Annotated in this window: 81 protein-coding genes and 3 pseudogenes; 27 read left to right on the forward strand and 57 right to left on the reverse strand. The window is 66.7% G+C overall.

The annotated features are described in order from the left end of the window. Positions 1 to 492 precede the first annotated feature (492 nt). Positions 493 to 1299, forward strand: a complete 807-nt coding sequence (locus IG65_RS0125920; RefSeq protein WP_030517568.1) for an SDR family NAD(P)-dependent oxidoreductase — start codon at positions 493 to 495, stop codon at positions 1297 to 1299. A gap of 98 nt (positions 1300 to 1397) precedes the next feature. Further along, a complete protein-coding gene (locus IG65_RS0125925; RefSeq protein WP_051756881.1) occupies positions 1398 to 3326 on the forward strand; it encodes an ATP-binding protein in 1929 nt (642 codons plus the stop codon). A gap of 276 nt (positions 3327 to 3602) precedes the next feature. Here the strand turns inward: IG65_RS0125925 and IG65_RS37105 are convergent. From IG65_RS37105 to IG65_RS0125945, 3 genes and pseudogenes are all read right to left on the reverse strand, one after another. Then, positions 3603 to 4025 (reverse strand): annotated as a pseudogene (locus IG65_RS37105) (flavin reductase family protein); the annotation flags it as partial. After that, positions 4025 to 4177 (reverse strand): hypothetical protein, encoded by a 153-nt coding sequence (locus IG65_RS37960; RefSeq protein ID WP_156055763.1) that lies wholly within the window; start codon positions 4175 to 4177, stop codon positions 4025 to 4027. The gene IG65_RS37960 and the pseudogene IG65_RS37105, both read right to left, overlap by 1 nt. 131 nt (positions 4178 to 4308) lie before the next feature. After that, a complete protein-coding gene (locus tag IG65_RS0125945; protein ID WP_030517571.1) occupies positions 4309 to 6012 on the reverse strand; it encodes a 3-ketosteroid-delta-1-dehydrogenase in 1704 nt (567 codons plus the stop codon). 158 nt (positions 6013 to 6170) lie between these two features. Here IG65_RS0125945 and IG65_RS0125950 point away from each other — a divergent pair, with 158 nt between their 5' ends. Next, positions 6171 to 6695 (forward strand): nuclear transport factor 2 family protein, encoded by a 525-nt coding sequence (locus IG65_RS0125950; protein WP_030517572.1) that lies wholly within the window; start codon positions 6171 to 6173, stop codon positions 6693 to 6695. A 309-nt stretch (positions 6696 to 7004) separates the two neighbouring features. Here the strand turns inward: IG65_RS0125950 and IG65_RS0125960 are convergent, their stop codons facing one another. From IG65_RS0125960 to IG65_RS39855, 11 genes are all read right to left on the reverse strand, one after another. Beyond that, a complete protein-coding gene (locus tag IG65_RS0125960; RefSeq protein WP_030517573.1) occupies positions 7005 to 8198 on the reverse strand; it encodes an NADH:flavin oxidoreductase in 1194 nt (397 codons plus the stop codon). Beyond that, positions 8195 to 10186: an NAD(P)/FAD-dependent oxidoreductase gene (locus IG65_RS0125965; RefSeq protein ID WP_030517574.1), complete on the reverse strand. Its 1992-nt coding sequence runs from the start codon at positions 10184 to 10186 to the stop codon at positions 8195 to 8197. The genes IG65_RS0125960 and IG65_RS0125965 overlap by 4 nt, the downstream gene beginning before the upstream one ends. Next, on the reverse strand, positions 10183 to 11067 hold the full coding sequence (locus IG65_RS0125970; RefSeq protein ID WP_030517575.1) for an SDR family NAD(P)-dependent oxidoreductase: 885 nt from the start codon (positions 11065 to 11067) through the stop codon (positions 10183 to 10185). The genes IG65_RS0125965 and IG65_RS0125970 overlap by 4 nt, the downstream gene beginning before the upstream one ends. Beyond that, positions 11067 to 11954 (reverse strand): SDR family NAD(P)-dependent oxidoreductase, encoded by an 888-nt coding sequence (locus IG65_RS0125975; RefSeq protein ID WP_030517576.1) that lies wholly within the window; start codon positions 11952 to 11954, stop codon positions 11067 to 11069. Before IG65_RS0125975 ends, IG65_RS0125970 begins: the two co-directional genes overlap by 1 nt. 109 nt (positions 11955 to 12063) lie before the next feature. Next, positions 12064 to 13032 (reverse strand): alpha/beta hydrolase, encoded by a 969-nt coding sequence (locus tag IG65_RS0125980; protein WP_030517577.1) that lies wholly within the window; start codon positions 13030 to 13032, stop codon positions 12064 to 12066. A gap of 75 nt (positions 13033 to 13107) precedes the next feature. After that, entirely contained in the window at positions 13108 to 14733 is a 1626-nt protein-coding gene (locus tag IG65_RS0125985) for an NAD(P)/FAD-dependent oxidoreductase (protein WP_030517578.1), read from the reverse strand. Between the two features lie 163 nt (positions 14734 to 14896). Further along, positions 14897 to 15838, reverse strand: coding sequence for a VOC family protein (locus IG65_RS0125990; RefSeq protein ID WP_030517579.1), 942 nt, complete (start codon positions 15836 to 15838; stop codon positions 14897 to 14899). Positions 15839 to 15867: 29 nt separating this feature from the next. Continuing rightward, on the reverse strand, positions 15868 to 17052 hold the full coding sequence (locus tag IG65_RS0125995; protein ID WP_030517580.1) for an acyl-CoA dehydrogenase family protein: 1185 nt from the start codon (positions 17050 to 17052) through the stop codon (positions 15868 to 15870). A 56-nt stretch (positions 17053 to 17108) separates the two neighbouring features. Further along, on the reverse strand, positions 17109 to 18305 hold the full coding sequence (locus IG65_RS0126000; protein WP_030517581.1) for a Rieske 2Fe-2S domain-containing protein: 1197 nt from the start codon (positions 18303 to 18305) through the stop codon (positions 17109 to 17111). A gap of 151 nt (positions 18306 to 18456) precedes the next feature. Next, positions 18457 to 18915 carry a hypothetical protein gene (locus IG65_RS39850; RefSeq protein ID WP_369801589.1) on the reverse strand — a complete coding sequence of 153 codons (459 nt, stop codon included), beginning with the start codon at positions 18913 to 18915 and terminating at the stop codon, positions 18457 to 18459. Beyond that, positions 18825 to 19307 carry an FAD-binding oxidoreductase gene (locus IG65_RS39855; RefSeq protein WP_369801590.1) on the reverse strand — a complete coding sequence of 161 codons (483 nt, stop codon included), beginning with the start codon at positions 19305 to 19307 and terminating at the stop codon, positions 18825 to 18827. The genes IG65_RS39850 and IG65_RS39855 overlap by 91 nt, the downstream gene beginning before the upstream one ends. Before the next feature lie 238 nt (positions 19308 to 19545). Here IG65_RS39855 and IG65_RS0126010 point away from each other — a divergent pair, with 238 nt between their 5' ends. Further along, on the forward strand, positions 19546 to 20346 hold the full coding sequence (locus IG65_RS0126010) for an IclR family transcriptional regulator (RefSeq protein ID WP_030517582.1): 801 nt from the start codon (positions 19546 to 19548) through the stop codon (positions 20344 to 20346). A 46-nt stretch (positions 20347 to 20392) separates the two neighbouring features. On the opposite strand, the gene IG65_RS0126015 is transcribed toward IG65_RS0126010, so the two are convergent. The 3 genes from IG65_RS0126015 to IG65_RS0126025 form a co-directional block, all read right to left on the reverse strand. Further along, entirely contained in the window at positions 20393 to 21958 is a 1566-nt protein-coding gene (locus IG65_RS0126015; RefSeq protein ID WP_030517583.1) for an FAD-dependent oxidoreductase, read from the reverse strand. 84 nt (positions 21959 to 22042) lie between these two features. Further along, positions 22043 to 22441, reverse strand: a complete 399-nt coding sequence (locus tag IG65_RS0126020) for a VOC family protein (protein ID WP_030517584.1) — start codon at positions 22439 to 22441, stop codon at positions 22043 to 22045. Then, positions 22438 to 23196 carry an SDR family NAD(P)-dependent oxidoreductase gene (locus tag IG65_RS0126025; protein WP_030517585.1) on the reverse strand — a complete coding sequence of 253 codons (759 nt, stop codon included), beginning with the start codon at positions 23194 to 23196 and terminating at the stop codon, positions 22438 to 22440. The genes IG65_RS0126020 and IG65_RS0126025 overlap by 4 nt, the downstream gene beginning before the upstream one ends. A gap of 135 nt (positions 23197 to 23331) precedes the next feature. On the opposite strand from IG65_RS0126025, the gene IG65_RS0126030 reads away from it, so the two are divergent. The 7 genes from IG65_RS0126030 (at position 23332) to adhE (ending at position 32703) form a co-directional block, all read left to right on the forward strand. Beyond that, entirely contained in the window at positions 23332 to 24132 is an 801-nt protein-coding gene (locus IG65_RS0126030; protein WP_030517586.1) for an enoyl-CoA hydratase-related protein, read from the forward strand. Then, complete coding sequence (locus IG65_RS0126035; protein ID WP_030517587.1) at positions 24129 to 25289, forward strand: acyl-CoA dehydrogenase family protein; 1161 nt, start codon at positions 24129 to 24131, stop codon at positions 25287 to 25289. Before IG65_RS0126030 ends, IG65_RS0126035 begins: the two co-directional genes overlap by 4 nt. After that, positions 25286 to 26386, forward strand: a complete 1101-nt coding sequence (locus IG65_RS0126040) for an acyl-CoA dehydrogenase family protein (RefSeq protein WP_030517588.1) — start codon at positions 25286 to 25288, stop codon at positions 26384 to 26386. Before IG65_RS0126035 ends, IG65_RS0126040 begins: the two co-directional genes overlap by 4 nt. After that, positions 26383 to 27657 carry a CaiB/BaiF CoA-transferase family protein gene (locus tag IG65_RS0126045; RefSeq protein ID WP_030517589.1) on the forward strand — a complete coding sequence of 425 codons (1275 nt, stop codon included), beginning with the start codon at positions 26383 to 26385 and terminating at the stop codon, positions 27655 to 27657. The genes IG65_RS0126040 and IG65_RS0126045 overlap by 4 nt, the downstream gene beginning before the upstream one ends. Continuing rightward, positions 27654 to 28364 (forward strand): GntR family transcriptional regulator, encoded by a 711-nt coding sequence (locus IG65_RS0126050; RefSeq protein ID WP_030517590.1) that lies wholly within the window; start codon positions 27654 to 27656, stop codon positions 28362 to 28364. Before IG65_RS0126045 ends, IG65_RS0126050 begins: the two co-directional genes overlap by 4 nt. A gap of 2 nt (positions 28365 to 28366) precedes the next feature. Then, complete coding sequence (locus IG65_RS0126055; protein WP_051756904.1) at positions 28367 to 29338, forward strand: alpha/beta hydrolase; 972 nt, start codon at positions 28367 to 28369, stop codon at positions 29336 to 29338. Positions 29339 to 30042: 704 nt separating this feature from the next. Further along, complete coding sequence (gene adhE, locus IG65_RS0126065) at positions 30043 to 32703, forward strand: bifunctional acetaldehyde-CoA/alcohol dehydrogenase (RefSeq protein WP_030517593.1); 2661 nt, start codon at positions 30043 to 30045, stop codon at positions 32701 to 32703. 87 nt (positions 32704 to 32790) lie between these two features. On the opposite strand, the gene IG65_RS39295 is transcribed toward adhE, so the two are convergent. Beyond that, on the reverse strand, positions 32791 to 33012 hold the full coding sequence (locus tag IG65_RS39295) for a hypothetical protein (RefSeq protein ID WP_231509427.1): 222 nt from the start codon (positions 33010 to 33012) through the stop codon (positions 32791 to 32793). 331 nt (positions 33013 to 33343) lie between these two features. Next, positions 33344 to 34195, reverse strand: a complete 852-nt coding sequence (locus IG65_RS0126075) for an SDR family oxidoreductase (RefSeq protein ID WP_030517594.1) — start codon at positions 34193 to 34195, stop codon at positions 33344 to 33346. 133 nt (positions 34196 to 34328) lie between these two features. Between IG65_RS0126075 and IG65_RS0126080 the strand changes: the two genes are divergently transcribed. Beyond that, a complete protein-coding gene (locus tag IG65_RS0126080) occupies positions 34329 to 34925 on the forward strand; it encodes a TetR/AcrR family transcriptional regulator (protein ID WP_231509429.1) in 597 nt (198 codons plus the stop codon). 14 nt (positions 34926 to 34939) lie between these two features. Continuing rightward, positions 34940 to 36181 carry an NADH:flavin oxidoreductase gene (locus tag IG65_RS0126085; RefSeq protein WP_231509430.1) on the forward strand — a complete coding sequence of 414 codons (1242 nt, stop codon included), beginning with the start codon at positions 34940 to 34942 and terminating at the stop codon, positions 36179 to 36181. 114 nt (positions 36182 to 36295) lie between these two features. On the opposite strand, the gene IG65_RS0126090 is transcribed toward IG65_RS0126085, so the two are convergent. The 10 genes from IG65_RS0126090 to IG65_RS0126135 form a co-directional block, all read right to left on the reverse strand. After that, entirely contained in the window at positions 36296 to 36514 is a 219-nt protein-coding gene (locus tag IG65_RS0126090; RefSeq protein ID WP_156055764.1) for a hypothetical protein, read from the reverse strand. Between the two features lie 29 nt (positions 36515 to 36543). After that, on the reverse strand, positions 36544 to 37827 hold the full coding sequence (locus IG65_RS0126095; RefSeq protein ID WP_051756885.1) for an NAD(P)/FAD-dependent oxidoreductase: 1284 nt from the start codon (positions 37825 to 37827) through the stop codon (positions 36544 to 36546). Positions 37828 to 37829: 2 nt separating this feature from the next. Continuing rightward, positions 37830 to 38150 (reverse strand): 2Fe-2S iron-sulfur cluster-binding protein, encoded by a 321-nt coding sequence (locus IG65_RS0126100; protein WP_030517599.1) that lies wholly within the window; start codon positions 38148 to 38150, stop codon positions 37830 to 37832. A gap of 10 nt (positions 38151 to 38160) precedes the next feature. Next, positions 38161 to 39390: a cytochrome P450 gene (locus tag IG65_RS0126105; protein ID WP_030517600.1), complete on the reverse strand. Its 1230-nt coding sequence runs from the start codon at positions 39388 to 39390 to the stop codon at positions 38161 to 38163. Between the two features lie 32 nt (positions 39391 to 39422). After that, entirely contained in the window at positions 39423 to 40328 is a 906-nt protein-coding gene (locus IG65_RS0126110) for an SDR family NAD(P)-dependent oxidoreductase (protein WP_030517601.1), read from the reverse strand. Between the two features lie 45 nt (positions 40329 to 40373). Further along, positions 40374 to 41321 (reverse strand): SMP-30/gluconolactonase/LRE family protein, encoded by a 948-nt coding sequence (locus tag IG65_RS0126115; protein ID WP_030517602.1) that lies wholly within the window; start codon positions 41319 to 41321, stop codon positions 40374 to 40376. A gap of 234 nt (positions 41322 to 41555) precedes the next feature. Next, positions 41556 to 42089, reverse strand: a complete 534-nt coding sequence (locus tag IG65_RS0126120) for a VOC family protein (RefSeq protein WP_030517603.1) — start codon at positions 42087 to 42089, stop codon at positions 41556 to 41558. 222 nt (positions 42090 to 42311) lie between these two features. Further along, entirely contained in the window at positions 42312 to 43055 is a 744-nt protein-coding gene (locus tag IG65_RS0126125) for an ABC transporter ATP-binding protein (RefSeq protein ID WP_030517604.1), read from the reverse strand. Positions 43056 to 43057: 2 nt separating this feature from the next. Then, positions 43058 to 45829, reverse strand: a complete 2772-nt coding sequence (locus IG65_RS0126130) for an ATP-binding cassette domain-containing protein (protein ID WP_030517605.1) — start codon at positions 45827 to 45829, stop codon at positions 43058 to 43060. Positions 45830 to 45867: 38 nt separating this feature from the next. After that, positions 45868 to 47112, reverse strand: coding sequence for an ABC transporter substrate-binding protein (locus IG65_RS0126135; RefSeq protein ID WP_030517606.1), 1245 nt, complete (start codon positions 47110 to 47112; stop codon positions 45868 to 45870). A 294-nt stretch (positions 47113 to 47406) separates the two neighbouring features. On the opposite strand from IG65_RS0126135, the gene IG65_RS0126140 reads away from it, so the two are divergent. Continuing rightward, entirely contained in the window at positions 47407 to 48183 is a 777-nt protein-coding gene (locus IG65_RS0126140; RefSeq protein WP_030517607.1) for an IclR family transcriptional regulator, read from the forward strand. Here the strand turns inward: IG65_RS0126140 and IG65_RS0126145 are convergent. Further along, positions 48148 to 48864, reverse strand: a complete 717-nt coding sequence (locus tag IG65_RS0126145) for a PadR family transcriptional regulator (RefSeq protein ID WP_051756887.1) — start codon at positions 48862 to 48864, stop codon at positions 48148 to 48150. The two genes, IG65_RS0126140 and IG65_RS0126145, sit on opposite strands and share 36 nt — an antisense overlap. Positions 48865 to 48968: 104 nt before the next feature. On the opposite strand from IG65_RS0126145, the gene IG65_RS0126150 reads away from it, so the two are divergent. Continuing rightward, complete coding sequence (locus IG65_RS0126150) at positions 48969 to 49316, forward strand: hypothetical protein (RefSeq protein WP_030517609.1); 348 nt, start codon at positions 48969 to 48971, stop codon at positions 49314 to 49316. Continuing rightward, positions 49309 to 49998 (forward strand): Dabb family protein, encoded by a 690-nt coding sequence (locus tag IG65_RS0126155; protein ID WP_051756889.1) that lies wholly within the window; start codon positions 49309 to 49311, stop codon positions 49996 to 49998. Before IG65_RS0126150 ends, IG65_RS0126155 begins: the two co-directional genes overlap by 8 nt. 185 nt (positions 49999 to 50183) lie before the next feature. Here IG65_RS0126155 and IG65_RS0126165 read toward each other — a convergent pair whose 3' ends face one another. The 3 genes from IG65_RS0126165 to IG65_RS0126175 all read right to left on the reverse strand — a co-directional run bounded on the left by IG65_RS0126165 (position 50184) and on the right by IG65_RS0126175 (position 53941). After that, a complete protein-coding gene (locus tag IG65_RS0126165; RefSeq protein WP_030517611.1) occupies positions 50184 to 51683 on the reverse strand; it encodes an FAD-binding protein in 1500 nt (499 codons plus the stop codon). Positions 51684 to 51974: 291 nt separating this feature from the next. Then, entirely contained in the window at positions 51975 to 52949 is a 975-nt protein-coding gene (locus IG65_RS0126170; RefSeq protein ID WP_081879771.1) for a LacI family DNA-binding transcriptional regulator, read from the reverse strand. Between the two features lie 209 nt (positions 52950 to 53158). Beyond that, positions 53159 to 53941 (reverse strand): hypothetical protein, encoded by a 783-nt coding sequence (locus IG65_RS0126175; RefSeq protein ID WP_030517613.1) that lies wholly within the window; start codon positions 53939 to 53941, stop codon positions 53159 to 53161. Between the two features lie 77 nt (positions 53942 to 54018). Between IG65_RS0126175 and IG65_RS39860 the strand changes: the two are divergent. Then, positions 54019 to 54783, forward strand: a pseudogene (locus IG65_RS39860) (nuclear transport factor 2 family protein); the annotation flags it as partial. A gap of 127 nt (positions 54784 to 54910) precedes the next feature. On the opposite strand, the gene IG65_RS0126190 reads toward IG65_RS39860, so the two are convergent. Beyond that, positions 54911 to 56071 carry a hypothetical protein gene (locus IG65_RS0126190; RefSeq protein ID WP_231509431.1) on the reverse strand — a complete coding sequence of 387 codons (1161 nt, stop codon included), beginning with the start codon at positions 56069 to 56071 and terminating at the stop codon, positions 54911 to 54913. A gap of 154 nt (positions 56072 to 56225) precedes the next feature. Here IG65_RS0126190 and IG65_RS39865 point away from each other — a divergent pair. Next, positions 56226 to 56377 (forward strand): annotated as a pseudogene (locus IG65_RS39865) (recombinase family protein); the annotation flags it as partial. Between the two features lie 816 nt (positions 56378 to 57193). Continuing rightward, entirely contained in the window at positions 57194 to 57934 is a 741-nt protein-coding gene (locus IG65_RS0126200; RefSeq protein WP_231509432.1) for a glycoside hydrolase family 19 protein, read from the forward strand. A gap of 84 nt (positions 57935 to 58018) precedes the next feature. Here the strand turns inward: IG65_RS0126200 and IG65_RS0126205 are convergent, their stop codons facing one another. Beyond that, positions 58019 to 58636 (reverse strand): TetR/AcrR family transcriptional regulator, encoded by a 618-nt coding sequence (locus IG65_RS0126205; RefSeq protein WP_030517616.1) that lies wholly within the window; start codon positions 58634 to 58636, stop codon positions 58019 to 58021. Positions 58637 to 58738: 102 nt separating this feature from the next. Between IG65_RS0126205 and IG65_RS0126210 the strand changes: the two genes are divergently transcribed. Beyond that, on the forward strand, positions 58739 to 58963 hold the full coding sequence (locus IG65_RS0126210; protein WP_036525741.1) for a hypothetical protein: 225 nt from the start codon (positions 58739 to 58741) through the stop codon (positions 58961 to 58963). A 210-nt stretch (positions 58964 to 59173) separates the two neighbouring features. Here IG65_RS0126210 and IG65_RS0126220 read toward each other — a convergent pair whose 3' ends face one another. After that, positions 59174 to 60295 carry an epoxide hydrolase family protein gene (locus IG65_RS0126220; RefSeq protein WP_030517618.1) on the reverse strand — a complete coding sequence of 374 codons (1122 nt, stop codon included), beginning with the start codon at positions 60293 to 60295 and terminating at the stop codon, positions 59174 to 59176. Positions 60296 to 60786: 491 nt separating this feature from the next. Between IG65_RS0126220 and IG65_RS0126225 the strand changes: the two genes are divergently transcribed. Together IG65_RS0126225 and IG65_RS0126230 are read left to right on the forward strand one after the other, a co-directional pair. Next, positions 60787 to 61347: a transcriptional regulator gene (locus IG65_RS0126225; RefSeq protein WP_030517619.1), complete on the forward strand. Its 561-nt coding sequence runs from the start codon at positions 60787 to 60789 to the stop codon at positions 61345 to 61347. A 25-nt stretch (positions 61348 to 61372) separates the two neighbouring features. Continuing rightward, entirely contained in the window at positions 61373 to 62800 is a 1428-nt protein-coding gene (locus IG65_RS0126230) for a S9 family peptidase (RefSeq protein WP_063833773.1), read from the forward strand. 71 nt (positions 62801 to 62871) lie between these two features. Here IG65_RS0126230 and IG65_RS0126235 read toward each other — a convergent pair whose 3' ends face one another. The 3 genes from IG65_RS0126235 to IG65_RS0126245 form a co-directional block, all read right to left on the reverse strand. Next, on the reverse strand, positions 62872 to 63498 hold the full coding sequence (locus IG65_RS0126235; RefSeq protein WP_051756897.1) for a hypothetical protein: 627 nt from the start codon (positions 63496 to 63498) through the stop codon (positions 62872 to 62874). A 219-nt stretch (positions 63499 to 63717) separates the two neighbouring features. After that, on the reverse strand, positions 63718 to 63924 hold the full coding sequence (locus IG65_RS0126240) for a hypothetical protein (protein WP_030517622.1): 207 nt from the start codon (positions 63922 to 63924) through the stop codon (positions 63718 to 63720). A 109-nt stretch (positions 63925 to 64033) separates the two neighbouring features. After that, the gene (locus IG65_RS0126245; RefSeq protein WP_030517623.1) at positions 64034 to 64468 is read right to left on the reverse strand and encodes a MarR family winged helix-turn-helix transcriptional regulator; all 435 of its coding nucleotides are present in this window, start codon (positions 64466 to 64468) and stop codon (positions 64034 to 64036) included. Positions 64469 to 64616: 148 nt separating this feature from the next. Between IG65_RS0126245 and IG65_RS0126250 the strand changes: the two genes are divergently transcribed. Then, positions 64617 to 65252, forward strand: a complete 636-nt coding sequence (locus IG65_RS0126250) for an MBL fold metallo-hydrolase (RefSeq protein WP_030517624.1) — start codon at positions 64617 to 64619, stop codon at positions 65250 to 65252. A 78-nt stretch (positions 65253 to 65330) separates the two neighbouring features. Here IG65_RS0126250 and IG65_RS0126255 read toward each other — a convergent pair whose 3' ends face one another. Both IG65_RS0126255 and IG65_RS0126260 read right to left on the reverse strand, forming a co-directional pair. Then, positions 65331 to 66602, reverse strand: a complete 1272-nt coding sequence (locus IG65_RS0126255) for an SMI1/KNR4 family protein (protein WP_197039922.1) — start codon at positions 66600 to 66602, stop codon at positions 65331 to 65333. 77 nt (positions 66603 to 66679) lie between these two features. Then, the gene (locus IG65_RS0126260) at positions 66680 to 67696 is read right to left on the reverse strand and encodes a sigma-70 family RNA polymerase sigma factor (RefSeq protein ID WP_369801593.1); all 1017 of its coding nucleotides are present in this window, start codon (positions 67694 to 67696) and stop codon (positions 66680 to 66682) included. 146 nt (positions 67697 to 67842) lie between these two features. Here IG65_RS0126260 and IG65_RS0126265 point away from each other — a divergent pair, with 146 nt between their 5' ends. Continuing rightward, positions 67843 to 68442, forward strand: coding sequence for a dihydrofolate reductase family protein (locus IG65_RS0126265; protein WP_030517627.1), 600 nt, complete (start codon positions 67843 to 67845; stop codon positions 68440 to 68442). 128 nt (positions 68443 to 68570) lie between these two features. Here IG65_RS0126265 and IG65_RS0126270 read toward each other — a convergent pair whose 3' ends face one another. The 3 genes from IG65_RS0126270 to IG65_RS0126280 all read right to left on the reverse strand — a co-directional run bounded on the left by IG65_RS0126270 (position 68571) and on the right by IG65_RS0126280 (position 70459). Further along, complete coding sequence (locus IG65_RS0126270; protein WP_030517628.1) at positions 68571 to 68930, reverse strand: nuclear transport factor 2 family protein; 360 nt, start codon at positions 68928 to 68930, stop codon at positions 68571 to 68573. A gap of 187 nt (positions 68931 to 69117) precedes the next feature. Beyond that, the gene (locus tag IG65_RS0126275; protein ID WP_030517629.1) at positions 69118 to 69648 is read right to left on the reverse strand and encodes a DoxX family protein; all 531 of its coding nucleotides are present in this window, start codon (positions 69646 to 69648) and stop codon (positions 69118 to 69120) included. Between the two features lie 28 nt (positions 69649 to 69676). Beyond that, positions 69677 to 70459 carry a dioxygenase gene (locus IG65_RS0126280; protein ID WP_030517630.1) on the reverse strand — a complete coding sequence of 261 codons (783 nt, stop codon included), beginning with the start codon at positions 70457 to 70459 and terminating at the stop codon, positions 69677 to 69679. Between the two features lie 85 nt (positions 70460 to 70544). Between IG65_RS0126280 and IG65_RS0126285 the strand changes: the two genes are divergently transcribed. Next, positions 70545 to 71024, forward strand: coding sequence for a MarR family winged helix-turn-helix transcriptional regulator (locus tag IG65_RS0126285; protein WP_231509433.1), 480 nt, complete (start codon positions 70545 to 70547; stop codon positions 71022 to 71024). Between the two features lie 70 nt (positions 71025 to 71094). Here the strand turns inward: IG65_RS0126285 and IG65_RS0126290 are convergent, their stop codons facing one another. The 3 genes from IG65_RS0126290 to IG65_RS0126300 form a co-directional block, all read right to left on the reverse strand. Further along, positions 71095 to 71895, reverse strand: a complete 801-nt coding sequence (locus IG65_RS0126290; protein WP_030517632.1) for an aldose epimerase — start codon at positions 71893 to 71895, stop codon at positions 71095 to 71097. 83 nt (positions 71896 to 71978) lie between these two features. After that, positions 71979 to 72188, reverse strand: coding sequence for a hypothetical protein (locus IG65_RS0126295; RefSeq protein ID WP_030517633.1), 210 nt, complete (start codon positions 72186 to 72188; stop codon positions 71979 to 71981). 194 nt (positions 72189 to 72382) lie between these two features. Continuing rightward, entirely contained in the window at positions 72383 to 73252 is an 870-nt protein-coding gene (locus IG65_RS0126300) for a LysR family transcriptional regulator (protein WP_030517634.1), read from the reverse strand. 108 nt (positions 73253 to 73360) lie between these two features. On the opposite strand from IG65_RS0126300, the gene IG65_RS0126305 reads away from it, so the two are divergent. Further along, on the forward strand, positions 73361 to 74359 hold the full coding sequence (locus IG65_RS0126305) for a 4,5-dihydroxyphthalate decarboxylase (protein ID WP_030517635.1): 999 nt from the start codon (positions 73361 to 73363) through the stop codon (positions 74357 to 74359). Positions 74360 to 74407: 48 nt separating this feature from the next. Here the strand turns inward: IG65_RS0126305 and IG65_RS0126310 are convergent, their stop codons facing one another. The 9 genes from IG65_RS0126310 to IG65_RS0126350 all read right to left on the reverse strand — a co-directional run bounded on the left by IG65_RS0126310 (position 74408) and on the right by IG65_RS0126350 (position 82450). Next, positions 74408 to 75160 carry a polysaccharide deacetylase family protein gene (locus tag IG65_RS0126310; RefSeq protein ID WP_051756901.1) on the reverse strand — a complete coding sequence of 251 codons (753 nt, stop codon included), beginning with the start codon at positions 75158 to 75160 and terminating at the stop codon, positions 74408 to 74410. Then, entirely contained in the window at positions 75157 to 76140 is a 984-nt protein-coding gene (gene galE, locus IG65_RS0126315; protein ID WP_030517637.1) for a UDP-glucose 4-epimerase GalE, read from the reverse strand. The genes IG65_RS0126310 and galE overlap by 4 nt, the downstream gene beginning before the upstream one ends. Beyond that, complete coding sequence (locus tag IG65_RS0126320; RefSeq protein WP_030517638.1) at positions 76137 to 77054, reverse strand: DMT family transporter; 918 nt, start codon at positions 77052 to 77054, stop codon at positions 76137 to 76139. The genes galE and IG65_RS0126320 overlap by 4 nt, the downstream gene beginning before the upstream one ends. Beyond that, on the reverse strand, positions 77051 to 78163 hold the full coding sequence (locus IG65_RS0126325) for a glycosyl hydrolase (protein WP_036525744.1): 1113 nt from the start codon (positions 78161 to 78163) through the stop codon (positions 77051 to 77053). Before IG65_RS0126325 ends, IG65_RS0126320 begins: the two co-directional genes overlap by 4 nt. Before the next feature lie 2 nt (positions 78164 to 78165). Then, on the reverse strand, positions 78166 to 79104 hold the full coding sequence (locus tag IG65_RS0126330) for an NAD(P)-dependent oxidoreductase (protein WP_197039923.1): 939 nt from the start codon (positions 79102 to 79104) through the stop codon (positions 78166 to 78168). 19 nt (positions 79105 to 79123) lie between these two features. Further along, positions 79124 to 80251, reverse strand: a complete 1128-nt coding sequence (locus tag IG65_RS0126335; protein ID WP_030517641.1) for a DegT/DnrJ/EryC1/StrS aminotransferase family protein — start codon at positions 80249 to 80251, stop codon at positions 79124 to 79126. A gap of 305 nt (positions 80252 to 80556) precedes the next feature. Further along, positions 80557 to 80901: a hypothetical protein gene (locus IG65_RS0126340; RefSeq protein ID WP_156055767.1), complete on the reverse strand. Its 345-nt coding sequence runs from the start codon at positions 80899 to 80901 to the stop codon at positions 80557 to 80559. Beyond that, on the reverse strand, positions 80898 to 81929 hold the full coding sequence (locus IG65_RS0126345; protein ID WP_030517643.1) for an SDR family oxidoreductase: 1032 nt from the start codon (positions 81927 to 81929) through the stop codon (positions 80898 to 80900). Before IG65_RS0126345 ends, IG65_RS0126340 begins: the two co-directional genes overlap by 4 nt. Before the next feature lie 86 nt (positions 81930 to 82015). Then, complete coding sequence (locus tag IG65_RS0126350) at positions 82016 to 82450, reverse strand: SPW repeat protein (protein ID WP_030517644.1); 435 nt, start codon at positions 82448 to 82450, stop codon at positions 82016 to 82018. A 118-nt stretch (positions 82451 to 82568) separates the two neighbouring features. On the opposite strand from IG65_RS0126350, the gene IG65_RS0126355 reads away from it, so the two are divergent. Continuing rightward, positions 82569 to 83018, forward strand: coding sequence for a MarR family winged helix-turn-helix transcriptional regulator (locus IG65_RS0126355; RefSeq protein ID WP_051756902.1), 450 nt, complete (start codon positions 82569 to 82571; stop codon positions 83016 to 83018). Positions 83019 to 83039: 21 nt separating this feature from the next. Here IG65_RS0126355 and IG65_RS0126360 read toward each other — a convergent pair whose 3' ends face one another. Further along, positions 83040 to 84065: a lysophospholipid acyltransferase family protein gene (locus tag IG65_RS0126360; RefSeq protein WP_030517646.1), complete on the reverse strand. Its 1026-nt coding sequence runs from the start codon at positions 84063 to 84065 to the stop codon at positions 83040 to 83042. Positions 84066 to 84333: the final 268 nt, after the last annotated feature.

Below are 84333 nucleotides of genomic sequence, written 5' to 3' on the forward strand. Positions count from 1 at the left end.
TCCTTCCATCTGTCGCTGCGCATCGCCCGGCGCGGCAGGGCGAATCAAATGTCGGGCCCGCAAGGTGTCCGCGCCGCCTTCGGCCGGCTCCGCTGCGCTTCTCCCGGACAGGGTGCGGCGTTTCGCGACCTCCCGAATCTGCTCGCCCGGCGGACGTTACCGGCGTGATACGAAGGCGCTGAGCGAATTTCCCGCTCAGCGGAAGAGTGGTCACCCTTATCGACCTCCACGTCCTCCGGGGCAGGAAGTCATACGCCTACGACCGGGACGACGACCCTTTCCGCAGCTCAACGCTTTCGGTCGCTTACAGCATCGGCGATACCGAGTACACCGGCCGAAGCACCCCGCCTTCACTGCGACGATACGCACAATCACCGACTGGATCGCGGCGCATCGCAACCAGTATCCCGGCCAGTGAAATCACCCTATTGAACAATCGCTGCGCCTGAGCATGCTGAGCGCATCGGTGACGAACAAAGGAGTACCACCACAATGACTACCCTGCAGCGCTACGCCGACCGCCGAGTCCTGGTGACGGGGGCCGGATCCGGAATCGGACAGGCGACGGTTCTGCGCATTTTGTCCGAGGGCGGCCGGGTCGCGGCCGCGGACATCAGCGCCGACGGCCTGAAGGACACGCACGCCAAAGCAGGCGACGACGCAGAGCGCCTGACCACCGTCGTCATGGACATCGGTACCGAGGAGTCGGTGAAAACCGGTGTAGCCGAAGCGGTCCGGGAGCTCGACGGCCTCGACGCACTGGTGAACGCGGCAGGGATTCTGCGCTCGGCACACTTCGAGCAGACCACCGTGGCCGACTTCGAACAGGTGATCCGAATCAATCTCATCGGCACCTTCCTGGTGATCCGGGAAGCCCTGCCGGCACTGCGCGAGGGTACCGGCCCGGCGGTGGTGAACTTCAGCTCCACCTCGGCGCAGTTCGCTCATCCATATATGTCGGCCTACGCGGCCTCGAAGGGCGGTATCCAGGCGATGACCCACGCACTGGCCATGGAATTCAGCAAGCAGGGCATCCGCTTCAATTCCGTTCAGCCGGGCTCGATCTCGTCGGGTATGACCGACGGCACCGGCGAAGCCAAGCAGAGCGTGGGCCCTGGCCTACCCGCCGACGCCGACTTCGCCCTGTTCGGCAAGACCGCCCCGATGCTGCCGCTTCCCGACGGCGCCATTTTCGCCCAGCCGGACGCGGTGGCCGCGGTGGTCGCGATGCTGGCCTGCGCTGACGCATACTTCGTCACCGGCGCCGAACTCCGCATCGACGGCGGCTCCCACATGTGACAGGCGGTCGGAAGCAATTCCGGAGGCGATTTCGAAAATACTTCCGCTCAACGGGATTCCGACTCCGGGAGCCGGCGTGGCCACCTTAGCGTTCGGCCGTGTTCAGGCCCCGGATCGGCATCCGCACCCGCGTCGTCGCGGTGGCGGCCATTCCCTGTTTGTCGTTGTTGCTCGTCGCCGTAGGCGCTGCAGGCCACTTCCTGCAAACCGGCCAGCACGCCCGTGATTGGGCGGCCCAGAACCGTCGCGCACTCGAGCCGGTGGTCACCATGGTCGAAGCGATGCAACAGGAACGGCAGCTGACCATGGTGGCCGCCCAGCGGGCACAGCCGGTCCCGACTCTGGCATCGGCACGCGCGCACGTCGACCACGCGCTTGCCGATCTCACTCCCATGGGCGAGGCGCTGGCCGCTATCGATCCCACCGGATTCCGCGACGTCCTCGGCAACTCCGTGACGGTACTCGCGAAGCTGCCCGCCACCCGCTCGGGCATCGACGCCGGCACGCTGAACGCCGACGATGCCTACGATTACTACAACCGAGCAGTCGAGGTCATCACCACCGGATCGGCCGTCGCCGCGCAGCGCGCGCCCGATACGGCCACCGCTCGGGAATTGAGTACCGGGCTGTCCATGTTTCGCGCGGTAGAGGCGATGTCCCGGGCTCACGCGCTGGCCGCAGCGGCCACACCCCGCGGATTCACCGCCGAACAGCTGCAGCGTTTCACCCGTGAGGTCGGCTACTACCGGATCGCGTTGGACCACTTGGCAGCGCAGCTTTCCGATCCGCAGCGAGACAGGCTGCGCGCGTTGTCCGACAGCGGCGACTGGCGCACAACCATCGCCGCCGAAGATGCGCTGATCGCTGCCGCGCCCGGAGCCGGCATCGTCGGCGACGCCGCATCGGAAGCAGCCGCGCACGCAACATCCGGACTACTCGAACTCTGGCGCGCGCAGAATGCCGCCGCCGGGGCGTCGGCGCAAGCGGCCGGTGACCGGATCTCGCACGGCTCGATGCTCGCCGCTTTCGCGGCGGTTGCCATCGCGGTGATCGCGGTCGCGGCCGCGCTCGTCGCCGCGGACCGGCTGGCTCGCCGGCTGGTGCGCCTGCGCACCGACACCACCGATCTGGCAGAGCGGCGCCTGCCCGCCATCATGAGCCGTTTACGCCGTGGAGAGCAGGTGCAGATCGACAATGAAGTCGTCCGACTCGATCCGGGCGCCGACGAGATCGGGGATGTGGCCGCCGCCTTCAACCAGGCACAGTTCGCGGCGATATCGGCTGCCGCTTCGGAGGCTGCGACCCGTAACGGCGTCCGGGCTGTCTTCGTCAACATCGCCCACCGGAGCCAGTTGGTGGTGCACCGGCAGCTCGAGGTGCTCGACCAGGCAGAACGCGACGCCGATGATCCGAACTATCTGCAGACCCTGTTCGCACTGGACCACCTGGCGACCCGCGCCAGACGCAATGCCGAAAACCTGATCATCCTCGGTGGGGAACGCCCCGCCCGGCGCTGGCGCAATCCGGTGTCGTTGTTCGACATCGTGCGCAGCGCCGCGGCCGAAACCACCGACTACCAGCGCGTGGACATCACCCGACTGCCCGATGTGCGAATCGCCGGCCACGTGGTCGCCGACGTCGTTCACCTGCTGGCGGAACTGATGGACAACGCCACCGCGTTCTCCCCGCCACAGTCGCGGGTGCGCGTCGACGGCCGCGTGATCGGTGGCGATGTGCGCTTGGCGGTGTGCGACCAAGGGCTCGGCATGGAGCCCGCAGAATTGGGGCGGCGCAACGAGCTTCTCTCGGCGGCACCGGATTTCGGCATCGCCGCACTGACCGGCGATTTCCGCCTAGGCCTGTTCGTGGTGGCCGCACTCGCCGGACAGCACGGACTGTCGGTGCGGCTGACCGAATCCGAGTACGGCGGTATCAGCGCGGTCGTATCCATCCCCGCGACGCTGTTGTCCTCGTCCGAGGCCATCGCGGAGACCGCCGCGAGGTCGTCGACCACGAATCCGAGGTGATAAATACGTGAAACTGATTGCCACACAGGAGAATTCGGTACCGCGCGCGTGCGGGGCCCGTCGGACAGGCCGATGCGTTGCGGAGTCCGGTGTTCGACACCGTCGATGAGGCATGCATAGTTCGATTCCTCGAAAACCGTGCTGCCTCACCCCCACCGCCAGGTGTCCAGTGGCATCCATGTGCTGGACCGTGGATCGGGTTCGGGGGCCAGCTGTTTGAATGCGGAGCGCATGAAACAGCAGCGGAGGGCCCGCGTGCTGCACGTCCGCTTCGATCACCCGGCCGATCACGATGGTGTGATCACCACCGTCGACCTCACGCTCCAGCGCGCAGGTCAGTGACGCGATCGCTCCCTCCAGCCTGGGAGCGCCGTTCGCCGCGGGATGCCAGGTGATTCCGGCGAATTTGTCGGCGCCGCTCATCGCGAACTGCCGGCACAACCCTTGCTGGTCGGCAGCGAGGATGTTCACACAGAACTGTCCGGATTCCCGGATATGTGGCCAGGTCGAGGAGGTGCGGGCCGGGCAGAAACAGATCAGCGGCGGATCCAGGGACAGTGACGAAAACGACTGGCAAGTAAATCCGACGGGTTCGCCGGCGGAGATCGCTGTGATCACGGTGACCCCGCTGCAGAAATGGCCCAGCACCGCCTTGTAGTCCGAGGCCGCGAGTCCGCCGTTGTCCGATGCGCGGGCCATTACTGCTGCTCCTGTCCGGTGTCGCCCAGTACGACCCGGGCGCCGAGCATCGAGAATCGGTGCGCGTGTGCGGCACCTTGGCCGCGGAACGCTCCGGTGATGAGCACAACCTTGTCTTGTCGTCCCAGCCACTCTTCGGTCGTGTCGTTCATGCCGCCTCCGGATCGGCCGACAGCGGCCCGTGCCGGCTGCCGGCGCCGATCGTTTTCATCGATATACGTTGGAGTAGAGCGCTTTTCAGTAAAACGGTTCGGCTCGCGCGAGCGAGCCGAACCATTGTCGTCTAGGCCGGCTCGGTCGTCTCCTGCGCGGCGTGGCGCGCGGCGATGTACCCGAAGACCAGCCCCTGGCCGATGGTCGCCCCGGCTCCGGGATAGCTGGCGCCGAAGGCGTTCGCGGCGGTGTTGCCGATCGCGTACAGCCCTTCGATGACGCCGCCGTCTTCACGCAGGACCCGCGCGTCCTGGTCGGCGACCACCCCACCGCAGGTGCCCAGATCGCTGAGAATCATCTTGACCGCGTAGTACGGGGCTTTCCGCAGCGGTGCCAGATTCGGGTTCGGCGAAACGGTGGGATCGCCGTAATAACGGTCGTAGGCGCTTGCCCCGCGCGCGAATTCCGGATCGGTTCCGGTCTCGGCGTAGCGGTTCATATTCTGGAAGGTCTCGGTGAACGCGTCCTCGGGTACCCCGATAGCCCGTGCAAGTGCAGCGGGATCGTCGGCACGGTGGGCGATACCGGACTCGAACCAGGCCTGCGGAAGGGGCTGGCGGGGAAAGTACTGTCCGGCAAGGATATAATTGTTGCGGTAGCGCTGATCGAATACCAGCCACATCTGTTCGGCCGGATCTCCTCGCCGCTCCCGCGACAGCAGGGCCTGTCCGAACGACATGTAGTCCATCGCCTCGTTCACGAAGCGCCGGCCGATCTGATCGACGACGAACGAGCCCGGCAGCGAGCGTTCGGCGAGCATGACCAGCGGCGCCGCGCCGGGCAGTGGCGCGAAAGCGGGAAACCACCATGCCTGATCCATCAGTGCGGTCCCGGCACCGAGTTCCTGGGCCGCGGTGATGGCGTCACCGGTGTTGCCCTCGGATCCCAGACTGGCGTCGGCGTCGAGCCGCGGCGACTGGAACTTGTACCGAGCGGCCATATGGTGATCGAAGCCTCCAGCGGCCAGCACCACCCCTCGCCGCGCGGTCACCGTGACCTCACGATCACCTTGGCGCACCACCGCGCCGGCGACCCGGTCGCCGTCACGAATCAGCCGGACCAGGCTGGTCTCGGTCCACACCGGAATTCCCGCTCGCAGCACGCCCGCGAACAGACCCGCTGCCAAAGCCTGTCCCCCGGCCAGATATTCGCGTCCGATCACCATGCCGCCGATACCGAGGGCCGCCCGCCGCAGAATGCGCGAGAACGCCTTGATCGGTTTGCGCGCAACAAGATTCATCCACTTGTAGTCCGCGCCGGTGACCGGCATCGGCACCGGTGCCTCCATCACACCGGGGCGCAGCCGCGGACGCTGCTCCCCCAGGATCGAGGCATCGAACGGGCGGCACTCGCACGTCCGGCCCTCTGCCCGGCCGCCGGGCTCCTCCGGGTGGTAGTCCGAATAGCCCTTCGCCCAGAAGAATCGCATCGGCGTGGTCCGCTCGAGCATCTCGACCGCCGCGGCACCGGCATCGAGGAAAGCCTGACCACGCTCGGCAGGAGCGGTATCACCAACGACCGACCGCAGATATGCGCGCGCCTCGGCCAGATCGGGGTCCGAATCGGGCAGGCTGGAGTTACCCGGAATCCAGAACGCACCACCGGACCGCGCGGTCGAACCACCCACATAAGCGGTTTTCTCGACGATCACACTCGACAGCCCCTGTTCGTGGGCCGCCAGCGCCGCGGCCATACCAGTGCCGGAACCGACGACCAGTAGGTCGACGATCACCTCGTGGGCGGTCGTGAGCGGGGGCATCGGCTTCTTCGCCATGATTCGGAACTCCACTCTCAGGGTGGGACGGATTGCCCCAACCTAGATTCGCGCGAACGGCAGTCGAACGTGGTCTTCCATTCAGTGGGAGAGCCCGCGAATTCCGCTGAGCGGAAACGGTTCTGTCGCACCGTCCGGTGCCCGGTTAGCGTCCGGACATGAGTAACACGTGGAGCAGAGAAGAACTGGAATCGGCGTTTCAGACCTGGCATGCGACGGTCACCCGCGCGGCCTCGGGCACGGGCAGCTGGCGCGAATTCGTCGACCTGTTCACCCCCGACGCCGAATATCACGAGCAAATGGTCGGAGTTCTGAAAGGCCCCGACGCCATCTGGGCCTGGGCCGAGCCGACCCTCGCGCAGTTTCCGGGCTCCGCGATGACCTCGTTTCCCGATTATTGGCATCTGATCGACGACGTCAACGGCGTGATCGTGGTGAAGCTGAACAATCTGATGCGCGATCCGGGTGACGGCTCGCAGATGGGCGCCGACAACATCAGCATTCTGACCTACGCCGGGAATGGAAAGTTTTCCGAAGAGGAAGATATCTACGATCCCGCCGAATTCGTCCGGCTCGTTCCCGAGTGGTGCCGACGTGCCATGGAACTCGGCACTCTCAGCGAAGCCGAGCTGGCATGGTGCAAGCAGGCGCTGCCCGCAGCAGAATCGGACTCTGTCTCGTAAGCGCTCAGGCCGGGTGCGCCCGCGTAGTCGCGGGCTCACCCGGCGCGCGTTTCTCAGTGCAGCCGCGGGATATCGTCACCGGTCGGCAGTTGAATTCTGGATTCCGGAAGGGCGTGTTCGCGCACCGCGCGGTCGATCCGGCGACGCAGAACATCGCAGCCGCGTTCCTGATGCCCACACCCCGGCCCTGGGCCGCGATCACCGGGCACCGCCCGGCCTCACCGGTCCACTGAACCGACGTGTGGGCCGCACTGAACTTCTCGATCAGCACGCGCCGGCCGCGCTGCTCGCAGTCGAGCGGACGCATGGTCATCGCGCGGCCGATTGCGGCACGGCCAGTACGCAGTGGGTGTCGTAGAAGATCGTCGGCATGCACTTGTTGCAGTGGATGCACAACGACTTCGTCTTGTTATCCTTCGCGATCCGGTTGATCAGATCCGGCTCGCGCAGTAGGGCGCGAGCCATCGCTACGAATTCGAATCCCTCGGCCATCGCGGTGTCCATAGCGGCCTTGTCCGTGATGCCACCGAGCAACACGAGCGGCATAGACACGTTCGCCCGGATCTGGCGCGCCGCGTCGAGCATGAACAGATCTTCGTACGGATAGTCGTGCAGGAAGAATTTGCCCGCGACCTTCACACCGAACCGCATCAGCGGCGACATGACCGCGGCGAATTCGTTCAGCGGGGCCTCACCTTTGAACAAATACATCGGGTTCAGCAGGGAACTGCCGATGGTGAGTTCGATGGCGTCCAGACTGCCGTCGGCTTCCAGCCACTGCGCGACCTGGATTGCCTCGTCGAGCCAGAACCCGCCCGGCACACCGTCGTCCATGTTCAGTTTGGCCAGTACCGCGATGCGGTCCCCGGCGGCCTCGCGCACCTCCGCGGCGACCTCGCGAACGAGGCGGGCGCGATTGCGCAGTGAGCCACCGTAGGAGTCCTTGCGCCGGTTCAGGGCAGGGCTCAGGAACGAACTCGCGAAGTAGTTGTGGCCGAAATGGATTTCCACGGCGTCGAATCCCGATTCGATCGCCAGCCGGGTCGCGGTGCCGTGAGCGGTGCGGATCCGGGCGATATCGGCGAGTGTCGCGGCATGGGTGAGCTGCGGACCCATCGGGCTGATCCGCCGCGACGCCGACAATGCCGGGTAGCCGTTGGATTTCGCGTTCGCCACCGGTCCGGCGTGACCGATCTGGGCCGACGCTGCCGCCCCCTCGGCATGGACAGCGTCGGTGAGCCGGCGCAGGCCGGGTATCGCCTCGTCGCGCATCCAGAGCTGATCGGCCTCGGTACGACCTTCCGGCGCCACCGCGCAATAGGCGACCGTCGTCATCCCGACTCCTCCAGCGGCGACCTGCCGGTGGAATTCGATGAGCTGATCGCTGACCAGCGCACCCGGGGCCATGTGCTCGAAGGTCGCGGATTTGATGGTTCGGTTGCGCAGCGTCACCGGGCCCAGCCGAGCCGGGGCGAGAACATCGGGAATCGAATTCGCGTTCACGACAATGCCTTTCGATGCGGCAGGAAGGTCAGATCCTCGGGGTGCGGGGCGCGCAGCATGGTCCAGTAGTCGACCAGCCGCCACGGGCACGGCACGACCGCACGCCCCGCGGAATTGCGGTAGTACCCGTTGACCTGCGCGCCGGGGTGCACCCATACGGTCTCGTCGAGCGCCTCGTCGACGCGCTCGTTGTACTCGTCCTGCGCCCGCTGCTCGACATCCATCGCGGCGTGGTCGTTCTCGAGCAAGTACTGCAGGCACTCGATGATGTAGTGGACCTGTTCCTCACCGGTAATGTTGTGTCCAGCACCGTGATTGGGCGCGGAGTTCGGCCCGGCGGTGATGAACAGGTTCGGGAATCCGGAAACCTGCACTCCCAGGTATGCCCGCGGGTCCTCGCCGCCTTTCCAGATCTGCGCCAGGGTCGCGCCGTCGCGGCCGGCGATGTCGATCGTGGTGGTGAACTGCAGTTCGAATCCGGTCGCGAGGATGATCACGTCGGCGGGAATGACGGTGCCCTCGGTGGTCACGACACCGTCGGGTGTGATTCGCTCGAACGAGGCCCGGTGCAGCTGCACGTGGTCGCGGTTCAGCGCCTTGAAGAATCCAGGGTCTTTGACGATCCGCTTGGCGTAGGGACGGAAGTCCGGGGTGAGCTTCTCGATCAGATCCGGCCGGTCCGGGAAGCTGTTGCGCAGATACTCCTGCGCGGTGCGCAGGACCATGTCGTTGGCCGGCGATGCGGACAGGTGGGTGGCCGCCCATTTCTTGTCGATACGCGGCAGCGGGTACAGGTTGTCGGAGGCAAACCAATAGGTACGTAGCCGGAACCACTTGTCGTAGAAAGGCAGATGGGCCATCGCCCACTTCTCGCCGACCGGGACGTCGCCACCGACCGTCTTCTCCGGGACGAGCCAATGTGGGCTGCGCACCACCACGTCCAGGGTCTCGACCTGGTCCACGATGCTCGCTACGACCTGCACGGAGGTGCAGCCGGTGCCGAGCACGATCACGCGCTTGCCGCGCAGATCGATCCCGGTATCCCATTCGGCGGTGTGCACCAGCGTCCCGGCGAAGGTGTCCATACCCGGCACATCCGGGATGTTGGGAGCATTGAGCATTCCCAGTGCGGTGATCACCGCGCGGGCGCGATGGTGGGTCACCGCACCGCTGCGATCCTCGGTGACGACCGCCCACCGATTCTCCTGCTCCAGCCAGGTGGCCGAACGGACGCGGGTGCCGAATCGGATGTGCTCGCGCAGCCGGTACTTCTCGACCACGCCGAGCAGATAGTCCTGATATTCCGGTCCGGTCGGGTAATACCGCGACCAGTTCGGGTTCAGCTCGAACGAATAGGAGTAGTAGTGACTCGGGGTGTCCACGGCCGCGCCGGGATAGGTGTTGCGCTGCCAGGTGCCGCCGATATCGTCGCGCTCCTCGAAGATGGTGAACGGAAAACCCGCTTCCGCCAACTTGATTCCGGCGTTGATACCGACGATCCCGGCGCCGATCACGACGACGTCGAAGTCCGCGGGCGGGGTGACCGTCACCGGGACGTGGCGCCGATCCTTGGTGAATCCGGCCTGTTCCAGCAGGATCGGCACGAATTCGTCGTCCACCCGCTGCGCAGTGCAGACGGTCGCCATCCGCTGAAACAACTCGTCATCCGGAACATCCAGGGCCGCAACCGACTCCGGCGTCAAGACCGCGCGGGCACGGGCGCGGACGTCGGCGGCGACATCGTCGGGATAGGTGCCGGGCGGGACCGTCGGACGCGTGCCGGTGCGGTAGTGATTGCCCGGCTCCTCGATCGTCAGGCGCGGACCGAATTCGTCGAGCAGTCCCACGTCGCCGGTTACGTGCACCATCGACATGAGCAGCGGCGCCACCTCGCACTCGTCGATGGCCCGGTGGAGTGCGGCCTCCGGATCGGAGGCGGCGGTAGCGTCGGAGGAAGATGGGACGCCGGTGACGATGGTCTCTGTCATGAGTTACCTTCCGGGAGTGGCACGCCCATCCGGGCGAGCATGTCTCGTGGATTCGCGGGCGGGCGCAGATTCAGCAGTTGGTCGCCACGCCTGGTCGACGACGCCGTGCACATCTCGTCGTCGGAGAAGACCCAGAACTGCCCGCGGGCGATCTGTTCGACCATGTGCTCGGCCGCCGCGAGCGGGTCGAGTCCCTTTTCGACGTTGTCGCGCTGCATGGCGGCGAACACCGCATTGGCGGTGGGATCCGACGTGGGTGCTTCGCGCTGCGCGGCGAGGAAGATCTCGCTGCGGATCGAATGCGGCACCACGGCACTGACCTGGATCGGCGCGCCGATGATCGACAGATCCTGATGCAGGCATTCCGTCATCGCCTGCACCGCGAATTTGCTCACGATGTACGGCGACTGCACGGCGACGGTGTTGAGGCCGCCCACCGAGGACAGGTTCGCGATGCACGACGGGGATCCGACTCGAATCATGTGCGGCACAAAGGACTTCAGGCAGTAGAAGACGCCGTCGACGTTGATCTGCATCACCCGCCGCCATCGGGCCGGGTCGATCTCCCAGAGCAGTCCCGAGGACTCCACTCCGGCATTGTTGATCAGCAGCTCGACGCTGCCGTGCCGGTCGAAGATCGCGGCCGCCATGGTGTCGACGGCGGCCTCGTCGGCCACATCTACCCCGTACCCTTCGGCACCGCCGCCCTCGGCGACGATCGCGGCCGCGACCTCTGCCGCACGACCGGCATCGATATCGGCGACGACCACGGTCATGCCGAGGCTGCCGAGATGTCGAGCCAGGCCACGGCCGATACCGGCTGCAGCGCCGGTCACCACCGCGGTGCCCCGCGAGAATCGTTCCCGGGCGGCCGCGGTCATCACACGCCCTCCGGAAGAATGTTCGGGTTCGCCCACGAAGGTGGTTCTCGCCGTGGCAATTCGGTGCCACCGTCCAGCGACATCACCGGAGTGTGCGTCGTATACGGGTAATGGAGGCTGAAGGCCAGCAGGCCGGTGCGGTCGGCCGCCGGCACCGTGCACATCTCGAGCACGGTTTGCGCCAGGTACTCCACCGGCTCGGTCTCGTAGCCTTCGGGCAGCAGTGCCGACGCACCCGGAGTCATGATCGCCGTCGACGGGCCGACCGCGTTGACCGCGATCCCGTCGTCGAGCAGCTCCGCCGCCAGGCCTTGCGTGAAACGATGCAGCGCGGCCTTGGCGGAGGCGTAGACGACATCACCAGAGGTCTTGTTGTACTCGCGGAACGGCCGGATCGGACTCAGCCCGGTCGAGGAACCGATGTTGACGATCCAGCCGGCGCCCTGTTTGCGCAGATGGGGAATCGCCGCCCGGCTCAGTACGAACGGCACTTCGAGATAGTGCTGCACGGTCCGATGGAACGTCGCGTCGCTCATCTGCTCGATCGAGCTGTAATCGGCGAAACCGGCGTTGTTGACCAGGATGTCGATGCCGCCGAGTTCCGCGACGACTGTGTCGATCAGCCGGCCGCGTTGTTCGGCGTCCTCGAGGTCGGCCGGGATCGCCACCGCGCGGCCACCCGCGGCCTCGATCAACTGCACGGTTTCGTCCAGCGAACCGGCCAGCAGATGGGTCGCGCCCGCACGCACCGCCGGGCTCGGCGCATGTGATCGCGCGGTGACCACCACCGTCGCGCCCTCAGCCGCCAGACGCTGCGCGATCGCTCGTCCGATTCCGCGGCTACTACCGGTGACCAGGGCTTTCTTGCCACTGAGTCGCTGTGTCATGCTTACCTTCCGCATTCGCTGTGTCCGGGTTCACACCCGCATCCATCGTGGGCTGCCGAACAGTCCCGCTCGGCCACCGCTTCCGCTCAATGGGACAGTGAATCGGGCATCACTGGGACAGTGAATCGGGCACCGCCGCCGAGGCGAGAAGCTCACGCATCAGGTGCCAAAGGTGCTGGCGCGCAGGCTCGGTCAGTGACAGGCTCGGGAAGGTCAGAAATCCGTGGAACAGCCCGTCGAAGCGGTGGGCGGTCACCGCGACCCCGGCATCGGCGAGACGGCGCGCGTAGTCCTCACCGGCCGAGCACGGCGGGTCCAACTCGGCGGTGGCCACCACCGCCGGCGGCAATCCGGCCAGGGACTCGGCCCGGCTCGGCACCAGATACGGACTGTCGGTGCCCTGCGGCGCGTACTGCTGCCAATACCAGCGCATGGCCGTGGTCGTGTTGTAGTACCCCTCGCCGTAGCGCTGGTAGGACTCGGTACCGAAATCGTCGTCGATCACCGGATAGAGCAGGACCTGCCCCGCGATCCGCGGACCGCCGCGATCGCGCGCGGCCAGGCTCACCGTCGCCGCCAGATTGCCGCCCGCGCTGTCACCGGCGACAACGAGTCGAGTTGCGTCACCGCCGAATTCGCCGGCATGGGCGGCGGCCCACTGCACCGCCGCGTACATGTCCTCCATCGCCGCGGGGCCGGGATGCTCGGGAGCACGCCGATAGTCCACCGACACCACGGCGACACCGACGGCTTGCGCCATCGATCGGCAGAACTCGTCGTGACTGTCGAGATCGCAGAAGACGAAACCACCGCCGTGAGCGAACACGACCACCGGAATCTTTTTCGGCACATCGATTTCCGGCACGTACAGACGCAGCGCCAGGTCTCCGCCCGGTCCCGCGATCACCCGGTCCTCTGCCAGACGCATGGCGGGCATATGTGTCAGCGGAGCCCGCCGGGACACGATGATCTCGCGCAATTCGGCGGGGTCGTGCTCGGTGACATCCGGAAACGATTCCAGTGCCGACAGCATCGCCTCGACATCCGGATGCAGGTCGGACCGTCGTTGTCCGCCCATAGAGACCACGTCCTTACTTCGTTCGATGGGTACGCGACGGCACGCTCACACCGTTCGCGGGAATTGCGGCCGGAATCAGGAGGCGGCCGGGGCCGGAGCGCCGCTCAGTTCGAAGCCCTTGTAGCCGGCCGCGGCGACCTCCGCGCAGATCTCGTTGTATTTGCCGAAACCGCCGATGTAGGGCATGAAAACGCGAGACTTGCCGGGAATGTTGGCGCCCATGTACCAGGAGTTGGCAGTGGGGAACAACGTGCGCGCGGCGACCTCGTTGCACGAGGTCACCCATTCGCCGACCGATTCCTCATCGGCCTCGATCGTGGTGAAACCATGCTCGTCGAGGTAGTCCAGGCAGTCGCTGATCCAGTCGACGTGTTGTTCGGCCATCAACACCATATTGGCCAGCACGCTGGGACTTCCAGGGCCGGCGAGAATGAACATGTTGGGGAATCCGGCGATTGCCAGCCCGAGGTAGGTACGCGGTCCCGCCGCCCACTCCTCACACAGCTCCCGGCCGCCGCGACCCCGGATATCGATGCGCGACAAAGAACCCGTCATCGCGTCGAAACCGGTGGCGAAGATCAGCACGTCGAGGTCGTAGGACGCCTCCGTGGTGCGCACGCCGGTCTCGGTGATCTCGGCGATCGGGGTGCTGCGTAGATTCACCAGGGTGACGTTGTCGCGGTTGTAGGTGTGGAAGTAGCCGTCGTCGGTGACGATCCGCTTGGTGCCGATGGGGTGGTCGTTCGGGATGAGCTGATCGGCGACCTGCGGATCGCGCACCATCTCGCGGATCTTCGCCTCGACGTACTCGCGCGCGGTGTCGTTGGCGGCCAGGCTCGTCGTCTGGTCCGGGAAGGCCTTGGCGAACAGATAACCCCCGCGCTGCCACCACTCGTCGTAGATCCTGGTCCGCTCCGCGGCGTCGACTTCGAGTGCCCCTTTCGGGTGCGGACTGTTGGGTGTGCCGCCACCGCTGCGGCGCGACAGTCGCCGCCGTTCGGCGTAGTTGGCCTTCACCTCGGCCACGAACTCCGGGTCCAGTGGCCGATTTCCTGCCGGAATCGAATAGTTCGGGGTGCGCTGGAAGACATAGAGGTGTTCGGCCTGCTCGGCGAGCACCGGGATGGCCTGGATACCCGAGGAGCCGGTGCCGATGACGCCGATCCGCTTACCGGTGAAATCGACCGGATCGTGCGGCCATTCGCCGGTGTGGTAGCTCTCCCCGGCGAACGTGTCGCGGCCCGGGATGTCGGGCTTGTTCGTCGCCGACAACACTCCTGTCGCCAGAATGCAGAAGCGCGCGGTCACGGTGCGGCCGGTGTCGGTGGAGATGGTCCAGCGCTGCGTCTGCTCGTCGTAGACGGTCGCGGTCACTCGAGTCAGGAAGTCGTAGGCCGAGCGCAGATCGTGCCGGTCGGCGACGTGCTCGAGATAGCGCAGGATCTCCGCCTGCGTGGCGAACCGTTCCGACCAGGTCCACTCCTGTTGGAGTTCGTCGTCGAAAGAGTATGAGTAGTCGATACTTTCGACATCGCAGCGCGCACCTGGGTATCGGTTGTGGTACCACGTTCCGCCCACGCCCTCGGCGGATTCGAAGCCGTGGACGCGCATGCCGCGGCCGCGCAGTTTGTACACCGCGTAGAGCCCGGAGAGCCCCGCCCCGACGACCACGGCGTCGAATTCGCTGTCCTGATTTGTCACTGGATTCACTTCCCTCGATGAGGTGATCGATTGAGCCACACCGTAAGTGGCGAACTTCCCCCGGAAACGACGCGTTCCCACCCAGCGGGCCGGCCGGGCCCGCAACACCGCTGAGTGGGATCGACCTGTGCGACTTCGACCGGCGAACGTTGGTCGCGGCTGGTCAGACGGCGGCGGTCGCCTGCTGCGCTTCGGCCTGCTGTGCCTGCTTCAGCTGCCGGGCCCACATCCATTCGTGGCCCCAGTAGCTATCGGCGGTGATCTCCTCGGCGGTGTAATAGGTCTCGTCGACCAGTACGCCGCCGGTGCCGTACTCGATATCCCAGCCGCCGGGCACCCGCACGTAGAACGAGACCATCTTGTCGTTGGTGTGCCGGCCCAGCGTCGAGGACACCGGGAAGTCGCGGGCCATCACCTGGTCGTAGGCGCGCCCCACCGCGTCCAGTTCGTCCACCTCGACCATGACGTGGATCAGGCCCGGGTCGCGGCCCTCCAGGCTCGGCATGATCGCCAGGCTGTGATGGCGCTGGTTCACTCCGAGGAACCGGATCCGCTGCGGCGGCGTATCCGGCGGCGACGGCATCCGGAAGGCACCCCGCGCCAGGAAACCCAGCGTTTCGGTGTAGAAGGTGTAGGACTCGTCGAAGTGGGTGGTCGGCATGACGACATGCCCGAGGCCCTGCGGCCCGGTGATGAAACGCTGGCCGTACTTCGTCAGCACCGGGCTGTGTTCGAGCACCGGCCCGTGGAAGAACTCGAGCGGCGTGCCGCCGGGGTCCTTCAAGCAGAAGCCCGCCTCGACCTTGCGCCGATCGGCCAGCTCCTGCGACATGGGCGTGTACTCGAATCCGGCCGCCTCCACCGTCGCCGCCAACCGCCGCAGCGCGGCGCCGTCGCGGACCTCCCAGCCGACTGCGCTCACACGGTCCACGTCGGCGTGCTCCACGGTGATGCGCGCGGGTCGCTCGTCCATCCGGAAGTGCAGCGCATCGGTCTCGACTCCGAAACCGGGAGCGAATCCCAGTACCTCGAAACCCAATTCGCGCCAGCGGTCGATATCGGTGGCGAGCACTCGGACGTATCCGAGTCCCTTGATTTCGGTCATCGGTGCAGATGTTCCTTTCCGGAAACGAATCAGATCATCACGCGAAGCGGGCCCTGCGGCACCTCGACTCCCAGGGAGGCCATCGCCGCCGCGTGATAGGTGGTGCTGCTGACGTGGATCGCGTGATGGAGGCCGGCATGTGCATCCCGCCAGAACCGCTGCAGCGGTTTGTCCATACGAAGGGCGTTGCCGCCGGCCCGGTCGAAAATCTCGTCGGCGGCACGAACAGCCCGCCAGGCAGCACGTACCTGGTCGCGCCGTACCCTCGCCCGAGTCTCGAAGTCGATCTCCTCGCCGAGATCCACCATGTCGTAGATGCGGTCGACGTTGGCCAGCAGCTGCTGGCGGGCGGCGTCGATCTCGGACGCGGATTCTGAAAGTGCGTGCAGCACATAGGGATCGTCCTTGACGAGCGTGCCTGCCGCACCGACCCGGTCGCGCTGATACTCGATCCCGGCCGCCAGGAGTCCCTCGCAGATACCGATCGTCGCCGACGTGATGCCCAGCGGGAACATGGTGGACCACGGCATCTTGTACAGCGTCTCGGTGACCCCGTACTCCTTGGCCGCGGTGCCGTCGATGACCTTCGCCGAATCCATCACCCGGTAGTCCGGAATGAACGCGTCCTTGACGATGATGTCTTTGCTGCCGGTGCCACGCAGCCCGACCACGTCCCAGGAGTCCGGAACGATTTCGTAGTCCGAGCGGGGCAGGATCACATGCAGTCCCTGTGGCGGCATCAGCGGTTTTCCGTCGTCCCCTCCGACCAGCGCACCGAGGAAGATCCAGTCGCAATGATCGGTGCCGGAGGAGAACTGCCACCGGCCGTTGAGGACATAGCCACCGTCGCGAGGCACCGCCACCCCGCCGGGCATATACGGCGACGCCTGCCACGTGTCACCGTCGGTGCCGAGGACCTCCTCCTGCACCTTCGGATCGGCGAAGGCCAACTGCCACGGATGAACCCCGACGATGCCGCCGACCCAGCCCGCGGAACCGTAGATGCTCGCAGTCTTCATCACGGTTTCGGCGAACACCCGCGGATGCGCTTCGAAACCGTTGTACTTCTTGCGCTGCAACAGCCGGATCAGCCCGGCATCCTTGAGGCCCTTGGCCATATCATCGGGCAGCCGGCCGAGAGACTCTCCCTCCTCGGCGCCGGCGCGAATCTCCTCGGCGATCGCGACGATATTGTCGAGCACTGCGTAGGACATCTGGGGTACTCCTGGTCGAAGCTGGAAGGGTCGAAGCTGGAAAGGGTGAATCGTGGTCAGGAACCGGTAACCGCTTCCGAGCGGCCGGCCGACACATTGGGGGCGATGGCACTGCGCCCAGCGGCGAGGTTGGCGTCCACCTCGGCCTGCCAGTTATGCAGTGCGCGTTCGGTATCGATCTCGAATTCGAATCGGTTGACCATCTCCGGCTTGATGTCCTCGACGTCGACGTAGAACTGTTCGTACCAGCGGCGCAGCTGATAGACCGGTCCGTCCTCCTCGCACAACAGCGGATTGTCGATGCGCGCCTTGTTCTTCCAGATCTCGACGTCCTGCTCGAAGCCGATCGCCACGCCCTTGGCGACCGCGGCCGCGATCTGGTTGGCGGCCTCGTCGTCCATTCCGACCGGCTTGCGCACCATCACCCCGTACTGCAACCGGAACGAGGTCGGGGTGACGGGGTAATGGCAGTTGATGAGGTAGATATTCGGGTCGCCGTCCGGATCCACACCTCCGCTCCACAACTTGTCCACCATGTAGGACGGCCCGTAATACGTTGCGTCCGACTGGCTTTCGAGACTATAGTTGGTGCTCTGACTGACTCCGACGGCATCGGCGCGGGGCCGCGACCGCATCAGCTGGTTCGCGGTGTGCCCCTCGAACACGTTGCGGAAATACGTCGGCATGCCGTAGTGGACGTAGAAGAAATGAGCCATGTCGACGACGTTGTCGACGATCTCGCGACAGTGCGAGCCTTCTACGTCCACGTGGTTCCAGACCCAGTCCGTCCAGCCCGGATCGCCATAGGTCGGCACCTCCGGCACCTCGAGCTCGGCGGGCGGTGTGCGGCCCTGCGGGTCGTTCCAGACGAACAGCTGGCCGCTGATCTCCCTGGTCGGCCACGCCTTGGTCCGCGCCAGCGGCGGAACCCGCCGCGCATAGGGAATGCCCGCGCACTTGCCGTCGCCGCGCCAGCGCCAGTCGTGGAACGGACAGGCGATGTCATTCCCCTTCACCGTGCCATGCGCCAGATTTCCACCCATGTGCGGGCAGAAGGCGTTGAGCACGTTGAGTTTTCCATCCTCACCGCGGAATACGACCAGTTCGGTGCCGAAAGCCGAGATCTGGTGCGGCTGCCCGTCGTCGAAGTGGCGGACCAGACCCAGACAGTGCCAGCCGCGAGCGAATCGCTGCGGCGGTACACCGCTGTCGATGACGCGGATCTTGTCTTTGGCGTCGGTCGCGGAATTCACGATACCTCCTGGTCAGACGGTTGCGAGTAGGCAACCTTTCGCGGTGGGATCAGCGTCGCAGGCGGCAGCGATGGTGTGACGTGGGTCTCCTACTGAATGGGACGGGTTTTCGCCTCGATCCGGCGACGACGCCGAGCCTGCGCCGCTCCGATCAGTATTCGATCGAAATCTCGTCGCTCACCGGTTCGGCCTGACACGCCAGGATGTACCCGTCGGCGAGATCGTCGGCCGCGAACGGGTCGCGCTGCAGGGACAGAAACCGCTCGGAGTGCACGCTCGCGGCCGCGAATCCCGTTTGTCCACATACTTCGGCGGTGAGGTCCATCAGCGGTGCCGGGCCGCAGATGTAGACCGACCGGTCGCGCAGCGGGCGCAGCAGTATCGACAGCGCCCGGCGACTGGGGTAGCCCTGCACCGACTCCAGGATGTGGATCACCGAAAACCTCTCGGGGAAACGGTTTTCCAGCTCACGCAGCTCCGCCGCGAAGATGACCGACTCCTGGTCGCGGTTGGCGTAGATCAGGACCACGTCGCCCGCGCCGCCGAACAGGATCGATTTCGCGATCGCGATGACCGGCGTGATTCCGCTGCCGCCTGCCACCAGGACCACGGCCTCGTCGAGGGAGGCCGGACGAAGGTTCCGGCCGGCGCAAGCACATCCAGTTCGTCACCGATCCGCACCGTGTCACAGAGCCAGTTCGACCCGTGGCCGCCCGCGACCCGTTTGACGGTGAACTTCATCGCCGGGTCGGTGTGCGGTGAACTCGACAGGGAATAGCACCGCGCCGAGCCGGTACCGATGTCGGGAACTCGGACGGTGAGGAACTGCCCCGGGCGATAGTCCGTTTTCGTCATGCCGGCCAGCGGTTCGACGACGAACGATCGCGCCTCGGCAGTCTCTTCGACGATCTCGCTGATCCGGACCCGGGCGACGCGAGTTGCCGGCGCCGCTTCCGCCGCATCGGCGCGGGACTCCGGATCGGTACTCGTCTGCGTGGACATCCGCACTCCTGGTCGTGGTCAGCACTACGCGCCCGGATCCCGGAGCCGAGGGCCACGGAAGGCTATGCCGCGAAAATCGGCGGAAAAGCGCGATATCTCGCTCATTGGGAAGGTCGTTCGATGCCGATCCCATATCCGTGCGATCGTCGTGCCCGCGCTCGTCACGGCTGTTCGACGTGCACATGCACGTGGTAGTACCGTGGCGAGCATCACAGCGACGTGGCTGGTGGGAGGTCTGGTGAGAACAACAAGCACTGCCGGGGTCCCGGTCTCGGTGGTCGAGCGGGTATCGCTGGTGCTGGAGACTTTCAATGGAGTAGGGCCGCTGACCTTGGCCCAGGTGACCTCCCGGACCGGTCTGCCCCGATCATCGGTGCACCGGCTGCTCGAACAGCTCGCGAGCGCGGGCTGGCTTGCCCGGTCGCCCGAGCAGACGTACGAACTCGGCGTCAAAGCCTACGAAATGGGGCAGGCGGCCCTGAATCAGAATCGTCTGCTGCAAGGAGCGCGTCCGGTGATGCAGGCGTTCGCCCAGCAGACCGGGTTCACCATCCAGCTGGGTGTGGTCGACCACGGTGACACCGTCTACCTCGCGAAGGTCAACGGACGCGCATCAGGACCCACCCCGACGGCCGTGGGACAGCGGGTGCCCGCCCACCTGACCGCCGTGGGCAAGGCACAGATCGCATGCAGCGAGACCGCGAACAATCCGCAGATCGTGCAGACCCTGCACCACACGGCTACCGGTGAACTCGTGCGACGCACCACGCAGAGCATCATCTCCGACGCCCGGCTGAAGGAGGAACTCGCCGTCATCCGGGAGCGCGGCGCCGCGTTCGATCGCGGAGAAGCCTTCGCCGGACTCGGCTGTGTCGGGGTATCCATCGGCCCGGCGGACCATATCTACGGCAACCTCGCCGGTATCTCCGTCTGCGCCTCGGTCACCACGCTCGACTACCGCAAACTCGTCGGTCCGGTGCGGATGGCGGCCCGCGAGATCTGGGATCGCTGCGTAGCAGCCGACCTGGCGTCCCATTGATGCGGCTCGGGCCGCGACGGCTTGTACGTCGCGGCCCGAGCCTCGATCAGGATGCGGTGGCGTCCGCGGCGCTGAGCCGCCCTGCCATATCCGAGACAGCTCGATAGGCCATGACCATGCCGGACCCCAGGGGGACACCGGGACCGGGATATACCGGCCCCGCAACCGAAGCCGCGGAATTACCCGCGGCGTACAACCCGGCGATCACCGATCCGTCGGGCCGCTGCACTGCGCCGTCGCGATCGATCACGGCGCCGCCCTTGGTTCCGAGGTCGCCGAGGACCAGGCGCACCGCATGGAATCGTGCACCGTCGAGAGGAAGCAGACACGGTTCGGGCGAGGCGGCGCCGACGAAGAAACGACCGAACGGATCCTCTCCGCGGCCGAAATCGTCATCCTTGCCGCGCTCGGCGAATTCGTTGAACCGGCGTACGGTCTCGGTCAGCTGCTCGGCGTCGACGCCGATCGCCGCGGCGAGACCGGCGAGATCGGTGGCGGTGTGCCACAGTCCGGCCTCCGACATCTCCGCCCGGTCGGGGGCGGGCACGCAGATGGCGGGCAGGTCGTCGCCGAACCGGTTGTCGAAGATGAACCAGAAGCCGTCACCGTGCCCCAGGCGCATCCGCTCCCGCATCTCCCGGCCCATGCGATCGTAGGGCAGCATCTCGTTGGCGAAGCGCTGCGCGGTCTCGTCGACGATGATTCCGGCGCGCACCCCGAGGGTGAATGCGGCGTGCCCGTTGGGGAACAGCGTGGCCGGACACCACCACGACTGATCGAGCAGGTCGAGGGCGGCGCCTGCCGCTTGTGCGAGCGACACCGCGTCGCCGGTCCCGGTGTCCGGATGCGAGGAACTCCAGTCCGCGGTGGGCATGTCCTGCCAGGTCCGGCGCAGCTCCGCCGAACGTTCGTAGCCACCCGCGGCGAGCAGAACGCCGGCACGCGCCTCGATCCGAGTCGGAGTGCCGGCCGGACCGGCCAACACGACGCCGGTCACCCGATCCGACTCGTCCTGGACCAGTTCGGTGACGCGTGTGGACAGCATCAGGTCGGCGTTGCCGGTCGCGTCGAGGGCGAGCACCATGCGCGCGATCCAGGCCTGACCGCCGTCGAGCATCGACCGGTCCAGCTCGATATCGAACTGGTCGGCCGCCACCATCGGCCGGATGTCGGTCAGTCGATCGCCGACCTCTTCGGCGGATATCGCGCCGGCGAAGATACTGCGCCCGTTGGCACTTCGTCCGGGCGCGTCGAAGTAGTCGGGGAAGGGGCGGTGTTCGAGCGGGATACCGACGGTGTTCTCGAGGAAGTCGGCGACGACCGGGCCGGTTTCGAGGTAGGCGCGCTGCACCTCCGGGCGGGTGTGCTCACCTACGAGCGATCTGAAGTAGGTCAGTCCCGCGCCGACCGAGTCCTCGACGCCCTGCCGCTCGAGCACATGGTTGCCGGGCAGCCACACGCTGCCGCCCGAATACGCCGAGGTGCCGCCGAAGCAATCGGTCTTCTCGATTACGCAGGTCGACAGACCGCGATGGGCCGCGGCGAGTGCGCCCGCGAGGGCGGCGCCACCCGAGCCCACCACTATGACGTCGTATGAATTACCCCAGGTCATCGCCGCATTGCTCCATTCTCCGGTCCGGGCGTGAACGGCGCCACGCTAAATGCCGTGGATCGCCACCACGCCCGGACTTCCCGCTCAGCGGTCCTGTAGTTCGGCGGACCCGACAACCTCGATGAGGTAGCCGTCGGGGTCACGGAGTTTGCCGATCGTGCAACCGAATTCCGTCAGCACGGTGGCGGGCATTTCCTGGGTGCCACCGTGTGCGCACCCACGGGCCAGCAGTGCGGCGACGTCGGCGGTGTTGAGCACCAGCTTCACCAGCATGTTGCCGTGGTCGGGTGCAGCGGCATTCGCGCGCGGCGCGATCAACTGGATCCCGGCCGTCCCGGCACGCACAATCACCGCATCGAAGGCATCGGTGGCGATCGATCGTTCCTCGGTGAATCCGCAACCGGCGGTGTAGAACTCGGTAGCGGCGGGCAGATCCGAGACCCGGATCGCGGTGAGCGACAGGGTGGTCGGCGCGACGGTCATCGGGTCTGCGATCCGCCGTTGAAGTCCAGGGTCTGCCCGGTCATCCCGCCCGCCTCGTTCGAGGCGAGGTAGGCACAGAACGCGCCGACCTCGATCGGGTCGCCGAGTCGCCCGATCGGCACTCCCGCGATGAGTCGCTCGATCTGCTCCGGCGGCATCTTGTCCACCAGGTTGGCTTGCAGGCCGAGGGCCACGATGTTGGCGGTGACGCCGTACTGGCCGGTCTCGGCGGCGAGGTGGCGGATGAAGCCCTCGATACCGCTCTTACCGGTCGCGTACATCGACACGTTGATGTTCTGTCCGGTGCGCGCACTACCCGAAGAAATCTGCACGACGCGTCCCCAGCCGGCATCGCACATACCGTCGATGACCGCTTTGATGCAGTTCATCGCGCCGTAGATGTTGAGGTCGATCGACGGCGCCCACTGGTCCGGCGTCAGCTCCCGAAACGGCTTGCTGACCCGGTCCTCGGCGATACCGGCATTGTTGACCAGGATGTCCACGTGCCCGCCCAGCTCGGCCTCGGCCGAACGCACCGCATCGACCGTGGCCCGATAGTCGGTGACGTCGAACGCCCGCACGATCGCCTTATTACCTTCCCCGGCGATGGCCGCGGCCACCCGCTCGGCGCGGTCGGCGTGCAGGTCGTTCACCACAACCGTCGCACCCTGACGCGCGAGGACCGTCGCGATCCCCTCGCCCACGCTCTGGCCCGCACCGGTGACCAGGGCGATCCGTCCATCCAACTCGAACACGAATGCACCTTTCCCTTGATTGCGCCATCACATCGCAGGGATGGCGACCTGCCCTTTGCACACTCGCCGAGCCTGGTGCAGATTGTCAATCATTATTGGATTTTATTTTGGATCCAATCTGCTAGCGTGTGCCGCATGACGTCCGACACTCCCGTCGGCGCCCCGTCCGAACCGCCGGTCCGCACCGAGTTCACCGACGGGGTCGCCACTGTGACCCTGAACAATCCGCGGCGCAAGAATGCGATCAGCCTGGAGATGGCCGCCCTCATCGACGACTTCTGCGCGCGCGTGGAGACCGACACCGACATCGGTGCGGTCGTGGTGCGCGCGGCCGGTGCGTATTTCTGTAGCGGTGCCGATACCCGAGATCTGGCGGCGTCATCGGCCGATCCCGCCTCCCCGGAGGCGGTGCGCCGCACCTCCGCGGTCTACGGGTCCTTCGTCCGGGTGGGCTCGCTGCCGGTTCCCACCATCTCGCGGGTGGCCGGCGGCGCCGTCGGCGCGGGCTTGAATCTCGCTCTCGCCACCGATCTCATGGCCGTCACCCCACAGGCCCGCCTCGACAGCGGTTTCCTGGCTCGCGGAATCCACCCCGGCGGTGGACATCTCGCCTTGCTCGGCCGCGCGGTCGGATGGTCGGGCACCATTGCACTGGCGGCGTGCGGACACTCGCTCACGGGGACCGAAGCGGTCGAGCGCGGGCTCGCCCACCTGGTGGCGGAGGAAGCCGATCTCGACGCCCGGATCGCCGAACTCACCGGCCCGGCGGCCGCGGATCCCGAACTCACCCGCCGCATCATGGCCAGCGCCCGCCTGGAACTCGGGCCGCCCGCGGTGAGCTGGGCCTCGGCGCTGGAAATCGAACGGGGCGTGCAGATGTGGTCCATGTCGCGCAAGGGCGAAGCGTCCTGGTCGTCGCGGGGACCGGGCCGATGACCGCCGCTACCGGCAGCCGGTCACAGGCCGGTCCCGTCGAGGTGGCGCAGTTGCGCGCCGAGGTGCGCGCATTTCTGCGCGAACAACTCGACACCGGCGTGTTCACCCCGGCGCCCGACAACTGGATGAGCGGATTCGATCCCGCCTTCAGCGCCGAACTCGGTCGTCGCGGCTGGCTCGGCATGACGATGCCCGAACACTATGGGGGACATGGCCGTTCATTGCTCGAACGTTTCGTCGTCACCGAGGAACTGCTGGCCCACGGGGCGCCCGTCGCGGCGCATTGGATCGCCGACCGGCAGATGGCGCCGGGCATCCTCGCCAACGGGACCGAGGAGCAGAAGCAGCGATATCTGCCCGGAATCGCCGCCGGCCGGTTGTTCTTCGCGATCGGTATGAGCGAACCCGACGCCGGTTCGGATCTGGCCGCCGTCCGCACGAAGGCGGTGGCGCGCCCCGACGGCTCGTGGACGATCTCGGGCACGAAGGTATGGACCACCGGCGCACACGTCGCCCATGCCATGGTCCTGCTGGCCCGCACCGACGGCGGTCCGGGCGACCGGCACAGCGGACTGTCGCAGTTCCTGGTGGAACTGTCCACGCCCGGCATCGAGGTACGGCCGCTGCAGAGCATCGACGGAGGCCGGCACTTCAATGAGGTCGTCTTCCACGACGTGCACGTCGGCGCGGACACGTTGCTGGGACAACGCGGCTCGGGATGGGCGCAGGTGATGAGCGAACTGGCCTACGAGCGTTCCGGGCCCGAGCGCTATCTGTCGACCATGCCGCTGCTGCGCGCCTGGGCCGAGGAACTGCGCCGCTCGGGAGCTACACCGCAGCAACGCACCACCCTCGGATCGCTCACCGCGCAGGCCTGGGCCCTGCGGCGCATGTCGCTGGCCGTTACCACCGAACTCGCTGCCGGACGCAAACCCGATGTGCTCGCCGCGATCGTCAAGGATCTCGGCTCGAGTTTCGAAGGTGATGTGGTGGAGGCCATTCGCGCGTGCACGGATATCGAACCGCGCCGCAGCGGCGGCGACGGGTTCGCACGGTTGCTCGCTGCCGGTGTGCTGCATACCCCGGCATTCACGCTGCGCGGCGGCACCAACGAGATCTTGCGCGGAATCGTCGCGCGCGGAATGGGATTGCGATGACCTATCCGAATACCGAACTGGTCGCGGCGGTCGCGGACATGATCGACCGCATCGGCATCGACGCGACAACGCCCGCTGCCGCACCCGACCGTGCTGTCTGGGACGCACTGGCCGACGCGGGCTTCACCGAGATCGGTATCCCAGAAGGTCGAGCCGGAAGCGGTGGCACGTCCGCGGATGCCTTGTCGGTGGTGCACGCCGCAGCGGAGCGCGGTGCGATCACCCTCCTGATCGAGCACACCTTGCTGGCAAGCCCTCTGCTCGCGCAATGCACCGGTACGGCGGCAGCCGGGCCGAGCACTGTGATGATCGCCGACGATCGTTGCGGCACACGCGAAGTGGACGGCACCACCGTTCTCGACGGCATCATCACCGGTGTAGTGCACGGTCGTGACGCTGCCCAGGTGGTCGTTCTTCTCGAGCCGCCGAACCCAGGTGCACTCCCACGGATTGCGATCGTCGCCGCCGACGCCCCGGGAGTGGACGTGCAGCCCGGCACCGATCTGCTCGGCGCCGCACTCGACGACTATCGCTTCGACGCGACGCCCGTCGAGCTCCACGCCGAATCACCGGTCGACGCAACGGAACTCGAGCACCGCGGCGCCCTGTCCTATACCGTCGCCCTGGCCGCCGCAGCCGGTTCGGTGCGCGAGGCAACCCTGCGCTACGCCGGCGAACGCACCCAGTTCGGACGTCCACTCGCGAAATTCCAAGCCATTCAGCAACGCCTCGCCGGGCTCGCCGCCCGCGCCGCACTGATGCAGACGGCAGCCACTGCCGCGACCGAGGCAGCCGTGGCCAACCCGCACCTGCGCCGGGCCTCGATTGCCGCCGCGAAGGCGGTGACTTCGGCATCGGCTCGCGAAGTCGCAGCCGCTGGGCACCAGATCCACGGGGCGATCGGATTCACCACCGAACACAGTTTGGGACGATTCACCACGGCGCTGTGGGCCTGGCGGGACCGTTACGGGTCCGAAGAGTACTGGGCCGACGTCCTCGCCGGGCAGATCCTCGACGAGGGCACGGACCTGTGGGATGTCGTCGTCGGCGCCGAGTCGGCCGGCGAACCCACTGTCGCAGAAGGGAATTCCCGATGAGCATCACCCCACCCGCACCGGCCGAGGCCGGTGACGAGTTGCGCATCGACGGCCGGGCGGCATGGCGCGGCGCCGACACCGCCACCGGCAACGGCGTGCTCACCGGACTGCGCGTCCTGGACCTGAGCCGCGTCCTGGCCGGCCCGTATACGGCGCAGATGCTGGCCGACCAGGGCGCCGAGGTCATCAAGGTGGAGGCGCCGGCGGGCGACGAAACCCGCGGCTGGGGGCCACCGTTCGTGGATTCCGGTACGAGTGCCTACTACGGCAGCCTCAACCACAGCAAAGACAACATCTGCCTGGATCTGCGCACCACCGAAGGACGCGAGATCCTCGGTCACCTCATCGCCGGCGCCGACGTGATCATCGAGAACTTCAAGGCCGGCACGATGGCACACTGGGGATTCGATTTCGATACCGTGCTCGGCCGCCGGTATCCACGACTGATCTACTGCCGGATCACCGGATTCGGCGTCGACGGCCCGATGGGCGGACTTCCCGGCTACGACGCGGTCCTGCAATCCTTCGGCGGCCTGATGAGTATCAACGGCTATCCCGACGGCAACCCCCTGCGTGTCGGCGTGCCGATCGTCGATATCGTCACCGCCAATCTCGCCGTGAACGGCATCCTGCTGGCGCTGCTCGAGCGCGACCGCAGCGGGCACGGGCAACTGGTCGATATGGCGTTGCTGGACGCGGTCATCTCCCTCCTGCATCCGCACGCGGCCAACTGGATTGCCAGCGGAAGCGTCCCCCAGCGAACCGGCGATTTCCATCCGACCGTGGTCCCCTATCAGGTGTTCCGGGCCGCCGACGGCGACTTCTTCGTCAGCGCCGCCAACGACCGCCAATTCCGTTCGCTGACAAAGACACTCGGTGTACCGGAGCTCGCCGACGAACCACGCTTCGCATCCAACGCGCAGCGGCACGCACATCGGGAGGAACTCGTAGCACTGCTCGGCGAACTGATCACGGCCTGGCCCCGAGCCGAACTCGCCGCCCGGCTGGAGGAGGCAGGTGTCGCGGCGAGCTCGGTGAACACCGTCGACGAGGCTCTGCAGTCGGCGCAGGCCAGGCACCGCGAGCTGTTCATCGAAGCGCCGGACTATCGCGGCGTCGGGGTACCGATCTCGCTCGGCCGATCGCCGCACCGACGCCCCCGCCCCGCGGTCGCCCGTGGCGCCGACACCGCATCGGTGCTGATCGCGATGGGTTACCCCGCTGAGCGAATCGGCGCCTGGCGCTCGGCTGGTATCTTCGGGGACCCGTGAGCAGACCGACTGAAAGTCCCGCACCGACGAGCCGCGACGTCGGCCGCGCCGCCGGGCGGGTGGTCGCGGAACTGGAACGCCTGATCGTGACCGGGGAGTTGCTTCCCGGCCAGCCGATCCGCCAAGTCCTGATGGCCGAACGCCTCGGTGTCAGCCGGTTGCCGATCCGCGAAGCACTGCGCCATCTGACCGCCGAGGGCCTGGTGGCCCACGAACCCAATGTGGGCTACACGGTCGCGCGGCTGCAACAGTCGGATTTCGACCAGATCTATCTGATGCGTGCCGCCCTGGAACGCGAGGTGCTGCTGTCGCTGCCCGCGTTTTCCGCCGACGCCCTGGCGGAAGCCACCCGCGCCGCGCATCAGGTGGTCGAAGCAGCCGAACAGGGCGATGTACTCGCGATGCGGATGCACAATCACGCCTTCCACTTCGTGATCTTCGAGCGATCCCCACTGAATCTCATCGTCGCAGAGATCCGCCGGCTGTGGACTCTCGCGATGCCCTACCACGCCGCCTACCTGTACGACCCGGCCGCGCGCGCCCGCGTCGTGGCCGAACACGACCAGATGATCGAAGCGTTGACCCGCCACGACAACGAACGGCTCGTCGAGTTGATGAACGAGCACCGCCGCGGCGGGGAGACCAGCACCGGGATGATGCTGCGCGCCACGCGAACCGCCGCGCCTCCCGAACCTCTCGAGGAGTGAAATTGACCGCACCGATCGGGTACAAACCCTACCGATTCGCCTGGGATCCCGACGTCGAAGTGATTCTCGAGCGGGTCCGCGCGAACAAGACCGGCCCCATGCACGCCGCCGGAGTCGAAGCCGCACGCCGGTCCCTCGAATCCATCGTGCGTCCCCCCGGCCCCGATATGCGCACCGTTTGCGACACCACCTTCGACGGCCCGCACGGCGCCGTCCCGGTGCGGGTCTACCATCCGCTGACCGCACCGGAATCCGCTGCGCCCGCGCTGGTGTGGTTCCACGGCGGCGGCATGATCATGGGCACCTTGCAGTCCTTCGACCGCCTCGCCCGCGATATCGCCGACGCGGCCGGAGCGGTGCTGTTCAACGTCGACTACCGCCTCGCGCCGGAGTACCGCTACCCCGTCGCCAACGACGAGGCGTGCGCGGCGCTGCGCTGGGTCGTCGACACGGCATCGAACTGGGCGGTCGACGCCACCCGGATCGGTGTCGGCGGAGACAGCGCCGGCGGCGGACTCGCCGCCGCGACGGCACTGCGCAGCCGCGATGACAACGGCCCGGCGATCGCACAGCAGGTGCTGTTCTACCCCGGTGTCGAGCGCCGCACCGACCGCCCCTCGATGCGCGAGTTCGGCAGCTCCCCCTTCCTCACCGCCGAGGACATCGACTGGATGAAAAGCCTGTACCTCGGCCCTGATCCCGCCACAGACGACGCCTACGGCGTTCCGGCACTGGCGAATTCGCTCGCCGACCTGCCACCCGCCATCATCGCCGTAGGCTACGCGGACCCGATCCGCGACGGCGTCGAAGCCTACGGCGACCGGCTCCGGGAGGCAGGCGTGCCGACTGTGCAGCTGCGTTATCCGGGAGTGGGCCACGGATTCGCCATGCAGGCGCCATCGGTCGCGCGAGGGCGTGCGGCGATCGCCGAGGTAGGGGCGCTGGTCGCGGCGCGGTTCCGCGGCGAACGCTGATCCTCGACAACGAATTCCGCTCAGAAGACCGCTTGCCCAGTGGGCCAACTGTCGGCCGTACACACGCGCCAACATGATTCGCATGCGCCTGCGTCCAACGCTCGGCGACATCGGGGTGAGGTTGATGTGTAGTCACACGCTATCCGACATTGCCGCCGGGGCTAAGGTTCCGCCGGGGCGATAGCCGCACCCCGTTCACGCAGCATGCGTGGGCCCGCCTCGCGGACGGCAATTGGCTCGGTCTCGTCGAGATGGTCCTGTGGACCGGCAACGGTTACGGGCAGCTGCCCGTGACGAAGTGGTGCCCTGCGTCCGCGATATCGCCGACGCAGGGCGGCCGCTCGCCAAGATGAGGGCATCTCAGACTCTCGGGGGCTCCGATCGTCCGCGGCGGTTGCAGAAGATCACGAAGACGAGCAAACAACCGGCCGGGATGCGACGAGCGATCGTGGTGATGGCCTCGGCCCAGCGGCAGCCGGTTCCCGCGATCGCGAGGTTGAATGTTCGGCGGGCGTCCGGATCGCAATTCAGCGGGGTGATCCGCTACCGCCGACGAGGCCACCCGCTCACGTGAGTGCCGTCGCGGCGCGGCATTGCCGATAGCAGGGCACAAAGACCGCAGTCAACGCCGCCGAGCGGGAGTACCGTCGCGAACATGCGCCTCGGATACCGAGGACACCGGCATCTCCACGCGAGGAGATCTCATGACCGATACCCGGAGCGGCCCAGCCTCCCAAGCCGTGCATCGCAGCGGTGAGACCGCCACCGCCGACGCCATCGCGCCGGGCGACACCGGCATCTCCCGGTACCACGAGGTGGACGCGATGGTCGACGCGGCGTCCGTCGCGGCGAAGGCATTCCGCGAACTCGACCAGCAGCAGGTCGACGCGATCGTGGCGGCGATGGTGCGCGCCGGGATCCGGTCGGCCGCCGAACTGGCGCGGGTCGCTATCGAGGAAACCGGCTTCGGCGTCTTCGAGGACAAGGTCGTGAAGAACTACATCGCCACCGAGTTCCTCTACGACTACCTGCGTGACAAGAAGTCCGTGGGAGTCATCGACGAGGACGTCGAGCGCAGCATCACGCGGGTCGCAGAACCGATCGGCGTGGTACTGGCCATCACCCCGGTTACCAATCCGACCTCCACCGTGCTGTACAAGGCGATCGTGGCGGCGAAGACGCGCAACGCGGTGCTATTCCGGCCCTCGCCGTTCGCCGTCCAATCATGCGAGCGCACCGTCGAGATCCTGCGCGCTGCAGCCGAGGCGGCGGGCATGCCCGCGGGCGCGTTGCAGGTCGTCCCCGACGCCGCCCATGAGGTGACCCATTATCTGTTCGGACACCCCGGGGTCGACTTCATCTGGGTGACCGGCGGCCAGAAGATCGTCGCTCTGGCCAACGCGGCCGGAAAGCCCACGCTCAGCGTCGGGCCCGGCAACGCGCCCATCTACCTGCATCGAACGGCCGACATCAAGGCCGCCGTCGTCGACATCCTCATCTCCAAGACCTTCGACGCGTCGGTGATCTGCCCGGCCGAGCAGACCTGCATCATCGACGACGCGATCTACGACGAGACCGTCGCCGAATTCGAACGGATGGGCGCATACCTGATCACCGCCGAGCAGGCCGAGTCGCTCGCCGATTTTGCCTTCGGGTGCGGCGAGAAGGCCAATCTCGAGGCCGTAGGCCGTGCGGCGCCCGACCTGGCCGCCCGCGCGGGATTCACCGTGGACCCGTCGATCAAGGTGCTGCTCGCTCCGCTGCCCGCAGATCTCGACCGGCTCGCCGAGCATCCGCTGGTGCGCGAGAAGCTGATGCCCGTGCTCGGGCTGGTGCGCGCCCGCGACGTCCAGCACGGCATCGACGCCGCCGTCCTGGTCACCGAACATGGTGGCCTGGGACACACCTCGGCCATCTATGCGCACGACCAGGCGGTCGTCGACGCCTACAGCCTGGCCGTGCGCACCGGGCGCATCCTGGTCAACGCGCCTACGGCGGTGGGAGCGCTCGGCGGGATCTACAACAACCTCACCCCGACCTTCTCCCTCGGCTGTGGCACCTGGGGCGGCTCGGGCACCACCGAGAACGTCAACTACGAACAGCTGTTGAACATCAAGACGGTGTCCTACCGGCGCAGCCCACCGCAGTGGTTCCGGGTTCCGTCCAACACGTTCTTCAACGCGGGCGCGCTGGAGAACCTGCGCGACGTCGAGTGCGACAGCGTCGTGATCGTCACTGACGCGCTGAGCGAACAGCGCGGCGTGGTCGAGGAGTTACGCGGCAAGCTGCGCGCTCAGCACGTCAAGGTATTCAGCGAGGTCGAGCCGGAGCCGGGCGAGGCCGCCATCCGCCGCGGCGTCGCGATGCTCGAGGCGTTCGGGCCCGATGTGCTCATCGCCGCGGGCGGTGGATCGGTGATCGACGCCGCGAAGGCGATTCGCCTGTTCTACGAGCACCCCGAGACGAATCTCGCGGACCTCACGCTGCCGTTCCTCGATCCCCGCAAGCGTATGGCCGACTATCCCCAGAGCCCGCACATGGTGCGGCTGGTGGCGGTGCCGACCACCGCGGGCACCGGTTCGGAAGTCTCGCCCGCGGCGGTACTGACCGTGGGCGATCACAAGGAGACCCTGGTCGACTACTCCCTGGTGCCCGACATGGCGATAGTGGACCCGCTGCTCTCCATCTCCATGCCGCGCACCCTGACCGTCGACACCGGCATCGACGCGCTCACCCACGCGCTCGAAGCGCTGGCCTCGATCTTCGCCTCGCCCTATACTGATGCCTTTTGTGTGCAGGCCGCGCGGCTGATCTTCGAGGCGCTTCCCCGCGCCTACGACGACCCGCACGATCTGGCCGCACGAACCGATATGTCCAACGCCGCCACCTTGGCCGGACTCGCCTTCTCGAACGCCTTCGTCGGCACCAACCACGCTCTGGCGCACGCCGTCGGCGCACGGTTCGGCATCGCCCACGGCCGCGTGAACGGCGTCTTCCTGCCGCACACGCTGCGCTACAACGCCGGCCTGCCGACCAAGTTCATGCCCGCCCCCGGCTACTCGGCCTACGTCGCGCCCGAGAAGTACGCCCAGCTCGGCCGGGTCGTCTTCGGCGGACATGAACCCGAGGAGAGCCGCCGCCGACTGTTCCAGGGGGTGCGAGACCTACTCGAGCGGCTGGCGGTGCCGCGCACACTCCGCGAGATCGGCGTCCCAGAGGACGAATTCCTCGCGGCGCTCCCAGAACTGGCGATGACCGCCTTCCAGGACCTGAGCAACCGCACCAATCCGCGGATGCCGCTGATCAGCGAGATCACCACCCTGCTCCGGCTCGGCTACTACGGGGACGGCGACCATGCCCACTGACAGCGCCACCAAGATCGTGCATGCCCCGGCGGCGCGGGAGCCGCGATCGGTGGGCGGGCCACCGATCGCCGGTCATGCTTTGATTCGTCATCGCGACAGCGAATTGCGCAGATCGGTGATGGTGGCGCGGCGCTCGTAGGCGATACAGGCGAAGATCGCGGCAAGCACCAGTGGGAAGATCCCCATCGAGGGCTTGTCGGCGATGAACGCCTGCGTCCCGGCGGCGAGCAAGGTGAGTACCGACAGACCCGCGGCAGCCAGGGCACTCAGCCGTGGCACCATCAGTCCGATACCGCCTGCGACCTCCACGACACTCCGATGAAGACGAGCAGCCCGAGGGGGATGGTCAGATTCTCGGGGGCGTTGTCTGCCAGAGCGTTCGGCATAACGAACTTCGGCCCGCCGGAGGCGATGAAGAAGAACAGGCCGAGCAGGATCTGCAGGGTCCACAGGGTGCGGTTGCGGATCTTGGCGGGACGGTCGGTGACGTGGTTGGAAAAGTTGGCGCTGCGGCACCATCACCGGTCAACCGGCCCGGATCAACGTGCCACCCCGTTGATTATCACGCCAGCTTTCTCGGACGAGGCACTAGGGCCCAGTCGGTGACCGGCAGATGCGCCGACGCACCCCTCCCACTCCGTCAGCGGGCGTCAAACCCGCGGAAACGCCGGAGGTAGCCGGCGATCTTCCGGACCGGAACGGCGCGCGGCCAGTCGTCGGCCCGGAAATACGCGTCACTGCCACCGTCGACGAAAACCACGCTGCCGCACAGGAAGCGCGCCGCGTCGGACAACATGAACAGCACCCAATCCGCCAGGTCGCCGGCGTCGCCGAAACCGCCGATCGGCACCGGGAACCGGCGGATGGCCGCTGCTTCCCGCGGAGTGGCGAGTTGCTTTTCCAGCAGCGGCGTCAAGATGGCGCCCGGCGCCAGCACATTGAGCCGGATCCCTGCGCCCGCCCATGCGGCGGTGACGGCCTGGCGCCGGACCCAGCGGCTCACCGCGATCTTCGACGCCGCGTAGGCGAAGGAAGGCGCGTTGCTACCGAATATCCGCACCGCGCGCAGAGCCTTGTCGGTATCCCCCGCCAGCAGTGCGCGGATCGCGCGGCCGGGGACCGCGGGCGTGGTTGTCGTGGCGTTGCTGCCGAAGACCACCACTTTGGCATCGGTCGCCGCAGCCAGTACCGGCCGCCAGCCCTCGAGCAACTCGATCACGCCGTGATAGTTCACCTCGTAGATCAGGCGCGGGCGTTCCGCACCGGGAGCAGGGCCGACCCCGGCTGCCAAGACAGCACCGTCGAGGTGTCCGTCCACTGCGGCGAGAACGCCATCGACAGCCGCGCGCCGGCCCTCGGCCGTGGACAGATCAGCGACCACATCGGCGTCGCGCAGGTCGACCCCGACCACGGTGTGGCCATCTCGACGAAGTTTGTCCGCCACCGCTCGTCCCATTCCCGATGCCGATCCGGTCACGACATAGACACCCATCGCTTGCCTGCTTTCCGCTCTGCCTACTGCCACTTCTGCGACTCCGCGCAATATTGACACACTACGACAAAAATGGTGAACTGTGGCCATGCCCCCGAACACCGCAGCTCGGCGCGGGCGCGGGCGTCCGTCCGTGCTGGACACTCGGGCCGTCGCCGAATGCGCGCTTCACCTGTGGTCCGAACGCGGATACTCGACGACCAGCTGGAGCGATCTGGCCGATGCGACCGGCATCAGCGCCCGAACCCTGCTGCGTCACTTCTCGTCTCGTTCGGATATCGCCTACCTCGGTGTCGAGCCGGCCACGAGCAGGCTTCGCGATGCCCTCGACAACGCGACGGACAACGGCGACCCGTCGGCCGTCATCCGCGCGGCCGTCGTCGAATCGGTTTCACACGACCCGCGGATCAGCCGGATCGCGCCGCGGTGGTTGCGCCTGATCTCCGCCGAACCGGAGCTGGCCGCCATCGCGCCGCTGGCCTACCGGCCGTGGATCGACACTCTGGCGACATACATATCCGGTGTCCTCCCGGATGCACCACTGGCGATCTGCCGCGCGCTCGCTACCGCCTACCAGGCCGCATCCTTCGCCGCACTGGTCGAATGGGCCGATGCCGGCGCGGAGGGCGACTGCGCGGATGTGGTCGACGAGATGTTGTGCTGGATGGATATTCACGCTCCCGTGGATGTCCGGGGCGACCGCAGCACTCCCGCCGCCAACCAGTCCTGACAAGGAGTTCCACCATGTCCGTCACCCCGATGCCCGCGCCCGCACATCCGGATCCGCTGGCGCCTGCCACCCTCGGCCCGATCCGGTTGCGCAACCGCGTGATCAAGTCCGCCACCTTCGAGGGGGTCACCTCCGACGCCCTGGTCACCGACGCGTTGATCGATTTCCACGTGGCGGTCGGCGCGGGCGGGGCCGGCATGACCACCGTCGCATACCTGGCGGTCTCACCCGAGGGCCGCACCGAACACGATCAGATCTACTGGCGCCCCGAGGCACTTCCCGGATTGCGACGACTCACCGAGGCGGTGCATGCCACCGGCGCCGCGATATCCGCGCAGATCGGTCACGCGGGTCCGGTCGCCAACTCACGTTCCACCGGTCTGCCCTCGCTGGCCCCGTCGACGCGACCGAATCCGTTGTCGATGAGCCTGGATCGCGCCGCAACCGAAGCAGATATCCGGCGGATCATCGATGATCACGCCCGCGCGACGCGGTATGCGATCGAGGTGGGATTCGACGCGGTGGAGGTCCACCTCGGCCACAACTACCTCGCCAGCTCGTTCCTCAGCCCGAAGATCAACCGCCGCAAGGATTCCTGGGGCGGCCCGCTCCACCGTCGCGCGGAGTTCGCCCGCCGAATTCTGCAGGCGGTCCGCGAGGCAGCGGACGGACGGATCACGGTGCTGGCGAAAATGAACATGGCCGACGGCGTTCCCGGCGGTCTGTGGCTCGACGAATCCCTGGTCTTCGCGCAGATGGTGGAGAGCGACGGCCATGTCGACGCCCTGGAGCTGACCGGCGGGTCCTCTCTGCTCAACCCGATGTACCTGTTCCGCGGCGATGTTCCGATCCGCGAAATGGCCGAGACCCAAAGCGGTCTGGTGAAACTGGGCATGAAGATGTTCGGCCGCTTCGTGTTCGAGCACTACCCGTACGAACCCCTCTACTTCCGTGACTACGCACGCCAGTTCCGCAACGAACTGGACATGCCGCTGGTGCTGCTCGGCGGAATCACCGACCTCGCCGACATGAACACCGCGATGAGCGATGGGTTCGAGTTCGTGGCGATGGCGCGGGCACTGCTGCGTGAGCCGGATCTGATCAATCGCATCCGAGCGGAGTCGTCGAAGAAGTCGCTGTGCATCCACTGCAACCTGTGCGCGGCCAGCATCTTCACCGGCACGCGTTGCCCGCTGGTGAGCACCGAAGAGCGGAGCGATGTCACCGACGAGAACCCACTCGGTCTTCCCGTGTGACCACGTTCGAGAGACCTCCCATCGCCGAGGACCGCTCGGCGATGGGATGATTCGACGAGTCCGGCGCCGAGCTACAGGCCCGCAACGGGCTTCCCGGCAAGTGTGCTGCGACGCTCAGGACCACAATCCCGCGCACGGCAAGGGCGGCAGATCGCGGCACACGTCGTCGTCGACGGTGACCATGAGATCCGACGACAGCTGCGTCAGCGCGCACGCCACGTCGCGTGCCTGTTCAGCGCTCGCCTTGTAGTCGAGCGTCAACGCACCGGCTTCGATGCGGATGTGGCGCAACCGCGACGTCACCCCAGGGTGGCTCGAGATCAGCTTTGCCATAACAGATTTCCGTACAATCGCGATGACACTTACCAGCTCCGCGCCGGAGCCAGGAGCTTCTTGAGCGGAACCGCTGTGTCCGCCAGATCATTCGGCCCCGGCCGATGCCCGCGGCTCAGTGCCGACCGTAATGCCACGAAATCCGCTGGGGAGTTGAGGCATTCGGCGGCAACCAGCGCATCGTCGGTGAAGTACAGCGCTACCCGCCGATGCGGACGCTGCGGATCGGTACGAACCAGCATCGACGTGTGCCCACCGATGAGGCCGGCGATCTGCAACTTCTGATCGCCCTGATCCGACCAGAACCATGGGGCGGGCCGCTGCGGGCACGGTTGGCCCAGCAGCACCGCAGCAGCCGCATTGGCCTGCTCGACCGCATTGTCCACCGATTCGAGCCGGTAGCGAGCGCCGGACTCGGATACATGGGTGGTGCAGTCGCCGATGGCGAGAGTCCACCCATCCGAGGCCAGACAGTGCCGGTCCACGAGGATGCCGCCGTCGCAGTCGAGTCCGAGTTGCGCGGCGAGCTCGGTCCGGGCCTCGGCCCCGATCCCCACGACGACCGTCGCAGCCGGGATTTCGCGTCCGTCGTCGAGCCGCACCGCGTGAATCCTGTTGTCGCGGTGCTCGATCGACACCGGCAGCGCTCCCAGCACCACGTCGGTCGCCATCGTTCGGTGAGCGGCGAGCAGGGCCGCGGCGGTGTCAGGGCCCACCGCCCGCGCGAGCAGCCGCTCCCCTGCCTCGATCACGGTCACGTCGGCTCCCAGTGCCCGCGCCGTGGCGGCGACCTCGAGACCGACGAAGCCGCCGCCGACGACCACGACGGGCCCGGCCGGCACCCGTGCGGCGAGCAGGCGGGCATCGTCGAGGTCGCGCAGCACCAGCACATCGGGATGATCGGCGCCGGGCAGCGGCAAACGCCGCGGACGCGCGCCGGTGGCCAGCACCAGCCGGTCGAATTCCCGGATCGAATTGTCACCGTCAAGCGTGAACCGCACCTCGACGCCGGCCGGGGTGCGGCTCAGGTGCGTGACCCGGGCACCGACGATCAGTTCGATCTTCTGGTCGCGGTAATAGTCCGGTTCGCGCAACAGCACCGAGTCACCGGTGGCCTCACCCTTCAGCCACGCCTTCGACAGCGGCGGGCGCTGATATGGCAGATGCGGCTCATCCGAGATCAGCGTGAGCTCGCCGGTGAAGCCCCCGGCGCGAAGGCGATCGGCGAGCTGCACCCCGGCATGTGCGGCGCCGACCACCACCACGCTGTGGGGCGGCGCCTGCACATCGGTCCCGTTCTGCGATTCGGTCATCGTCAGACCTGCTCGTCGGGAATGGTCACGTGCAGATCGACGCCGTCGGACAACGTGAGCTGGCACGACAGCCGCGAGTTGTCCTCGCGATCGGAGGCCGTGCAGTCCAGCATCTCGTCCTCGTCCTCGGACGGATCGGCGAAGTACCCCAATTCGCCAGGCTCGAGATACACGTGGCAGGTCGCGCACGACAAGGTTCCGCCGCATTGGCCGACGATGCCGTTCACGCCGTTCTTGACGGCAGTCGACATCACCGAATCACCGACGGCGCCGTCGACGACACGCACCTGGCCGTCGGGCTGGGTGTAGAACACTTTGGGCATCGGCACGCTCCTACCAGGTGACCGGCAGATCGACGATCGGCTGGGTGAGGTTGTCGTTGTCGACGACCGCCTCACCGTGCAGTGTCAACCCGGGCAGCCGCTTGAACAGCTCGGCCAGCCCGACCTGCATCTCCATCCGGGCCAAGGGCGCGCCCAGACAATGGTGCAGCCCGTAGCTCAGCGTCAGATGCGGGTTGTTGCTGCGCCGGATATCGAAGACATCGTCGTGTTCGAGGGCCACACCGTCGTGAGCCACCGCCGCCGGGTCGACCATCACGGCCTCACCGCGAGCGACCAGCTGACCGCCGATTTCCACATCCTCGGTGGCGATGAACGGCACGAGACCGCCACCACCGGCGACCTTGTCTCCCAACGCCATTCGACCGTGGCGCAGAATCTCCTCGACCGCGGTGGGTGCCATGCCGTCCGGATCCTGCAGGAACAACTCGAGCTGGTCGGGGTTGCGCAGCAGCGACAGCACACCGGCGCAGATGAAATTCGCGGTGTTGTCGAATCCGCCGATGATGAGCACCAGCGCGATCGGCAGAATCTCGCCGTCGGTGAGGCTGTCGTCCTTGTCGCGGGCATTGGCCAGATCGCTGAGCAGATCCTCGCGCGGGCTCTTCCGGCGTTCCTCGATCAGCGCCATCATGTACACGACCAGTTCGGTCATGTTGGCGACGACTTCTTCCTCGGGCATATTCGCCACCGCGAGGGTCGCCGAACTCCATTTCTGGAATTTCGGGCGGTCCTCCGGCGGTACCCCGAGCAGGTTGGCCAGCATCTGGATCGGCAGGGCGACGGCATAGTCGTGAACCAGGTTGGTGGGCGCGCCCTTGGCGACCATCTCGTCGATGAGATGGTTGGCGAACTCGACGGCCGAATCCCGCATCGCCTTCACTCGTTTGGGCGAGATCGAGCGCTGCACGAGTTTGCGCAGTTTGGTGTGATGCGGCGGGTCCTCGAATTGCAGTGTGGTCCTGAGGAAATCGGGGAATTCCACGAAGTAGGGCACCACCCGTTCGCCGGTGCGGAACGGTTCACGTACGAACCGCCCGTCACTGAGCATCTCGCGGGCGGCGGCGTTGCGGTGGATGACCCACACGTCGCCGCCGAAGGGCATCGTCATCTTCGTCATCGGCCGCTCCGCGGCGATAGCCCGGTAACGATCGACGGCGTTCTTCGGCGGCACCGGATCGAAGGGGTATTCGGTCGGGGTGACCGTTTCTGTTGTACTCATGAGCAAACTCCAGTCGGGGCTGTCGAAGGTGGTCAGGACACCGGCATCTGCGCCGGCGCGACGACCTGCGGCAAGGCATCGGGGGTGATCGCCATGACCTGGTCGAACCGCTCCGCGACGCTCTCGACCGTCAGGCCTGGGTCATGGATGCCGACGGTGTTGACCAGTGCCAGCCGGTTCACGATGCCGCCGGCCACGTTGAACACCTCACCGGTGACATCGCAGCTGGGGTGCAGCAGGTAGGCCACCACCGGTGCGATGTGCTCGGGCAGCAGCGAGGTGCGCATGTACTCCATGATTTCCGGCGACAAGGTGTCGGCGGCGGCTTCGGCCATGCGGGTACCCGCCCCGGGAGCGACGGCGTTCACTTTGATGCCCTTGTCCAGCCCTTCGAGGGCGAGGTTGCGGGTCAGGCCGAACACCGCGCCCTTGGAGCCGCCGTAGTGCGACATCCCCGGATTGCCCAGCATCGCTTGCGAAATGGTGTTGACGATCCGCGGCGATTCGGCCCGCAGCAGATGCGGCCACGCCGCCCGGCATACACGCAGAGTGCCGAAGTAGTGGACGTCGAGGTGGCGTTGATATTCCTCGTCGGGCACCTCGTCGAACGGCGCGGTGCGGACGATGCCGGCGTTGTTCACCACGCTGGTAAGCCCGCCGAAAGAGGAGACCGCCGCGTCGACGAGGGCGCGGGCGCCGTCCTCGGTGGACACGTCGGCGGCGCATGCCACCGCTGTGCCGCCGGCGGCGGTGATCTCGTCGACGACCTGCGCGGCCGGGTCGTCACCGTCCACGCCGGAACCGTCGATGCTCGCACCGAGGTCGCCGACCACGACCGAGGCGCCGCGCGAGGCGAGCAGCAGCGCATGGGCGCGGCCGATGCCGCGGCCCGCGCCGGTCACGACGACGATGCGGTCGCTGAAATCCAGTGTTGCCATTATCTTTTCCTCGAGCTCTGTGAATTCGGTGGGCTTCGGACGGGATCAGGGACGGGTGTCGCCGCCGTGCTGCGGCACGTCCGCCACCCAGATGCCACCCAGCGCTTCCCGAGCGGACTTCTCGAAGTCGAAGACCTCGTAGCCGGCGGTCAGGTACAGGGTGCTGCGATCGGGACCGGCGAGCAGGCAGGCCGAGGCGATGCCGTTCTCCAACGGCAGCGAGACGGCGTCGGTGATGCCTTCTTCGGTGAAACGCGCGACATATCCGCCGCCGGGCATGGCCGCCCAGACCCCGCCCTCGGCATCGAGGCCGATCCCGTCCGGCATGAACGGGCAGGTGGCGAACTCTCGCGGATTCGACAGGGTGCCGTCGGCGGCGCGATCCATCACGGTGATCTTGAAGGCCATCACCTCGGCGGTGTAGACCCGGGTTCCGTCGGCGCTGACGGCAATCCCGTTGGCGCACAACAACGGACCGACCTTCTCGGGAGTGCCGACGGTGCCGTCCGGTTCCACCACGATCAGAGGTGACGGAACGGGATCCTCGCCCTTGAACAGATCGAAGCCGAGCTGGGTGATATAGGCGCGCCCGTCGGCGTCGACCACCATGTCGTTGGCTGCGGCCGAGCAGTGCTCGGAGATGTCGGCGTACACCGACAGGTCCTCGGGCCCGCCCCCGCCGTGGATCAGCACCAACTTCTCGTGCATGGACACCACGATCAGCCGCCCGTCCGGCAACCAGCCGAATCCGCCCAGCACGATCGGCACGTCGGTCTTCGCCGCCCGCGCGTTCGCGTCGACGACGACGGTGGCGTTGCCGTCCGCGTCGAGGGTCTTCAAGGTTCCGGTGTACATGTCCGAGAACCAGAAGGTGCCCTCGTGCCACCGGGGGCACTCCGGCCAGGAGTATCCGGTCGAGATCCTGCGGGCCTCGTAGGTCGGGGCTTGCGCCGCCGCGACGGCGGCGGCGACGGTGTCGACGGGATTGGTCATTGTGAGGCCCTCCAGCAACGGTGATAGGGACGGAAAGTTGTTGCAGCCGTAACGGTCTCGGCTCCACAGCACACGTGAGCCACGACTACCGCCGGATGCGAAGGCGGTGGTTCGACAGGCCCGGTGCGCCCAGTTCACGGCGGTGAACTGGGTCACAAGCACGTGGCATGACAGGACGATAGGTTTCCGCGATCGGCGCCAGCCGAGGCCCTCCCATTCAGCGGGAGAGGTCTGTCAGAACCCGTCCGCGTACCGTGCCGCGATGCGCTCCCACACGGTCGAATCGGTGCGGGGACCGCCCGGAGTGGACGCGCCGTAACGCTCGATCTCGGCGGCGAGATCGAGCGGAGCGGTCGGCGGAGTACCCGGCACCAGGGCCTGCTCGACACATTCGTCGGGCACCAGCCAGCACACTTCGAATTCGATCCCGTCGGGATCGCGCCCGTAGAGGGCCTTGGTGGAACCGTGGTCGCCGGTGCCGGTCAATGCCCGTGCCGCGGCGAGACGTTCGTGCAGTGCCGCGAGTTCGGCCAGGGTGTCCACCTCCCACGCCACGTGATAGAGGCCGACAGCGCCGGGTACCGGCGTCGCGCGGTCCCGGGCCTGGAACAGGCCGAGATCGTGATCGTTGGCCGAGTCCTCGTGGCGCAGAAAGGCAGCGCCGGGAAATGCGCCGGGAAGCCGGCGGAACCCGAGTACACCCTCGTAGAAGTCCAGGCTGCGCTGTAGATCCGACACGTACAGGACGACGTGGTTGATCCCGCGCAATACCCGGCCCTCCTCGACGACAACGCCACCGGCGCACACCGGGTGACAACGGTAGTACCGAAATCCTTCCTCGAACCTACCGGCGAACACGGATCCCGTCCCGTGGAGCGGAACAGTCGGGGTGGACCGATCCGCATCGCGACACGTGTTTCGGCCGGCCACCGCGGCGACACCGATTTGCCCGGTCCGCACCGGTGCCGGCCGCGCATGGCGAGCCCCGGGTCAGGAGACCGCCGTCGCGGCCGAATCCTCGCCTGCCTCACCGAGATACGCCCGCTCGATTCGGCGTGGATCGGCACGCAGCGCTTCGGCGGTATCGGAATCCGCGACCGTGCCGTGCACCAGGATCGCGGCTCGGTCGGCGATTCCCAGCGCCAGGTGCACATGCTGCTCGACCAGTAGCACGCTCATGCCGTCGTCGGCGAGTGCACGCAGCACATCCAGGATTTCGCGGACGATGACCGGGGCCAGTCCCATACTGAGTTCGTCGATGAGAAGGACCTTGGGGCGCTGCAGGATCGCCCGGCCGATGGCCAGCATCTGTTGCTCGCCGCCGGACAGCCGCCCGGCGTCGACCGACAGCCGCTTCTCCAGGGCCGGGAAGTACTGCAGCACTTCGGGGATCGCCGTCCGGCGCCGGGCGCGCTCGGCCGCGGCGAGACGCAGGTTCTGCCGGGTGCTCAACTGCCGGAACAAGGCCCGGTCGTCGGGCACCAGCACGACTCCGGCACGCACTGCGGCTCGTGGGCGTCCGCTCACGATGTCGGCGCCCTCGACCCGGATCTCACCGCCGGCGCGGGGCAGCAGTCCGGACAAGGTCGAGAGCAACGTGGTCTTACCCGCCCCGTTCGGCCCCAGGAGGCAGGTGATCTCCCCGGCGTGCAGGTCCAGGCCCACACCGCGCAGGCACGGTCGCTGCTTGATGTAGCCGGCACTGAGGTCGCGGCATTCCAGCACTGTTGTCATGGCTACGCCTCCTGCGTGGTCAGAGCGCCGGACTGCAATTCGGGCACTGCTTCGGAATCCACTTCGACGGTGTCGGACGAGACGCCGAGGTAGGCACGCAGCACCTCGGTATTCGTCCGGATCGATTCCGGTGGTCCGCTGGCGATCACCGTGCCCAGATCCAGCACGATCACCCGATCACAGATGGTGAGTACCAGCTCCATATCGTGATCCACCAGCAGAATCGCGGTTCCGCTGTCGCGCACGGAACGCAACTTCTCACCGAGCCAACGGCTTTCGTTGTTGTCCAGCCCCGCGGCGGGTTCATCGAGCAGCGCCACCGCGGGGGCCGCGGCCAGCACGCGGGCCACCGAGACCAGTTGCCGTTGTCCCTGCGACAGCGAGGCCGCCGCCGCATCGGCCATGTCCCCGAGTCCGAGGACAGCCAGTGTGCGCGAAACCAACTGGGCAACCGGAAGTTTCGACTGTGATCGGGCGGCGCCGACCCGGACGTTCTCCGCGACGGTGAGATCGTCGTAGAGTTCCACATCCTGGAAGCTGCGGCCCAGTCCCGATCGTGCGCGGGCATGAGGCGGTGCACCGGCGATGGCGGTGCCGTCCAGGGTGATGGCACCACTCGCCGAGGCAAATCCGGTGACGGCATCGATCAGCGTGGTCTTTCCGGCGCCGTTCGGCCCGATCAGCCCGACGATCTCACCCGGGAACACCTCGAAGGTGACATTCGATACCGCGGCCACCGCACCGTAGGACACACTGACGCCGTCGACCGACAGCAGCGGAATGTCGGTGTCGCGCGGCGTCACGGCATCGGTCACCTCCACCCCGCCGGACGAGGTGCGATCGCCGCGGCGCAGCGCAGGCCACCGAACCCGCGGCAGGCGGCTGGCGATGCCGTCGGGATTGGTCATCACGGTGATGATGAGCAGAATTCCGCTCAGTACGGCGTAGTAGTCACCGATGTGCAGGAAGCGGTCGACCAGCAGGTAGACCACACCGCCCGGAGCCATGAGACCGGCCAGGATCGCGCCCCTGATCGAGGTGACGCCGGCGACGTACATGATGGCGAACAGCCCGATGCCGGCGAATACCGCGAACGGCTCCGGCGTGGCAAGAGTCTGTTGATAGCCGAGCAGAGCACCCGACAACCCGGCGATGAAAGCGCCGATCGCGAAGGTGATCAGTTTGGTGCGCGACACATCGATGCCCGCGGCCGCCGCCGAACGTTCGTTGGCGCGCACGGCGAGCATGTCGGTACCGAGGCTGCTGCGGCGCAACCAGGCGACACCGAGTCCGACCATCGTCAGTACCGCCAGGCACAGCACACCGAACGCGATACGCGGATAAGCATGTCCCGCACCGATTCCGAGGTCGATGCCGAACAGCCGGGGATTGTCGATCGGCGCGCCGGCGACACCGCCGTTGAGATCGGGATTTCGGAACCAGAACGCTTCGACGAAGACTGCGAGCGCCAGCGTGACCACGGTGAGCGGCAGGCCACGCACTCGGAGCGCCGGCAGGCCGACCACCACGCCGACGAGGGTCGCGAACAGGGCGGACAGGATCGGCGCGAACGGAAACGGGATCCCCAGGTGCTGGTTCAGCACGCTCAACGCATAGGCCGAAACACCCGCGAGGGTGAGCTGAGCCAGCGAGATCTGACCGGCATATCCCGTGACCACGACCTGCGACAGGGCGAGCACGCCGAAGATGATGCTGCTGACGACGGCGGCCCGGTAGCTGCCGGACGTCGCGGTCAGCGCCACGACGGCGACCACCAGCGACAGCATTGCGGGGATCGCTATGTGATCGGGTCGCGGGGCGCGTCCGAGTGCCTTGCGCACCACACTGCCACGATCGGGCAGCGGACGTCCCTTCACGACCAGGAATCCCAGGATCAACAGCAGCGAGATCGCCTCGGCCGTACCGGATTTCGGCATCCAACTGTAGAGACCCTGCAGATTGGTGGCTTCGGCCTGCAGGGCACCGATCACGATGCCCGCGGCAACGGTCAGCCAGATCGAACTGAAATTGCCCACCAGGGTGGCTGCCAGCGCCGGCACGATGAACATCGAATAGGCCACCGGATTCAACGCCACCAGCGGCGCGATCAGGATGCCGCCGAGGCCCGCGACCACCGAGGACAGCGCCCAGTTGCTGAACGCGATCCGGTCCGGTGACAATCCGGTCAGGTAGGCGCCCTTCTCCGATTCGGCGGCCGCTTCGGTCGCGACACCGAAGCGGGTGAAGCGGAACACGACCGTCGCGACGATCGCGATGCCGATGATCGAGGCCGCGAGCCAGATCCGGTCGGTGGGCACGGTTCGGTCCCCGATCCGGAAGGTGTCCAGGGCGAAAATCGGCTGGACGGCAACGAGTCCGGTGCCGACCCGCTGCGCGATCAGCGCCTGGATCACGATCATCAACCCGATCGAAGCCACCGCCTTCGCCACCACCGACGCGGTCCGCATGGGCCCGAACACCAGCGCGTAGCAGAGCACGCCGAGGACGGCGGCGAAGACCAGAGAGATCGCCATGGCCGGGGCGACACCCAGGGGCCCACCGAGATGGATGGACTTGGGCAGTCCCGGTATCGGAACCAGCAGTTCCCCCTTGCGGAGCAAGGCGTAGGTGTATGCGGTGTACAGCGCGACCGTGCCGGTCGCGAAGTTCACCACACCGGAACTCTTGAACGTCATTACGAGCGCGAGTCCGATAGCCGCGTACACAGCCCCGTTTCCGAGGCCGAGCACGAGGTAGGAAAGATGGTCTGTCATGGCGATCTCTCTGGCCGAATCCCGTTGTTACCCTTGACCTATCCGGTCACTTCGAGGTCCACCGGGACACCCTTGTCGTTGATCTTGCCGATCAGCATCTGATGCGAGCAGATCGACGGCATCTGCGGCACGGCGGTGCCGTTGCAGGTGAACGTGATTCCGCCGCCGGCCGGCATCTCGACGTTCTGGGCCGTCTTCAACGCCTGCTTGATGCCCGCCGCATCGGCCTGGCCCTGCAGATTCTTGGTGGCCCCGACCAGCGCCGTGACGAGCTGGTAGCCGGAGGACGCGGCGCCGGTGACGTTCAGATCCTTCGCGTACTGCTGCAGCACGGAGCGGTAGAGCACCGAATCCGGGCGATCGGACAGGTAGTCGGTGGCGGTGATGCCGATGCTGCCCTTGACCGTGTCCATCCCGATGATGTTGGTGACCGAGGGATCGAGGCACGTCGGGATGTAGACCTTCTGCACGTTCGGATCGGCGGTCTGGATCGCCTTGTACACCGAGGTGCAGGTTCCGGCATCGGCGATGACGCTGACACCGTCCGGCTTGGCGGACAGTCCGGAGGTGACCAGCGGAGTCGGGTCCGGCACGCCGAGGGCGATCGGCACCACCTTCAGGTCGACGCCGGCCCCCTGGAAGATCGGAGCGCCCATCGCGTTGATCATGGCGCCGATACCGCCGCCGTCACTGGCGAAAATGGTGAACGTCTTCATGTTCTGTTTCTTGGCCGCCTGCGCCATCGCGGTGATCGTGCCGGGCAACCCGGCCGACAGCGACGATGATTCCGGCGAGGTCAGCTCCACCTGCGACACACCGTTGAGGGTGACGTAGGGGATCCCCGCCCCCGCGACGATCGGCACGATGGCCGGACCCTGCGAGGTTCCCGGCGACAGGACGGCCGCCACCTTCTGTTCGACCAACTCGTTGGCGCACTTGGTCGCCGAGGTCGGTTCCTCCTGTTGCTTGCACACGACCAGGTCGATCGGATGCCCGGCCAACCCACCGGCGTTCTTGTTCACATACTGGACCGCAGCCTCGGCCCCTTGACGCATTTCCGGAATCGAGACGACCGCGCCGCCCTCGGTGGAGACGAACCCGATCTTCACCGGTGTACCGGAGGCCGGGTTGTCCGGCAGCGATGTGGTCGAGGCACCGGCGATCGCGCTGTTGTTCGAGGTGTCGTCGCTGCTACATGCACTCGCGCCCAGGGCCCCTATCAGGGCCAATGCGCTGAATCCGGCAAGTGTTCGCCGGTGGCGAGCAAGTCCGCCAAGTTTCATGATCCGAGATCTCCTTCTGCGAGGAGGAGCCACGCCGAGTGTTCGTCGGCACACCGGGCTCCTCGCATGATGTGCATCACATATCGATGTCAGCGGCGATTATGTGCGGATCGGACACCCGGTCGCGGACGGCGGTTCCCGTTCACCGGGACAACGGTTCGCAGAAATTTCGCCACACCCGCCACGACGGCAGCAAACTCCGTGACCCGCTTCACAGATCGGCGTCGATGTGCCACTATTTTCTAATCGAAATAGGCACGTCAGATCGTCGCCGTGGTCAACGAGGAGCACAGCATGACCGTTACGCAGGAGATTCACGCGGCCGAGGCGAACACCCCCAGCAATATCCTCGACCGGTTGACTCTCGTCCTCGACGCCTTCGACGGACACGAAAGTCTCGGTCTGACCGAGATCGTGTCCCGGACCGGACTGCCTCGCTCGTCGGCGCACCGGATGCTCGATCGGCTCGTCCGCCTGCGCTGGTTGCAGCGCCAGGGCCGCAGCTACAGCCTGGGGATCAGGCTCGTCGAGCTCGGCTCGCTGGCCGTCCACCAAGATCGGGTGCACGCCGCGGCGCGCGAACACCTGCATCACCTGTACCGCGCCACCGGAATGGTGGTGCATCTCGCGGTGCTCGACGGCGCCGACGTGGTGTACCTGGACAAGATCGGCGGCCGGCTGGCCGCGCAGGTTCCGACGCGCATCGGCGGCCGCCTGCCCGCCGCCCGCACGGCATTGGGCAAGGCTTTGCTGGCATACGACAACCACACCGAACCGGGCGGCGAGGTGGTCCGGCAGCTGGGTTATGCCGTCGAACGAAACGGCGCACCGACCGGGTTCGGGTGTATCGCCGCTCCGATCGGGGAGGTGGGCGAGGCCAGGACCGCAGTGTCCATCTGCGGTCCGCTCAACAAGATGTCGTTCGACAGCCGCATGACCACGCCGGTGCAGCTCACGGCCGCCGCCATCGTGCGCAGCCTCAACGCCGGCCGGTTCGTGACTCCGACCTTGCAGCGCAAGAACATCCTGCGATCGCTACCGACCGCGCCCTCCGTTCTCGCCGAAGGCTGACTGGTCGGTTCCGGTCTCCGCGTCCGGATCGTCAGCGCCCACAGCACGCCAACTTCCGGGATGACGCGGCACCGGAAGTCCGAATTCGTCGGTGACGACCGAGGAGCGATAATGCTCGGCCGCGGCATCGATATCCGCGAGCAGCTGCTCGGCCAGCTCGATCTCGGCCTCGAAATAGCGCTGCGACCAGCGCAAACTCATCTGCGTGAACGACCATCCCGGCTCCGGATCCGACCGGTCGGCGTGCCGTCCCGCTCGCCGCGCGCGCTCGCGAAGGTTGTCGATATGGGTCCTGACGATGCGCTTCAACTGCTCCGGATCGTGCAGATGACCCATCCAAAGGCGAAGCATCACCCCATGTTTGAGCACCGGCATATCCACGTCGGCATCGCGCGACCAGTTACGCAGCGCGCGCAGCCCGTCCACGGTGATGCGATACAGCCGCCGGTTGCGCACGCCCTCGTCCGCGACCAGTCGGGACTGCACCAGCGACAGGTCCTCGAGCTTCTTCAGTTCGCCGTAGATCTGGCTTACCGACGGACTCCAATAGAAGAATCCGATACTCCAGTCGGCCCATTTCTTCAATTCGTTGCCGGTCAATTCCTCACCGAATGACAACATCCCCAATACGGCCCAGCTGGTGGCGGGCAAGTTGGGGAAAGAATCGACGTCAGCACCCATAATCGCCGAGCTTACAAGGCATTCCGGACCCATTGCCCCCGGCCGCTCCCGGCTGACGGGAACGAGATCACCCAGTCGGCGGCGCACCACTTACGTTGAACACCATGAGCGACAGCACCATCTACATCATCGACCGGATAGTGCTCAAACCCGGCCACGCGCGCGCTTTCATCGACGCGTATTTGAGCGAATACGCCCCCGGCGCGCGGCAACGCGGTCTGACCTTGGACCGCGTCCTGGTCAGCCCGCCGGCCTGGATCGACGCGGAGAGCAATGTCGTCACCGCGACCTGGACCGTCGAAGGTCCGCAGCAGTGGTGGGCCGCGGCAGTGAAGGGACGCCACGATCCGGTGTACGCCCAATGGTGGCAGTCGGTCTCCCCCATGATCGTCGAACGCTCCCGGTCCATGGCCGCCGCGGCCGATGCCGTAGAAGGGCTGTGCCATGTATAAGGTGACCCGACTACTCCATCTGGACGACACCGCGGACAGGGAAGCGGTACTACGCACCATCACCGCCGCGGCCGATTCGATTCCCGCTCGGTACACCCTCGTCGCGCCCACACTGCCCGGAGCACGCAACGGCGGGGACCTTCTCGTCCACCTGCAATTCGAGTCGGAATCGGAATGGTCGCGCCGGCGGGCACCGATCGACGCGGCGACCTCCGGCAGCTCCATTCACCACGTCGATGCCGCCGAATATCGCGGTGGATCGCCCGGGCAGGACCGGGCGGGACGCCGCAACTCGTCGAGCCCGGCCTCGGTCTATCGGACGTTGCTGTTACGCGTGGACGATTCCGCTTCGCCCGCGGAACTCGGGCGGTTCGAACACGCGATGCTGCAGATGCCCGCACATCTGCCGGGAATCCGGGCGTGGCAGCTCAGTCGCGTCGCTCACGCTTCCGGAACGTCGGCCTGGACCCATGTCTGGGAGCAGGAGTTCGCCGATCTCGACACGCTGCTCGGGCCCTATATGAATCATCCGGTGCACTGGGGATATGTGGACCGGTGGTTCGATCCGGAGTGCCCCGAGCAGCTCGTCAAAGACCGTGTGTGTCACAGTTTCTGTGCGATGTCGGCGCCGGTCATCACCGACACGACGCCGGCGGTACTGTCAGCGGCGGAGGAACCCTAGAACCGCCGCTTCCCACTCTTCCTACTGCTCGATCATCACCCGGTGCCCGCAGTTGGGGAAGATGTGGATCTCTCCGTTGGCCAGCGTGCGCATCGGAAGCACGGCTCGAACTCGCTTGCCCGGTGAACGGCACACTCCCGCCCGGCGCGGCCCGATCCCCTCCAGCACCGTCGAGGAGGCCGGCCTCAGCTGGTCATCGGGCTCCGCGAGTGAGACGAATCCGCTTCTCCGCCAGCCGAGAACGCCGCATGCCGACCGGCCCGGCGGCCGAAATACGACCCCGCACCCAGCTGTGTACCGCTGGCGTACCCCTTGCCGTCTTGAGCCAGCGTGGAGGCACAGGCGCCCGCCGCGTACAGACCCGCAACGGTGGTCCCGTCCGGGCGCTCGACCTGTCCGTCGACGGTCGTCCGTAGTCCGCCGAGGGTGAATCCGGCATAGGACGCCACACCGAGCGACAGGTTGAATGCCGCCCAGGGACCGCGGTCCTGCGCCTCCAGATACTCGGGTCGCTTGCCGAATTCCGGGTCGGAGCGCTCGGCGGCGTGCGCGTTGTAGGCATCCAGCGTCCGCTGCAGATTGCCCGGCGGAATGCCGAGCGCGGTCTCCATCTCGCCGACCGTCTCCCACCCGTCGATGAACGGCACCAGTTCGAAATCCCGCTTCGCCAAGTGCGATTCATCCAGGATGAGGAATGCCTTCGCATCCGGCTGTTCCAAGACGAATCCGGCGGTGCGAGCGTGATACGAGTCTTCGGCGACGAACCGCTCCCCCTGCGCGTTGACGATGATTCCGGTGAGGTGCCGGGCAGGCGGGTACACCGGCGCCGTCACGAAACACTGGTCCATATGCGCGGTGGCAGCCCCAACCGACATACCCATCCGGATACCGAGGCCGTCGTCGAACGACGAGCCGAGCGGATACGGTTTCTCGGCAAGCTGCGGCACGTATTGCCGCACCATATCGGGATTCATGACGAAACCCCCGGCGGCGAGGACCACCGCACGCGCCTTCACCGCCCCGGATTCCGCGAACCGTTTCCAGCGCACCCCGACGACGGCTCCACTCTCATCGCAGATCAGCTGCTGTGCTCCGGTTTCGTACCGGATCTCGACACCGAGTTGCTCGAGCCGCTGCACCAGCAGACCGGTCACGAGCGCCGCTCCACCCGTGTCACCGGCCACGGGCACTTTGTGGCCGCGCGGCGCGGGGACAGCCAGTTCACAGAAGGGCCATACCTTTTCGTTGCCGGTGTACATCAAGCCCTGGGTCCCCGGCTGAATGACGGCCTTCTCCGGATAGAAGCTCCGCTCGAAGCGAAAGCCCAGACCTTCCAGCCACTCGAAATGCGCCACACTGTCGACGCAGTAATCGTGGATCTTGCGCACATCGGGTTCCCGCGAAACGGCCGTGAGGTATTTCTCCATTTCCACCGCGGAGTCGGTGTGTCCCGTGGCGGTCTGCACCGCAGTGCCGCCGCCGAGATAGAAATGGCCTCCGGCCATCGCCGATGTACCACCGCCGGCCGCAGCCCGCTCGAATACCAGTACCTTGGCGCCGTGTGCCGCGGCCTCCACCGCCGCGCATCCCCCCGCGATGCCCAATCCGACGACGATCACATCCGCTTGCCCGCTCCAGTCCTCGACGTCGGCCGCGGGAACGACTGCAGGAATTTCTGTTCGCATACCTGGTAAGAGTGGCTGAGCCCGTGCCCGCGGGTCATCGCATTTCCCGCCGAGCGGAATACGGCCGGGGAAGTGTGCCCGGAAAACACAATCTTCACGAAGCACGCCTAAACTATCTCGTGTTAGTGCCACTGGGCTGCAATGTCGGTAGCAACGAGCACACAACTCACCACCGGAAGCGCCGAACGGACGCCGCGGCCGGCCGCGTCCACCCCGGTCTACGCTCCGGGTTCGGGACGTTCTATGTGGATTTGCGCCGATTACACTGCAGCACAACGCGATTAGCGGTAACTAGCTGGACTCGCGACGGATCATCGTCATGGTCGGCAACGCCGGCTCCGGCGCCGCGGCGAGTTCACCGGCGGCGTGCAATGCGAGGTCGGCGGTGTATCGAGCCACCCCTGCCGCATCCATCCGCACACTCGATAGCGAAGGTACGAACACAGCCGCCAGTCGGGTGTCGTCGTGACCGATCACCGCCAAGGGTGCCGGGACACCGATACCAGCCCGCATCGCAGCACCGACAACGATCGCCGCCACGGTGTCGTTGTAGGCCACGACGCCGGTGACACCGCTGTCACGCCAGGCCAGGACACTCGTCACGGCCGAGGCCTCTCCCGTGCCGACTTCACGAACGTCGAGCGGTTCGAGCCCCAAACGCTGGGCTGCCCCCTGCGCGGCTGCCACTCGCGCGGCGACGAGATCTGCGAGTCTCTCGTCACAGCCGGTGGCATAGGCCAGCCGCCGATGCCCCAGGGAATAGAGGTGCTCCACCTGCAACCCCACCCCGGCGACAGCCGCCTCCGAGCGCCCTACCGTTCCGATGACAACTCGGCGGACCCCGCTGGCCCGCAACGAATCCTGTTCTTCCGCATCGAAATCGGCCAGACCGATCACCACGTCGGGGGTGACCGACTCCCAGAGCGGCCGGGAGCGATCCGCCGCCCGGCGGGTGTAGGTGATCAGCGAATAGCCGGCTCGATCCAGCGCACAAGCCAGTTCGTCGACATAGTCCGCCATACTGTCTTCGACCGGCCAGTCGGGCAGCACCAACAGCACCAGGCGACTACTGCCACGGCGCAATGTCTGCGCCGCTCGGTTGGGCCGGTATCCGAGCCGCTCGGCTTCGGCCAGCACCCGCTGCCTGGTTTTCTCCGGAATCGTCTGCCCGGGAGTGTTGTTGAGGACGAACCCGACAGTCGCGCGCGACAGTCCGAGTGACCGGGCAACATCGGTCGCGGTCACACGCTGCTTCGCAGACGGCATCCGCATCACCTCCCGGACCGGTTCGGCGAACGGGTATTCACCGAATCGCCAGCTCATACGCTAGCACGTGCGAGGAGCGCGGACCGGATCTGTCCGCGGTTCGAAAACGCCCTGCCGCCGCACCGGACGCGTGCGTGAGGAGTCGTACGGAATCGCCTCGGCCAATCCTCCGGACTGTATGGACGACAACTCAGCGCTGCGCATCACTGCTACCAGTCCTGCCAAGGAACGATCGAATGCACCGGCGCGGCGAACAGCACCTCCTCGGCATCCGGATACGGGGCACCACGGCCCGCCGCGTCCCATTCCCGCTCATGCTCGGCAAGTTCGCTCGACACCGTCTCGGGATCGCCGTCCAGATACAACAGGCGAATCCGCAACGCACCACTGGAATACTCTCGCCGCGCCTCCCCGAGCGGCAGTGTCGGATGCGTCTGCACCGAATGCAGGGCGAACGACCACGCACCCGCCACCCCGGGACACCCCAGCAGATCGGGGATCCGCACCCGATCCTGCCAGCGAAACTGCTCGTGCGCGGGCACACCGTGCGGGTCGGCCAAATATGTGAGAGTGACATGCAGTCCGCGGTTCGGCCGGAACGGCAGCGCGTCGGCCGACACCAGAACACGTGGTGCCACATAGCCTTTCACCGGAGTGAAGAACGCCAGCAGGGACCGCCGGATCCCCGGCAGAATCGGGCCCCGCCCCCACTGAAAGGAGTCTTCACCCAGCTTGGTCCATTCGGCGATGCTCTGCTCGTACGGTGGCCGGAACCAATACATGGCCATATAGTCGGTACCGGCCAGCTCCCCCGCGGCAGTCCCGAGCTCTGCGCCGCGGTCTCGGCGACGAGCCCAGCGATCGCCCCACGCGACCCCTGCTAGCAGCAAATTCTCCGGCCGGTGATCCAGCTGATGCCATTCGTTGTATTCCCGATGCCTGTCGGGATCGGTCAGTTCGATGAACGAGAAGAACGCCCGCTCCGAGAACATTTGCCCACCTCCGAGATGTCGATTTCGGTCACTCGCGACCACGCAACGCTAGGAGCTCGGCGCCCGCAGATCGTCGAGCCATTCCATCCATCGGGAAAGCGTTCGCCCCCGAGGTCGTCGTTCGATACGGCAGTGCCGATGCGCCGGCGATCGAAGGGCAGGTCGCCACCGTCGCGATGATTCGATCGTTCCTCGACCACTGTGGACCTTCTCAACATCTGTTGGGCAACATGATCGTCGACATCGACGGAGATACCGCATCCACTACCTGCAAGGCCAGGGTCTTCCACATGGGAGCAGGCCCACACACCGACAAGACGTACGAATGTGCGGGGGTCTACCGAGACACACTGACCCGAACAGCAGCAGGATGGCGAATCATCCAACGCGTCTTCGATATACATTTCGAACTGGGAAGCCGGGAAGAGGTTCTGGGTGCCCAGCGTTCCCCCGCACCGCAGCAGTCGTTTTCGTTCACGAAGATCTTGGTGAATGATCTCGAAACCCAATTCGCCTTCTATTCGACAGTTTTCGGTCGCGCGGAAAAGACTCGCTACGACTTCGACGATCGCGCCGATCCTCTCGCCGAGATCATCATGACCTCCGCCGACGGAACCGATCGATCACTGGTCCTGCTGCACTACAAGAACCGGCCGGCACCGGCACCGGGTTCCGCAGTCATCGGCTTCGAGGTGAGCGGAATCGATGCTGTGGTGCAGCGAGTTGCCGACGCCGGCGGCACAGTGACCGAACCACCTCGACTGATGACGAATATCGGAATCAAGGTCGCCTTCGTCGAAGATCCGGAAGGACACGTACTGGAGATCTTTGAACGCATTTGATTTGCGAGCAGGTCCGGCGGTGACGATCCGCAATGACTTTGGGCATTGTCGTCCTGTGGCGTCGTTCTTCATGCGCGGTCGACATCCCGAAACCGGCATCGACCCCGACCGCTCGTGGGCGTCCTGATCAACTCTGCGGCACATCAGCGCGGCCGGAATTCGCACTGCCGCCACCGCCCCCGCTTCGGATGCCGGACCACGTCTCGTTGATGTCGTCGCGCGCCCATTCGACGATGTCACCGTCGGCGCGGACGTCACCGGTGAGCCAGAACGCTTCGTCGGGTGCCCATCCCGCGATCACCGAGGCCGTGTCACCGTCGACATCGATAGCGATGCCCGCAGCCGCGAGATAGCCGGCGACGGTGAGGTGCACTCCCCCGTACTCCTCGGCAACGGCATGCCAGTCGGGCAGAACCCACCGCCCGTCGCGGCCCGTGGTGCGGTACCAGTCGTGGCGTTTCTGCGCCGTGACCTCGAGCGGGAACCGCTGACACAGATGCGCCCAGGCGGCGGCGCCGTCGATTTCGAACGTATCGATGTCTGCCGGGATGATCTGTCGCCGAGCCCAGGCACGATTCTCACCCGCGGAGTCTTCGACGAACCACAGGGACGCGGGCGAACCGTCATCGAGTGTCCGTGTGGAGCACGGAACACCGAGCGGCGACGACCACCACACGCCGGAGTAGGCGGCTGTCGGATCGGTGGGGCGTTCCCACGCCGCGCGTTTCTCCTCTGCAACGACCCGGCCCAGCCATGTGGTGAGCACTTTCCCGACCGAAGGAACGCTGTGGTGTCGCTTGCCCCATCCCACTGACCACTGCTCGTCGCGAACAACACCGGTGGTCCACCACCGAGCGTGCTCCGACGCACTGAGGTGTTCGGCGACGCGTCGCAGTTCTCGAAGCATCGGGTCCGTCATGGCGAGAACATCTTCACCTTCGGGCTCCTGCCAGTACCGGGCGGAATCAGTGGTCGCCGCGAGCGCGGTATGCAGGTCCTTTTTCGTCACATCGGGCAGCGGCACGTCCGCCAGCAGTCGCGCCACTTGTTCGGGTGCGACGCGCGGGAGGGGTTGGTCGGCGCCGGGTCCGTAGATGACGCATGCGACTCCGCTTCCCGCATCGAGTTGGTGAGCGGCGTAGAACACTCCGGAGCGGAAGGAGTCCTGCGTGTGTTCGACGCGCGCACGCTCGTCGGCGATGCGCGCGTACTCGAGGAGAAGACGACGACCGCGTGGGCCCGCCAGCAGTGCCTCGGTGAGCGTCGCCGGAGTTTCCCCTGCCATCATGAATCCAGTAGATCACTACCGCTGCGTCGACTTCGATCGAACGGCGGTTCCGGCGCGCCTATCCGGATCGACGCAGGTTAAGTTTTGTTGCGCCACTTGATGATTGACGATTCGAGCGGTGGTTCGACTGCGTGAACGCGAGGCGCTGTTCGGGCTCGGCAGCCAGATCTACGACGGGACGATCCGTTCGGCAATCTCTTCCTGCAAACCCTGGCGATGGTCGCCGAATTCGAAGCCAACCTCGGCCACTTACGCACCCGCGAAGACATGGCCAAGGCGCGAGCGAAAGGCCGCCTGAAAGGCAAACCGGGATGGTGTAAAAGTCGACCAGATCGCGTGCCCAGTCTTTCAACATGGGCGCCGCCGAGTACGCGGCCAGTAGAGACGTCGCGGAATCACGCCGATGAGACGACCTCCGATACGGCCGATCAAGCCATCGGTCCGCCTCCGCACGTCGCCAGTGTGTGGCGCAAATCGTCGTATCCAGGGGGCAGCGTCCCCTCGCTCACAGCCGACCGCAGGGCCGACCAGGCCGGCGAAATACGCCCCCGTCCGGCCTCGTGACGCGCGAACACGTAACGGCCTTCGTGATGTGAACGTGATCTGGAATACAGAACCACAAACTGTGAGCGGCGACATAGTTTAGAAAACTCCCCCCGGTCAGACGCCGGAAAAGTCGGTAATCAACCATCGCGCGGCTCCGCTTCCGACGTCTCGTCGTTGTCGGAGTGATGCCGGAGCGTTATCGTATAGATATACGTTCGGCTACCTGGTCCGAATGTGCCTTGCGAATCGTAATTCGCACCTCCCAATTGAAACCGCCGCCAAATTCTAGCCGCGCCTTCGGCTGAGAAACCGGTCGGCGGACTGATCGCGGTAGGACGCGCGCCCGACTCCGGTCGAGGCGCGGCACAGCGCAGCGCCCGCAGCATCGCGACAGTTCGGTCGTTCCGGGTCAGGCCATCCCCACAGCACTCCGTGCAGAGGCGAGTTCATTCGGACCCGCTTGGCTGCTCGCTGCCCGCTGTGTGCCCGAACAGTCGAGAACAGGAATCAGACCGCATGTCCGCAACATCCACACGCCGCAGATCCATGACCTCGATCGTCCGCACCGCCGGTGCCGTGTCGCTGGCCGCCACCGCGGCGGCGACCATCATCGCCACGGCCGGCGGTGGCCAGTCGTCCACAGCACAGGCGATCGATATCAAGGCGCTCGCGACTACCGTCGCCGCAGCCGGCGCGCCCGGAGCAGCTCAGGCACCCGGCCCGGCCCCTCAGCCCGTCGCGGCCCCGGCCCTTCAGCCCGTCGCGGCCCCGGCCCCTCCGCCCATCGCGGCCCCCGCGGCGCTGCCCGGCGCCGATCAGGCGAATGTCACCACCTGGCTACCGGACATCAACAGCGCGATGCAGTCGGCCGGTATCGACACACCGCAGCGTGCCGCCGCTTTCCTCGCCCAGGTCGGACAGGAGACCGCCGGTTTCGCCACGTTGACCGAGTACAGCGACGGTAGCGACTACAACGGACGGGCAGATCTCGGCAACACCCAACCGGGCGACGGCCCCAGGTACAAAGGGCGCGGTGGCCTCCAACTCACCGGACGCCACAACTACGAACGCGCAAGCCAGGCGCTCGGTGTCGACTTCGTCAATCACCCCGAGCTTGTGGCGGATCCGAAGTACGCGTTCGCCACGGCCGCGTGGTACTGGAACACCCACAACCTCAATGCCGCCGCCGACAACGCGCACCCCCAGGACCCCGCGAGCATCGATCCCGTCTCACGCATCATCAACGGCGGTTCCAATGGAAGAGACGTCCGGCGTGAACACTTCATCCAGGCATGCCAAATCCTGAAATGCCCGTAAGCCGCGCAGGCTCGCCGCTGATCGGAATGCCTCGCTCGGTAATCCGGAAACGGGTTGCGCAGTGCGCACCATGGGTCGCGGCACCTATCCCGACCACTGCCGCGTAACCGAGGCGTCGTCGGACACGTGTAGCGCCAGCTCGGCCGCCACCGTTTCGCCGATCGCCGTACGCCGGGCCGACCGTCGGGCAGCGTCGGGGGCCGTGGCGGTGGCCAGGCGATCCAGGGTAGGCAACGCATGCCAGCTGTAACACAGCGACAGAATCGTCAGAAGTAGTTCTCTCGCAACGGATTCCGGAAGCTCCGGCACGGCGTCGCGAATACCTCGAAGCTTGCCCAGCATACTCTGGCGCCGCTCGGATTCGGCCACCGGTGCCCCCAATTCCAGACTCTCCCAGAACAGCAGGCGCGCCAATGCGGGCTTGTCGCAGAGGTGATCGAAGAACCGCTCGGCATAACCGATCACCGCAGCGGTTCCCTCCCCTTCGACCTGAACCGCCTCGCCGAGTTCGCCGATTTCCCGGGCGATCACGATGGCGAAGAGCTGATCCTTGGTGCCGAAATACTTATAGATCCGCTCCTTGTTGACCCCCGCAGCGGCCGCGATGCGGTCCACGCGCGCTCCCGCCAGTCCGCGCTCGCCGAATTCCGCCACCGCGGCGTCCAGCAGCAATCGTCGGGTGCGTTCGGTGTCCCAGGCCATGAGGCCAGACTAGCAAATTCTCCAACTAAACAGTTGCAGAATTCCCTCCGGAGGTGTCTACTCACATCTACAACCATCTAGTTGGAGTCTTGAGGAGTCACTGTGAGCACCACTGTTCCCGCCCCATCCGTGCACGTCCGCGCCGCCGTCACCTGGCTCGCGATCTTCCCTATGGTCGCCCTCGGAATGACCGCGATGGCACCGTTCACGGCCGGCTGGCATCCCGTGCTGCGCGCACTCGTACTGACCGCGTTCGTGGTCCCGGCCGCGGTGTACGTCGTCGTCCCCCGTCTGCTCGGCGTCCTCGCCCGACATGTTCACCGGTGACGCGCGGGCATGTGCGGGATGGCGCCGATGTCCCGACTCACCCCGGTCAGGGCCGCACACCAGCGAGAGGCACGCAATGCGTGAATTCGACACTCCCGACGCCAATTTCACCGTCATCGACGTGAGAGGGCACGCGTGGGTCCGGATTCTCGCGCGGCGCTCCTGAGATGCTGGTGGGCCGGGCCGGCCGTGGTGGGTTGGGACGGGCCGTCAGCGGAAGAAGTGGAAGAAGCCGCGCACCTGCTCGACCAGGGACTTCGGCTGCTCCAGCGCGGCGAAGTGGCCACCTCGCGGCAGTTCCTCGAACCAGCGCAGGTCGGTGAACCGCAGCTCGGCCTCTCGCCGCGACGGGCGGGTTATGTCGCGCGGGTAGACCGACAACCCGGACGGCGCGGTGACCTTGTCGCGGAAAGCGGCGAAGCTCTCCCAATACAGGCGGGCCGACGACGTGGCCGACGCGGTGAACCAGTAGACCGAGATCTCATCGAGAATCTGCTGCCGCGACAACGCGTCCTCGGGATGACCATTGTTGTCCGTCCAGGCCCAGAACTTCTCGGCGATCCACGTGGCCTGGCCCGCCGGGGAGTCGGTGAGGCCGTAGCCGAGCGTCTGCGGCCGCGTCGCCTGGATCGCCGAGTACCCCCGACCGGTGCGTCGGAACTCCTTGGCGGCCTTCAGGTTCGCCAGCTCCGCGGGCGTCGGGTCGTCGAACGTGCCCGCCGCCACGGACCCCATGTTCAGGTGCACGCCGGCGACCCGCTCGGGCGCCACCTCGCCCAGCGCGCCGGACACCGCCGAACCCCAGTCACCGCCCTGCGCGCCGTACCGCTCGTAACCCAGCGAGACCATCAACGTGTCCCAGGCGCGTGCGATGCGATCGACGCCCCACCCGGTCGTCGACGGCTTGTCACTCCAGCCGTACCCGGGCAACGACGGCGCGACGATGTGGAACGCGTCCGCCGGGTCCGCACCGTGCGCGCGCGGGTCGGTCAGCGGGCCCAGGACCTCCAGGAATTCGAGCACCGAACCCGGCCACCCGTGCGTGAGCACCAGCGGGAACGCATCCGGCTCCGGCGAGCGGACGTGCAGGAAGTGGATGCCCAGCCCGTCGATCGTGTCGCGATACTGCGGGAACACGTTCAGCCGCTCGGCGAACCCGAAGTCGTAGTCCTCGGCCCAGCTACGGCACAGCTCCTGCGCATAAGACAGCGGCAAACCCTGCGACCAGTCGTCCACCGGCTCGGCCTCGGGCCACCGCGTCCTTCGCAATCGTTCACGCAAATCCGCGATCTCGGCTTCGGTGATACCGACTTCGAACGGCTCGGCGGCCACTGGAGCTCCCTTCCTCGGCAAGACTTATCGGATCAGATGTAGATCACGGTGAAACCGCCGACCCGCTCGCGGTGTAAACCGTCATCGCGGGCTCGACGTCGTACCACACCTGCTCACCAGCGTACGAATCAGCGGCCCCCGACCGCATCCGCCGCATCTACGCCAGCGTCCTGCTCCCCAGCGACACCAGCCCGAACAATGAATCTACCTCCCGGCCATAAGCGAAGCCGGATGCCGTTGGGCCTCTGGCCGCCGCGCGAGTAGACATCCAGTACGACCGCGCCTCGCCCTCGCGGATGTAACGCTCGTGAATCTCTGTTCTCCACAATTGATTTGGCGATCAGCGGACGAAGTCGCGGTTGACCAGGCCAGGTACGGCAGGCCGCCTGCCGTACCGCATTCGGCCACGGCTGTCCGCTTGGTCGCGAAGGCCTCGGCACGCCTTGCAACACTCTTTGCAAAGAGTGTTTGCACGAGTTAGATTGGTTCGCGTGCACGATCAGCCTGTCCCCCAGACGATTACCGACGTAGCCGTGCTGCGATTGCTAGCGCATCCACTGCGTCGGCGCATCGAGGAACAACTGCGTGGCGGGCCGGTCACTGCCACCACCCTCGCTCAGGCGCTCGGCGAGAGTAGTGGGCTCACCAGCTATCACCTGCGCCAACTTGCCAAGTACGGGTTCGTCGAAGAAGTTCCGGAGCTGGCCACCGGCAAGGAACGCTGGTGGCGCGCCGTCCCCGGCGACCGCCGCTTCCCGCCGTACACCGCACAGACTGCCGAAATGCGGGCGGCCAGCGCGGAAATAAGCCGCAACACTCTCGCCGAACTCGTCGAACTATACGAAGGGTTCGAACGGCAAGCGGCCGACCTCGGGGAATGGGCGGACGCATTCCTGTTCTCCCGCGCCACTATTCGCGTGGATCTGCCGCTCCTGCGCGAGTTCTTCGAGGAATACATCGCGCTCGTCCAGCGCTACGGCACCGGCGCCGACGATGCCGGCGACGAGCGAAAACCGGTACTGCTACGGCTGTTCGCCTTTCCCGAGACCTGAACCGGCTTCGAAAGGCTTTCCGACTATGCGTTCTCTCAGATCACTTGTACCAGCCCTGCTGGTATCGGTGTCGTTCACCGCTGTCTTCCCCCAGGCTGCCGGGGCCGATCCCGCGTCGGGCCCCCTCGCGTCGATCGAGAGTACGAATGTCACCTTCATCGGAGGTGGCGGGCTCACGCTGACCGGCACGGTGATCGCGGCGGCCGGACCTCATTCGACCGCGCCCGGCATCGTGCTGGTGGGTGGTGCGGGGCCCGGGCCGCGCACGGAATACCTTGCCGAGGCCCGCGCCTTCGCGGCGGCCGGAATCACCACGCTGATCTACGACAAGCGAACCACGGGCTACTCGCGCACCCACCGCGACTTCTCCCTGCTCGCCGACGATGCGCTCGCCGCGGTCGAAACCCTCCGTCACACACCGGGAGTGCGGGCCGATCGGGTCGGACTGTGGGCACTCAGCGAGGGCGGTTGGGTCGCACCACTGGTCGCCGTGAGATCCGGTGACGTCGCATTCATGGTCACCCTCGGAGCCCCGGGGTTCACTCCTCTGCGCACGCAGACCTGGAGTCTGGCCGAAACCCTGCGCCACCACGGCGATACCAGTCGGCTCGCAGGCACCGTCGCCGGGCCCGCTGCCCGACTGATCGGCGAGACCGGGGCGTTCCCTGCGGCCGGATTCGATCCCCGGCCGGCGCTGCACGGCGTGCGCGTCCCGGTGCTCGCGCTGTGGGGAGATCACGACGTACAGGTCCCACCCGCGGAAAGTGCTGCGGTGCTGCAGAACTCGCTGACCGGCTGCCCTTCGGTCACCATCCGCTTCCTCACCGGTGCTGCCCACAACGGGCGCTCGACTACCGGCGGCTTCGACCGGCTGGGCGCCGCGGCAGGTCCGGGCGCGCCGAAAGGCGCCTTCGCCCCCGGCTACCTCGATGTCATGACCACCTGGGTGAACCAGGTCGCCAACGATGCGGCACCGGTCTCCTCGTCGCAACCGCCTCCAGCTCAAGCCTTGTCGAGCGTCGACCCGGGCCACGACTGGTGGACCTCGGCATGGATCCAGTCGATCGTGCTCGCCACCGTGCTGGTCGCCTTCCTGGGCTACCTGCTGGTGCCGATGATGAACCGCCGCCCCCGCCACGCCCGCCGACCCGGCCGGCTGCTGGCACTGTGCGGGCTACTCTCACTGGTCGCGACCGTGGTGTACGTGGAGTCGATCCTCGCTGCCGATGCCCGGACCGTCGGCCCGGTGGTCGCCGGCCGACCGCTCGTGTGGCTGATGCTGCAAGCACTCGCGATCCTCACCGCTGTGCTGCTTGCCGTCACCGCGGCCAATGCCGTGCGCGGCCGAACCGGAATGGTCGCTGCGCCGCGTGCCGGGCTCGGCGTGCTGCTCGTCGCCGGATGCGCTTGGCTGGCCTGGGCAATCACCTGGGGTCTGTTTTCCGTCGGATGACCCTGTCCGACACGATCACCCCGTCGTGATCCAATGGGAATTGCCATGGTGATCGAAGCTGAGACGGAGTGTCAGCCGAGGCCCTGCAGATGCGACCAGATCGCACTCCACGGCGCGCGTGGAGCGCAGACGAACAGGGACGCATATTGTTCGTCGTTGCGGATGCCGAGACCGTTGTCGAGGTGGCCCGCCGGAGTGGGGTTGATGCACATCCGTTCGACCGTAGGGCGCGTGAGTCCGATGGTGAGCACTTGGGATGAACCCGGTGGGGGACCCCAGTACCAGTACGAGTTGTGCCCGCTATGCGGAGTCGGCAGACCGTAGGGTGCACCGAAGCGCTCGATGGCGCCCGCCTCGCCATAGTTGGTGGTGAGCAGTTCGGCTGTGGGGGCGTAACGGGTTCGCGCGTCGGCAATCTCGCGCACGTATGTGGGCCAGCCGATGGTTTCGGCGCCGTCGTAGTTCACCGCGCGCAGGACGGTGCTGCGCTGCGCTCCGGTGGGCAGTACCGGCAGGAACAACACAGCCGCTACCAGGGCACTCACCGCGACCACCGAACCCGCTGCCGGCCAGTACTTCCGGTGCACTGCGAGCCAGCCGGCCACCGGCACGGCCGCGGCAGACTCCAACACCGGGTACATGCCGCCGAGATAGTAGGCCTTGCCTCCCGAGACCAGCAACGCCAGGAACAACAGCACATTGCCGCTTCGGGCACCTCCAGTTCGAAAGGCACGTGCTGCCAGGCGGTTTCGTGGATGCACTTGTATATGGTTCGCAGTATCGGTCGCCGTCGGTGTCCGGTCTGCGGGGCTGCGCTTGCTCGCGACGCTCCTCCCCGTCGCCGCTACTGCTCGCTGGCCTGCGTCGCGCGCACCTATCGCCTCCGCCGCCGGTTCGGCGCGACCGAACCCACAGCGCTAACCGCGAACCCACTCGGCCGCAAGGCTTCCTGCTCTGGAATCGACAGTGCCACCGGTTGGCGCCGCCGCGTCGGGCATGCCGACTTCGAGGTCGAGGGCGCCTTCGGCGAGTTCGGTGGTTCCGGGATAGATGCCGCTGAACAGACCGTGGACGATCGGTCGCGGCAACGGCACATCGGTGTCCTCGATGACGAGCACTTCCACCGCGCCGGGCGGGATAGTGGACGGGGCCCATGGGCGCCGGCTACGCCCGTCGCCCCGAGCCCCAAGGAGCGTCCGGCGGATCGAAGCTCGAAATGCTGCGCCGGATAGGTCACCTACGGTCGCCCTCGTACGCGGACAGTCGGTCCAAGAGCTGCGGCACGGCGCTGAGCTGCGCCCGCTCGTCTGCGCTCAGGAGAGCATCGATGGCCTCGGCGACCCATTCGCGCCTGGCCTCCCGATCTCGGTCCAGGGCAGCGCGTCCCTGCTCGGTGAGGGTCACGAGGAAGCCGCGGCGGTCCTGGGGATCGTCCCGTCGGGCGACATACCCCCTGGCCTGCAGATCCGCTACCGCCCGGCTCTGACTCTGGTGGCGTACCCCACGCCACTGGGCAAGGGACGCCGTGGAGGCATCACCTTCACGATCGAGCAGGCCCATGGTCTCCGCAAGAGGTGGCGGCAGAGTGTCGGCATGCGCGCGAGTAGCACGCACGAACCTTCCGATGGAGACCCGCAGCCGCTCCGCCAAGTGATCTCGGTCCGCCACGGATCGACTATACAGCCCTGCTGTATTTGCCCCACTGCGCCAAAGGCCGCAGCAACAGCAACCCGGGCAACCACACGACGCTCGATATATACAGCAAAACTGTATACTTTGAACCGTGCGACAACGCCCGAGCAGGAACGGAACCACCATGCAACTGACGAAATACGCCCACGCCTGCGTTGCCCTGGAGAAGGGCGGATCCAGAATCGTGCTGGACCCCGGCACGTTCACCCGCGAGGCGAAGGCCGCCGTCACAGGCGCGGCAGCAGTGCTCATCACCCACGAGCACTTCGACCATTTCGACGACGCCCTGCTGGCAGCCGCCCTGGACGACGATCCGGAACTGCGAATCTTCGGACCGCGCGCGGTGCTGGACAAGCTCGGCAGCCACGGCGGGCGGGTGCAGATCCTCACCACCGGGGACGACCTGAGCGTCGGCGGCTTCACCGTCGGTGTCCACGGCGACCACCACGCCACGATTCACGCGGACATCCCCTGCGTCGACAACCTCGGCTACCTCATCGACGAGACGCTGTTCCACCCCGGCGACGCCTACTTCGTACCCGAGGTGCCCGTCGACACCCTGTTACTGCCCACGAGCGGGCCCTGGACCAAGCTGGGCGAGGCGGCCGACTACCTGCGCGCGGTCAAGGCTCGCCGGGTAATCCAGATCCACGAGCTCATGCTCAGCGACCTCGGCCAAACCTCCACCCGAACCCTCTTGGCCGGCCTGACCGGCATCGAAATCACGGTCTTGCCCCCTGGTCAGAGCATCGATCTGTGAAAAATCGGGACCGGCACCAGAACGTGGAAAGAACTGCATGAGGTCCTCCCTGAGCTGGAAGCGGACGCCTGACGCCAGTCAGTTCCCCAGTGTCCCGTTGATGGTCAGGTAGAAGGTGCGTAACGTGACTGCCGGCTTCTCGCTGCGGACACGGATCTGCACTACCGCATCCGGCGCGTTGGCGGGGACGAGAATCCGGGCCTCCACCATGCGCGACCGTGGCGAGTCCGACAGTGTTCCGCGTGCGACAATCATTCCGTCGCAGACTATTTCGAGCAGATCGGCCTCGACGTCCTCGTCCGTATGTGCCCACGCGAACAGCCGATACGCGAGGCCGGGCGCGAGGCCGCCTCCACCGAGCCGGATCGTCGTCGCACCGTCGGCGGCTATCAGCGGAACGACTTCGCCGGTTCGCCCGAAGACGTCCTGATCACCACCCGAAATCTCGACACGGTGCCACGGCAACGGTGAACCTGCGCTCACCTGCACACCGGCCCGATCGTCGCCGCCATGGAGGGAAGCCTCCGGGGGCCCGCCGTAGCGGTGTTTCCAATCGCTGATCATCGTCCACAGCACGTGTCCGGCGTGCGAGCCGAGTACCGAACGGGCATAACGGTATTCACCGGTCACGAGTTCGGTCAGGAAGTCGACCATGTTACCGTCGTACCGGGCCCAGACCGCGGGGCCGTGAAGATGCGCGAGCACCGTCCAACCGTCGGGATCCTCACCTTCGGTGACCCAGAAGAACATGTCGCCGTTGGTACTGCCACCCCACTGGAGCAGGCCACCCGGTTCCGGATAACCGACGAGTGGGTTGCCGTCGTCGTCGTAGTCGAAAACCTCGTTGGCAACCAGATCCCGCGCATTGTCGATCAGCGATGTGAGCCGAACCTCACCATTGAGCCGACGGGACGCCGGGTACAGCACGTACAGCTCGCCGATCCTGCCGTTGCCGTAGTTGTCGATGAAATCCCGATAGTCCGACGGCAGCCGGACCCCACAGGCCGATTCGATGTCGTCCCACGGCGGCGACACCGCTTCGGGCAGCGGTGACGGCGCCATGATCCTCTTCAGCCGGGAAACCGATGCGTGCATCCCCGAGCTCCTTCCGAATTTCTTTGAACCACAGTCGGTTCCGGTGGTAGTCGCCGAATATCCAACGGATATGGCGTAGCGCGTGGTGAGGGATCGGTTTGAGTTCTGCTGCGGGACAAGGCTGCTCGTGGTTGCCCTGGCGGCCCGAGCGTACCCGCGACCGGAACCAGGGAACGAACGGACCACGTCGGACAGGTCACGGTCGTGAAGATACCCGGTCAGGGAGGCGACTGCGTCGATGTGCGCCAACGTCATCGGATCGCCCGAATCCTGCCCGGCCGGGGTCGGGTGTGCGCGATGTGCGGCGGTAGGTGGCATGAGTCGACGGCGTTCTACCGTGCACGTGGCAGGGATGGCGGCAGCCCGAACGTAGGGAGGACGTTCTCCTCGAAGCGGGTCATGGCGCTGATTCGGTCGCCGGCGAGGGTGAGCACGAACAGGCCGACTCCCCGACTACCGGTGGGGGTGGGCAGGTAGACACCGAACGCCGGTTGACCGTTGGCTCGCGTCGGCACCAGTTCGAATTTCCGTCCCAAGCCGAAAACGAGGGCGCAGAAGCGGGCCACGCTGTTTCGGCCCCGATACTCCAACGGTATCGGTGGCATCGACATGAAGACGTCGTCGGTCAACAGCGCCACCAACGCATCGATGTCGGCGGATTCGTAGGCGCTGACGAACTTCGCCGCGAGCGCGTTCTCGGCAGGCGAGCCGGCGGCGGGCGGCTGGGCTCCGGCAGCCGTCACCGGCAGTCGATGTCGCATACCCGCCCGTGCGCGTTTGAGGGCGCTTTTGACCGATTCGACGGTCGTATCGAGCATGTCGGCTACTTCGTTGGCGTGGAATCCGAGGACGTCGCGCAGGATGAGAACGGCGAGCTGGCGAGGCGGCAGGATCTGCAGGGCGGTCACGAACGCCAGGGAAATGGATTCGGATTGCCCGTAGCGGGCCTCCGGACCCAGCGGAACACTGATCGCGCCGTCCAGAAGGGTGTCGGGATAGGGCTCGAGCCAATGGATTTCGCCGAAACCCGTCGGTTCCGGCGGTTCGACTCCCGGAACGTCCCACTGCTTCGCGGGACGCCGGCGTTCGGCGCGCAACGCGTCGAGGCACCGGTTGGTCGCGATGCGGTACAGCCACGTGCGAACCGAGGCGCGGCCCTCGAATCGGTCGAGGCCACGCCACGCCGCCAGCATGGTGTCCTGAAGAGCGTCCTCGGCATCCTGAAACGATCCGAGCATCCGGTAGCAGTGCACCTGTAGCTCGCGACGGTGCGGCTCGGTCAGCGCTCGGAACGCCTCGCCGTCGCCCGCCCGCGCCCGCGACATCAGGTCTGTTTTCGCCAGCTCCACTCCGGCCACCTCTCTCCGCGTGTGCGGTTCCATCCTGTACGGACGCCGGCCGCTGCGCGAAGGGGGCGCTCGGGCAGCGCCCCCTTTTCCGGTGTCGCGGCGTCCACACCCGTGACAACCGACAACCTCGTCAAAGGAGCACGGAAATGGGAAAGATCGTCCTCACCTCGAACGTCACACTCGACGGAGTGGTCCAAGACCCGGACGGCGCGGAGGGCTTCGAACACGGCGGCTGGTTCCACCAGTTCGTAGGAGCCAAGGACCTCGAAGACTGGACCGTCCGTGAGACGCAGGAGGCGCTGGATGCCGAGGTGCTGCTGCTGGGCGGGCGTACCAACGAGTGGTTCGCGGACCGGATGACAGAGCAGAACCTGGCGGAGGGCCGTGTGGGCCCCGAGTGGGCGAACAGGGTGCGCAGCATGCCCAAGTACGTCGTGTCCTCGACTGTCGAGGACACTCGGTGGAGCAACGTCACCGTCCTGCGCGGCGACGCGGTCGAGGAGGTTTCGGAGCTGAAGGGCACAGTGGACGGGGAAATCCTGATCTACGCCAGCTACCGGCTCGCACGCACACTGATCGAACACAACCTGCTCGACGAACTGCGGCTGGTCGTCTTTCCGGTGGTGGTGGGAACCGGCCGACGGCTGTTCGACGAGGCCGGCGCCAAGAAGCCGCTACACCTGGTCAACACCCGACAGCTCGGTGACGGCCTGGTGTACTACAGCTACGAACTCGCGCAAGGCTAACGCCCCATCAGCCGATCAACGTGTTCGGCAGGAACGAAAGTAACTGGGTAGCAGTAGGACTCGATACCACCTGCCGGCGAACATCTCCGGAAGGCTGGCGCATGTCGCGAAAGTGCAGCTCGGCTGCGTCAATCAGTCGTGCTGGCGTGCACGGCGATGATTCGCCAACCGTGGGTCTCGTCGTACAGCCAAGTACGGGTGTAGCGCATCCTGGCCGCGAACGGCGTCCCGGAGACGGTCCCTTCGACGGTGCCGAGAAACCACGTCACCCCGGTACGCCCGTCGGTGAGCACGGTCAACTCCTCCTCGGTCACCTTCGTCACCACCTGCGCTCGGGTGCGGTGCAACTCCAGGTCATCCGCCTTGGTCTGAACGTTCGCACCGAAGGTGAAAATCAGCCGATCATCCAGCAGCCGATCCAGCGCCTCGACGTCTCCGGCGAGCTGCGCGCTCTGGAGTCGGCGCTCGGCGTCCCGCAAGTTCTCCATGCGGAACACTCTCCCAGCCGGCGCCGTATCCGCGCCAGGATGTTCACACTCGGCTGATCTTCACAGTCCGACTTGGCAGGGTCGAAGCACCCGCCGAGCTGCCGAATTCGTTGCGGGGCCGGGGCGGCCGCTTCGGTGCCGGGGAGGTAGCCCGGTCTCGGCACGGAAGCCGAACAGTGACGGCAGGTCAGTTGCGTACCAGCAGCACGATGCTCGCGGCGACTACGGCCAGCACGATCGCGGCCACGCCGTAGACGAGCCGGTGAGTGCGCAGCACAGGAAGGTAGTGGTCGACGGAGAAGCGGCCGGGTCCGGTGAGGGCGAGCGCGGCAGCGGCGAGGGCGAGGGTCGATTCGTATTCGAAACCCTTGAGAGCGAAGAACGAACCCGTACCGTGCACCTCGATGGCGTTGATCATGACGCCCAGCACGGCGGCCGCCGCCAGCGGGGTGAGCAGACCGAGTGCCAGACCGAGACCGCCGAGCGTTTCGCTGAGCCCGGCAACGACCGCCATGGCGTCGCCCGCGGGATAGCCACTGGCACTGAAGAATTGGCCGGTGCCGGAGATGCCGCCGCCACCGAACCATCCGAAGAGCTTCTGGGTGCCGTGCGCGGCGACGGTCAGGCCGATCACCAGACGCAACACCAGCAGCCCGGTGTCATAGCCGACCTGGCTCGAGGCGTGCGCCACAGGGGCGGTCGCGGTGGTGCTGGTCATGGAGACTCCTATTGTCGGGGTGAGTGATTCAGCCGAGTTGGATGGAGCGTTTGGCGAGGCCGTGCCAAAAGCCGTCGATGACGCTGCGCTGGGTGGCGAGGTCGGCTTCGCCCGCACCGAGGGTGACGAACAGCGGGGCGAAGTGCTCGGTGCGCGGGTGCGCGAGATGCGCTGCGGGGGCCTTGTTCTCGAAGTCGAGCAGCGCATCGATATCGCCCGCGGCGAGCACGCCGTGGCCCCACTCGTCGAATTCGGCCATCACCGGATGCACGGAGCCGTCTTCGGTGAGTGCCCGCAGATTGTGCGAGAAGAATCCACTGCCCACGATCAGCACGCCGTCGTCCCGAAGCGGAGCGAGCTTGCGCCCGAGCGCCATCAGCTGCGGGGGATCGAGAGTGGGCAGCGACATCTGCAGCACCGGGACGTCTGCCTCCGGATACATCTCCACCAGCGGCACGTACGCACCGTGATCCAGGCCCCGGTCCGGCGCTTCCCGCACCGCAGTGCCTGGACCGTGCACCAACTTTCGAACCTGCGCCGCCAACTCCGGCGCGCCCGGTGCCGGATAACGAACGTCGTAGTAGTTCTGCGGGAAGCCCCAGAAGTCGTACACCAGCGGAACCGTCTCGGTTGCCCCGAGCGTCACCGGCGCATCCTCCCAATGCGCCGAAATCATCAGCACCGCTTTCGGTTTCGGCAATGCCGCCGACCACTGCGCCAGCTGTTCGGGCCAGATCGGGTCGTCGGCCAGCGGTGGCGCACCATGCGACAGGTACAAAACCGGCATCCGGTCTGTCCGCTCGGCAGTCATCACACCTCCTATTGTTCAAATTTGAACCTTATGCGGCGATAGTACGCCTTTATTCAAATTCGAACAAGATGGGTAGACTGAGCCCGTGCGATGGCTCGACGACCAGGAAATGCGCGCCTGGAAGGCGCTGCTCTCCGGCTGGGCGCTGCTCGAGCGGGAGATCGACGGCCAGCTCAAACGCGATGCCGGACTGTCCCACGGGCAATACGAGGTGCTGGTCCGGCTGGCCGACGCCCCTGACAGCACTCTCCGCATGACCGCGCTCGCCGACTCGCTGATCAACTCCAAGAGCAGGTTGAGCTATCAGGTGGATCAGCTCGAGAAGGCCGGGCTGGTCTGCCGCGGGACCGTTCCCGGCGACAGCCGCGGCGTCACCGCCACCCTGACCGACAAGGGCCGCCGCGCACTCGAACAAGCGGCTCCCGGGCACGTCACATTGGTCCGTGATCTGCTGATCGACGTTCTTACACCGACACAGTTGACCGCCCTCGCCGACGGCTTCGGCGAAGTCGCACGCCGGATCCAGGAAGCGGAAGACCAGACCAAAGGCCGAAGCCGGCCGTGACCGGCATCACGACGAGCTGGAACGCCTTCCCCGACGACCATGCTGCCGGCTGCCGAGTCGTTCGGCCCTGTTATGTCAGGGGCCGCCAGCTCAAGGTCATGGAGATCTCGAGAGGGTCGATGGGCGTGACCAGCCGCGGCAAGGTATTGAGGCCGTTCGGTGGCCCGCTCTGCGGTTCGACGCAAACCGCCCCGGGCTGCTGGTCATAGATGACGACCCATTCAGCGGCGCTGGTGACCTTCAGTTCCAGTGCACTGGGCCAAGTCAGGGTGACGTCGACGCCGTCGGGCATGCCGAAGCAGTCGTCCCAGGGACCGGGCAGAGGGTCGATGCGCTCACCGGTGGGCAGGTAGTCCGGGCCACGGGATTCCTGCCATGACGCGTGAAAGTCGATCTCGACATCGTCACCCTTGCCCAGGTTGCGCAGGAACCAAGGATGCCAGCCGGCCTGCGCCGGAAACGAATCCGCCGAGGCTTCGATCTCCAGAGTGAGTGTCACAGAGTTCTCGCCGAGTTCTACCCGCTGCGTGACGCGGCCGGGGTAAGGCCACGGGTCAGCAAGGTCGACGGTGAATGCAGCTGATGTGTCGTCCGCCTGGGTCGTGGTCCAGGCGGAGTCCCGTCCGGTGCCGTGGATGGCGTGCGGCGGGTGGTTGACCGGCATCTGGTGGACTTCGCCACCGTTGCGGAAGCGGCCGTAAGCGAGGCGGCCGCACCAGGGCACCATCGGGAAGGCGCCGTATTCGGTTCCCTGGCGGAGCAATTCGATGCCGTCAACGGTCATGCCGCTGATCCGGCATCCGTTGCCGGGGTCGATGGTGACAGCAACGGTGCCCTGGGCGAGTCGTACGATCTGCTCGGCATCGGTCACTCCCCGGACAATACGGTTCGAACGCCGATAGCGACGGGGCCGCACCGGGCCGCGGTGCGCTCGATTCGATCTCGACTTACAACCTAAAGCAGCTCGATTTCATCGAATCCGACGGTCAAGTGGTGGCGGCGCTCTCGTAGTACGTTCCCTTCGCGATGCGCGACGCCTTCACTGAAGCTCAGGTGCAGTTGCGCTCGGCGGTCGTCCACCTCTTGTACGACCGCGCAGATGCCGTGGAACGGTCCCGCCGGGAAGTAGACGACATCACCCGGCTCGTATTCGCGAATGCTCACCGACACACGATAGTCACCTCGAGATGAGCTCGAGTCGCCCTCGGCAGCACCCCGAATACGCATCAGCACAGCCGCTTTCCGTTCCGTCGCAACCGCCGTCGTGTCTGAAATTCGTCCACGAGATCATCCGCTAGTTCTCCATTCAGCACCGACCGTTAGTTCTCGATTTCACCGCCGACCGCGGGGCGGTACGTTCAGGCGCCCGCGTCCGGGGCACCGTACCCCTCCGCGGCTGTCCGGACGAAACTGCGGATCAGCGGGCTGCGAGCGGTTTTCGACCATGCCACGACCAGACGGCTCGGCGGGCGATCGGTAAACGGGACGGTCACCAGCCCGGCGGGTAGTGGCTGGTCGAGCGGGGCGAGGGCCGAGGTCCCGTTCCAGAGGACCGCTTGCAGGCATTCCTGGATCGTGCGCAGTTGCGGCGCGGCGCCATCGGGTGTGCCGCACGTCCAGTACGCGGTCCACGCCCGGTCGGCCTCGGCGGGCAGCCGCACCCAGCGGCGATCGGTCAGATCGGCCGCCGTGACCGACGAACGGTGGGCGAGGGGATCGTTCTCGCGCATCACCACACCGACCCGTATCGAGCGGAGCACACGCATGCCGATTCCGTTGGCGTCGAACGGAGTTCGGGTCAGCGCCACATCCGCGAGCCCGGCGCGCAGCCCGGCCGACGGATCGCCGAGATCGGTTTCGTGAATCCTGACCTGCACACGCGGATGGCGGGCGCGAAACGCGGCCACCAGCCGGCTGTCGACGTGGGCGGCGGTATCGGCCAGTGTCCCGATGGTCAGCGTCGCGGTGCCGGCCGCGGTGGTCACCCGCTCGCGGATGCGGTCGGCCCGGCGCAGCAGAGCGCACGCCTCCTCGTACAACACCGATCCGGCCGCAGTCGGGACGACCCCCTTGGGCGTGCGCTCGAACAACGCCACGCCCACATAGTCCTCGAGCTCCCGGATCGCGCGGGTCAGCGGCGGCTGGGTCATGTGCAGTCGGTGCGCCGCCCGGCCGACGTGGCGCTCCTCCGCGACGGCCACGAAGTACCGGAGCAGGCGAAGATCCACCCCACGCACGATACCGAGAGGGTATCGACGTTGCCGGACGGGACTTGGACACCTCGTACGCCCACCGGCCACCGTGGAAAGCGCAGAACCGAAAGGAGATTCACGCTCATGACCGACGACACGCTCACCGCCGATTGCTTCCGCTACGACACCACGCGCGCACTGTTCGACGCGACCACCACCGTCGACGGCAGCGCGCTCACCATGCACACCGCGGCCACCCTGCCGGAGATCTTCGAACGGACGATCCGCGACCGGGGATACGACATCGCGGAACTGGGACTCACGTTCTACCTGCGCCTGCTCGACGCGGGCCTACCGTACGTGGCACTGCCGATCTTCCCGAACCGGGTGTTCCGTCATTCCTGCGTCTTCGTCAACGTCCACGCCGGTATCACTCGCCCCGCACAGCTCGCCGGGCGCACCATCGGGGAGTTCGGAACCTACGGTCAGGACTCCGGCGTATGGGCCAAGGGCATCCTCGCCGACGAATACGACTTCCACCCGGAACGCAGCCGCTGGGTGATCGGCGGACTGGACAAACCCATGGCACCGTTCGATTTCGTACCGCACCCGCATCCCGCCGGCGTCGATGTGACCGCCGCACCCGAGGGCGCCTGCCTGAGCGCGATGCTGGACGCGGGCGAGATCGACGCCCTGTTCTCGGCGAACGTCCCCCAGTGCGTACTCGACGGATCGCCGAACGTTGCCCGCCTGTTTCCCGACGCCGAACTCTTGGAGCGCGACTATCACCGGCGCACCGGGATCTTCCCGATCATGCACGTCATCGTCGTGCGCCGCGACCTGCTGCGCGAACGTCCCGGCCTCGCACGCGAAATCTTCCGGGTCTTCAACGAGGCGAAAGACACTGCGGCGAAATACTATCGCCGCAATCGCCGCCTCTACGAGGTGCAGACCATGGTGCCGTGGTTCAACGCACTGGTCGAACGCAACGCCGAGCAGTTCGGCGACGACTGGTGGCCCTACGGCATCGCGGCCAACCGCCGCACCCTCGACACCTATCTGCGCTACCACGCCGAACAGGGGCTGTCCTCGCGTCACTGGGCGATCGAGGACCTCTTCGCCCGAGAACTGCTCGACACATGACCGTCGAACTTCCGCGGTCCAGCATCACGGGCGGCCCCATGGTGGTGATCAGCTCCCCGCGCGGCTGTCGGCCTCACTCCCCTGGGTGCAGGTCCGCTCCGCCAGAGAGCCGACACACAGATCACGCTCGGCACACTCGGTCAAAATTCGCGGCAGCGCCTCCAGGGTGGCGCGCCACGAGCCGGGCGCCGATGTGCAGTCGGAGTCGTGCAGCAGGATGGTGCCCCCGGGGCGGAGTTCGCGAATCACTCGGCGTGCCACCGTGTCCGGCGTTGCGGTCCGCGTCCAGTCCTTCCCGCACGCCGTCCACAGCACGGGCGTCATTTCCAGCCGCCGGGACGTGGTCAGCGCCGCGGCCGAGAGTATCCCGTAGGGCGGTCGGTAGTGCAGCGGTCTGCTCCGAGTCGTCTCCGCGATCAGGCCGTACGCGCGCGCGATGTCGCGGTGCGTCGATACCGGCCCGCGCGCCAGCATGCAGCGGTGGCTCCAGCCGTGCAGCGCTACCTCGTGACCTTCCGCGACGATCCGAGCGCCGAGCGCCGGTGCCCGCTCGAGCATCGATCCGAGGAGGAAGAACGTCGCGTGCACGCCAGCAGTGGCCAGTGCGTCCAGGATGGCCGGTGTCGACGCCGGATCCGGACCGTCGTCGAAGGTCAATGCGACCGTGCCGGTATCCGCGTATCCGGACAGGCGAGGGGTCAGGTGCTCGCGAACCGCGGAGATCGCCGTGACCGATGGGAGCGCATTGAGCATCACGGCACCGGCACCAGCGATCATCGCCTGCGCGACAGCGGATTTCATGCGCTCGTTCGCCCACGCACGGCGTTTCGCGCTTCCCACTCGCTGCACAGCATGTCAGCCAGTCCCAGCCGCGCGTGCCACCCCAGCTCCCGGCCGATTCTGGCGATATCGGCGATCACGCGGGGCGGGTCGCCCGGCCGTCGGTCGCCGACCTCGTACCGGAACCGCTCGCCGGTCACCGCGTGGGCGGCATCGAGAATTTCGAATACCGAGTACCCGCGCCCGGTGCCGACGTTGTACACCGAATTCCCCGTCCCGCCGCACTCGAGCCGTTCGACAGCGCTGACGTGTGCGTTCGCGACATCGAGCACGTGCACGAAGTCGCGGACGCAGGATCCGTCCGGCGTCGGGTAGTCCGCACCGAAGACGACCGGCGGCCGGCCGGTCGAAATCGCTCGTAGCACATTGGGAATCAAGCCGGTCGCGTTCCGATCCCCGAGCCCCGGGCCGCCCGCCCCCGCGACGTTGAAATAGCGCAGTACGGTCGAACTCAGCGCGTCGAACGCCGCGGCGGCGTCGGCGACGATCCACTCGCATGCGAGCTTGCTGCGCCCGTACGGGTTTATCGGGCACGGCGGTGTCTGTTCGCGTACCGAACCGTTTCCGACCTGCGAGCCGTATATCGCTGCGCTGGAAGAGAATACGAGATGTTCGACGCCGGTAGCGCGCATCGCGGCCAGCAAGGTGCGGGTTCCGCCGGTGTTCTGCTCGTAGTACTCGAGCGGGTGGGTCATCGAATCCACTGCCGATTTCCGGCCGGCGAGGTGGGCGACTCCGGTGATTTCGTGGTCGCGCAGTGCGGCGGTCATGGCCGCGAAGTCGGTGACCGACGCCGCGACGGTCGCGACACCATCGGGTATCGCGGCGCGGCGACCGGTCGAGAAATCGTCGAGGACGACCACGGACCGGCCGGTCGCGCGGAGCGCGCGCACCACGTGCGATCCGATATAACCGCCACCACCGGTCACCAGCCAGCTCACCCTACCCTCCTCGGGGTCGGGTCGGTCTCCGCCTCGAGCCTGCGCGCGGCCGACGCGCGATCGCGGCCGAGACATGTCACACCGACGGATACCGCCAGCAACGCGAGGACGAAGGCGGCGCCCGCGCCGCCTCCGGGGATCTCGTCACCGAGCACGGTGACACCGAGCACGACGGGAACGAACGAGGACAGAAAGCTGGTGACCGGAAATGTGAGGACCGCGGCGCCCGCCTGCAGACCGCGCTGCAGCAGGCTGATCCCGAGCACCGAACATACCGCGAGGACATACGGTGTCGGCGTGGCGAGCATCGTCCAGGGACGGTGTAGCTCGAAAGTGAGTCCGACCTGGCGTGTCGCGACCGTTGCGATGCCGTAGGCGATTCCCGCCGCGGTGCCGAACCCGAGCGCCGCGACCCATGGTCGTGGGGTCCTGGCACCGAGGTCCCCCACGACCGCCCCGGCCGCGGCGGCCACCACGCCGCCAACGACGAACAGGAGCATCTCTACGTTCGACGCGGGCGAACCGAGTGCCGATTCGTCGTTGAACGCATACGCCATCAGGCCGGTGCCGAGCACCATCGCGACGATCCCGTAGCGCCCCACCGCCGCCAGCCGTTCATCGAGACCGCGGCGGGCAATCACAACGAGAAACACCATGTCCAGGGTCAGCAAGGGCGCGACCAGAGTCGCCGGCGCCACCGAGAACGCGTATGCCTCGGCCGCGAAACCACCGATCTCACAAGCCAATCCGAACAGCCACAGCGGCCGCACGGCGAGCCGCGCCAGCAACAGCAGTCCCAGGCCGCCGCCGTGCGCGGTCCGCCGCGCCGCCGTGGCCTGGATTGCCGGCGCGCACCCGTACAGCGCCGCGGCTACGACCACCGCCGGCAACCCGTAAGTCAGCGACTGATTCACGGCGCCGACGCCCGGCCGCCCAGCCCGACCCGGTCCAGCGTGGCACCGAACGCCTCTTCCCACGCCTCGGGTTCGACGGCAATTCGAGTCGGCGGTGGTTCGATTCGCTCCAGACAAGCCAGAACGCAACGCCGGATCGCCTCCGGTTGCGCGGACGTCACCGCGGCAGCGCCACGCACGAGCTCCTGGTGGAGGTTGTCTCGACCGTGTCCGGGCACGACGTCGAGCAGCAGCAAGTCGCGGCCGATCACTCTCGCCTCGGCGCAGGTATCCCCCGACGAGGTGATGACGAGGTCGGCGGCGGACATCAGCACGGGGATCTCGTCGGTGAAACCGAAGGGGACGATTCGCTCCGTTCCAGCGGCCATCGACCGCAGCCGCGCTTCCAGTCCGGCATTGCGGCCCGCCACGACCAGCACGTGAACGCCCGCGCGCGCGATCAGGTCGGCCGCCTCGGCCAGCGGACCGACACCCCACGCCCCCGATATGAGCAGCACGCATTTCGCGTTCCGGGGCACGCCCAGCGCGTCCCGCGCCTCGGCTTGCGGCGGCGCCCGGTAGAACTGCGGGCGTACCGGCGCCGGTACCACCGCGATCTCCGCGCCGGGTTCGAAGCGCCGGATGTAGCGGGCCGCCGGGTCCGAGGTCACCAGGTAGAGATCGGTGTTGGGATGCACCCACAACCGATGCGGGCAGGTGTCGGTGCAGAACACCGCATTCACCACATCGGGATGACGATCCTTGATCCGACTGGCCGCGGCGGCGCCGGTGGCGAACACCGACACCAGCAACTGCACCGGCCGGTCGCGCAGCCGCGCGTCCAGGGCGGGAACCAGGTAGCGGCAGGATGCCGCGTCGATGAACCGGGCCAGCCGGCCTCCGGAGCGCAGTGGCCCGAAGTGGAAGGCGTCGTACAGGCCGGGCACGGCGAGCATGCCGCGAAACACCTTTTCGCCGAGTCCACCTCGATGGTTTCCCATCATGCGCATGCTGTCGACGGTGTCTGTCGTCCAGCCGCGCCGGCGCAGCGACACCGCGCATGCGTCGGCCATCACATCGTGTCCCATACCGAGCGAGCCGGACAGCAGCAGCGCGGAGGGAGTCGACATAGCTACCCGTTTCCGCGGGCCGCGGCCGTGTCCGGATGCTCCGCCAGATACCACTCGACGTATCGCCGGACGCCGTCCTGGAACGAGGTCGTGGGTCGCCACCCGATCAGCTTCTCGGCCAGGGCGTTCGATACGTCGATGCCCCGGAAATCACCCGGCCGCGCCGGAACATGCTCTATAGGGGTGCCGGGGAAACGCGCCTGCACCGCCTCCGCCATATCGAGCACACTCACCCGCTCGCTGCCTTCGAGCGCGATCACCTGGTTCTCGGCAGCGTCGTCGAGCACCCGGGCATGCGCGTCGGCGAGGTCCTCGACGAAAACGTAGTTGCGGAATTGTTTGCCGTCTCCGGCGACAGTCAGCGGCTCACCCGCGATGGCTTTGCGAACGAAGCGGGCCAAGACGAGTTCGTCTCTCATGCCGGGCCCATACGGCACGCCGTAGCGCAAAATCGTGAACGGCACGTCGTAGGTCTCGGCGTAGCTGTGGATCAGCATCTCCGCGGCGATCTTCGTCGAGGTGTAGATGTGGCCGGCCTTGGCCAACGCCATCGGCGCCGACTCCGTCAGCGGCCGCGTTCCGTCCGAGACGTCGAAGGCGGCCCCGTACACCCACACGGTGCTGGCGAAGACGACTCGGCGCAGGCCGTGGACACGGGCCGCGTCCAGGATGTTGGCGGTGCCGTCCACGTTCAATCGCACCGTCCGCAGCGGATCGCGATGCGCCACATCGACATTCGACATACCGGCCAAATGGAAGATCACCTCTAGATCCGCCGAGGCGCCGACGACGGCGGACGCGTCGAGCACGTCCAGCCGACGGAATCGCGCACGGGGGTCCGGACTCGACGGGGCGACCGTATCCAGGGCGTAGACCGTGTGTCCGGATTCGGCGAGCCGGTGAATCACGTGGGCTCCGATGAAGCCGGAGCCGCCTGTCACTCCGATCCGCATGTCTTGTTCAGCCTCCCATCAGTGTGTCTCGGACCTCGCACAGCGCCGCCAGCACATGATCGACCTCGGCGTCGGTCATGTCCGAATGCAACGGCAGGCAGATGTGCCGGGCACAGATATCGTCGGCAACCTCGAGCCGGCGGCCGCCGAAGCGCTCGAACACCGGTTGCCGATGCAGCGGCGCCTCGTACACCTCACCGGTCAGCGCGACCTCGAACCGTTCCTTGACCGCCTTCTTGAACTGCGCCCGGTCGATGTCGTCGGTGGGCAACACGATGTACTTGTAGTAGTTGCTGCGCCCTTCCGGAGCGATGGCGAGCCGCTCGAATCCGTCCATCGCGTCGATCGCCGCGTCGTAGCGGTGTGCCGCGGCCTGGCGCACCCGCAGAAATTCGGGAAGGTGACGCAGGTGAACCAGGCCGACCGCAGCGTGCAGTTCACTCATCCGCCAGGCGTACCCCTCGCGGATGTGCACGTTTCCGAGGAAGCCGGCCTTGCCCTGGTCTCGGTAGATCACGGCTTCGTCGCGGATACGCTCGTCGGCGGTCACGATCATTCCGCCCTCGCCGCTGGTCAGCACCTTCGTCGGATAGAACGAGAAAGCACCCGCGACGCCGAAGGAGCCCGCGAACCGCCCGCCGTAGCTACAGCCGTGGGCATGCGCCGCATCCTCGACGAGCACGATCCCCCGCTCGTCGCACAGCTCCCGCAGGGCCGGCGCGTCGGGCGAGACCAATCCGCCGATATGGACGAGCACGACGGCCGCCGTGTCGGGTCCGAGCGCGGCCTCCACGGTAGCGGGCGACAGCGCGAAGGTATCGCGATCGACGTCGGCGAAGACCGGGTTGCCGCCCGCACGCAGCACCGAAAATCCGGTGGCGGCGAAGGTATTCGCCGGCACGACGACGTCACGCCCGGCAACGCCGACGCTGCGCAGGATGATTTCCAACGCGGCGGTTCCGCTGCTGACCGCGACCGCATAGGGGGCGCCGTGGGCAGCGGCGAAATCGGATTCGAACTCTCGCGTGTTGGGCCCGAGAGTGAGCGCACCGGTGCTCAGCGCGGTGGTGACACGCCGGGCGATTTCGTCTCGATCATCGTCGGTGAACAGGATTCGCGCAGCCGGAATCTGCATACGAGCCTTCCCTCGTCAGCGAAGTATCCATTTGTCGGCTACCGCGGACGCCATCGGACCAACTCGAAATGCGCCGCCGTACTGCCACTACACAACCGGGCTACGCACGAACACGGAAGGCCGAGTACCCACCGGCTCCAGCCGCGGCATCATCCATTTCGACCAAGCAGGACGAATCTTACACGGACGAGCACCTCTACCAGCGATTATTCGATCCGATCCATAACGCGGTCAGCGTCCTGGGCACCACATCGGAGCCCCACAGCTCACCTTTTCGCACGGCGTGTCGGTGCGGTCCGTGGCGATCACCGACGGTTGCTCGGCCGGGCCAGCAAACTCAGGCCGACCGAGAGTGCGGCGCTGGCCAGGGCCGGGCGCCGGTATCGGGGTGAGCCGAGGAATGCGAGCATGCTCAGGGCGTGCAGGACGTCCACCGCACGCACGACGCGGACCGGCGGTTGAGGCACCACCAGCAGCACCGCGCCCTGCACGCAGTATCGGGCGCCGAGCAGCCGCGCCACGGTCACGGCCCTCGGGGCGGGGCCGACGAACCGGCGGGGAGCGCTCAGCAGAATCACACCGCATATGCCGGCGACGACGCCCGCCAGCCGGCTCCGCCGGACCGCCGAACCGGATGCGCGGGCGCTCACAGCCGGGACCGGCGCGAACGGGACCACAGGCCCAGCGCCGCGGTAGCGACCCCGGCGACGGCAGCGGCCACTGCGCCGTGGTGCTGACCGGCCCACAACTGCGCACTGTGTTCGGTGGACCGGGCATCGAAGATGCCGTGGGCGCCGAAGTCCCTGCCCTGCTCGCCATCGGCGGGATGCCACAGATTTTCGGGCTGCTCAGGGTCGCGGGGCTGATCGGTCTGCTGGGAATCGAAACCCGTTTTGGCTAGATAACGATCGAGCAGGCCCGGCGCGATCGCATTGGCGGCCAGCGTGGCCGCGGTGCTGCCACCCACCCAGTATTCGCGTCGATTCGGGTGGTCGGCGGCGTACAGCACAGCGCGGGCAGCGACCTCCGGCTGGTAGATCGGCGGCACCGGCTGAGCCTGCTTCGGCAGCCGCGACAGCACCCATGAGAACTGCGGCGTGTTCACCGCGGGCATCTGCACCATGGTCACCCGCACCCCGCTGCGCTCGTGCAGCAGTTCGCATCGCAACGACTCGTGAAAGCCTTGAATGGCATGTTTCGCTCCGCAATAGGCGCTCTGCAGCGGGATGCCGCGATACGCCAGCGCCGACCCGACATGCACGATCGTGCCTCGATTGCGGGCCTTCATCCGCTTCAGAGCCGCCATCGTGGCATAGACGTAGCCGAGGTAGGAGACCTCGGTGACCCGCCGGAACTCTGCGGGCTCGATCTCGTCGAACGGTGCGAACACGGAAGTGAACGCGACATTCACCCACACATCGATCGGCCCGAGTTCCTGTTCGACCCGCTCGGCCGCCGCTGTCACCTGCTCGCTCTCGGCCACATCGGTAGGCACGACCAGAGCGGTGCCGCCCGCCCGACGAATTTGCTCGGCCGCGGCCGCCAAACCTGTTTCGCCCCTGGCCAGCAGCGCTACCCTGTCCCCTCGCCGGCCGAAGGCCACTGCGGTCGCGCGGCCGATACCGCCGCTGGCACCGGTCACCACAACCACCCGCGACTTATGTTCGCTGTCGGTCATACACCCTCCGTTCCGACCCCCGAATGTCCGGCGCGAGCCGAATCCCAGTGGTTATCGGCTCGCACCCCATCGTTGGCGGTTCGTGCTCATCCAGTCCGGCGCATGCCCAGTGCCATCGAGCTCAGCCCGAGCAACACGGCGACCGCACCGACGACCACGTTGCTCCAGATCGTCGCGGGATGGGCGACATTGCCACTGACCACCCAGGGGCTGATGATCATCCACACGCCGATCAGCGGAGCGGCCCAGACGATGCCGTGCACGCGTCCGTACATCGAGGCGAACCCCAGCGCCAGCACCGCCAGGGCGGTCCCGACGATCAGGTTGTTCGCGGTCAAGGTCGGGTAACCGTGGAAACCGACGACCCACGCCGAGATCGCGATGTAGAGCCCGGTCAGGAACATCACGCCGATGACAGCTTGCGCGGCCGGTTCCATCGCGGCGAGTTCGTACTTCTCGTACTTGGCCCGCAACTCCACGATGTCGGGATGCAGGCTCATGTTCATGGCGTCAGTAGCCATGTCTTCCACCACCTTTCGGCTGCACGGTGAAGACCAGCGGCTGAGATCGACAACGACGAGAGGCGGAACCGGTCCGGAACACCGCCGGTCTTATGTCATGCCATGATAATATCATGGCATGACATATGAGTCGACGTCGTCGCCCGATCTCACCGATCAGGAGTACTCGCGGCTGTTGATGTTCCGCGTCGGACTGCGCCGGTTCCTGCGCTGGAGTGAACACCGGGCGGCCGACGTGGGACTCACCGCCGCGCAGCACCAACTGCTCCTGGCGATCCGAGGCCATCTCGGCCCGGATGGACCCTGCATCGGCGAGCTCGCGGAATACCTGTGCACCCGGCACCACAGCGTGGTGCAGCTGATCGATCGCACCGAGCAACTCGGGCTCGTCACCCGCAACCGGGAAGGCGGCACGGACCGACGCGTCGTGCGCCTCACCCTGACCGAGACCGGAAAACGTGCTCTCGCCCAGCTCAGCGCTACCCATCTGGAAGAACTTCGTCGGCTGACCCCGCTCGTCGATGCAGTGACCGGCTCGGCCACTACCGGCCCGCAGGCACAGCTCTGAACAAAAAGCCTCGAAGTGCGGCTAGCTGTCGGAGCCGGTGAACGGGTGCGGACGTTTGGCGAGCAGTTTGTACAGCGTCTGTTGAATGGTTTCGCGGATGTGGCCGGCGAGGTCGAACATGGCCATCGGATCGCCGGCGGCCGCCGGGGCGAAGCCGTCGGTCGGAATCGGGGTGCCGAATTCGATGTACCACTTGGAGGGCAGCGGGACTGCGCCGAGCACGCCCAGGTGCGGGAATGTCGGTGTCACCGGGAAGTAGGGCAACCCGAGCAGCCGGGCCAGCGGGGTGATGTCGGCGAGCTTGGGGTAGATCTCCTCGGAGCCGACGATCGAGCACGGAACGATCGGCACGCGCGTCTCGACGGCCGCAGAAGCGAATCCGCCGCGCCCGAACCGCTGCAGCTTGTAGCGCTGGCGGTAGGGCTTGCCGACACCGTTGAATCCTTCGGGGAACACTCCGGCCAGCTCGCCGGAGCGCAGCAGGCGTTCGGCGTCGGCGGGGCAGGCCAGGGTATGCCCGGCCTTGCGGGCCAACCCGCCCAAGATGGGCAGGCCGAAGACCAGATCGGCGGCCAGCAACCGCAGAAGCCGTTGTTTCGGGTGTCGGTCGTGCACGGCCAGCTGGAGCATCAGGGCGTCGATGGGGAGTACGCCCGCGTGGTTGGCGACGATCAGGGCGCCGCCGGTTTCGGGGATGTTGTCGACGCCGGTGACCTGCACCCGGAACCAGAGGTCCGACAGGGGCCGCAGGGCCGGCAGCAGAACCGATTCCAACAGGTGTTCGTCCAAGCCGAACTCGTCGACCCTGTAGTCGCCGGTGAAGCGGCGGCGAGCGAATTCGGCGGTGCCGCGGATTCCGTTGATGATCGTGGCGCCGGCCGGGGCGCCCGGGCTGCGCGGCTTGCGCGGGGTCGCCGGCGCCAGTCGCCCGGTCAGCGACGTCACCGGGCGTAACGCCGGCCGGCTCGGCCATTGCCGCGACGCCGGCCGTTGCCGCGCCTCGAAGTCACTGTCGCGCAGTCGAATTACCTTGGCCACGTCACTCATCAGGCCGATCCTGTTCCGGCCTCGGCCAGGGGGCATCGAATGCCGGAACTATCGTGGCTTTCCCGATAGGCATAGTGAGCACCACCGTTCGATTCGTTGCGGAAAACACTTGCCGGCCGGTTCGAACCCACCGGGGCCGGGATCAACGTGGCGTCGCTGTGGACCGTGAGGTCAGCGGAGAGTGACCGTGATCGCGCTGCCGACCACGGTCGCGGTGACGCCGAGCAGGTGTTCGGTGATCATCGCGGCGATCGGCTGGATGTGGCGA

It is taken from the genome of Nocardia sp. NRRL WC-3656, from assembly GCF_000720265.1.
GTDB classification, from domain to species: Bacteria; Actinomycetota; Actinomycetes; order Mycobacteriales; family Mycobacteriaceae; genus Nocardia; species Nocardia nova.

Bases quoted from the DNA above. Each gene is read 5' to 3' on its own strand.
- IG65_RS0126190 (WP_231509431.1), bottom strand. From the start codon at position 56,071: ATGATGGCAGGGGAAACTCCGGCGACGCTCACCGAGGCACTGCTGGCG.
- IG65_RS0126325 (WP_036525744.1), bottom strand. From the start codon at position 78,163: ATGTCGACTCCCTCCGCGCTGCTGCTGTCCGGCTCGCTCGGTATGGGA.
- IG65_RS0126255 (WP_197039922.1), bottom strand. From the start codon at position 66,602: ATGACGTTGGCGCACATCGACGCAGTCGCCTCCCTGACCGGGTATCTT.
- IG65_RS0126090 (WP_156055764.1), bottom strand. From the start codon at position 36,514: ATGGCAAAGCTGATCTCGAGCCACCCTGGGGTGACGTCGCGGTTGCGC.
- IG65_RS0126075 (WP_030517594.1), bottom strand. From the start codon at position 34,195: ATGGGTGTCTATGTCGTGACCGGATCGGCATCGGGAATGGGACGAGCG.
- IG65_RS0125945 (WP_030517571.1), bottom strand. From the start codon at position 6,012: ATGGCGAAGAAGCCGATGCCCCCGCTCACGACCGCCCACGAGGTGATC.
- IG65_RS0125990 (WP_030517579.1), bottom strand. From the start codon at position 15,838: ATGACCGAAATCAAGGGACTCGGATACGTCCGAGTGCTCGCCACCGAT.
- IG65_RS0125920 (WP_030517568.1), top strand. From the start codon at position 493: ATGACTACCCTGCAGCGCTACGCCGACCGCCGAGTCCTGGTGACGGGG.
- IG65_RS0126020 (WP_030517584.1), bottom strand. From the start codon at position 22,441: ATGACCGTCGCGCCGACCACCCTGTCGCTCACCGCGATCCGGGTCTCG.
- IG65_RS0126170 (WP_081879771.1), bottom strand. From the start codon at position 52,949: ATGCCGTCTGCGAAGCAGCGTGTGACCGCGACCGATGTTGCCCGGTCA.
- IG65_RS0126040 (WP_030517588.1), top strand. From the start codon at position 25,286: ATGACCTATCCGAATACCGAACTGGTCGCGGCGGTCGCGGACATGATC.
- IG65_RS0126165 (WP_030517611.1), bottom strand. From the start codon at position 51,683: ATGCGAACAGAAATTCCTGCAGTCGTTCCCGCGGCCGACGTCGAGGAC.
- IG65_RS0125965 (WP_030517574.1), bottom strand. From the start codon at position 10,186: ATGACAGAGACCATCGTCACCGGCGTCCCATCTTCCTCCGACGCTACC.
- IG65_RS0126015 (WP_030517583.1), bottom strand. From the start codon at position 21,958: ATGACCTGGGGTAATTCATACGACGTCATAGTGGTGGGCTCGGGTGGC.
- IG65_RS0126355 (WP_051756902.1), top strand. From the start codon at position 82,569: ATGACATATGAGTCGACGTCGTCGCCCGATCTCACCGATCAGGAGTAC.
- IG65_RS0126150 (WP_030517609.1), top strand. From the start codon at position 48,969: ATGAGCGACAGCACCATCTACATCATCGACCGGATAGTGCTCAAACCC.
- IG65_RS0126205 (WP_030517616.1), bottom strand. From the start codon at position 58,636: ATGGCCTGGGACACCGAACGCACCCGACGATTGCTGCTGGACGCCGCG.
- IG65_RS0126105 (WP_030517600.1), bottom strand. From the start codon at position 39,390: ATGAGTACAACAGAAACGGTCACCCCGACCGAATACCCCTTCGATCCG.
- IG65_RS0126335 (WP_030517641.1), bottom strand. From the start codon at position 80,251: ATGCAGATTCCGGCTGCGCGAATCCTGTTCACCGACGATGATCGAGAC.
- IG65_RS0126095 (WP_051756885.1), bottom strand. From the start codon at position 37,827: ATGACCGAATCGCAGAACGGGACCGATGTGCAGGCGCCGCCCCACAGC.
- IG65_RS0125970 (WP_030517575.1), bottom strand. From the start codon at position 11,067: ATGACCGCGGCCGCCCGGGAACGATTCTCGCGGGGCACCGCGGTGGTG.
- IG65_RS0126175 (WP_030517613.1), bottom strand. From the start codon at position 53,941: ATGTTCTCGGAGCGGGCGTTCTTCTCGTTCATCGAACTGACCGATCCC.
- IG65_RS0126035 (WP_030517587.1), top strand. From the start codon at position 24,129: ATGACCGCCGCTACCGGCAGCCGGTCACAGGCCGGTCCCGTCGAGGTG.
- IG65_RS0126280 (WP_030517630.1), bottom strand. From the start codon at position 70,459: ATGACTGCCGAGCGGACAGACCGGATGCCGGTTTTGTACCTGTCGCAT.
- IG65_RS0126110 (WP_030517601.1), bottom strand. From the start codon at position 40,328: ATGGCAACACTGGATTTCAGCGACCGCATCGTCGTCGTGACCGGCGCG.
- IG65_RS0126145 (WP_051756887.1), bottom strand. From the start codon at position 48,864: ATGGGTGCTGACGTCGATTCTTTCCCCAACTTGCCCGCCACCAGCTGG.
- IG65_RS0126155 (WP_051756889.1), top strand. From the start codon at position 49,309: ATGTATAAGGTGACCCGACTACTCCATCTGGACGACACCGCGGACAGG.
- IG65_RS0126115 (WP_030517602.1), bottom strand. From the start codon at position 41,321: ATGACCAATCCCGTCGACACCGTCGCCGCCGCCGTCGCGGCGGCGCAA.
- IG65_RS0126265 (WP_030517627.1), top strand. From the start codon at position 67,843: ATGGGAAAGATCGTCCTCACCTCGAACGTCACACTCGACGGAGTGGTC.
- IG65_RS0126360 (WP_030517646.1), bottom strand. From the start codon at position 84,065: ATGAGTGACGTGGCCAAGGTAATTCGACTGCGCGACAGTGACTTCGAG.
- IG65_RS0126085 (WP_231509430.1), top strand. From the start codon at position 34,940: ATGTCCGTCACCCCGATGCCCGCGCCCGCACATCCGGATCCGCTGGCG.
- IG65_RS0126275 (WP_030517629.1), bottom strand. From the start codon at position 69,648: ATGACCAGCACCACCGCGACCGCCCCTGTGGCGCACGCCTCGAGCCAG.
- IG65_RS0125975 (WP_030517576.1), bottom strand. From the start codon at position 11,954: ATGACACAGCGACTCAGTGGCAAGAAAGCCCTGGTCACCGGTAGTAGC.
- IG65_RS0126305 (WP_030517635.1), top strand. From the start codon at position 73,361: ATGACCGACGACACGCTCACCGCCGATTGCTTCCGCTACGACACCACG.
- IG65_RS0126135 (WP_030517606.1), bottom strand. From the start codon at position 47,112: ATGAAACTTGGCGGACTTGCTCGCCACCGGCGAACACTTGCCGGATTC.
- IG65_RS0126130 (WP_030517605.1), bottom strand. From the start codon at position 45,829: ATGACAGACCATCTTTCCTACCTCGTGCTCGGCCTCGGAAACGGGGCT.
- adhE (WP_030517593.1), top strand. From the start codon at position 30,043: ATGACCGATACCCGGAGCGGCCCAGCCTCCCAAGCCGTGCATCGCAGC.
- IG65_RS0126140 (WP_030517607.1), top strand. From the start codon at position 47,407: ATGACCGTTACGCAGGAGATTCACGCGGCCGAGGCGAACACCCCCAGC.
- IG65_RS0126230 (WP_063833773.1), top strand. From the start codon at position 61,373: ATGCGTTCTCTCAGATCACTTGTACCAGCCCTGCTGGTATCGGTGTCG.
- IG65_RS0126250 (WP_030517624.1), top strand. From the start codon at position 64,617: ATGCAACTGACGAAATACGCCCACGCCTGCGTTGCCCTGGAGAAGGGC.
- IG65_RS0126125 (WP_030517604.1), bottom strand. From the start codon at position 43,055: ATGACAACAGTGCTGGAATGCCGCGACCTCAGTGCCGGCTACATCAAG.
- IG65_RS39855 (WP_369801590.1), bottom strand. From the start codon at position 19,307: ATGTCCACGCAGACGAGTACCGATCCGGAGTCCCGCGCCGATGCGGCG.
- IG65_RS0126100 (WP_030517599.1), bottom strand. From the start codon at position 38,150: ATGCCCAAAGTGTTCTACACCCAGCCCGACGGCCAGGTGCGTGTCGTC.
- IG65_RS0125980 (WP_030517577.1), bottom strand. From the start codon at position 13,032: ATGGGCGGACAACGACGGTCCGACCTGCATCCGGATGTCGAGGCGATG.
- IG65_RS0125950 (WP_030517572.1), top strand. From the start codon at position 6,171: ATGAGTAACACGTGGAGCAGAGAAGAACTGGAATCGGCGTTTCAGACC.
- IG65_RS37960 (WP_156055763.1), bottom strand. From the start codon at position 4,177: ATGAACGACACGACCGAAGAGTGGCTGGGACGACAAGACAAGGTTGTG.
- IG65_RS0126310 (WP_051756901.1), bottom strand. From the start codon at position 75,160: ATGAAATCCGCTGTCGCGCAGGCGATGATCGCTGGTGCCGGTGCCGTG.
- IG65_RS0126030 (WP_030517586.1), top strand. From the start codon at position 23,332: ATGACGTCCGACACTCCCGTCGGCGCCCCGTCCGAACCGCCGGTCCGC.
- IG65_RS0126345 (WP_030517643.1), bottom strand. From the start codon at position 81,929: ATGACCGACAGCGAACATAAGTCGCGGGTGGTTGTGGTGACCGGTGCC.
- IG65_RS0126350 (WP_030517644.1), bottom strand. From the start codon at position 82,450: ATGGCTACTGACGCCATGAACATGAGCCTGCATCCCGACATCGTGGAG.
- IG65_RS0125995 (WP_030517580.1), bottom strand. From the start codon at position 17,052: ATGTCCTACGCAGTGCTCGACAATATCGTCGCGATCGCCGAGGAGATT.
- IG65_RS0126045 (WP_030517589.1), top strand. From the start codon at position 26,383: ATGAGCATCACCCCACCCGCACCGGCCGAGGCCGGTGACGAGTTGCGC.
- IG65_RS0126270 (WP_030517628.1), bottom strand. From the start codon at position 68,930: ATGGAGAACTTGCGGGACGCCGAGCGCCGACTCCAGAGCGCGCAGCTC.